98 protein-coding genes and 2 pseudogenes are annotated in these 115,343 nt (G+C 59.8%); 46 read left to right on the forward strand and 54 right to left on the reverse strand.

Annotated elements, in window-relative coordinates; all coding sequences use genetic code 11:
- Positions 1-9 precede the first annotated feature (9 nt).
- Complete coding sequence (locus SGN16_RS11395) at positions 10-2,910, forward strand: ATP-binding protein (protein WP_335944051.1); 2,901 nt, start codon at positions 10-12, stop codon at positions 2,908-2,910.
- On the forward strand, positions 2,895-3,956 hold the full coding sequence (locus tag SGN16_RS11400; protein ID WP_135844822.1) for an HD domain-containing phosphohydrolase: 1,062 nt from the start codon (positions 2,895-2,897) through the stop codon (positions 3,954-3,956). Before SGN16_RS11395 ends, SGN16_RS11400 begins: the two co-directional genes overlap by 16 nt.
- 10 nt (positions 3,957-3,966) lie before the next feature.
- On the opposite strand, the gene SGN16_RS11405 is transcribed toward SGN16_RS11400, so the two are convergent.
- From SGN16_RS11405 to argH, 10 genes are all read right to left on the reverse strand, one after another.
- Positions 3,967-6,924, reverse strand: a complete 2,958-nt coding sequence (locus tag SGN16_RS11405; protein ID WP_335944052.1) for a DUF4132 domain-containing protein — start codon at positions 6,922-6,924, stop codon at positions 3,967-3,969.
- 32 nt (positions 6,925-6,956) lie between these two features.
- Positions 6,957-7,397 (reverse strand): hypothetical protein, encoded by a 441-nt coding sequence (locus SGN16_RS11410; RefSeq protein WP_210644153.1) that lies wholly within the window; start codon positions 7,395-7,397, stop codon positions 6,957-6,959.
- A gap of 149 nt (positions 7,398-7,546) precedes the next feature.
- A complete protein-coding gene (locus tag SGN16_RS11415; protein WP_335944053.1) occupies positions 7,547-8,722 on the reverse strand; it encodes an MFS transporter in 1,176 nt (391 codons plus the stop codon).
- A 20-nt stretch (positions 8,723-8,742) separates the two neighbouring features.
- On the reverse strand, positions 8,743-10,134 hold the full coding sequence (locus SGN16_RS11420; protein ID WP_335944054.1) for an MmgE/PrpD family protein: 1,392 nt from the start codon (positions 10,132-10,134) through the stop codon (positions 8,743-8,745).
- Positions 10,131-11,018: a polysaccharide deacetylase gene (locus SGN16_RS11425; RefSeq protein WP_335944055.1), complete on the reverse strand. Its 888-nt coding sequence runs from the start codon at positions 11,016-11,018 to the stop codon at positions 10,131-10,133. The genes SGN16_RS11420 and SGN16_RS11425 overlap by 4 nt, the downstream gene beginning before the upstream one ends.
- Positions 11,011-11,859 (reverse strand): polysaccharide deacetylase, encoded by an 849-nt coding sequence (locus SGN16_RS11430; protein ID WP_335944056.1) that lies wholly within the window; start codon positions 11,857-11,859, stop codon positions 11,011-11,013. Before SGN16_RS11430 ends, SGN16_RS11425 begins: the two co-directional genes overlap by 8 nt.
- A gap of 152 nt (positions 11,860-12,011) precedes the next feature.
- Entirely contained in the window at positions 12,012-12,836 is an 825-nt protein-coding gene (locus SGN16_RS11435) for an ABC transporter substrate-binding protein (RefSeq protein ID WP_335944057.1), read from the reverse strand.
- Positions 12,837-12,875: 39 nt separating this feature from the next.
- On the reverse strand, positions 12,876-13,640 hold the full coding sequence (locus SGN16_RS11440) for an amino acid ABC transporter ATP-binding protein (protein WP_109753289.1): 765 nt from the start codon (positions 13,638-13,640) through the stop codon (positions 12,876-12,878).
- An 11-nt stretch (positions 13,641-13,651) separates the two neighbouring features.
- Positions 13,652-14,530, reverse strand: a complete 879-nt coding sequence (locus tag SGN16_RS11445) for an amino acid ABC transporter permease (RefSeq protein ID WP_335944058.1) — start codon at positions 14,528-14,530, stop codon at positions 13,652-13,654.
- Between the two features lie 140 nt (positions 14,531-14,670).
- On the reverse strand, positions 14,671-16,098 hold the full coding sequence (argH, locus tag SGN16_RS11450; RefSeq protein WP_335944059.1) for an argininosuccinate lyase: 1,428 nt from the start codon (positions 16,096-16,098) through the stop codon (positions 14,671-14,673).
- A gap of 295 nt (positions 16,099-16,393) precedes the next feature.
- On the opposite strand from argH, the gene SGN16_RS11455 reads away from it, so the two are divergent.
- The 3 genes from SGN16_RS11455 (at position 16,394) to SGN16_RS11465 (ending at position 18,846) form a co-directional block, all read left to right on the forward strand.
- Positions 16,394-17,359: a LysR family transcriptional regulator gene (locus tag SGN16_RS11455; protein WP_335944060.1), complete on the forward strand. Its 966-nt coding sequence runs from the start codon at positions 16,394-16,396 to the stop codon at positions 17,357-17,359.
- Positions 17,360-17,989: 630 nt separating this feature from the next.
- Positions 17,990-18,415 (forward strand): YciI family protein, encoded by a 426-nt coding sequence (locus tag SGN16_RS11460; protein WP_210644155.1) that lies wholly within the window; start codon positions 17,990-17,992, stop codon positions 18,413-18,415.
- A gap of 23 nt (positions 18,416-18,438) precedes the next feature.
- Positions 18,439-18,846: a VOC family protein gene (locus SGN16_RS11465; RefSeq protein ID WP_210644157.1), complete on the forward strand. Its 408-nt coding sequence runs from the start codon at positions 18,439-18,441 to the stop codon at positions 18,844-18,846.
- 192 nt (positions 18,847-19,038) lie between these two features.
- Here SGN16_RS11465 and SGN16_RS11470 read toward each other — a convergent pair whose 3' ends face one another.
- Positions 19,039-19,929 (reverse strand): LysR family transcriptional regulator, encoded by an 891-nt coding sequence (locus SGN16_RS11470; protein ID WP_210644159.1) that lies wholly within the window; start codon positions 19,927-19,929, stop codon positions 19,039-19,041.
- 168 nt (positions 19,930-20,097) lie between these two features.
- Between SGN16_RS11470 and SGN16_RS11475 the strand changes: the two genes are divergently transcribed.
- The 7 genes from SGN16_RS11475 to SGN16_RS11505 all read left to right on the forward strand — a co-directional run bounded on the left by SGN16_RS11475 (position 20,098) and on the right by SGN16_RS11505 (position 30,239).
- Positions 20,098-21,180 carry a 4-oxalomesaconate tautomerase gene (locus tag SGN16_RS11475; protein ID WP_210644161.1) on the forward strand — a complete coding sequence of 361 codons (1,083 nt, stop codon included), beginning with the start codon at positions 20,098-20,100 and terminating at the stop codon, positions 21,178-21,180.
- 41 nt (positions 21,181-21,221) lie between these two features.
- Entirely contained in the window at positions 21,222-22,547 is a 1,326-nt protein-coding gene (locus SGN16_RS11480) for a dicarboxylate/amino acid:cation symporter (protein WP_210644163.1), read from the forward strand.
- 137 nt (positions 22,548-22,684) lie between these two features.
- Positions 22,685-23,989, forward strand: coding sequence for a citrate:proton symporter (locus SGN16_RS11485; protein ID WP_210644165.1), 1,305 nt, complete (start codon positions 22,685-22,687; stop codon positions 23,987-23,989).
- A 92-nt stretch (positions 23,990-24,081) separates the two neighbouring features.
- On the forward strand, positions 24,082-25,335 hold the full coding sequence (locus SGN16_RS11490; protein ID WP_335944061.1) for an OprD family porin: 1,254 nt from the start codon (positions 24,082-24,084) through the stop codon (positions 25,333-25,335).
- A gap of 192 nt (positions 25,336-25,527) precedes the next feature.
- Positions 25,528-25,797, forward strand: coding sequence for a YceK/YidQ family lipoprotein (locus tag SGN16_RS11495; protein ID WP_210644169.1), 270 nt, complete (start codon positions 25,528-25,530; stop codon positions 25,795-25,797).
- Between the two features lie 414 nt (positions 25,798-26,211).
- Entirely contained in the window at positions 26,212-27,231 is a 1,020-nt protein-coding gene (locus tag SGN16_RS11500) for a substrate-binding domain-containing protein (protein ID WP_335944062.1), read from the forward strand.
- On the forward strand, positions 27,219-30,239 hold the full coding sequence (locus SGN16_RS11505) for an EAL domain-containing protein (RefSeq protein WP_335944063.1): 3,021 nt from the start codon (positions 27,219-27,221) through the stop codon (positions 30,237-30,239). The genes SGN16_RS11500 and SGN16_RS11505 overlap by 13 nt, the downstream gene beginning before the upstream one ends.
- A 73-nt stretch (positions 30,240-30,312) precedes the next feature.
- On the opposite strand, the gene SGN16_RS11510 is transcribed toward SGN16_RS11505, so the two are convergent.
- The 4 genes from SGN16_RS11510 to SGN16_RS11525 form a co-directional block, all read right to left on the reverse strand.
- Entirely contained in the window at positions 30,313-31,074 is a 762-nt protein-coding gene (locus SGN16_RS11510) for a class II aldolase/adducin family protein (RefSeq protein WP_335944064.1), read from the reverse strand.
- A gap of 12 nt (positions 31,075-31,086) precedes the next feature.
- Positions 31,087-32,076 (reverse strand): 2-dehydropantoate 2-reductase, encoded by a 990-nt coding sequence (locus SGN16_RS11515; protein WP_335944065.1) that lies wholly within the window; start codon positions 32,074-32,076, stop codon positions 31,087-31,089.
- A gap of 313 nt (positions 32,077-32,389) precedes the next feature.
- A complete protein-coding gene (locus SGN16_RS11520; protein ID WP_335944066.1) occupies positions 32,390-33,337 on the reverse strand; it encodes an OmpA family protein in 948 nt (315 codons plus the stop codon).
- Complete coding sequence (locus tag SGN16_RS11525; RefSeq protein ID WP_335944067.1) at positions 33,334-34,158, reverse strand: MotA/TolQ/ExbB proton channel family protein; 825 nt, start codon at positions 34,156-34,158, stop codon at positions 33,334-33,336. Before SGN16_RS11525 ends, SGN16_RS11520 begins: the two co-directional genes overlap by 4 nt.
- Positions 34,159-34,478: 320 nt before the next feature.
- Between SGN16_RS11525 and SGN16_RS11530 the strand changes: the two genes are divergently transcribed.
- Positions 34,479-35,531, forward strand: a complete 1,053-nt coding sequence (locus tag SGN16_RS11530) for a flagellin (RefSeq protein ID WP_335944068.1) — start codon at positions 34,479-34,481, stop codon at positions 35,529-35,531.
- 183 nt (positions 35,532-35,714) lie between these two features.
- Positions 35,715-39,164, forward strand: coding sequence for a tetratricopeptide repeat protein (locus tag SGN16_RS11535; protein ID WP_335944069.1), 3,450 nt, complete (start codon positions 35,715-35,717; stop codon positions 39,162-39,164).
- Positions 39,165-39,237: 73 nt separating this feature from the next.
- Here SGN16_RS11535 and SGN16_RS11540 read toward each other — a convergent pair whose 3' ends face one another.
- The 14 genes from SGN16_RS11540 to fliE form a co-directional block, all read right to left on the reverse strand.
- Positions 39,238-40,557, reverse strand: coding sequence for a UDP-glucose/GDP-mannose dehydrogenase family protein (locus SGN16_RS11540; RefSeq protein WP_335944070.1), 1,320 nt, complete (start codon positions 40,555-40,557; stop codon positions 39,238-39,240).
- 6 nt (positions 40,558-40,563) lie between these two features.
- Positions 40,564-41,256 carry an RNA polymerase sigma factor FliA gene (locus SGN16_RS11545; protein WP_058546298.1) on the reverse strand — a complete coding sequence of 231 codons (693 nt, stop codon included), beginning with the start codon at positions 41,254-41,256 and terminating at the stop codon, positions 40,564-40,566.
- A gap of 168 nt (positions 41,257-41,424) precedes the next feature.
- Complete coding sequence (locus SGN16_RS11550; RefSeq protein ID WP_335944071.1) at positions 41,425-41,937, reverse strand: hypothetical protein; 513 nt, start codon at positions 41,935-41,937, stop codon at positions 41,425-41,427.
- Positions 41,934-44,228 carry a flagellar biosynthesis protein FlhF gene (gene flhF, locus SGN16_RS11555; RefSeq protein ID WP_335944072.1) on the reverse strand — a complete coding sequence of 765 codons (2,295 nt, stop codon included), beginning with the start codon at positions 44,226-44,228 and terminating at the stop codon, positions 41,934-41,936. Before flhF ends, SGN16_RS11550 begins: the two co-directional genes overlap by 4 nt.
- On the reverse strand, positions 44,225-46,318 hold the full coding sequence (flhA, locus tag SGN16_RS11560) for a flagellar biosynthesis protein FlhA (RefSeq protein ID WP_335944073.1): 2,094 nt from the start codon (positions 46,316-46,318) through the stop codon (positions 44,225-44,227). Before flhA ends, flhF begins: the two co-directional genes overlap by 4 nt.
- Entirely contained in the window at positions 46,315-47,484 is a 1,170-nt protein-coding gene (flhB, locus tag SGN16_RS11565; protein ID WP_335944074.1) for a flagellar biosynthesis protein FlhB, read from the reverse strand. The genes flhA and flhB overlap by 4 nt, the downstream gene beginning before the upstream one ends.
- Before the next feature lie 103 nt (positions 47,485-47,587).
- Positions 47,588-48,490: a flagellar motor protein MotB gene (gene motB, locus SGN16_RS11570; RefSeq protein ID WP_335944075.1), complete on the reverse strand. Its 903-nt coding sequence runs from the start codon at positions 48,488-48,490 to the stop codon at positions 47,588-47,590.
- Positions 48,487-49,374, reverse strand: a complete 888-nt coding sequence (gene motA, locus SGN16_RS11575; RefSeq protein ID WP_335944076.1) for a flagellar motor stator protein MotA — start codon at positions 49,372-49,374, stop codon at positions 48,487-48,489. Before motA ends, motB begins: the two co-directional genes overlap by 4 nt.
- Before the next feature lie 224 nt (positions 49,375-49,598).
- Entirely contained in the window at positions 49,599-50,165 is a 567-nt protein-coding gene (gene flhC / locus SGN16_RS11580; RefSeq protein WP_335944077.1) for a flagellar transcriptional regulator FlhC, read from the reverse strand.
- A gap of 3 nt (positions 50,166-50,168) precedes the next feature.
- Positions 50,169-50,504 (reverse strand): flagellar transcriptional regulator FlhD, encoded by a 336-nt coding sequence (gene flhD / locus SGN16_RS11585; RefSeq protein ID WP_058546290.1) that lies wholly within the window; start codon positions 50,502-50,504, stop codon positions 50,169-50,171.
- A gap of 318 nt (positions 50,505-50,822) precedes the next feature.
- Complete coding sequence (locus SGN16_RS11590) at positions 50,823-51,194, reverse strand: flagellar protein FliT (protein WP_335944078.1); 372 nt, start codon at positions 51,192-51,194, stop codon at positions 50,823-50,825.
- Between the two features lie 2 nt (positions 51,195-51,196).
- Positions 51,197-51,598 (reverse strand): flagellar export chaperone FliS, encoded by a 402-nt coding sequence (fliS, locus tag SGN16_RS11595; protein WP_335944079.1) that lies wholly within the window; start codon positions 51,596-51,598, stop codon positions 51,197-51,199.
- A 24-nt stretch (positions 51,599-51,622) separates the two neighbouring features.
- Positions 51,623-53,032, reverse strand: a complete 1,410-nt coding sequence (fliD, locus tag SGN16_RS11600) for a flagellar filament capping protein FliD (RefSeq protein WP_335944080.1) — start codon at positions 53,030-53,032, stop codon at positions 51,623-51,625.
- A gap of 186 nt (positions 53,033-53,218) precedes the next feature.
- On the reverse strand, positions 53,219-53,539 hold the full coding sequence (gene fliE, locus SGN16_RS11605; RefSeq protein ID WP_335944081.1) for a flagellar hook-basal body complex protein FliE: 321 nt from the start codon (positions 53,537-53,539) through the stop codon (positions 53,219-53,221).
- Positions 53,540-53,797: 258 nt separating this feature from the next.
- Here fliE and fliF point away from each other — a divergent pair, with 258 nt between their 5' ends.
- The 13 genes from fliF to fliR all read left to right on the forward strand — a co-directional run bounded on the left by fliF (position 53,798) and on the right by fliR (position 64,927).
- A complete protein-coding gene (gene fliF, locus SGN16_RS11610) occupies positions 53,798-55,528 on the forward strand; it encodes a flagellar basal-body MS-ring/collar protein FliF (protein ID WP_335944082.1) in 1,731 nt (576 codons plus the stop codon).
- Between the two features lie 4 nt (positions 55,529-55,532).
- Complete coding sequence (fliG, locus tag SGN16_RS11615) at positions 55,533-56,519, forward strand: flagellar motor switch protein FliG (RefSeq protein WP_335944083.1); 987 nt, start codon at positions 55,533-55,535, stop codon at positions 56,517-56,519.
- Positions 56,512-57,234 carry a flagellar assembly protein FliH gene (locus tag SGN16_RS11620; protein WP_335944084.1) on the forward strand — a complete coding sequence of 241 codons (723 nt, stop codon included), beginning with the start codon at positions 56,512-56,514 and terminating at the stop codon, positions 57,232-57,234. The genes fliG and SGN16_RS11620 overlap by 8 nt, the downstream gene beginning before the upstream one ends.
- A complete protein-coding gene (fliI, locus tag SGN16_RS11625) occupies positions 57,231-58,622 on the forward strand; it encodes a flagellar protein export ATPase FliI (protein ID WP_335944085.1) in 1,392 nt (463 codons plus the stop codon). Before SGN16_RS11620 ends, fliI begins: the two co-directional genes overlap by 4 nt.
- Before the next feature lie 23 nt (positions 58,623-58,645).
- Positions 58,646-59,116 carry a flagellar export protein FliJ gene (gene fliJ / locus SGN16_RS11630; protein ID WP_335944086.1) on the forward strand — a complete coding sequence of 157 codons (471 nt, stop codon included), beginning with the start codon at positions 58,646-58,648 and terminating at the stop codon, positions 59,114-59,116.
- Positions 59,117-59,124: 8 nt separating this feature from the next.
- The gene (locus SGN16_RS11635; protein ID WP_335944087.1) at positions 59,125-60,537 is read left to right on the forward strand and encodes a flagellar hook-length control protein FliK; all 1,413 of its coding nucleotides are present in this window, start codon (positions 59,125-59,127) and stop codon (positions 60,535-60,537) included.
- Positions 60,538-60,659: 122 nt separating this feature from the next.
- Positions 60,660-61,133, forward strand: coding sequence for a flagellar basal body-associated protein FliL (fliL, locus tag SGN16_RS11640; RefSeq protein ID WP_335944088.1), 474 nt, complete (start codon positions 60,660-60,662; stop codon positions 61,131-61,133).
- Positions 61,134-61,136: 3 nt separating this feature from the next.
- Entirely contained in the window at positions 61,137-62,192 is a 1,056-nt protein-coding gene (fliM, locus tag SGN16_RS11645) for a flagellar motor switch protein FliM (protein WP_335944089.1), read from the forward strand.
- Positions 62,185-62,655 carry a flagellar motor switch protein FliN gene (gene fliN / locus SGN16_RS11650; RefSeq protein ID WP_335944090.1) on the forward strand — a complete coding sequence of 157 codons (471 nt, stop codon included), beginning with the start codon at positions 62,185-62,187 and terminating at the stop codon, positions 62,653-62,655. The genes fliM and fliN overlap by 8 nt, the downstream gene beginning before the upstream one ends.
- Positions 62,652-63,071 carry a flagellar biosynthetic protein FliO gene (fliO, locus tag SGN16_RS11655; RefSeq protein ID WP_335944091.1) on the forward strand — a complete coding sequence of 140 codons (420 nt, stop codon included), beginning with the start codon at positions 62,652-62,654 and terminating at the stop codon, positions 63,069-63,071. The genes fliN and fliO overlap by 4 nt, the downstream gene beginning before the upstream one ends.
- Before the next feature lie 68 nt (positions 63,072-63,139).
- Positions 63,140-63,838, forward strand: coding sequence for a flagellar type III secretion system pore protein FliP (fliP, locus tag SGN16_RS11660; protein WP_335944288.1), 699 nt, complete (start codon positions 63,140-63,142; stop codon positions 63,836-63,838).
- Between the two features lie 25 nt (positions 63,839-63,863).
- The gene (fliQ, locus tag SGN16_RS11665; RefSeq protein WP_335944092.1) at positions 63,864-64,133 is read left to right on the forward strand and encodes a flagellar biosynthesis protein FliQ; all 270 of its coding nucleotides are present in this window, start codon (positions 63,864-63,866) and stop codon (positions 64,131-64,133) included.
- Positions 64,134-64,138: 5 nt separating this feature from the next.
- Complete coding sequence (fliR, locus tag SGN16_RS11670; protein WP_335944093.1) at positions 64,139-64,927, forward strand: flagellar biosynthetic protein FliR; 789 nt, start codon at positions 64,139-64,141, stop codon at positions 64,925-64,927.
- Between the two features lie 141 nt (positions 64,928-65,068).
- Here fliR and flgL read toward each other — a convergent pair whose 3' ends face one another.
- The 11 genes from flgL to flgB all read right to left on the reverse strand — a co-directional run bounded on the left by flgL (position 65,069) and on the right by flgB (position 75,206).
- Positions 65,069-66,265, reverse strand: a complete 1,197-nt coding sequence (gene flgL, locus SGN16_RS11675) for a flagellar hook-associated protein FlgL (RefSeq protein ID WP_335944094.1) — start codon at positions 66,263-66,265, stop codon at positions 65,069-65,071.
- A 26-nt stretch (positions 66,266-66,291) separates the two neighbouring features.
- Positions 66,292-67,902: a flagellar hook-associated protein FlgK gene (gene flgK, locus SGN16_RS11680; protein WP_335944095.1), complete on the reverse strand. Its 1,611-nt coding sequence runs from the start codon at positions 67,900-67,902 to the stop codon at positions 66,292-66,294.
- Between the two features lie 150 nt (positions 67,903-68,052).
- The gene (gene flgJ / locus SGN16_RS11685; RefSeq protein WP_335944096.1) at positions 68,053-69,015 is read right to left on the reverse strand and encodes a flagellar assembly peptidoglycan hydrolase FlgJ; all 963 of its coding nucleotides are present in this window, start codon (positions 69,013-69,015) and stop codon (positions 68,053-68,055) included.
- Positions 69,015-70,169 (reverse strand): flagellar basal body P-ring protein FlgI, encoded by a 1,155-nt coding sequence (locus SGN16_RS11690; RefSeq protein ID WP_335944097.1) that lies wholly within the window; start codon positions 70,167-70,169, stop codon positions 69,015-69,017. Before SGN16_RS11690 ends, flgJ begins: the two co-directional genes overlap by 1 nt.
- 11 nt (positions 70,170-70,180) lie before the next feature.
- Positions 70,181-70,825: a flagellar basal body L-ring protein FlgH gene (locus tag SGN16_RS11695; RefSeq protein WP_335944098.1), complete on the reverse strand. Its 645-nt coding sequence runs from the start codon at positions 70,823-70,825 to the stop codon at positions 70,181-70,183.
- A 59-nt stretch (positions 70,826-70,884) separates the two neighbouring features.
- A complete protein-coding gene (gene flgG / locus SGN16_RS11700) occupies positions 70,885-71,667 on the reverse strand; it encodes a flagellar basal-body rod protein FlgG (protein ID WP_058546269.1) in 783 nt (260 codons plus the stop codon).
- 31 nt (positions 71,668-71,698) lie between these two features.
- Positions 71,699-72,454, reverse strand: coding sequence for a flagellar basal body rod protein FlgF (locus tag SGN16_RS11705; protein WP_335944099.1), 756 nt, complete (start codon positions 72,452-72,454; stop codon positions 71,699-71,701).
- Between the two features lie 3 nt (positions 72,455-72,457).
- Positions 72,458-73,606, reverse strand: a complete 1,149-nt coding sequence (gene flgE / locus SGN16_RS11710; RefSeq protein ID WP_335944100.1) for a flagellar hook protein FlgE — start codon at positions 73,604-73,606, stop codon at positions 72,458-72,460.
- Between the two features lie 82 nt (positions 73,607-73,688).
- Positions 73,689-74,366, reverse strand: coding sequence for a flagellar hook assembly protein FlgD (locus SGN16_RS11715; protein WP_335944101.1), 678 nt, complete (start codon positions 74,364-74,366; stop codon positions 73,689-73,691).
- A gap of 3 nt (positions 74,367-74,369) precedes the next feature.
- A complete protein-coding gene (gene flgC / locus SGN16_RS11720; protein WP_335944102.1) occupies positions 74,370-74,777 on the reverse strand; it encodes a flagellar basal body rod protein FlgC in 408 nt (135 codons plus the stop codon).
- A gap of 15 nt (positions 74,778-74,792) precedes the next feature.
- The gene (gene flgB / locus SGN16_RS11725; protein ID WP_335944103.1) at positions 74,793-75,206 is read right to left on the reverse strand and encodes a flagellar basal body rod protein FlgB; all 414 of its coding nucleotides are present in this window, start codon (positions 75,204-75,206) and stop codon (positions 74,793-74,795) included.
- 162 nt (positions 75,207-75,368) lie between these two features.
- On the opposite strand from flgB, the gene flgA reads away from it, so the two are divergent.
- The 3 genes from flgA (at position 75,369) to SGN16_RS11740 (ending at position 76,933) form a co-directional block, all read left to right on the forward strand.
- Positions 75,369-76,079 (forward strand): flagellar basal body P-ring formation chaperone FlgA, encoded by a 711-nt coding sequence (gene flgA, locus SGN16_RS11730; RefSeq protein WP_335944104.1) that lies wholly within the window; start codon positions 75,369-75,371, stop codon positions 76,077-76,079.
- An 86-nt stretch (positions 76,080-76,165) separates the two neighbouring features.
- Positions 76,166-76,462, forward strand: coding sequence for a flagellar biosynthesis anti-sigma factor FlgM (flgM, locus tag SGN16_RS11735; protein ID WP_335944105.1), 297 nt, complete (start codon positions 76,166-76,168; stop codon positions 76,460-76,462).
- Positions 76,463-76,501: 39 nt separating this feature from the next.
- Positions 76,502-76,933, forward strand: coding sequence for a flagellar protein FlgN (locus SGN16_RS11740; RefSeq protein WP_335944106.1), 432 nt, complete (start codon positions 76,502-76,504; stop codon positions 76,931-76,933).
- Positions 76,934-77,026: 93 nt separating this feature from the next.
- On the opposite strand, the gene SGN16_RS11745 is transcribed toward SGN16_RS11740, so the two are convergent.
- Together SGN16_RS11745 and SGN16_RS11750 are read right to left on the reverse strand one after the other, a co-directional pair.
- Positions 77,027-78,799, reverse strand: coding sequence for an acyl-CoA dehydrogenase C-terminal domain-containing protein (locus tag SGN16_RS11745; RefSeq protein ID WP_335944107.1), 1,773 nt, complete (start codon positions 78,797-78,799; stop codon positions 77,027-77,029).
- Between the two features lie 153 nt (positions 78,800-78,952).
- The gene (locus SGN16_RS11750; RefSeq protein ID WP_335944108.1) at positions 78,953-80,575 is read right to left on the reverse strand and encodes an acyl-CoA synthetase; all 1,623 of its coding nucleotides are present in this window, start codon (positions 80,573-80,575) and stop codon (positions 78,953-78,955) included.
- A gap of 235 nt (positions 80,576-80,810) precedes the next feature.
- Here SGN16_RS11750 and SGN16_RS11755 point away from each other — a divergent pair, with 235 nt between their 5' ends.
- Together SGN16_RS11755 and SGN16_RS11760 are read left to right on the forward strand one after the other, a co-directional pair.
- Positions 80,811-83,096 (forward strand): PAS domain S-box protein, encoded by a 2,286-nt coding sequence (locus SGN16_RS11755; RefSeq protein WP_335944109.1) that lies wholly within the window; start codon positions 80,811-80,813, stop codon positions 83,094-83,096.
- Between the two features lie 4 nt (positions 83,097-83,100).
- Complete coding sequence (locus SGN16_RS11760; protein ID WP_335944110.1) at positions 83,101-83,736, forward strand: response regulator transcription factor; 636 nt, start codon at positions 83,101-83,103, stop codon at positions 83,734-83,736.
- A gap of 9 nt (positions 83,737-83,745) precedes the next feature.
- On the opposite strand, the gene SGN16_RS11765 is transcribed toward SGN16_RS11760, so the two are convergent.
- Positions 83,746-84,366, reverse strand: a complete 621-nt coding sequence (locus SGN16_RS11765; RefSeq protein ID WP_335944111.1) for a TetR/AcrR family transcriptional regulator — start codon at positions 84,364-84,366, stop codon at positions 83,746-83,748.
- A complete protein-coding gene (locus SGN16_RS11770) occupies positions 84,353-85,204 on the reverse strand; it encodes a 3-hydroxybutyryl-CoA dehydrogenase (protein WP_335944112.1) in 852 nt (283 codons plus the stop codon). Before SGN16_RS11770 ends, SGN16_RS11765 begins: the two co-directional genes overlap by 14 nt.
- 205 nt (positions 85,205-85,409) lie before the next feature.
- Between SGN16_RS11770 and SGN16_RS11775 the strand changes: the two genes are divergently transcribed.
- Positions 85,410-86,423 carry an AraC family transcriptional regulator gene (locus SGN16_RS11775; protein WP_335944113.1) on the forward strand — a complete coding sequence of 338 codons (1,014 nt, stop codon included), beginning with the start codon at positions 85,410-85,412 and terminating at the stop codon, positions 86,421-86,423.
- 26 nt (positions 86,424-86,449) lie between these two features.
- Here the strand turns inward: SGN16_RS11775 and SGN16_RS11780 are convergent.
- Positions 86,450-87,220: pseudogene (locus SGN16_RS11780) on the reverse strand (MFS transporter); the annotation flags it as partial.
- Between SGN16_RS11780 and SGN16_RS11785 the strand changes: the two are divergent.
- Positions 87,220-87,315 (forward strand): annotated as a pseudogene (locus tag SGN16_RS11785) (LysR family transcriptional regulator); the annotation flags it as partial. The pseudogenes SGN16_RS11780 and SGN16_RS11785 overlap by 1 nt on opposite strands.
- A 663-nt stretch (positions 87,316-87,978) precedes the next feature.
- Here SGN16_RS11785 and SGN16_RS11790 read toward each other — a convergent pair.
- From SGN16_RS11790 to SGN16_RS11800, 3 genes are all read right to left on the reverse strand, one after another.
- Complete coding sequence (locus tag SGN16_RS11790) at positions 87,979-89,745, reverse strand: S8/S53 family peptidase (protein ID WP_335944114.1); 1,767 nt, start codon at positions 89,743-89,745, stop codon at positions 87,979-87,981.
- A 133-nt stretch (positions 89,746-89,878) separates the two neighbouring features.
- A complete protein-coding gene (locus SGN16_RS11795) occupies positions 89,879-90,187 on the reverse strand; it encodes a hypothetical protein (protein WP_335944115.1) in 309 nt (102 codons plus the stop codon).
- 101 nt (positions 90,188-90,288) lie between these two features.
- Complete coding sequence (locus tag SGN16_RS11800) at positions 90,289-91,392, reverse strand: polyamine ABC transporter substrate-binding protein (protein ID WP_210644192.1); 1,104 nt, start codon at positions 91,390-91,392, stop codon at positions 90,289-90,291.
- Between the two features lie 138 nt (positions 91,393-91,530).
- Between SGN16_RS11800 and SGN16_RS11805 the strand changes: the two genes are divergently transcribed.
- The gene (locus SGN16_RS11805; protein ID WP_210644194.1) at positions 91,531-92,322 is read left to right on the forward strand and encodes a LuxR C-terminal-related transcriptional regulator; all 792 of its coding nucleotides are present in this window, start codon (positions 91,531-91,533) and stop codon (positions 92,320-92,322) included.
- 66 nt (positions 92,323-92,388) lie between these two features.
- On the opposite strand, the gene SGN16_RS11810 is transcribed toward SGN16_RS11805, so the two are convergent.
- Together SGN16_RS11810 and SGN16_RS11815 are read right to left on the reverse strand one after the other, a co-directional pair.
- Complete coding sequence (locus SGN16_RS11810; protein ID WP_335944116.1) at positions 92,389-92,913, reverse strand: DoxX family protein; 525 nt, start codon at positions 92,911-92,913, stop codon at positions 92,389-92,391.
- Positions 92,914-92,986: 73 nt separating this feature from the next.
- Positions 92,987-93,205, reverse strand: coding sequence for a tautomerase family protein (locus tag SGN16_RS11815; protein ID WP_135845974.1), 219 nt, complete (start codon positions 93,203-93,205; stop codon positions 92,987-92,989).
- 255 nt (positions 93,206-93,460) lie between these two features.
- On the opposite strand from SGN16_RS11815, the gene SGN16_RS11820 reads away from it, so the two are divergent.
- Positions 93,461-94,075: a hypothetical protein gene (locus SGN16_RS11820; protein WP_210644198.1), complete on the forward strand. Its 615-nt coding sequence runs from the start codon at positions 93,461-93,463 to the stop codon at positions 94,073-94,075.
- A 538-nt stretch (positions 94,076-94,613) separates the two neighbouring features.
- Here the strand turns inward: SGN16_RS11820 and SGN16_RS11825 are convergent.
- On the reverse strand, positions 94,614-97,841 hold the full coding sequence (locus tag SGN16_RS11825; protein ID WP_335944117.1) for an AAA domain-containing protein: 3,228 nt from the start codon (positions 97,839-97,841) through the stop codon (positions 94,614-94,616).
- A gap of 260 nt (positions 97,842-98,101) precedes the next feature.
- Between SGN16_RS11825 and feaR the strand changes: the two genes are divergently transcribed.
- The 4 genes from feaR to pqqA all read left to right on the forward strand — a co-directional run bounded on the left by feaR (position 98,102) and on the right by pqqA (position 102,479).
- On the forward strand, positions 98,102-99,064 hold the full coding sequence (feaR, locus tag SGN16_RS11830; protein WP_335944118.1) for a transcriptional regulator FeaR: 963 nt from the start codon (positions 98,102-98,104) through the stop codon (positions 99,062-99,064).
- A 172-nt stretch (positions 99,065-99,236) separates the two neighbouring features.
- The gene (locus SGN16_RS11835; RefSeq protein ID WP_335944119.1) at positions 99,237-101,354 is read left to right on the forward strand and encodes a PQQ-dependent dehydrogenase, methanol/ethanol family; all 2,118 of its coding nucleotides are present in this window, start codon (positions 99,237-99,239) and stop codon (positions 101,352-101,354) included.
- 86 nt (positions 101,355-101,440) lie between these two features.
- The gene (locus SGN16_RS11840) at positions 101,441-102,331 is read left to right on the forward strand and encodes a transporter (RefSeq protein WP_246883106.1); all 891 of its coding nucleotides are present in this window, start codon (positions 101,441-101,443) and stop codon (positions 102,329-102,331) included.
- A gap of 76 nt (positions 102,332-102,407) precedes the next feature.
- Positions 102,408-102,479, forward strand: a complete 72-nt coding sequence (gene pqqA, locus SGN16_RS11845; RefSeq protein WP_335944289.1) for a pyrroloquinoline quinone precursor peptide PqqA — start codon at positions 102,408-102,410, stop codon at positions 102,477-102,479.
- A gap of 110 nt (positions 102,480-102,589) precedes the next feature.
- On the opposite strand, the gene SGN16_RS11850 is transcribed toward pqqA, so the two are convergent.
- Positions 102,590-104,374 carry an IlvD/Edd family dehydratase gene (locus tag SGN16_RS11850; RefSeq protein WP_335944120.1) on the reverse strand — a complete coding sequence of 595 codons (1,785 nt, stop codon included), beginning with the start codon at positions 104,372-104,374 and terminating at the stop codon, positions 102,590-102,592.
- Between the two features lie 41 nt (positions 104,375-104,415).
- Positions 104,416-105,597, reverse strand: coding sequence for a fumarylacetoacetate hydrolase family protein (locus tag SGN16_RS11855; RefSeq protein WP_335944121.1), 1,182 nt, complete (start codon positions 105,595-105,597; stop codon positions 104,416-104,418).
- A 114-nt stretch (positions 105,598-105,711) separates the two neighbouring features.
- Here SGN16_RS11855 and SGN16_RS11860 point away from each other — a divergent pair, with 114 nt between their 5' ends.
- From SGN16_RS11860 to SGN16_RS11880, 5 genes are all read left to right on the forward strand, one after another.
- The gene (locus SGN16_RS11860; protein ID WP_210644208.1) at positions 105,712-106,650 is read left to right on the forward strand and encodes a LysR family transcriptional regulator; all 939 of its coding nucleotides are present in this window, start codon (positions 105,712-105,714) and stop codon (positions 106,648-106,650) included.
- A gap of 328 nt (positions 106,651-106,978) precedes the next feature.
- Complete coding sequence (locus SGN16_RS11865; RefSeq protein WP_335944122.1) at positions 106,979-108,361, forward strand: MFS transporter; 1,383 nt, start codon at positions 106,979-106,981, stop codon at positions 108,359-108,361.
- On the forward strand, positions 108,358-109,098 hold the full coding sequence (locus SGN16_RS11870; protein ID WP_335944123.1) for an SDR family oxidoreductase: 741 nt from the start codon (positions 108,358-108,360) through the stop codon (positions 109,096-109,098). The genes SGN16_RS11865 and SGN16_RS11870 overlap by 4 nt, the downstream gene beginning before the upstream one ends.
- Before the next feature lie 36 nt (positions 109,099-109,134).
- Positions 109,135-109,983, forward strand: coding sequence for an ureidoglycolate lyase (locus SGN16_RS11875; RefSeq protein ID WP_335944124.1), 849 nt, complete (start codon positions 109,135-109,137; stop codon positions 109,981-109,983).
- A gap of 125 nt (positions 109,984-110,108) precedes the next feature.
- Positions 110,109-111,377 carry an MFS transporter gene (locus SGN16_RS11880; RefSeq protein ID WP_335944125.1) on the forward strand — a complete coding sequence of 423 codons (1,269 nt, stop codon included), beginning with the start codon at positions 110,109-110,111 and terminating at the stop codon, positions 111,375-111,377.
- A 65-nt stretch (positions 111,378-111,442) separates the two neighbouring features.
- Here the strand turns inward: SGN16_RS11880 and SGN16_RS11885 are convergent, their stop codons facing one another.
- On the reverse strand, positions 111,443-113,494 hold the full coding sequence (locus SGN16_RS11885) for a methyl-accepting chemotaxis protein (RefSeq protein ID WP_335944126.1): 2,052 nt from the start codon (positions 113,492-113,494) through the stop codon (positions 111,443-111,445).
- 371 nt (positions 113,495-113,865) lie between these two features.
- Here SGN16_RS11885 and SGN16_RS11890 point away from each other — a divergent pair, with 371 nt between their 5' ends.
- The gene (locus SGN16_RS11890; protein ID WP_210644219.1) at positions 113,866-115,314 is read left to right on the forward strand and encodes an APC family permease; all 1,449 of its coding nucleotides are present in this window, start codon (positions 113,866-113,868) and stop codon (positions 115,312-115,314) included.
- Positions 115,315-115,343: the final 29 nt, after the last annotated feature.

Here is a 115,343-nt window from a genome sequence, read left to right on the forward strand (position 1 = left end):
AGCGTGCCTATGCAAGCAGCTTCAAGGAAAAAGGTCAGTTTGCGCACATGGATCTGGCGGGCGTTTGCCAGTACCAGCCTGTTGCCGCTCGTCTTGGTGGAAGGCGTGCTGATCACCACCTATTTCATTACCAATCAGTCCATTCGAAGCTCCCAGATCGAGTACCTGCATCAAAGTGCGACACGAGACATACAGGTATCGGTTCAGCAAAATGCGCTGTTGGTGCAAGGTCAACTGGAGCAGATTCACAATGCGATTGGCCTTTATGCCAAGGCCACTGAACATGAACTCACCGAAAACCACCACCCCGTGGCGGCATCGCTTTCAGTAAGTGCCGACGGTGTCCGTTACAGCGCAGCCAATGACGGGGCGTCTGCCTCGTTTTATTCGAATGTCACCCCGTTGGGAAAACACGACCTCTATAAAGTCTCTCTTCTGGCGAATCAGGATTTCATGATGAAGCAGTTGAAGGACGGAGATCCTCTGATTGCCAGCATCTATTTCAATAGTTGGGACAGCTATAACCGGATTTATCCCTGGTTCAATACGCTCGAGCAGTACCCGCATGATATGGACATCACCCAATACAACTTCTACTACTTGGCCGATGCAAAACATAACCCGGATAAAAAAGTAGTCTGGACGGATGTCTACCTGGATCCTGCCGGCCAGGGGTGGATGATGTCTGCCATTGCGCCGGTTTACAGCGCAGACTTCCTGGAAGGCGTAGCCGGGGTCGACGTAACGGTCGATGGCATCTTGAAGCGAATAGAGCAGTTGAAGATGCCTTGGGATGGCTACCTGATGCTGGTCAACAACAAGCTCGATATCATGGCCGTACCCGAGGCGGGGCAGCGTGATTTTTCCCTGCAAGCCGTCGAGAACCAGCCCGCTGGAGAGCCTGTCGAGCGCGAGCGCTTGCAATCGCCGGATTTGAACCTCGCCCGTCATCCGGATCTCGCCAGCCTCAACAAGAACTTACCCGACCACCCAGAAGGTCTCGTTGCGCTGACATTGAATGGGCGGCCGCATCTGCTCGCCTGGAGTGCTATCCCTTCCACCGGCTGGTTCTTGCTGGCGGTGGTGGATGAAGCCGCGGTCATGCAGGAAACCAATCTGCTGGCCAGTCATTACCGCGAAGTGGGGTATCTGTTGGTCGCGGGCTTGGTTCTGTTCTATGCCTTGTTCTTCGCCTTCATGTGGTGGCGTACACGAGACCTCAGTCGCCAGTTGAGCACGCCGGTGCAAGGCGTCTCACGAATGATGCGAGAGATTGGTCGGGGTAACTGGCAGCCGGCGACAACTCCTTCCGATATCATCGAACTGTCGTCAATGTCCAACCAGGCACTGGGGATGGGCAGGCAGTTGGCCCAGGCCGAGTTCATTCGCAGTTCCACGCAGCAGCGTCTTGAGTTGGTCATGGAGAGTTTTGCCGAAGGGCTTTGGGAGTACTACCCGAAACGGCAGCGTTTCATTCTCAAGGGGGCCTTGTGCCAACGCTTCGGCTTTGCCGCCAACGAAGTGCCGATGGCGACTCTGCTGGAGAACATTCCCATTGAGGATCGGCAGACCTTTACGCAGTTCCTGGAAGAGGCCAGGGGCAGTGCAAGCGTGGCGCCGGAAGTGGAGTTCCGGATCCGCGACGTACATGGAAAACTGATCTGGATACTTTGCCGGGGTCGTACGCTGGAACCCTCCCGGCTTGATGATTCCGATGTCGTGGTCGTGGCGTGTGTCGACATCACGACACTCAAGCAGACTCAGTTGGATCTGCGAGAGAAGACCTTGGAGGCAGAAGCCGCCAGTACTGCCAAATCCAAATTCATCTCCAGCATGAGCCATGAGTTGCGTACGCCATTGAACGCGATCTACGGGTTTGCCCAGTTGGGGCTCATGCAGTCACCTGCCCAGGCTTCGCAGCAGACGAGCAATCTGCAGGAAATCATCGAGGCCAGTGAACACCTCATGCAGTTGGTTGATGACTTGCTTGAACTCTCCAGCTTGCAGGCCGAGAAGCCCCTGCTGGACCTCAAGCCCGTGCATGTGGCAAGCCTGTTATCCAACTGCGCTGACATGGTCCAGCAGCAAGTCTCGGCGCACGGCCAGACCTTGCACATCAATGTTCCCCTGGATACCTGGCATGTCTGGGCGGATAAGCGCCGTCTCAAGCAGGTCCTGATCAATCTGTTATCCAATGCAATCAAGTACAACCGGCCTGGCGGAGATATCACTCTGGGGGCCTTGGCTGTCGAGGACGGAGCCAGGCTTCGACTTTATGTAACGGATACCGGGATGGGCATTTCTCCGGCTTTGCAGGGCGAGCTTTTCAGGCCCTTCCAGCGCTTGGGCAAAGAGAACTCTTCCATCCAGGGAACTGGCATTGGCTTGGCGCTGTGCCGAGACTTGGCGCTGCTGATGCACGGCACCATGGGCTTGGAAAGCAACGTCGAAGTGGGGACGACTTTCTGGATCGATCTGTGTTCGTCGGCTTTTCCTGTGCCCGGGAGCGCATCCAACGTGTCGACGATAGCCCTGCCAAGGGTCCTGCTGGTGAGTAAAAACGCCGAGGATGGTCAGACGGTTCGAGAGGCGTTAGCCGGCGATTTTGAGTTGGAGTGGGTCAATACGTTGCCCGACGCCAGCCTCGTGCTCGACTCCACAACGGTCCGTGTATTGATCGTCGCCACTGCGGACTCTGTGCCTGTGCTGCACACTTTTTTCAACGGCTTGCGCACCAGTATCGCAACGACTGCCATGTCGATCGTCGTGGTCCGTGCGGCTGCCGATCACGCTTCGATGAGCCACCTGGAATGCCAGGCCATCGTGTCTTCTCCCTTGGAGATGCAGGGTATTCGTAGTCTGGTATTGACGCTCGCCATGGGGAGGGCAGATGCATGTTTTCCAAAATAAATGCTGAAAGCAGGATCGTCATTATCGACGATGTGGCCACCAATCTGCGGCTTCTGGATTCCTGCTTGCGAGCCGTGGGCCTGAATAACATCACGACATTCAGCGACTCTGGCGAAGGACTGGACTGGCTGCTTTCGAACGCCTGGGACCTGCTGTTGCTGGACCTGGACATGCCCGCGCCCGATGGTTTTGAAATCCTTGATCGCCTCAGTACACGCGACCGCACTGAGTCACCGGTCATCATCGTAACGGCCTTGAATGATCAGCAGAACCGGCGAAAAGGACTGGAAAAGGGCGCGAACGACTTCATCTCCAAACCCATAGATCTACCCGAAGTGCTGCTCCGGGTGCGAAATTGCCTGGAGCTGGCCCAGGCGGCGAAGCTGCTGCGCGACGTCAATGCGGAACTCGAGCGCAAAGTGGAGTTACGCACGGCCCAGCTGGCTTCCAGCTACAAGGCCATCAGCAGCAGCTTGAGTCGAGCCGCCAGCTATCGCGACGACGACACGGGGCACCACATTGTCCGTATTGGTGAGTCTGCTGCGTTGTTGGCCAAGGCCATCGGCATGCCCGCTCAATGGTGCGAGCTTATGAGGATGGCTGCGCCGATGCACGATGTGGGAAAAATCGGCATTCAAGATGCCATTCTGCAAAAGCCTGGCGCTCTGACGCCGCAAGAACGGACGATCATGCAGGAGCATGCGCGCATTGGTTATGAAATCCTGCATGACCCAGAGGGTTCGCCGTTGACGGACCTGGCCGCGGAAATTGCCCTGTCCCATCACGAACGTTGGGATGGCACGGGCTACCCCAAGGGCTTGCGGGGTAAGGAGATCCCGTTATCCGCAAGGATTGTGGCGATATGTGATGTGTATGACGCCATAAGGATGCCTCGAGCCTATAAACAGGCTTGGGATATCGAGAGTTCGAGGCGATTTATCATCGAACAAGCGGGTTCCCACTTCGATCCTTTCCTGGTGGACATCTTTTGTAATCTCTTTGACGAAGTAGATCGCTTACGCCTGGCCGATGCGCGAGAGGGTTGATTGATGTCGTTCAGGCGTCGATGGCGTGCCCGGCTCCCGGCATATCCGCGCGCTGTATCTGCTCCAGTATCAGGCTGTCGGTGATGTTCAGGTCGTCCAGCAGCAGAAACATCTTGCTCAGCACCTCGGCCATTTTCTTGTCGGTGTCGGCGAACGGCAGGTAGAACTCCGTAGAGCTGCTGCCGGCAGGCACGATGCACAGGTAGTTGCCGGGTTCGATATGGGTGGCTGCGCTGCCCAGATGAATGCGGTAGTTCGCACGCTGGCCGGTAATGTACAGAAAATGCCCTTCGCATTTAACGCTTCGTAACCCCAGACCCTGGATCAACTCGCCGACCAATTCGGCGCGTCGTTGCAAGGTTTCGTTGCTGGTACTGTAGCCGTCTGCGGCGTGGGCCACGGAAACCAGCAGGTCGGCGTCACGCATGATTTCCGAGAACAGCAGCGGCGGTACTTGCTCAAGGGGGATGGCTTTCTGGTCGCGGTAGAACGCAATCGTGTCGAAGGTAAAGTGTTCTGTTTCCGAAAGGTAATGGCCGGTGTCCAGAAAGTTGAACATGGCGTAGATGCCGTGTTCTTTGCTTTCGTAATAGATGTCCTCGACGCTTGAGGTCGACCAGTTGCGGACCTGCAGCAACCGGGCGGCTAATTTGCCTTTCAGGCGATGGCCGGCGAATCGGTTGGACCACAAGCCAGTGTCTCGCTCGGCAGGTGTCAGCAGGTACAACTCGCGAAAGGCCTGTTTGAACGGCTGCACGCGGCGATGGGTGACCACTTCTTTCTGCCAGGCCGACAGTTGTCCCGCCGTGAACAGATGAAAAGGGTGAGCAATACGCAGGTGCTTTTCAGCGACGTGTTGGCGGCCTTCAAGGTCTGTCACCGTCAGCGTCGCGGTATCGAGCCAGCCCAGCGCAGCGTCGTCGGCCTGCATGATCAGCTGTTCCAGCAGCAGGCGAACCGCGGGCATTTTCAACAGCGGCTTCAGCTCGTCCAGCGCCAGGCTTTCGCCGCTGCTCATCATTGCTTCCAGGGTGCGGCAGAAGCGGGCGATCTGTTCCTTGAGCTGGGTTTGCTGCGTTTTGAGGGCGATGAAGTCGGCGTGCTTGCGAATCGCAGGCGGTGCGCTTTTGAGCGTCTTGCCGGCTTTGCAGATGTGTAACGTGGGTGACAAACCGTCGATTACCAGCGTGACGTCGTAGCCATCGATGGCGGCGGCTGTCAAAGCGGATTCGGCGATCTCCGATTCCATGGCCCATTCCAGGCGAATCGCCGAGGGGTAACCGGCGACACGCGCCAGGTTTTCCAGGCCTGCCTGCACCGCTGCATGGGAGTTGGCCTGTCGTTGAGCGCCGTATTTACACACCTCCTTGTGCAGCTTCTTGAGCGTCAGATAGCGCTGGCGTACGTCGTCCGGACCCGAGATGGGCAGTACGCCATAAATGCGCATGGCCGGCTGTGCGTGGCGGGTCAATTTCTTTTCCAGCGCCGATCGGCCGATGCCCTGGTAGGCGTCGAGTAGCACACGGGTCTCGGGAAACGCCCAGTGCGAGGGTTCGAGCGCCGCGAGGTACTCGCGCAAGTGGTCTGAGTTGGCCTCGGTCAGCGCCTTGTCCAGCAGGTAACGGTCCACCACACCCACGGTTTCATCCGGCGTATTGGGCAGGTCGCTGCCCCAGCCGGACCGAGGTGCCAGGGCAATGTTCAGGTATTCACGCTGGAAGGCTTGCAGATCACTCCAATCGAGCGCGTCGAGCACCACTCGACTGGCTTGTCCGGCGTAGGGCAGGGCGGTGAGCAGGGTATTTCTTGAAAAGCCGGACAACGCCGCGCGCAGCTCTGCTGATTGGGTCCTGGGCAAATCCTGAAGCAGTAGAAAGCATTGGAGCACCGCAGCCGTATCGCCGAAGCTATCGAAGTCATCCGGCGTCATGCCCAGTCGTTCGATGACCGCCAGGGCCTGCAGCAACCAGCGGGACTGATATACCTCTACCAAACGGAAGGTGTCAGCCAGCCTCTCGGCATTCTCGGGCAGTCCAGCCAGGGCGTCCTCGATGTAACGAACGGTGAAGCTCGCCAGTATAGGATGCACTGCAACGGGTTCTTCAGAGGGGATGTCATCGCTCTGCGGCGACTCATCATCGATGCTTTCGTTTTCCGTGGCCTCGTCGTTTGAATCGTCCTCATCGAACGCTTCATCGGCGTACCGATTCAGGTCCACATCATCGCTGTCCAGTCCGGCATCGTCTGAGTAGAACATCATGGCGCGGCCCCAGGTATTGGCCGCCCGGACGAAGCGAGGGTAGTCGAGGCGGCCCGCTTCCAGCAGGCCCAGCGCAATGCGCTGGATTTCCTTGTGCGCGTAGATATACGCGTCGGCGATTTTCCTTGGTTCTTCATCAGGCGCAGAAGAGGGCTGCACGCGGTTCCAGCTGCCGTCCAGCAACCATTCGGCGACGGTCTGCCAGGCCAGGGTGGGCGGGTAATTACTCAAGCGATTGAGGCAGGCCTGAACGTCGGGGAAGGCCCAGGCCTGGTCCGGACTTCTTCGGTAATAGGCAGGGCCATCTTCGTCAGTAGGCAATGGATAGTCACTGTCCTCGAAGGCAAATTGCAGCATGTGCTGCAGTCGCGCGCCGATCTGCTCCAGTGCATAGGCATCGGGGTGAGCCGTGATCCACGTATCGCAGAGTCGATATTGCAGGCCATAGCGTTGTTGATCGCGGCGGTCCTCCAAATCCTCCCAAACGGTCGGGAACACAAAACCATCAGCCAATGCTTTGGGCCCGTCCTGGGGATGTTGCCTGACCCAGTCATCGGCTATGGGCAGGAAGTCGATGCCGTCCCAGAAGTCGAGCTCGAATTCGTCATATCGACTGAGCTCGGGATAGTCATCCAGCGCCCTATCACAAAATGCTCGCAGCGCAGCGAGGCGTGTGGCTTGTTCGGGCGTAGGACGGCGTGATTGCATGAGGGTATCCGAGCAAAAGTGAGCGACGAGGATCAACCGCCAATCAGCGGGACCAGGCGGATAAACGCGAGCGTGGAAGGCGGGCTCAATTCGATTGACTCATCGAGCCTTTGCAGCATGACGCCGCTGTGCAGAACGCGGAACGCGCGGGTTTCAAAACCCTTCAAGGCGCGCTCGACCTCAACGCCGACATCCAGGTCTGGAGGCGCGCTGGCCTGCGGCATGACAACCGCGCCCTCACTGGCTTGCTGAAGAATGTCCCGCTCGCTCAGGTATTGGCGATCGAGCGCTTCGCGCACCGACACTTGCGCCAGCCAGTGCTGGACCGACAGCGCGGCGATCTGTTCGACAACGGTCAGGCGAATGAGCTCGGCGACGGTCAAGGTCAGCGAGGTCGGTGCCAGGGTGACAGGCGGCAGCAAAGGCTCCTGGCGTGCGCCTTTGAGGCAATAGCTATGAACCACGAACTCCATGACGCATTCCTTGCAAGCCAGGCCAGCCGGGCGGATGGCGGCTTAGCATAGCCCGGTCTGCAATAAACTTCATCGCGCTGCGCGCTCGGGCGTAACAACAGACGCCTGATAGGCTGGTCTACGACATTGCTTTTTCTGCAGTGCCTGGCTCAGATTACTTTGGCCATCCGACGACCACTCATGAAGCACAGGAGGCCGCCCATCGCGGTCAGTGCGCTCAACACATAGAACATCGTGGGGGCCGGGGTGTGCATCAGCAGGTATCCGCAGATCACCGGACTCAGGGCGCCGCCCAGTGCAGCCAGGTTTTGAGCGCCGTAGTAGCTGCCGCGCAGTTCTTCCGGGGCCAGAGTATCGACGAAAAGGAATTCGGCCGGGTAAATGATCATTTCACCGAGGGTGAAAATGAACATCGCCACGCACCAGCTCACCATGCTGTCCGCCAGGCTGAAGCCGATCAGGCCAAGAATGAACAGGCTGGTGCCCGCGGCAATCCAGTAGCGCAGCTTCTCGCGATCGAGGAACCGGCCGACTTGATACTGCAGCACAATCACACTGATGGCGTTGCAGGCGAGCAGGGCGGCCATGATGTCCAGTGCGCGTTTGGAGTCGTGGGTCACCAGCAGGTATTGCGACAGGTAGAGGGTGAAGCGTCCGTGCACCACAGTGCTGAGCAGGCAGCCGCAGGTGAACATGATCAGGGTACGGTCGTTTTTCAGGGTCTTGAGCGTCTTGAGAAAACTTGGCGGCTGGCCAATGACCGGCGATGGCGCGGCATCCCTGGGGATTCCGGTCATCAGGAAGATGCTGAAAAACGCGATGCCACCGGCGATCAGGAATGGCCCGATCGGATAGACACCGGCAATCACCACGCCGAGCATGGGACCGGTGGCATAGCCGATGTTGGTCAGGGTGTAGCGCAGGGAAAACGCCTTGGCGCGCTGGCCCATGGGCAGGTTTTCGCTGAGGATCGCTTTTGAACCGATAAGGAACAGCGCCGACGCGGTCTCGGTGATCACCACGGTCATGGTGGTCAGGTAGAGGTTTTCGGCAAAGGTCAGCAGGATGAAACCGATGGCGCTGGAAAGCATCGCCAGGATCAGCAGTCGGCGCTTTTCCAGGCGGTCGATGACATAGCCGCCATACAGCGCCAACAGGGTGGCGATGAACACTGCGATACCCAGCAGCAAGCCGACGTCCTGTTGGTTGAGGCCCAATTTGTTGCTCAGGAATAACGTGAGCAATGGACTGGTAATGGCACGGCTGACCACGATTGTCAGCGAAACGATCATCAAGCGCCGAATAACGAGCGAGTAAGTGGCCACGGTGGTGTAAATGTCCTTATTCAGATTTTCGGTGTTCGCCGCAATGTCCCGTCGCTGCCATCGCGGACCAGCCAGCGATCCAGCGTGCGTACCGATTGCAGTTCTTCGATGCGCCACAGTTGCCTCAATAATCCTTCAGCCTGTTCCCGCGGCATCATCCGCATCGTCAAACTGAAGAACTTCTCCTCCAGAGCCTCATCAGTCAGCGGATTGCCTGGCGCGCCCAATGGTACCTCTACGCACAAGCTCGCCTGTCGGCCATCCACGGTGCGCAGCGTCACCACCGGCTCGCCGTCCTCGGACAGGCGCGGGTCCACTTCAAGGTGAATGCGCGACAGCCATTGGGTCATACGCGGATCGTTGCGTTGCAAATCGGCATAAGCCTGTAATCGGCAATGCCCCTGCACCAGCCGCGCGGCCAAGGCATACGGCAGGCTCATTTGTGCGGCTGCAAGGGTGCTGACGTCCTGACCACCACACATGTCGTGGAGAAACCCGCTCAGCAGAACCTGCACGTCTTCGACCTGGTCGCTCCGTACATCCAGTTGATCCAGTAGCAGCCCCAGGGCGTCGATAGCCGAGTGAGTCCCGCGGCAGGAGGCGTAGGGTTTGATCGAGCAGCGGGCGAGTTTCCAGACCACACCGAGGTCTGCATCCAGCGCTTCTGGCCACGAGGTCGTGGGGGCGAGGGTCTTTAGAAAGCCCCCCCAGACCTCATCGAACAGCTGCGTAGGCCCGCTGATGCCCTGTTGGGCAAACCTCGCCGCCAATAGTCCACCTTCTGCGGCGCGTCCGCTGTGCAGTTTTTTGCTTTGTGAGCCGTCGTGGATGAAGGCCCACAGACCACCGCTGAAGCTGCCGGCAATGCCCAGCGCCGCGAGGGTTTGCCGCGCATCCAGGCCCAGGATACGCGCACTGGCTGCTGCTGCGCCGAACACCCCGCAGGTCGCCGTGGAATGCCAACCTGCGCCGTTGTGGGCTGAGTAGCCACCGCATGCTTCGAGCACCCGACGGCCGACTTCGTAGCCGATCACAACAGCGCTGATGAACTCACGACCACTCACTGGCCGCGCGAGCAGCGAAACCGCCGCCATCACCGCCGGCAGCACAACGGCTCCGGAGTGATCGCAGCCGCCGGTGTCGTCCAGCTCCAGGACATGGGCGGCGACACCGTTGAGCAGCGCTGCCTGAGCTGCGCAAACCTGCAAGTCAGTGCCCCAGACCGACACCTCACCCGTTTCACCGGCGAACACCTTGCGCGCCTGCTCGGCGACACCACTGTCGGCTCCGGCCAGCGCTGCGCCGAATGTATCGAGAATGTGCCGCTTGGCTTGCGCCACCAACGCGGGCGGTAAATCTTCAAAGCGCAGATCAACACAGAATTGCGCCAGGCGTTGCAAACGTTCGCTCATAAGACGTAATCCCGATAATGTCGCTCGTAAACCGACGCCGGATGATCCTCAGTGACCGGCGCGGCGGTCTCTGCCCACCACTGCGCGACCTCGGCACCCGTGGCGATCCATACGTCATCGTGCTGTTGAATGCCCTCGATCAACTCGCGCAACACGCCTATCCGTCCCGGCGTGGCGATGATTTCCGGGTGCAGGCGAAGCACATAGCAAAGGCCAAAACGATGAAACCCGGCGAAGTCCATTTGCAGGTTGCCCAAGGTGTGGCTGTAGGACGCGATTCGCGATTGCGCCGGTGGCACCGCCGGGCTCAAGTTGAAGGCGAAGTAAGGCTCGTCCTCCAGTTCATAATGCAGGGGGAGCTCAATGACGCTGGGTGCGGTCGGGTGAGCGAATGGCAGGTCATCGCCGCGCCACGACGAGGACCAGCGAATGCCCTGGTCGTTCAAGGCCTCGATGAACCCCGGCGCACCGTTGCCCGCCGGAATTCGAAAGCCGACCGGGCGCTGGCCGGTCAACCCGGCCAAGGCCTCGCAGCCCTTGGCGATGTCATCGCGTTGCGCGGCCAGGTCCAGCGTGTCGTAGTTCTGATGACGATAACCGGCGCAGGCGATTTCATGACCGTCGGCCTGGATCGCCTGAATGTGTTCGGGGTTTTCCTGCGCAACGATACCGGGGACAAACCAACTGCTGGAAACCCCGAGTTCCTTGAACAGGCCGAGCAAGCGCTCCACGCCGCGTTGGGTGCCATAGCGCCATACCGACAAGGTCTTGTCACGCCCGGCAACTTCTGGGGCCTGGGTAAGGATGCCGTGGATGTCGTTGTAATCGACGGTCAGTACCACGGCGCAGCGATAGCCTTTCGGCCAGAGAGTGGAATCAGCCATGGTGATGCTCCTTCAGCCACCAGTGGGCGACATCGCGACAAGTGGCGAACCACACATCGTCGCGCTGGCGCATGTGTTCGAAGAGTTTTTCCAGCAGCAAGATACGCCCCGGCTTACCGGTAATCTTGGGGTGGAACAGGGTGGTCAGGCATAACCCTTCGTCCATCGCGCCGTCGTATTCGCGGCGCCAGTTATCCAAGGTCAGCGCGTAGCTGGCGGTGCGGTCCAGCCCGGAGGGAAAGTTCGGCGCGCGGGTGTAGGCGAGGGAGGCGTAGTCGTCCATTTCCCAACGGCCAGGGATTTCCACCAGCGGCGTACCGAACCCCGGCACGTTCACCAGATACGGCCGGTCATCGCCGCGCATGCTGCTGGAGTAGGTCACGCCAGCTTGCAGCAGTATTTCCGGGGTTTCGGCGCGCCAGTCGCCGGACGGCGTACGAAAACCTTCGGCGCGGATGTTCAGGTGTTTCCAGAACACCTTGCGGGAGGTGTCCATCACCGCTTTTTGCTGATCCGGTGTCAGGGCGTAAAAGGATTCGTGTTTGTAGCCGTGATACGCCACCTCATGCCCGCGCTCGACAATCGCCTGGCACTGGCTCGGCCAGTTCTCTACGACCCAGGCCGGGACGAAGAAGGTCGTCGGGATGCGGAACTCGTCGAGCAGGTCGAGCAATCGGGGTAGCGCCCGGTAAGGGCCATAGCCACCGAAACCGAAGTACTCGGGCTTGCGCCAGATCGAGCCGTTGAGCATGGCGTCACCGGTCGGGCCATCGAGGTCGAAGGCCAGGGCCAGACAAGCCTTGTGCTGGTCGGGCCAGGTGGGTTGGGGTGAGGAGGACATCTGCGGTGCTCCAATAGGCTTTCAAGTACACAACCCATCCCTGTGGGAGCGAGCTTGCTCGCGATAAAGCCGGCACATTCAACATCTTCGTTGACTGACACACCGCTTTGGCGAGCAGGCTCGCCCCCGCATTGGATTGAGGGACTGCGCGGTTACTTCCCGGCGTTGATGGTCACAGTCTTGATCGCACCCAGTTCCAAGTCCCACTTCTTCAGGATCGCCTGGTAGCTGCCGTCATCGATCATGCTCTGCAGCGCGACCTTCACCGCTTCACTGAGCTCAGGTTTTTTCTTGCTCACGCCCAACCCGGTGTACTGCTCGGAGATCGGCAGGCCCACGGTCTTGTACATGTCCTTTTCCTGGGTCTTGAGGTAGGGCAGGGTTTCGCTGCCCTGCATGGCCGCATCGATGCGGCTCTGACGCAGTTGCGCACGGGCATCGGCCGAGCCTTCGGTGCCGATCACATTGATCGCAGGCTTGCCGGCGGCTTCACAGTTGGTCTTGCTCCACTCGGCGATTTCCGTCGGGAAATTGGTGCGGCGGCTGGTGCCGACCTTTTTGCCGCACAGGTCGACGATCTCGTTGGTGTCCTTGTTTTTCTGCAGCGTGTAGAACTGCGGACCGCTGGTGAAGTAGTCGATGAAGGTCACGCTGGCCTGACGTTCGACGGTGTCGGTCATGCCCGACAACACCATGTCCACGCGGTCGGTGGTCAGGGCGTTGATCATTTGTTCGAAGCCGGTTTCCTGCCATTTGATCTTCACCCCCAGGCGTTCGGCCAAGGCATTGCCCAGGTCATAGTCCAGGCCGGTGAGGGTGTTGGTGGCCGGGTCCTTGAAATCCATCGGCGGGTAGTTCGGCATGATCGCTACGACGATTTCGCCCTTGGCCTTGATGCTGGCCGGAAGTTCCGCAGCGAAGGTGAAGCCGGATGCCATAACGCCTGCGAGTACTGCTGGAATAACGAAGTTCTTCATGGTCGTTCTCTTATGAGTGTTGTGAGCGCCAACGGGCGCCTAGGTTCGAACGGCAGAAATGAAGCTTTGGGTGCGAGGATTTTGCGGACTTATTAGTATTTCTTCGGGGCTTCCAGCCTCCATGATCTGCCCGTCGTCCATGAACACCATGCGGTTGGAAACCTCGCGAGCGAAGCCCAGTTCATGGGTGACGACGATCATGGTCATGCCGGTCTGCGCAAGATCGCGCATCACCGACAGCACCTCACCGACCAGTTCCGGGTCGAGTGCCGAAGTGGGTTCATCGAACAGCATCAGCTTGGGGCGCATGGCCAATGCGCGCGCAATGGCGACGCGTTGCTGCTGGCCACCCGAAAGCTCGATCGGATAGCTGTTGCGCTTGTCGGCCAGGCCGACGCGGGCAAGCAATTCCAAGGCTTCTTCGTTCGCCTCTTTGGGTGAACGCTTGAGCACCTGGCATGGCCCTTCGATGATGTTCTGCAATACGGTCATGTGCGGAAACAGGTTGAAACGCTGGAATACCATGCCGGTGGACAGGCGTTGGCGGGCGATCTGCGTTTCGTTGAGTTCGTGCAGTTTGTTGCCGACGATCCGGTAACCCACCAGTTCGCCATCGACCCACAGACCGCCCTTATCGATTTTTTCCAGCTGGTTGACGCAGCGCAGCAAGGTGCTCTTGCCCGAGCCGGATGGACCGATGATGCACAGTACTTCGCCTTGCTCGACTTCGATGTTGATGTCTTTGAGCGCGTGGTATTGGTCGTAATATTTGTTCAGGCTCACGGCCTTGACGATGCTTCTCATGTGGGGGCTCCTCAAGAACGCTTACCGGCGCCGCGGGCGAAACGACGCTCCAGACGGCTTTGACCAAAGGACAGGACGGTGACGGTGGCCAGGTACCAGATACCGGCGACGATCAGCAGCTCCATCACGCGGGCGTTGGCGTAGTAAATGTTCTGGGCGTTGTAGAGCAGTTCCGAGTACTGGATGACGCTCGCCAGCGAGGTCATTTTCACCATGCCGATGAACTCGTTGCCCACCGGTGGAATGATGATGCGCATGGCCTGGGGCAGGATGATTCGACGCAGCGCTTGCAGGCGCGGCATGCCGATCGACTTGGCGGCTTCATACTGCCCGGTGTCCACCGAGAGCAAGCCGGCACGCACCACTTCGGCGGTGTAGGCGCCTTGGTTGATGCTCAAGCCAAGCAGCGCCGCCACGAATGGGGTCATGAGGCTCACGGTGTCTATTTCGAGCAGGCCGGGGATGCCGATGGTGGGGAAGATCAGCGCCAGGTTGAACCACAACAGCAGTTGCAGAATCAGCGGCGTACCGCGAAACAACCAGGTGTAGGTCAGCGCCACGTAGCGCAGGATCGGGTTGGCCGACATGCGCATGATCGCGGTGATCACGCCGAACACAATACCCAACGCCATCGCCAGTACCGCCATGACGATGGTGTTGAGCAAGCCCCACATGATCGCCTGGGAGGTAAGAAACTGGCCGATGTACGACCATTCGATCTTGCCTTCGGCGAAGGCGCGCACCAGGCCGACGATCGCGATGACGATCACCGTGGCGAAGAAGATCCTCCCGTAGTAACGCCGGGGCACATGATCGTACTGGGTGATGTCGAACTGGTTTTCCGCCAGCTTGCGCTCCGCCTGGAGTCGTTCTGCCTGTGTCTGGCTCATGTTGGTTCTCCGTACTCGGTTTCGGCGCTATCGCTGTGGGAGCGAGCTTGCTCGCGATAGCGGTGGGTCAGCCCACATTGATGTTGAAGGTGAAACCGTAATCGCGAGCAAGCTCGCTCCCACAGGTTTGATGTGCTGCGTCAGAGGCGGAAGCCCTGATAGTCCTCGGTCCATTGCTGCTGGGCGGCAAGGGCGGTTTTCAGGCGGCCGATCTGTTCGCGCACCTGTTGTGGCGCGGTTCCGCCCCAGCCGCTGCGGGCGGCGATAGCGGCTTCGAGGGTCAGGCTTTCGCGTACTTGCGGTGTGAGGCGCGGGTCGATTTCCGCCAGCAGTGCCGGAGAGGCTTCCCACAATTCGATGTCGTGTTTCTCGCAAGCCTGGACCAATGCACCGGTGATCTCATGAGCTTCCTTGAATGGCACGCCGCGCACCGCCAGCCAGTCGGCGACTTCGGTGGCGAGGGTGAAGCCCAGTGGTGCCTGGCGACGCAGTTCTTCGACGTTGACCTTCATGGTGGCAACCATTCCGGCCATGGCCGGCAGCACCAGCAACAGGGTATCGACGCTGTCGAGCACACCGTTCTTGTCTTCGCTCAAGTCGCGGTTGTAGGACAGTGGCAAGGATTTGAGGGTGGCCAGCAGGCCGGTCAGGTTGCCGATCAGGCGTCCTGCCTTGCCCCGTGCCAGTTCGGCGATGTCCGGATTTTTTTTCTGCGGCATGATCGAACTGCCAGTGGCGTAGGCGTCATCCAGCGCGACCCAGCGGAACTGCCGCGACGACCACAGGCAAAACTCTTCGGCCAGGCGCGAGATGTTGATGCCGAGCATGCTGGCAATGAACAGGAATTCGGCGACGTGATCGCGGCTGGCCACGGCGTCGATGGAGTTTTCGCAAACACCGCTGTAGCCCATTTCTTTTGCCGAATGCTGGGGCAGACGAGCGATAGCCGAGCCAGCCATGGCCGCCGCACCTAGTGGCGACAGCGACGTACGCGTGTCCCAGTCCACCAGGCGCTGCACGTCGCGCAGCATCGACTGGGCGTGGGCCAGCAGGTGATGAGCAAACACGATCGGTTGTGCCTGCTGCAGGTGGGTAAAGCCGGGGCAGATGCTCTCGATGTGTTGCTCTGCCTGCGCCACCAGCGCCTGCTGCAAGCCCAGCACTTCAACGGCCACGGTGCGCACATGGTCACGCAGGAACAGCCGCAGGTCGTTGGCGGTCTGGTCGTTGCGCGAACGACCGGCACGCAGCTTGCCACCCAGGGGGCCAAGGCGTTCGGTCAGCAGGCGCTCGATGAAGGTGTGGACATCTTCGTCATCCAGGGTCGGAGCGATGCTGCCAGTGCGGTAGTCCGCGCCGATACGCTCCAGGGCGTCGAGCATGGTCAGGGTTTCCTGCTCGCTCAGCAGTCCGGCGCGCTGCAATTCCCGGGCATGGGCCTTGGAGCCGGCGAGGTCGTACGGGGTGAGCCGGAAGTAGCGTTCAGGGCAACGGGACAGGGCCGCCAAGGCTTCGGACGGACCGCTGGTGAAGCGGGCACCCCAGAGACGGTCGGTGGTTTGGGACATTGTTGTTTTCCTCGTCGGTAACGCGAACTGAAATAGGGGTTGCGGGCCGGAACGTCGCTGGAAAATAAGCGAGCGAAATCAGGCCAGAGCAGTTTTCAAGAGGGCAGTTGCAACGGAGCGAGAGCTGATCGAAGTGTCAGCTTTTAATGTTTTGAGATCAGTGGTTTGGCACTGATGCTCGGGATTTATTGGCGGTTGCCAAGCCTGGTTTTCTGTGTTCATTATTATTAGGCCAGCTATATTTTTGTTGTTGGGCACAGATTGTTGAATAGGGCGACAGAGGTAAATAAGCATTATGGAAACCCCACTTTCCAATTCCGGAAACCCGCCGCCGAAACCGATGCAACGGGCACCGCTAGCCCTCAGTGGGCTGGACTTTAAACTGCTCAAGGTGTTCAAGGCCGTGGTTGAGGCAGGAGGTTTCAGTGCCGCGCAAAATGAGCTGAATGTGGGGTTGGCAGCCATCAGTAAACAGATTTCCGACTTGGAAATTCGTATCGGCATGCGCCTTTGCACGCGGGGGCGAGAGGGTTTTCACCTGACAGAAGAAGGGCGTCTGGTGTATCAGGCGTCGATCGACCTATTTGCCTCGGTCGATAACTTTCGAGATCGTCTTAGTTCAGCGCAAAATGAACTTGTTGGTGATCTTGGGGTGGGGGTTATTGATAATACAATCTCCGATTCAAACTCGCCGTTAGTTGCCGCGCTTAGGCGTATAAATGAGCAATCTCCCAAGGTCAGGTTTCAACTTCAGGCCACACAACTTGATGAGGTTGAAAGGGGCGTCGTCGAGGGACGATTGGTGGCGGGAATTGTGCCGATTTATCAAAAGCGCGAAGAGTTCGATTACTACGCACTGTACGAAGAGCGCTCGCAGGTTTATTGCGCGCTTGGTCACCCGTTGTTCTCCATGGCGGACGCGGACATGGGGGAAAATGTGCTCAAGGATTTCGAGTGCATCAACCATCGCTACGCGATTCATCGCGACAAACTGAAATTTGCCCATTACGACAGCTTTTCCGCCTCGGCAACCCAGGTGGAGGCCGTTGCACTGCTGATCAAGACGGGGCGTTTTTTGGGGTTCCTGCCCCAGCACTATGCCGCGCCGATGGTGGCGCGGGGCGAGTTTCGCGCGGTGCGCCCAGACCTGTTCTACATCGTCACGCCGTTCAGTTTGATACTGCGCCATAACATTGTACGCAGCCCCTTGGTCAAGGCATTTGCCCAGGCATTGAGCGTGGACTTGAAAGCCTCGGTTTGATTGTTTGCGGCGTTGAACACTAATGGACCCTGGCGGCGAATGAGAACAATTGACCAAGCTTAAAGCCCCGGCATTTACAACAATGCGCACGCCTTACTAGTCGGCCTGTTTGTTGCGTCGACGGATTGAGTTCACAGCCGATTACTGCCAGTCAACGCGCAGTGAAGCCGGTCTCATCAGATTGATGAACCTGGTCATGGATGATCTATGCGCTGGCGGCCCCGAAAGCCTGAAGAAAAAATCTTCGAGCACTTAATTAAGTGCTCGGCGAACAGCCTCATCTTGCGAAACCCGGTCGGGCAGTGATCGGGCTGGCACTGCCTGGCCAGGGGAAGAGGTCAGAAAACGGTTTTCTTGGAGGGGCGCGCGGATACGCCTCGATAGAACGCCAAAATGGCGAGCCCCTGCACGACGACCGCGCCTGTCACGACGGCGACGATAGCGTGATTTGGATCGCTGAAGGCAGAGCGCACCAGGCCGAAACATGCCGGGGCGACCCTCTTCCGGGACCCTGACGGCCTGTCGAAAAATAAATCGCATCAGGCTGTCGATTTCTACCGACGCCATTCGATTAGCCCGTAGAGCCGCCACATGGACGGCTTGATCCATCCACTCTCAGGAGACACGAGCATGCGATTTATGGTGATCGTCAAAGCCAGTCCGGAATCGGAAGCTGGAGAAATGCCTGGCGAGCAACTGCTTGCCGCCATGGGCGCCTACAACGAAGAACTGGTCAAGGCCGGGGTGATGCTCGCCGGTGAAGGCCTGCATCCGAGTGCCGAGGGCGTGCGCGTGCAGTTTTCCGGTAAGGACCGAACGCTGATCCATGGACCCTTTGCGCAAACCAAGGAGCTGATCGCCGGCTTCTGGATTTTCAAGGTCCAGTCATTGCAGGAGGCCATTGACTGGGTCAAACGCTGCCCAAACCCGATGGTCAGTGACAGTGAAATCGAGATCCGCCAGATCTTCGAACTCGAGGAGTTCGGCGAGACCTTTACCCCGGAATTGCGCGAGCAGGAAGAACGCTTGCGGGCGCAGATGTCCGGTCAATCATGAAGCCTGCTACAGGAGAATCCACCATGAGAATAATCCCTTACCTGATCTTCGACGGCCGCTGCAAGGAAGCCTTTGCGTTGTACAAGGACGTGCTTGGCGGCGAGCTGTTTTCCATGTCCTTTGCCGAGGCCCCCGAGGAAACCGGCATGCCCAAGGATCCCAACCTGATCATGCACACCTGCCTGACGGTGGGCAATTTCAGCCTGATGGCTTCCGACTGCCCGCCAGGCCAGCCGTATCGCAAGCCGCAAGGCGTGTCGGTTTCCCTCAATGTCGACAGCGTGGAGGAAGCCGAGCGGCTGTTTAACGGCTTGAGTGCGGGGGGCAGCGTGCATATGCCCTTGGCGAAGACCTTCTGGGCGGAACGCTTCGCCATGTTCGAAGACCGTTTCGGGATTGCCTGGATGGTCAATTACGAGGGGCAGAAATAAGTCGAGTCGGGCCTTGTCGCCGGTGCCTGGAAGCGGCCGGCGAACTGAATATCGATGGGCGTTCGGTTGATTGAGTTATCCAGGCTCAGATAACGAGGACAATCTATGCAGTCGATGCTCGCGTTGATATCGAACGTATCTTCTTGGTTGAAGCCTTTGCCATTATTGATTCGGCATGACCCACGCCGAAAATCAGTGCTCCCACTGCTCAAGCAGTATGGAGACAAATTTCTCCGCTGCCGGCGATAGCGATGCTCCGCGCCGGTAAACCAGGCCCAACGAGCGGTTCACCACAGGGTCGACCAATGGCACGCTCACCAACGTTGGATGATCCACTGCGGGCATTGCCAGGCTCGGCATCGCCGATACTCCAAGCCCTGCTTCAACCAAGCCGAGCGATGTCGAAAGGTGCTGCACTTCGTAGAACCATTGCGGGCGCCAGCTCAAACCCGATAAAGCATGGTCCAGCAACATTCGGTTGCCGCTAAGACGACCCACGCCGATAAGACGGTAATCGCTGAGTTCAGACCAGCTTACCGAGCTGCGCCCGGCCAGTTCATGGTCACGTCGACACGCCAGAACGAAAGGCTCGTTGACCAAGGGCACGAACTCGATGTCCGGGTGCTGGCCACTCATCATGTTGATGCCGAAATCGGCTTCGCCGCGCAGTACCGCCTCAAGCCCCTCGTTGGCACTGAGGTCGAGCAGGCGGATGCGGATTTTTGGGTAGCGTTCGTTATAGAGGCGGATCACCGAAGGCAAGAAATAGAAAGCGGCAGTGGGGATGCAAGCCAAGGTGACCCGGCCGATTTGCCGCTCCGCCAGCTCGCGGATGTTGAGGATCGAGTCATCGAAATCATCCAGCAAGCGCCGCGCCTTGGGCAGAAAGTCACGGCCAACACTCGTCAGGCTGACCTTGCGGGTTGTGCGATCGAGCAAGGCTGTCCCCAGGCCTTCCTCCAGTTTTTTCATCCGTCGGCTCAGGGCTGGCTGAGACAGGTGCAGCGCATCGGCTGCCTCGTGGAAACTGCCAAGTTCAGCGATTTTCACGAAAGATCGTATGTCCTGGAGTTCGTATTCCATGTTCTATCTCTTCGGTGGAAGGCAATGCACGACCGAATCATCCTAAGGTAATTCATTTGCGAAACGCAATAATACCTCTGATCTTTGCATTGGAAACACTTTTTAAACCCTGCCACTCTTGTTTCCAGAGCATCAATTATCCAGATTGATCAACAAGAGTTAGTGTTCATGCAGCGAATTCCTTGTGTACTGATGCGCGGTGGTACTTCCAAAGGGCCGGTTTTCCTCGCCTGGGATCTGCCGGTTGCCATCGCCGAACGTGACGAGCTGCTGCTCAACCTGATGGGCTCCGGCCATGAGCTGGAAATCGACGGCATCGGTGGTGGCAGCCCACAAACCAGCAAAGTGGCAATCGTCAGCCCGTCGTTGCACCCAGATGCGGATGTCGACTATTTGTTCGTCCAGGTCATGGTCTCCCAGCGCCGGGTCGATACCGCCCCCAACTGCGGCAACATGCTTTGCGCCGTTGGCCCGTTCGCCATTGAACAGGGGCTGGTCAAGCCTACCGGCGACCTGACCCGCGTACGTATCCGCAACCTCAATACCGGGACCTTCGTGAACTCCGAGGTGCAAACCCCCGAAGGCAAAGTCAGCTATGAAGGTGACACCGCCATCGACGGCGTGCCCGGTACAGCCGCTCCGGTGCAACTGACCTTTCTCGATGCGGCCGGCAGCAAGACGGGGAAACTCTTCCCAACCGGGCAAACCCAGGACCTGATCGACGGCATCCCGGTGACCTGTATCGATATGGCGATGCCGATGATGATTGTCCAGGCCAGTCAGCTTGGTAAGCGCGGCGATGAAAGCCCCGCCGAACTGGACGCTGATAAAGCCTTCCTGCAGCGCCTGGAGGCCTTGCGATTGAAAGCCGGCCTGGCCATGGGCCTGGGTGATGTCAGTGACAAGGTCATTCCCAAGCCGGTGCTGGTGTCTCCGGCCAAGTCCGGCGGGACGGTCCAGGTGCGTTATTTCATGCCGCACAACTGTCACCGCGCCCTGGCTATCACCGGTTCCATCGGCCTGGCCACCGCATGCGTGACCGAGGGTAGCGTCGTCGCACAGTTGCTCGGCACCGTCAGTGAGCCGCGCTTGCAACAGGTTCGTATCGAACACCCAAGCGGCGGTATCGATGTCGTACTGTCCTACACCGGCGAAAAGGGTGAGACCATTCGAGCCTCGGTGGTGCGTACTGCGCGCAGGCTTTTCTCAGGTTTTGTCTACGCCCCGGCTTCCCACCGGCTAGCTGGATAGTCCAGACAGCCATTGTCGTTTGCATCAGAACAATTCTAAAAATGGGTGATGCCATGAAAGTTGTTAAATCGCTCTACTTCCAGATCATCTGTGCCGTGCTGCTGGGCGTGTTGGTCGGGCACTTCTGGTCGCAACAGGCAATTGCCTTGAAGCCGCTGGGTGATGCCTTCATCAAGCTGATCAAGATGATGATCGCGCCGGTGGTGTTCTGCACCATTGTCACCGGCATCGCCGGCATGAGCGACAAGCGCTCGCTGGGCCGCTTGTTGAGCAAGACCATGCTGCTGTTCCTCGTGCTGACGGTGATCAGCCTGATCATCGGCCTTGTGTCGGTCTACCTGTTCAAGCCCGGTGCAGGCATGAACATCGATCCGACCCAGTTGAGCACCCGAGGCCTGTCGCAGTACACCGACTCCGCAGCGAAACTGGGGGTGGTGGATTTCTTCATGCACATCATCCCCGACACCTTTATTGGCGCCTTCAATAAAGGCGAGGTACTGCCGGTGCTGTTTATCGCGGTGCTCAGCGGCTTTGCCCTGTCGTCCTTGGGTGAGCGCGGCAAGCCAGTGCTGGATGTACTGGAATCGGCTTCGCACATGGTGTTCAAGATATTTTCTTACCTGATGCGCTTCGCTCCAATCGGCGCCTTCGGTGCCTTGGCCTTCACCGTTGGGCAGTACGGCATCACATCGCTGGGCTCGCTGGCCAAGCTGATCATGACCTTGTACATCGCCTGTGCCTTCTTCGTCTTCGTGGTGTTGGGTGGCATTTGCCGTGCACATGGCTTCAGCCTGTGGAAGCTGTTGCGTTATCTGCGCGAGGAGTTCCTGGTGGTGCTGGGGACTTCCTCGACCGAACCGGTGATGCCGCGGATGCTGGAAAAGCTCCAGGCCCTGGGTTGCAAGAAAGGCGTCGTGGGGCTGGTCCTGCCAACCGGGTACTCGTTCAACCTCGACGGTACGGCGATCTACCTGTCGCTGGCGGCGATCTTCATTGCCCAGGCCTGCAACATCGACCTGACGCTGACCCAGGTCATCACCATGCTGGCGATCATGCTGCTGTCTTCGAAAGGTGCCGCCGGGGTGACTGGCAGCGGGTTCGTCGCCCTGGCCTCGACCCTGACGGTCATCCACGACATTCCCCTGGCCGGCTTGGCCCTGTTGATCGGGATCGACCGATTCATGTCCGAAGCGCGGGCGCTGACCAGTCTGGCGAGCAACGCAGTCGCGACGGTGGTGATCTCCCTCTCGGAGAATGCCTGCGACCGCGAAGTACTGCTGCAGACCCTGGATGGTAAATCCTCCTCGACGCAGACCCAGGCAACGGACCAAGCCTGGGATGGCACGCAGGTCGCCAAACACATCTAGCCGGTCCCGCTGACTCGACATCACCGCGTTATCTCTCAATACCTGCGCCAGGCACACCTCATCGTGTCGCCTGGCGGGTTGGGGTGCGTGCGCCCGGATGTCGGCCAAGCTACTCATAACAACAAGAGATCTGACTTATGCTCGCTTTACTTGGCTTGGCCATGGTGGTGGTCTTCACCTTCCTGATAATGACCAAACGCTTGTCACCGATCGTCGCCCTGACGGTTGTGCCAATAGTCTTTGCAGTGATCGGCGGTTTCGGTGGTACCACCGGCAAGATGATGCTGGACGGCTTGAAGATGGTCGCGCCATCGGCGGCACTGCTGCTGTTCGCGATCCTGTTTTTCGGCCTGATGATCGACGCCGGTCTGTTCGACCCGCTGATCCGCAAGATCCTCAAGCGGGTCAACGGTGATCCAATGAAAATCGCTGTGGGCACCGCGCTGTTGTCGCTGTTGGTGGCGCTGGACGGCGACGGCACGACGACTTACATGATCACCTGTGCTGCGATGTTGCCGCTGTATAAGCGCATCGGCATGAACCCGATGATTCTGGCGACCATTTCCATGCTCTCCTTGAGCATCATGAGCGGCATGACGCCTTGGGGCGGCCCGGCGACCCGCGCGATCGCAGCGCTAGGCCTGGATGCCGGTGAGTATTTCGTGCCCTTGCTGCCGACGATGATCGGCGGCGCGATGTGGGTGGTGTTCACAGCATTCCTGCTGGGCCGTACCGAGCGCAAGCGCATTGGTAACGTCCAGCTGCAAAGCGGCGGTGGTGATTGCTACATCAAGGCGATTATCGAGGACACACCGCACAAACGCCCGAAATTGGCCTACGTCAACCTGCTGCTGGTGATCGCGGTGATGGTCGCGCTGGTGATGGGGATCATGCATTCGGCGATCCTGTTCCTGATAGGTTTCGTCCTGGCGCTGATGATCAACTATCCGCAACTGGATATTCAGAAGGAGCGTATTCTGGCCCATTCGGGCAACGCCATGACCGTTGTCCTGCTGGTGTTTGCCGCCGGCATCTTCGCCGGGATTTTCTCCGGTACAAAAATGGTCGATGCGCTGGCGCAAACCCTGGTCGACTGGATTCCGCCTTCCTGGGGCCATCTGTTCCCGCTGGTGGTTGCAATTACTAGCATGCCGTTGACCTTCGTACTGTCCAACGATGCCTACTACTTCGGTGTCGTGCCGATCCTGGCCAATGCCGCGGCGGCCTACGGGATTGATCCGGTGGAAATTGCCCGGGCCTCCATCCTCGGCCAGCCGGTGCACCTGATGAGCCCGCTGGTGGCCTCGACCCTATTGCTGGTGGGTATGGTTGACCGCGATCTCGGTGATTTCCAGAGAGCCACCGTCAAATGGGCTGTGCTCACCTCTGTGGTGATTACCGCGCTGGCTCTGCTGACCGGGGCGCTGACGCTGTTTTCCTGATTCACCCGAACCCCTGTTTTCTTGCCTGACACGCCCCCGCAAGCGGGTGTGCGCTGGCCTGCATGCCAAATAACAACAACGAGTAGTTCGACATGACCACTTTGCTTACCCGCGGGGCTTTGTTTCCAATCCTTGGCCTGTTGCCCCTGGCCACGGCCAGCGCCGAAGGCTTTATCGACGACAGCAAGCTCAAGCTGCAATTGCGCAACGTCTACTTCAACGAAAATTTTCGCGATGAGCACGGTATGAGCGCGCGAGCGGCGAGGACCGCCAAGAGTGAGCGCACCGAATGGGCCCAGGGCTTGCTGCTGGATTACCAGTCAGGCTTTACGCCGGGCACCATCGGCTTCGGGGTCGATGCCCTGGGGCTGCTCGGGGTCAAGCTCGACTCCGGGCGTGGCCGCAGCGGCACCGGCCTGCTACCGGTGCATGACGACGGCCGCGCCGCCGACGAGTTCGCCAGCGCGGGCATGACCGCCAAGGCCAGGTTGGCCAAGACCACGCTCAAATACGGCACCTTGCTGCCCAAGACCCCGGTGCTGGTCTATAACGATGCGCGGCTGTTGCCCCAGACTTACCAGGGCACCCAGATCACTAGCAGTGACATCGACAACCTTACCCTCACCGGCGGGCATCTGGAGCGCTTCAAGCTGCGGGATTCGAGCAACAGCATGCCCATTGTGCCCGACGGCTATGGTGGCGATGAGTCCGGTGACTTCAGCTATGCCGGCGCCGACTACAAGCTTGGCAAGAACATCCGCCTGAGCTACTTCTATGGCGAGCTGGAGAATTTCTATCGACAGAACTTTGTCGGTATCCAGCATGATCTGCCCCTGGGCGCCGGGGTGTTGACCAGCGACCTGCGCTACTTCAACAGCGTCGATTCGGGCTCGGCCTATGGCGGCAAAATCGACAACGACATGCTCAGCGGATCGCTGTCCTACGCCGTTGTCGGCCACACATTGAGTGCTGGCTACCAAACCCTCAGCGGCGAGGCGGGCCTGCCTTACATCAGCGGAGCCACGGTGTACTCCTTCAGCAACGTCGGGATCGGCAAGTTCATCGAGGAAGACGAGAAGACCTGGATGCTCGGTTACGGCTATGACTTCGCTCGCCTCGGTGTGCCCGGCCTGACGTTTTCCACTCGCTACCTGAGTGGTAATGACGGCAACTCCAACACCACGGTCAAAGAGTGGGAGCGTGACGCCGAGATTGCCTATGTGGTGCAGCAGGGCACGTTCAAGGGGGTGGGGGTGAAGTTGCGAAACTACGTCTATCGCTCGGACTTTTCCCGTGGCCGTGACAGCAATCGGATCTACTTCACCTACGATATCGCCCTCTGGTAAATCGCTCGTCGCGGTGCGCGGATGCGTGCCGCGAACGCTTCATTGGCAGGAGACAGGAGCAAGCGCAGAAATGGCTCGTGTTGGCTACCCCGGATCATGACCGCACGGCCACCACCCGACAGATCCAGACCTGCCCCCTATAGGTCGCCTGCCATCGATGCTACAGTCCCGTTTTCAGGATGAGGGGACGTCATGCGGATCGTAGTAATGGCTTTAACGATGGCGTCGCTGGCAGGATGCGCGACGGCCAATGAAACCTTCGGCATGGGACAACTTTGCGGCCTGCACCCGTACTGCGGTGCGGCCACCGATGTCGAGATAATCAAGGCGTCGACGAACGACAACGATGTGTATTCACGCGCTCTGATGCCGTTTGCAATAATCGATCTTCCTTTCAGTATCGTGGCCGATACGTTGATCCTGCCTTATACGATTTTCCATATGAGGCCTGCCGAGCAGTAGTCATCTCTGGACGATTCGAACCCGCGCGCTTGCCCTGGCTGTCTAGACACCTGCCGTGGCCTCGCGAATGCAGTCTGCATCAGTCCGCAGCGGCCACCCGAGGTCGTACCGACGCCTCGTGGGCGCTTGTCCTTACAGTTCGCGCACTTTATCCAAAAAAGACCTGATCACAGCAGAACCGACTATTCTTTCGAACAGTGAACACAGCACTCTCATCAGAAAAGGGACGTCATGCCAGACTATGATTGCGCCATCGACTCCAGACCCGGCATCCCATGCGGTGATCGAACTCGTCTGAGCAGGCCCCGGCTACTCTGGATGGCGTCAATTACGGTTTTCTGCCTTTTCACGGCGACCCCCGGATATGGACAGAACCCGCCCACCGCGACGGGTGAGGAGAACGCTGCGGTTTCGGTGACTCAAGCACAGGAAATCGTTGCCGGGGCTTCCCTCCAGGCCGTTCGCTGGAGCGGTCCTGAAACCGGTCCGCGAGCCCAGCGGGGCAAGAGCATTGCCATCGTTGCGGAAGATTTGCGTAACGGCGGCATTGTCGGTGTCGCGCAGGGCGCTCGCGAGGCAGTCAGGGCGATGGGTTGGACGCTGAGGGTATTCGATGGCGCCGGATCATTGGCCGGGCGCGCGAAGGCCTTTTCCGATGCCCTGGCGGCGAACCCCGACGGGCTCATTCTGTGCGGCGCCGATGCCCTGGAGAACAAGGCAGAGTTGGCGCTCTTCGCCGACAGGGGGATACCGGTGGTTGGCTGGCATGCCGGGGCACGCCCCGGGCCGATTGACGGCACGCCGGTGGCCATGAACGTCTCGACCGACCCGCTCGAAGTGGCTCGCCTCACGGCCATGGCGGCAGTGGCCCAGTCAAACGGACACGCCGGCGTGGTCATTCTGACCGACTCCAAGTACGCCATCGCCATGGCGAAAGCCAAAGCCATGGAAAACGTCATTCGCGCTTGTCGGGAATGTACGATGCTGGAAGTGCGCGATGTCGCGATCTCCGAAAGTGCCCAGAAGATGCCGGCGCTCACCACGGAACTGCTTCAGCGCTATGGCAAGCGCTGGACCCACACACTGGCCATCAACGATATCTATTTCGACCACGCGATTGCCTCCTTGACCAAGGCGGCCATCCCCAGCGACGGTATCAGTCTGTTGTCTGCCGGTGACGGTAGCGCTTCGGCTTTCTTGCGTATACAGGCTAAAACCTACCAGACGGTCACCGTGGCCGAACCGCTCAACCTGCATGGCTGGCAGGTGATCGATGAATTGAATCGGCTGATAGCAGGTCAGCCGGTGAGCGGCTTCGTAGCGCCGATTCACTTGGTCAATGTCGACAATGTTGCCTTCGACGGCGGGAAGAAACTTCTGTACGACCCTGACAATGGGTATCGTGAAATCTATCGCTACCAATGGAATCCCTGATATTGGACGTTACTTCCCGGCTCGGACGCCGGTTATTGCCGCAGTCGCTTCGAGCACAGTTCACACTGGCATTTCTAACGCTGGCGCTACTGATCCTGGCAGGTGGTGCAACTGCCGTCTATGCGTTGCGCACGTCAAACAGCGCCACCCGCCAACTGACGGATGAACGCCTGGTTCGCATGCAGGATGGGCAAGACATGCTGCAGCGGACCTTGCTGATCGAACGCCAGACCGATCAGTTCCTGACCACCCGCTCTCCCGACACGCTGCGTTCAAGCTACGCAGCGACTGTCGAACAGCTTGCGGCCCTTGACCAACTGGTGCGGCAGCTGACCGCCGCGAACAATGGCGTGGCGATACTCGACATGCACCAGTCCAGTCAGATATTCCGCAATACCGCCAACATCGTTGCACAGTTGCGAGAAAGCCTGCTGCAAACCGAGGTCACTTTCGAGCAAGCCCTGGCGGATTACACCGCCCGGTTAACTGCGACCCAGACCCAGGCCAACCTTGATCTGGCCGTGTTGCTTTTCGATCTTTCACAGGCTGTTGACGGTGATGCCGTGCAACGGCTTCGAATCCGATATGAGCGCCTGGCACGTAGCGCAGACAAGTTACCCGACACTGACAGGGAGACGCCCGATCTCTTCGCCCTGCGCCTGAGGCTCATCAATCAGCACTCTGTCATGGAGCGTTTCAATGAGAGGCTCAAGAGTGAGGCCGAGGTCTTGGTCGCGGTGGCCCGTGCGCAATCGACTGCTTACACCGAGGACTATCGCGCCGCCGTGCAACGCCTGGTGGAGGCTTCCAATCGTAGCCAGCAATGGGTGCTGATCATGTTGGGTGTCAGCCTGGTATTCACCTGGTTCGTGACCCGGGTCTTCATGGGCCGTCATGTGCTCATGCGCCTGAACGAAATAAGCCTGCAATTACGCCAGCAACACACTGACAAAAAGCACGTGATGATGGCGGAACATGGGAAGGACGAGATCGGCAACATGGCTCGCGCGGTGAATCAATTCCTCAAGGACCGACTTCAGCTGGAAGAAAAAACGCTCCAATTGAGTATCGCCACCGAGCGGCTTGCCGTGCAAAACAACCGATTAGAACAGGAAGCTATCATCCGCGCAGGACAAGGCCATGTCCTGGAGCTGATCGCCAGGAGCACCGAGCTTGCTGAGGTTCTCGACAGCCTGGCTCACCTGGTCGAAGCCCAACTGGAGGGAATGACGGTGTCCATCCTGGTGCTGGATGAGGAGGGCACGCATCTGCTGCACGGGGCAGCCCCCAGTTTGCCGAAAGACTATAACCAGCTCATCGATGGGATTGCGATCGGTCCGAACGTCGGTTCATGCGGCACCGCGGTGTATCGACGAGAGCCGGTTATCGTCACGGATATCCAGCTGGATCCGCTGTGGGAGGAGTACCGTTCAATCGCGGCGCTGTATGGCTTTCGTTCCTGCTGGTCGACGCCGATCCTGTCCCATGAGCGCAGGGTATTGGGTACGTTTGCCTTGTATTCCAACACCGTACGCAGCCCCAGCCCGATCGAGACACGCCTGATCGACATGGCGACACCACTTGCTGGCATTGCGATAGAACGGCAACTTACCGAAAAACGCATTCGCTATATGGGCGACCATGACGCGCTGACCGGGCTGCCGAACCGTACGTTGCTCGAAGATCGTCTCAAACAGGCAATCCTTTATGCCCAGCGCTACAACCGCCTGGTAACGGTGGTGTTTCTGGACCTGGACAAATTCAAACTGGTGAATGACAGCCTTGGGCACAGTGCGGGAGACGAACTGCTGAAAACCGTCGCCCAGCGCATGCAAGAGTGCGTACGCCGCACCGACACCGTGGTGCGACTGGGGGGCGACGAGTTTGTGATCGTACTGTTCGACCAGCCCTCAGACCTCGACGGTGTCACACCTGCGTTGCGCAAAATCCAGGAAGCCATCCTGCGGCCGATCCAGCTCAGCGGGCAGACACTCCACGTTACCTGCAGCATGGGGGTGGCCGCTTATCCCGCCGATGGCAGCGATACCGACACGTTGCTCAGCAACGCCGACGCCGCCATGTACCGGGCCAAGGAGCTGGGGCGCAACAGTTACCAGTTCTATACGAGTGAAATGAATAACAAGTTCCAGGGCAAGCTCGCCATGCAAGACGGGCTTCGAAACGCACTCAACCATGACGAGTTCCTGTTGTTGTACCAACCGCAGGTGGATTTGCAGTCAGGCCAGATTATCGGCGTAGAGGCGCTGATCCGTTGGCAGCATCCCGAGCAGGGCATGGTGTCCCCCATCAAATTCATTCCGCAGGCCGAAGAGACCGGGTTGATCGTGCCCATCGGCGACTGGGTGATTCATACCGCGTGCAGGCAGAACAAGGCGTGGCAGGATGCCGGCTGGCCGCCGATTACCATGTCGGTGAATATTTCAGCGCGCCAGTTCATCGAACGGGATCTGATCGACCGCGTGAGGCATGCCTTGCAAGAAACCGGACTGGACCCGATGTACCTCGAACTGGAGTTGACCGAAAGTCTGATCATGCAAGACCTTCAGCAAGCCATCAGCAAAATGAAAGAGTTGCAATCGATGGGGATCAGTCTCTCGATCGACGACTTCGGCACCGGCTACTCCAGCCTCGCCGCATTGAAGAGCTTCCCCATTGCAAGACTCAAGATCGACCAGTCTTTCGTGCGCGATCTGCCGGACAACGAGAACGACAAAGCCATCGCCACCGCAGTGATTTCGTTGGGGCACAAACTGAACCTCAAGGTCATTGCCGAAGGTGTCGAAACCCAAGAGCAGCTGACCTTCCTGCGTGAAAACGGCTGCGATGAAATCCAGGGGTACTTTTTCAGCAAGGCGGTCAGCGCGCAGGAAGTCAGTCTGTTATTGCGTACGTCCAGGTTGCCTCAACCGAATCGCGCTGCCAGCCCTGACTCGGTAAGGCAACAACGCGATGTAAAACGCCCAAGCAGTCCAATGTCCGGGCATTGATGACGCGACGTGCTCAGACCCGAGGCGGTCAGGACTGTCATGGCGTGGCGCGACGAAGCGCGAGTTCGGCCTTCTATGAACGTGGGCGCCCAGCCTGCATTTTTCGAATCATTGCGTCGAAGAACTTTTCCGCAAAGCCGGACTCTCGAATCAGCATCGCGGTCAAGTTGGCGCACTTGGCACGCACATCGTCGGGCAGCGATGTGTCTTCGCCGCCCAATGATCCGGCTGCAACCTGATTCTCAGCCGCCCGTTGCACCGTCCACAGCAAGAAAAGCGCTTTCTCGATGCTGCTTTCACCCACGGCGATACCGTGGTTGCGCAGGACCAATACATGCTTGTCGCCCAGGCTGGCGATCATGCGTGCCTTCTCATCATCGAACAGCGTAATGCCTTCGAATGTGTGATAGCCGATCCTGCCGAACAGTTGTGCACCGTAAAAGTCATCGTGACCAAAGCCGGCTTTTTTTTGCACGACTGCGCAAACCGCAATGGTGTGGGTATGAATCACGCATTGGATGTCATCACGGGCACCATGCACGGCGCTGTGTAAGGCAAATCCGGCCGGATTGCCTTCGTAAGGTGACTCTTCCAACTTGCGGCCATGCAGGTCCACTTTCAGAAGATTGTGGGGAGTGACTTCGGTGTAATTAAGGCCGAACGGGTTCACAAGGTAGTGGTGGGCAGTACCGGGCAGGCGCGCAGAGATATGGTTAAAGATTGTCTCTGTCCAGCCAAACCAATCCACGAGGTGGTAGCACTGGGCAAGCTTGACGCGCAAGGCCCACTCTTGAGCACTGCAGTGTGGTGGCTTTGGGTAGTCCAAGTCGGTCATGACGTGGTTCTCTCAGTGCGAGGTATTGAGGGCGCGGATTCTGGCAAGCGCGAGAATGTCTTTGGTCACGGGCATGTCTATCCCTTGAAGGGCTGCCAGTTCCACAACCGCATCGCCGATGGCTGCCAGCTCAAGGGGCCGACCCGCATCGTGATCCTGCAACATGGAGGTGCGCACGTTACCCATTCCAGCCCACAGCGTCATGAATGTCTGGGGATCGAAGGCGATACGCGCGCCGTACGCGCCTGCAATGACGAGCGCTTCATTGAACACCTTGGAGACGATTGTCTTGAGTTCAGGTTGTGAGTAGATCTGTTCAAGAGAAGCGCCCGTAATGACTGACAACGGGTTGGAGGTCAGGTTGGCAAGTATTTTGGTCCAGAGCGCGTCGCGGATAGTCTCGCTGGCCCTGGCCTCGATCCCTGAGCGTTCGATGAGTGTCCTGACCAATTCCAGCCGCTCGCTGAGTTGATTGTTAGGCTCGCCAAGGATCATCAAGTGTTTGTTGTTGGAGCGCACGACACCTGGAGACTCGGTGTGTGCCGTGATGAAAATCACACACCCCAGGATCTGGTCCAGATTCAAGCAAGCGGAAAGATTGCCGTCGGGGTTGACGGCTTCGATTCTGCGACCGGCATGGCGCCCGCTCACGCCGTGGAAGTACCACCAGGGTACGCCGTTGACCACTGGCACCACGATCGTTTCTGGGCCCACCAATGGTGACAACTCAGGAAGCAGGCCCGATAGGGCAGTGGCTTTGGTACAAATGAAGATCACGTCCTGAATACCCAGCGCGGCGCAATCACTTTCCGCGCGCACTGTTGCCTGACACTCACCCTCCAGATCGAACAGCGTTACCCCGGCGCTGCGGATTACCTCTAGGGTTTTACCCCTCGCCAGCATGCTGACAGGCTGCCCACTGTTCGCAATTCTTGCTGCAAGCGTGCAACCGATGGCCCCGGCTCCGACAATGCTGACCCGTAAGGCGTTAGAAACTGACATCGTCCTTCCCTCATCTCGACTATTCCCTGTTTTAAAGACGGCGATGATCAATCTCACGCAGTTTTAAACGATGATAGGAAAGTAGCAGTCTATGGTCATTTGTCACTGCCACATCTGCGGGCGGGCGTGGTGAGCTGTGGAGACGGTGAGCGGTCTGTAAGGCTTATGTCATCAGGTGGGTAGGCGCGGGCCCACCGTTTGCAAGACGCTGCGGGTATGCGTGATGCCCACGAAGGCATACCCGCAAAGCCCTCTCCAAGCCCGGATATCCAGGGCTCCTATGCTGCGCGCAGGGCACTGGATGACATCACTTTTAGCGCTCCAGAATGAACTCGACTCGACGATTGCGCGCACGACCTTGAGTGGTAGCGTTGTCGGCCAAGGGACGGGTATCTGCATAGCCGACTGCGGTAAGGCGGTCGCTGCTGATGCCGTTGCTCTGAAGGTAGCGCACGACGCTGCCGGCGCGGGCGCTGGAGAGTTCCCAATTGGAGGGGAAGCGTGAGCTGCGGATGTCCTGGGTATCGGTGTGGCCGGCGACGATGACTTTGTGTGGGACGCTGTCGAGTACCGGTATCAGCCGTTGCAGGACCCTCAGGCCGCCGAGGTTCAGGTCAGACTGGCCGGAGGGGAAAATGATCTCGCTGCTGATCCGGAAGCTGACGGTGTTTTCGCTGGTGACCACTTCTATGTCGCTGCCCAGCTTGTCCAGTGGCAGTTCATTGAGCAGTTCATCAACACTGGGTTTGACCGAAGTCGGGGGCGCCGGGGGGGCAGCGACAGGCTCGGGGGCTGGCACCTCGATCGTTGCGGCGACCGTGGTGACCGGGGCTGCGACTTCAGTCGAGGTGATGGGCTCTGGTTTGGGTTCCGGTTCTGGTTCGACCGGGGGCCTGGCCTGTGGCTTGAGCAGCAATGCCCCGGGCGGATCCAGGTGGGTCAGTTGTTTTGCGTTGAAAATCTGGCTCAGGTTGAAGTCGCCTTTCCGGGTGTGGTCATGACCCCTGCCGGCCACGGCCAGCATGGCCATGGTGACCACCAGCAACAGTGTCATCATGTCCAGGTAGGTCATCATCCACGCGTCGCTGCCAGGGTCATCCGCGGCGTTGGCAATCGCTGCGGCCGCGGCGGTTTTGCGTTTCAGGCCACGATGGGCTTGCCGAGCCTGCATCAGCTCTATTTCGAGCGCTCGATGACGCGCCAGCCAGTGCTGGTGATCGGCCAGAGCGGGCGCGGAGGCGTAGCCGTTGGACGCCCTCATGTTCGCAGGTTCCACTTGATGGGCGCCAGCTTGCGACTCTGGCGAGCAGGGGCGTCACGCAGTTCGTTCTGATGCTGGGCGACGAAGGATTTCAGCGTTTCACGCATCAGCCCCGGGCTGCGCTTATTGGACATCATCGAGATGCCCTGCAGGATCATGTTCATCAGCACCACCCGCTGTTCAGTGCGGCGCTCGAGTTTGACCGCGACAGGTTTGAACAGCAGGTTGGCCAGCAGTACGCCGTAAAGGGTGGTCATGAGGCCGACGGCCATTTGCCTGCCAATGGTGACCATGTCGCCGTCGCCGAGCACAAACATGAGGTTCACCAACCCCACCAGTGTGCCTAGCATGCCGAAGGCCGGGGCGTAGCTGGCCATGACCCGGAACAGTTGCGCTTCGGCCTGTTCCTTGGCGCGCAGTCTGGAAATGCGCCATTGCAGCAGTTCAACGATGTCTTCTTCCGGCGTTTTGTCTATGACCAGTTGTACGCCGGAGCGCAGGAACGGATTCTTGACCTGACCCAGTGCGCCCTCAACAGCCCGTAAGTCGCCATCGATCCACAGACGCGACAGGCTGACCAGTTCATTGATGTCTTCCTGGGTGTACTCGCGCTCGTTGCGGATCACCGTTTTGATGAGGCTGAAGATTCGCAGCACTTCGCTTAGCGGATAGCTGATGAAGGTCGCGGCAAAGGTGCCGACCACGACAATGCCCAGGCTCGGTATATCAATGAACAGACTGGGTTGTTGCGCGGAAAATACCAGTAGAACGGCCAGCAGCAAGAGGCTGGCGAGCATACCGATCAGGGTCGAGGGGTTCATGCGGCACTCCTGGAGACAACACTCGGCACCTTCGGCGTGGCGTGGGTGCGATTAGGGCGAGGCAGGCTTTATAACCTGGTGGGCGTTGTTTCAAATCCGCTAATACAGCGACTTTTCCTGGTGATATCCGCGTTACGGCAAAGGGCTGTCGAGTCTGCAAAGGGAGAGGAAACCGAGTCCGAAAATTTTTTCAGTGTTGGCTAAAGGTGGGTGATCGGATCGCCGATGTTCGCAATGTCTGTACGGCAACGGCGCTGAAAGCAACGGGCGTCGGACTCTGAATGTGTCACTAGCACCTCCCCACGAGAAGGAACTGCAAAATGTCAGTTATCAATACCAACATCACCTCGCTGATCGCTCAACAAAACCTGAACGCTTCGGAAAACAGCCTGAGTACTTCGATCGAGCGTTTGTCGTCCGGTCTGAAAATCAACAGCGCCTCCGATGATGCCGCTGGCCAGGCGATCGCCAACCGTATGTCCTCGCAGATCACCGGTCTGGAGCAGGCAAGCAGCAACGCCAGCGACGGCATCTCCCTGGCGCAGACCACCGAAGGCGCCCTGGACCAGGTCAACGACAACCTGCAACGTATCCGTGAGTTGGCCGTTCAGGCTTCGAACGGTACCAACTCCCAGTCCGACTTGCAGTCGATCCAGGACGAGATCACCCAGCGTCTGGACGAGATCAACCGTATCTCCGAACAAACCGCGTTCAACGGCGTGGATGTACTGGCGTCCGACCAGACCATCACCATCCAGGTGGGGGCGAACGATGGCGAGACCATTGATATCAAGTTGAGCGAAATCAACGCCGAAACGCTGGGGCTGGGTGACTTCAACGTCAACGGCTACGACACGACGCTGACCGCCGCAACCTTGTCGGACGAGTCAGGTACCGCGATCACTTCGACCAACACCAGCTATGTCGACAAGTCTGGCACCACCGTCAGTGGCGGCACGTTGTCCACCGACGCCGACGGTGACTACTTCCTGACCGTGGGCGGTAAAACCTACGCGGCCGAAGTCACGCTGACGACCAGTGGCACCACCACCACGGCCAGCATCAGCATCGACACGGAGAACGCTGTCACCAAGAAGTCGACAAGCACCCTGACCACGCTCGACAGCGCGCTCAATACCGTCGACTCCATGCGTTCAGACCTCGGTGCGGTGCAGAACCGCTTCGACTCGGCGATCACCAATATTTCGACCACCACCACTAACCTGACGTCCGCCCGTTCGGGTATCCAGGACGTGGACTACGCCACTGAAGTGTCGGCGATGACCAGTGCCCAGATCCTTCAGCAAGCAGGTACCTCGGTATTGGCTCAAGCCAACTCCATGCCGGAGCAAATGCTGTCTCTGCTGCAGTAATCATCAGGCATTCGTCGCACGCGGCAGTAAGGGGCCAGCGCAAGCTGAGCCCCTTTTTTGGGTTGTCTGGTCACTGCGCAATACCGCGTTATCGCGGGGCTGGCGTGGGTTTATCCGGGCTTTGCCTCGGCAGGTGGCGCGATAGGATTGACGACAGACTTTTCCTTCCCGAGGCTGTCCTTCATGCCCAAGCCCTTACGCGGCCGATTGCACAAAAAAACCACCTCTGCGACCTCAGGTCGCGCCGCGGATACGCGAGACCTGGCCCAGGCGCGACGGCTGAGTCAGCAGCATCCGCGTGACCCACAGGTGTGGAAAGACTTGGGCAATCTGGAACTCAAGGCCGAGCCTGAACGCGCACTGGCCAGTTTCGAGCGAGCGCTGAGCCTGCTGCCTGACGACCCGCAGATGTTGGAATTGGTGGCCAAGGCGGCGCAAAAGCTTGGTCAGGCTGACCGTGCCCAGGCACTTGCCCTCAAGGCCCTGGAAATAGAACCCGATTTCGCAGCGGGCCATCATCGCCTGGCCACGCTCTATTTTGAAAAGGGCCAGTTCGCCAGCGCCTTGCAGCACATCGAGCGGGCGCTGGAGATTTCCCCCGATGACTGTCGCATGCAGTCCAGGAAAGGTTTGGTCCTCAACCGGCTTGAGCGCTACAGCGAGGCCATTGCCGTGTTCGACAAGCTGATCGAGCGAGAGCCGGGCGACTACAGTCACTGGAACAACGCAGCCAACCTATACAAGGACATCGGTCGGTTGGCCAAGGCCGACGAGTACTATCAAAAGGCAGTGTCGCTGGCCCGGCGCAAGGATGTACTGCCGTATTCCAATCGACTGACGTCGCTGCACTATGATCCTGAGCGCAGTCGCGACTACATTTTCGAGGTCTGCAAGGAGTGGCAGTCGCGCTTCGGTCCGAAATCGGTTCCGCCACGACCTGAGGTAGAGGATCGGGCGCCGGACCGGTGCCTGCGTATCGGTCTGGTGTCCGATGGTTTACGCCAGCATCCGGTGGGCAACATGATCGTGGGGGTACTGGAGAAACTGCCGCGTCATCAGTTTGAACTGTTCGCCTACAGCACCAGCCAGGTGTGTGATCACCTGACGCGGCGCATCCGCACGACGGTTCGGCAATGGCTCGTGATCAAGCATATGGATGATCAGACCCTGGCCCAGCGTATTCGTGACGACCGGATCGATATCCTGATCGACTTGTGCGGCCACAACGCTGGTAACCGGATGGGCACCATGGCCTTGCAACCGGCACCGTTGCTGGTCAAGTGGGTGGGCGGGTTGATCAATACCTCGGGGCTGGAGGCGATCGACTATTTGCTCAGCGATCGCATCGAGTCGCCCGAAGGCGAGGACGCGTTCTACACCGAAAAACTGATCCGCCTGCCCGACGATTACATCTGCTACGACCCGCCACCCTATGCGCCGGATATCAAGCCATTGCCGGCGTTGGAGAACGGTTTCATCACTTACGGATGCTTCAATAATCCAACCAAGGTCAATGATGTCCTGTTGGCCCAATGGGCGAAATTGATGCTGGCTACGCCGCAGTCGCGTCTATTGCTCAAGGGGGGAGCATTTGGCAACCGTGAGCTGCGCGAGCATGTGCATGGTTTCATGGTCCGCCAGGGTATCGGCCCTGAACGTGTGCTTGTGGAGGGGCCGGTCGGTCACAAGGCCCTGCTTGAGACTTACAACCGCATCGATATCGCGCTCGATCCCTGGCCATATTCCGGCGGCCTGACAACCTGCGAGGCATTATTGATGGGCGTGCCGGTGGTCACCTTGCCGGGGCCGACCTTCGCCGGGCGCCACTCGGCTACCCACCTGGTCAATGCTGGTTTGCCAGAATTGGTGGTCAACAGTTGGGATGAGTACCGCCAGCGGGTGATCGGTCTGGCCGGGGACGTGAAAAACCTTTCCACGATCCGCGGTCACTTGCGTGATGTGCTGATGCGTTCACCCGTCTGTGACAGTCGTCGCTTTGCCAGCCATTTCAGTACTGCCATGCGGGCCATCTGGCAGCGCTACTGCGAGGGTAAGCCTGCGGCGGCCTTGACGCTGGACGCGCAGGGGCAGGCCAGGTTCCTCGATGAGCCGGGTTGCGTGGAGCTCCAGCACCCGATTGCGCCGCTTGAAGAGCAGGGGTTCAGTTTCAAGTTTCAGGGCAAGATCGTTACGCTGGACCATGGTGCGACACTGGTGGCGTCGGCGCAGTTCGTCGAATTGCAAAGACTGGGCGCCTTCACGACGATTGCATTCGATCCGGCCAGCCGCGTAGCCAATGCCAAGCAATTGGGGCAGTTGGGCGAACTGCATCATTACCCCCATGCGGCATTGGGTGATGGTCGGGCGGCGACCCTTTATGCGTGCCTTGATCCTGGCATGAGCGCTACGCTGGAACCTCTGGGCGCATCCCATTCCGATCCCGATTCCAAGGTCCTGGCCAGGCTTGCACTGCCGACATTGAAGCTCGACAGCATCAACGGTTTGCAGTCCGTTGACTGGCTGTTGCTGGACAACCTGAACAACAGTGTGGCCGTCATTGAACACGGTGCGCGGCGGCTGGCCGATACGCTGCTGGTGCAGGCACGCATCAACTTCACGCCGACCCATCGTCAGCAACCCGATATGGGGCTTATCAGCAAGAGCCTTGCGCGACTGGGTTTCAGCTTCTATCGATTGAACCGACTCCAGCACGCCAGCCATCTGCCGCAAGATGAGCATTGCGTGCAACTGCGTGCCTCTCATCTGGTCTGTGCGGACGCCTTGTTCCTACCTGACGCTGCGCGAATGGCGTCGCTGTCGGACAACCAGCGTTTGAAGCTGGCGTTCATCCTGCACACGGTATACGGCGTGCATGATGTCGCCACGCAACTTATCGCGGCATTGGACAGTGATTTGGCGCAGCAGTATCGCCAGCATTGCCAGGGCCCATCAGCGTCCCGCCCGGCGCTTGCGCAGGAACCGGGCCAAGCCCGTGTCGCACGCGAAGATGCCGTGCAGTCAAGTGCCACTCAGGCACCGATGCAGGAACCCCAGGTGACGTTTCCCGAGGAGGTCGCGGCCTATCTCAGGCGCATCTATTCTCAGGCCTCGGTGATTCTCGAGTACGGCAGTGGGGGCTCGACCATCATTGCTGCCAGGATGCCGGGCAAGTCGGTCATTTCGGTAGAGAACGACGCTCGCTGGGCCAGGGATATGCAGGCCTGGATCGCCAATGCCGAGCTGCCAACCCGGCCAGTGATCTATCCCGTCGATGTCGGCGAGACCGGTCAATGGGCGCGGCCGAAAAACGCCCGGGCGTGGAAACGATTCCACACCTACCCACTGAGGGTCTGGGATGAGCCGTTTTTCCAGGAGCCCGATGTCATTCTGATCGATGGACGCTTTCGGATTGCCTGCTTCGTGACCGCCTACCTGCGGGCGAGCAAGCCGATGATCGTGCTGTTCGACGACTACCTCGACCGCCCTCACTATCACGTGGTCGAACGATTGTTGGCGCCGACCGAGTTTGTCGGTCGAATGGCCAGGTTCGACCTGCGGCCTTTGACAGAAGTACCCAGGTCGGAGTTGACCTGGCTGGTGGGGAGCTACAACGAGGTGGCTTACGCCGAGTAGCGGATAGGGCGTTCCCATGGGTGCATGGGAACGTTGTCCCGGGTGATCTGGGGAGGCGGTGGCGACGCCAGGGTCACCGACCAATCGCCGAATAGGTCAGTCCGGCTTCCAGCAAAGCCTTAGGTTCGTACAAATTGCGCCCATCGATCACCACGGCAAGCTTGAGTTGCTGTTTGAGCCAGGTGAAGTCGACGCTGCGAAAGGCTTTCCACTCTGTGCAGATCACCAAGGCGTCGGCACCCTTGACGGCTTGTATACGGTCTCCGGCCAGCAGCAAATCGTCGCGTTCCCCGTAGATGCGCCGACACTCCAGCATCGCCTGCGGATCGTAGGCCTGCACTTTGGCGCCGGCGTTCCACAAGGACTCCATCAGCTCGCGGCTGGGGGCGGCGCGCATGTCATCGGTGTTGGGTTTGAACGCCAGTCCCCACACGGCAATGGTTTTATCTGCCACTTGACCGTCCAGCGCCCGTTCGAGCTTCTTGAACAGGGTGTTTTTCTGCCGCTGGTTGATCGCCTCGACCGCTCTGAGCAATTGCGGATCGTAGCCGACATCATGGGCTGTGCGGCTGAGGGCTTGTATGTCCTTGGGGAAACACGAACCTCCATAGCCACAACCGGGGTAGATGAAGTCATAGCCGATCCGTGGGTCGCTGCCGATGCCATGGCGAACTTCTTCTATGTCCACCTCAAGGCACTCGGCGAGGTTGGCCATTTCATTCATGAAGCTGATTTTTGTCGCCAGCATGGCGTTGGCGGCGTACTTGGTCAGCTCGGCGGCCCGCAGACTCATGAACATTAATTTGTCGTGATTGCGGTTATAGGGCGCGTAGCACTCGCGCATAAGGGTTTTGACAGCTTGCGACCCGGTGCCGACGATGATGCGTGCGCCGCGGGTGAAGTCTTCGATGGCGGCGCCTTCTTTCATGAATTCCGGGTTGGAACAGACCTCGAATGGCAGTTGCACGCCGCGATCCGCCAGCGCAGCGCGAATGCTCGCCTGGACCTTTTCCCCGGTGCCAACCGGAACGGTGGATTTGTCGACGATGACCTTATAGCCCTGCATGTGCAGGCCGATGCTGCGGGCAACAGCCAGCACATATTGCAGGTCGGCGCTGCCGTCCTCATCGCTCGGGGTACCCACGGCAATGAACAGTAGATCGGCGAACGCAACGGCTTGTGCGGCATCGCTGGAGAAGGACAGGCGCCCGGCCTGGACGTTGGTGTGGATCAGTGTGTTCAGGCCGGGCTCATGGATCGGTACTTCGCCGTTGCGCAGCAGCTCGATGCGCTGGGGGTCGATGTCCATGCACATCACTTCATGGCCGACATCGGCAAGGCAGGCACTAGCCACAAGCCCTACATAACCTGAACCGAATACGCTGATCTTCATGGTCCGCTACTCCGCCATGCTTGCGCGTAATCGGGCAATGGCCTGGCTATGCAACTGACAGACGCGGGACTCGCTGACACCTAGCACCAGGCCTATCTCCCGCAGGTTGAGTTTTTCGTGGTGACACAGCGCGAGCAGCAGTCTTTCCCGTTCGGGGAGGGCGTCAATGGCGCGCATGAGGTGGGTGCGGTTGCGATCGTTGACCAGCTCGGCGAAGGGGGTGATATGCCGGGAGCAAGTCTCATCGATGTGCTCTTCGTTCACATCGTCGATGGGCAGCATCTGGCTGCCGTTGGTGTCGCTGAGCACCTGATGATACTGGGCAAGCGTCAGACCCATTGCGTCCGCGATTTCACGCTCTTTGGCAGGCCGCCCCAGGCTTTGTTCCACGCGATGCATGGCGTTTTCCAGCGCGCGCGCATTGCGGCGCACGCTGCGAGGTACCCAGTCGCGGGTACGCAGTTCGTCGATCATGGCGCCACGGATACGCTGCGAGGCGTAGGTTCCGAACGTCGCCCCCACGTTCAAGTCATAGCGAGTCATGGCATCGAGCAAGCCGATGCTGCCGGCTTGAATCAAATCGTCCAGCTCGATATTGGCTGGCAGCCGCGTTTTCAAACCTAGTGCTTGCCGTCGGACCAAGGGTAGGTACTGCTGGAGCAATTCCTGCTGGTTCATCTTGCCCTGTGCCGTATACATCGTGCGCGCCTGCGAAAGACAAAAAAATGGCAATGAGCATCCGCACAGTTGGAAGCCGTGTGATGCCTGGAGTTGAAGTATCAGGATTATTACCGCTCCCCTGAGCCCCCTAAGCGTGGAACAGCCACGTGCTACACGACATGTTCCCCGCTTAGGTGTGCGAATGACTCAGTGGCTCACTTCATCGATGAGCAACAAACGGATGCCGAGATAACGTTGGGCCGCATGCTGCAAGTTGCCGAGCAGGCCCTGACGGGAAAAACCGCGGTGCAGTGCCAGCACCTGGCCGGGGCCACCTTGTTCGCTGAGTTGACGCAAGGTCTGGAACGTTCGGCGGAAAGCGTCCAGGTCACTGTCGATCCACAGGCCCCAGCGCGGTTGCCGGTGGGCCAGGGCTCGCAGGTCCTGGCGAGTGTTGGGCACCGGCAGTACGTGCCAGCGGTTGGGGTGGCCGATCCAGGGGTGGCCTAACTGGTGCCAGCGTTCCAGGGTTTGATAAACCTGGACTGTCATCTGCGCCGAGCCGAACAGAATCAATGTTCGATCCGGCATTGATGGCGTTAACCGTTCGACGCCAGGGACCGTGGTGGCGAGATGGGCCTGGTTTTGCCTGGCCCAGCGCCGCAGGCCGGCGGCCTGATCCAGAGTGTCCACCGCAGGCGGGCTATCCGCGCCAATCATGCGCAAATGCTGATGGGAGGGTTGTTCATGCGGGTCAGGGCATCGTTGACCGTCAGCAAGTGCAGCAGATTTTCAAGAATCCCCGACGCGTTGTCGGTGCGCTTTTCAGGCAGCAACCCCGCCAGTTGGGTGCGTGCCTGAAAGGCCCAGTCCTCGCTGTCATTGCTCAGGCGCACGGCGGTGGCCGCCAGTCCGGCCGCCAGGTACAAGCGTACTTCAGCGTGCAGGTGCGGTTGAATGTCGGCCAATAGTGTCCAGCCTCGTCCGGTGAGCTTGGCCAATTCGTCATGGCTCAATTGCAGGACGAGATCGGCCATCTGCCCCTGCAAAGTCCCTTGTGCATCGCCGCTGGCCAACCACCAACGCTGTCCCAGGCACTGGCCGCCATGGCTGTCATGCAGCGTGCCGAACCAGGCGCGCAAGGGGGCGTGAGGCGATCCCTTGAGGGTTACCGGCAGCTGGCTCAGGTTCAGGTACACGTTCCGCCCGCGGTACCTGAGCTCACGAATACCAACATCATCACTGTGGGCGAGCAGTGTGCCGAGGGGCTTATGCTCACCTTGATAGATGACCCGCTGGCGACCCTTGACCGGGCTTAGCCACGTCTGATCGTTATGACACAACACTTCAAGGACTTGCAGGCTCGGGCAGGCAGACCACAAATGACGATGGGCTGGCCAGCGCGACAAGCACCAGGCCAGGCGCGGTTGCGGGCCGATCGGCATTCGGTGTGTCAGCCATGGCCGGGCCACCAGATGCGCAGCGTTGTCCACTGTCAACAGAGGCATGTTCCAAGTCGCTCCGGCCATCGGTCGAGGCGCTCCCCACAGCAACAGGCCATTGGGTTCGGCAGGCGCCAAACACTCTTGCGCGCTCAGGAGCGCTGCCCAAGACGCGTCCTGCACTGCCTGAGGCAAGCCCATCAAGGACCAGGTATCGAGCAATTGCGCAAAACCTGCGATGCGCTGGCTCAAGTTGCTGCGCAGCGACGAGATGGTCCGGCTCTGGCTCAATAAACCGCGCACCAGCGCATCCAGTTGCCGGGGCGTCGAGACGTCCGGTTTTGCAGCGAACAGGGAAGGGCGAGCGAGCTCCAATGCTTGTCGCAGGAATGTTGAAGCAGCGGGTAGCTGCAGGTCTTCAGGGACCTGCTGGCCGACGGACAAGTAGTTCAGGCGCAGGCCGTGGCGAATGATGGTATCCAGTGCCGGGCCCAGTCGTGCAGCCTCGTCGCATTTGCTGAGGATGCAATCGTCCAGCCGGCAACCGGCCGCCTGTGCGGCACTACGATAGGTTTGCACCACTTCTTCGAGGGTATCGCCATGGCTGGTCGCGTTGACCACCAGCATCAGGCGCAGGGCCTGGCTGCTTGAGCCCAGTTGGGTGATTTGCTCGAGCAAGCGTTGATCGCGCTGGCTCATGCCTACGGTGTCGATGATCACCAGTCGCTTGTCGGCCAGTTCGCCAAGCAGCGGGTCGAGTTCCGCCGCTGGCCCCGGAGTGCGCAGTTCGACACCCAGCAATCGAGCATAGATGCGCAGCTGTTCGTGGGCGCCGATACGAAAGTGGTCAGTGGTGATCAAGGCGACCTGGCTGGCACCATGGCGCATCACGTAACGGGCCGCCAGTTTGGCGGTCGTGGTGGTTTTACCCACGCCGGTCGGCCCCACCAGGGCGATGATGCGTGTGTTGTCGAACAGTTCGGCCTCATCGCCAAGTTGATTCAGTTGGCTGTCGAGTTTTTCCGCCAGCCAGGCTCGCAGCCTGGCTGGGGTGGCGTCAGGTTGCTGTAGCGGGGTAGGCGTCGTGCCGAGTATTTCCTCGCTCAGCCGGCCACTGAAACCGGCCTCAAGCAACCATTTGAGCAATTGGGGGCGGCAGCCCAGGTCGGTGTCCGGACGCGGTGCCTGGCGATCGATGAGCTGGCGCATGTCCTGGATTTCGTTCAGCAGGCGCTCACTCAGCGCGGCGAAATCCATGGCGCTCGCTGATGTGGTGCTCACCGCCACGGGCCGTCCCACAGGCAGTGGCGAGCGCGTGCTGAGCTGGCTGGCGTATGCGGCGGCGGCTTGGCGCGCGCTGACGGGCACGATGTCGTCGTCCGGTTCGGCGAGTGTGGCAAGCGCTGGCGCTGCAGCGGTTTGCGCCGGTGTTTCTGGTGCCAGCGCCATGATCTCGACACCGTCTTCGGTCATGCGACTCGACAGGATCAGGGCTTCCTCGCCCAAGACGAGACGAACCTGGTTCATCGCCTCTCGGCTGTTGGCACCGATAAAACGTTGGGCACTCACTTGGGCGTTGCTCCTATCACGTTAATCATGCGAAGCGTGCGGTCATCTGGCACTTCGCTCAGGGAGATCACCGTCAATTGACGCAGGCGCCGCCGCAAGAAGCGCGACAGCACTGGACGCAGCTTGTTCGGCACGACCAGCACGGGTGGTTCGCTGCTGACCTCCTGGCGCTTGAGAGCCAGCGACGTCTGGTGCATCAGGTTGTCTGCCAGGCTTGGCTCCAGTGACCCGCCATTGCCGACGGCCTGCATCAGCACCTGTTCAAGGTTGAAGTCCAGTCCGATGACTTTCAGTTCGGGCTTGTTGGCAAATAACTGGTTGACGATCGAGCGGCCCAGGGCGATGCGCACCACGGCGGTCAGCTCTTGCACATCCGGCGGTTGCTGCGCGCCGCCATGTTCGGCCAGGGCGTCGAGAATGGTGCGCATGTCACGGATCGAGACGTTTTCTTCCAGCAGGTTCTGCAGCACACGTTGCAATACCGTCAGCGACACCAGCTTGGGCACGACTTCGTCGATCAGCCCTTTACTGTCGGGACCGAGCTTGTCCAGCAGCTTTTGCACTTCGCCGCGGCCGAGCATGTCTTTGGCGTGCAGATGCAGCAGATGGTTGAGGTGGGTGGCTGTCACGGTGCTGGCGTCGACCACGGTGTAGCCGTAGATCTGCCCGTGTTCACGCAGGTTCGGCTCGATCCAGATGGCCGGTAAACCGAATGCCGGGTCCACGGCCTCTGTGCCTGCCAACTCGCTGGTGACCTTGCCGGGATTGATGGCCAGCCACTTGCCGGGAAAGATTTCGCCGCGCCCGATCTCAACGCCCTTCAGGCTGATGATGTAGGTGTTGGGTGACAGTTCAAGCTTGTCGCGCACGTGCACCACTGGAGGGAGGAAACCAACGTCCTGCGCGAATTTTTTGCGCAGGCTTTTGATGCGGGTGACCAGCTCGCCTTGCTGGCGTGCATCCACCAATGGAATCAGCCGATGGCCCACGCGCAAGCTCAAGGTATCGACCAGTTGCACGTCATCCCAGGTGGCCTCGGTGCTTTGTGACGCCGACTTGGGCAGCAGGGTCTGGATCGAGTTCTCCGCGGGGGCATCCTGCTGTTTGGAGAACCACCAGCCCAGTCCACCGAGCAATCCGGTGAGAATCAGGAACACCAGGTTAGGCATGCCCGGAACCAGCCCGAGCAAGCCCATCACGCCGGCTGTCATCATCAGCACTTTGGGCCGACTGAACAGTTGGCCCATCATTTGTTGGCCCACGTCCTGTTCGGTATTGACCCGCGAGACCGTGACACCCGCGGCGATGGAAATCACCAGGCCTGGGATCTGGGCCACCAGGCCGTCGCCGATGGTCAGCATGGTGTACGTGTGAGCGGCGTCGCTAAAGGCCATATCGTGTTGCAGGATGCCGATGGCCAGGCCTCCGATGATGCAGACCGCCATGATGACCAGGCTGGCCATCGCGTCACCCCGCACGAACTTGCTCGCACCGTCCATGGACCCAAAGAAATCGGCTTCCTGAGCGACTTCCTTGCGTCGTTGACGGGCTTGCGGTTCGCCAATCAGGCCGGCGTTCAAGTCGGCGTCGATTGCCATCTGCTTGCCGGGCATCGAATCCAGGGTGAAGCGCGCGCCGACCTCTGCGATCCGCCCGGCACCCTTGGTGATCACCATGAAGTTGATGGTGACCAGAATCAGGAACAGCGCCAGGCCCACGGCGAAGTTACCGCCCACCAGGAACTCGCCAAAGGCCTCGATGACCTTCCCGGCGGCGTCGGGGCCGGTGTGACCCTCCATCAGAATCACTCGGGTCGAGGCGACATTGAGCGACAGGCGCAGCAAGGTGGTAAACAGCAACACGGAGGGAAACGCAGAGAAATCCAGCGGTTTCTCCGTGAGCATGCTCACCATCAGCACCATGATTGCCAGTGCGATGTTGAAAGTGAACAGCAGGTCCAGAATAAATGTCGGCAGGGGCAGGATCATCATCGACAGGATGAGGACGATCAACACGGGCCCGGTCATGATCTTCAGGTCAGTTCTGGCCAGCCAGGAATCAGGTCCGAGTAAGTCGGTCATGCCTTTCATTCGTTCTGCTCATCCTCAGGTTTCGCGTTACGCGGGCCACGCTGGTCCATACCCGGTGGCACGGACAGGTTGACCGGGGTCGGTGGAACGTCGCCACCATGCTCACTGACGCGCTTGAGGCGTATGGCCCAGGCGACGACTTCGGCGACAACGGTGTAAAGCTCAATGGGGATTTCCCGATCGAGATCGACGTGGAAATACAGGGCGCGAGCCAGTGGTGGTGCTTGCAGCACAGGCAAGTCATGCTCCCGTGCAATTTCGCGAATACGCAGCGCCACGTCGTCGGCGCCCTTGGCGACCACTCTGGGAGCACCGTGCTCGTCCTTTCGGTAAGACAGGGCCACGGCGAAATGGCTGGGGTTGGTCACGATGACGTCGGCCTTGGGCACCTTGCTCATCATGCGTCGCCGAGCACGAGACTGCTGCAACTGACGGATCCGCGCCTTGATGTGCGGGTCGCCGTCGGCGTTCTTGTGTTCCTGGCGCTGCTCCTCCTTGGACATGCGCAGGTTTTTTGCGTACGTCCACAACTGATAAGGCGTGTCCATGCCGACGACGATGATCAATGCTGCCACACACATCCCACAGGATTTGGCTGCCAGCCCCATGACTGCCGTCAGGGCCTGCTGGGCGGGCATTTGTGGCAAGGCCAGCAATTGACCGATGTGCGCCTTGAGGAAGAAGTAGAGCACCGTGCCGATCAACGTCGCCTTGGCGATGGCTTTTGCCAGCTCGATCAGCACCTGCACGGAGAAAAGCCGCGCCAGGCCATTCATCGGGTTGACCCTCGAAAATTGCGGCCGCACTGCGGCCAGGGTAATCACCAGCCCTCCCAGCAACGCCGGTGCGGCCAGGGCGGTGAAGGTCATCAGGGCGAAGAATGGCACCAGGGCGAACAGTGTGATCTGGCTCAATGACCAGAGCACGTTGAGCATGCGTGCGGTATCGAACAGTTGTGCGCGCTCGAACAACAGCGCCTGCTCCATGACCTGACCGAGGTTGTCATACAGTTTGCCACCCATCATCCACAGCCCGCCGATGCCGGCCAGCAACATGACGAAGGTGTTCAATTCACGAGAACGTACGACCTGGCCCTGTTCACGGGCCTTCTCTATGCGTCGCGGTGACGCTGCTTCGGTCTTGTCCTCTCTGCTGGTCTCGGCCATGGCTCTCCAGGCGCCTGCGGCGACCCGCGCGACATGTCAAAGGTCGCTATTGTGCGCAGCCGCACAGAGGCCTGATCGTGGAAACACCACTCACAATCGAGCGCTAATGTCCGGTTTGTTCCGCTGGTTTACTCGTGGAGGGCTCCGTGGAGTTTGGTTCAGGCATATCCAGCGGGCCGTATTCGCCCTGGGACAAAATCCGCTGCGCGGCGCGGCTGTCCAGCACGATGATTTCGATTCGCCGATTGGACGCATCATAAGGACCGGCACCGTGGAAGCGGATGCGATCGGACATGCCCGAGACACGCAGCAACTTGTCCGAATCCAGGCCGCCGGCGACCAGCTCCTGGCGAGAGGCTTTGGCGCGGTCGGCGGACAAATCCCAGTTGTTGTAGCCCGCCTCACCGCCGGGATACGGGTGGCTGTCGGTATGCCCGCTGATTTGAATGCGATTGGGCAGCTCATTGAGTACCGGGGCAAAGGTCTTCAGGAGCTTGCGTAAGTACGGTGCGACATTGGCGCTGCCCAGTTCGAACATGGGGCGTTTGTCCGTGTCGAGCAACTGCACGCGTAAGCCTTCCGGGCTCAGTTCTATCGAAATCTGCTGCTTGAGCTCCCTGAGCTGCGGATCGCGCTCCACGGCACTTTCCAATCGATGCTTGAGTGACTCCAGGCGACGGCGCTCCTCGCCGGACAGGTGTTCGGGGCGCTGATTCATGCGTGCCTGCTCGCCTTGGGAGAAGCGCGGGTCCGGGCCTCCGCCGGGAATTGCACTGGTGCTCGCCGAATTGCGGTCGCCTTTGCTCATGGCGACCAGCAAGGGAGTACTGAAATATTCGGCAATAGCGTCCTTGTCGCTTTTGCTGGCGTTGGACAGCACCCATAACACCAGAAACAGCGCCATGAGCGCGGTCATGAAGTCGGCGAAGGCGATTTTCCAGGCTCCGCCATGATGTCCATGAGCGGCCTTTTTCTTGCGCCGGATGATGATCGGCTGCTCGCTCATACTTTTTCGATGCCAAGCGGGGCGCTGCCGCCGCCGCTGCCACGCACGTAGCTTTCCAGCTCCAGCGCGCTGGGTCTTTCGCTGGTGTGCAGGACCTTGCGACCAAACTCTACCGCCAATTGTGGGGGTAGCCCTTGCAAGCTCGCCAACAGCGTGACCCGAATGCACTGCAGCATCTTGGCGGACTCGGCGGCTTGGCGATCAATCCGGCTGGCCAATGGTGCAACCACGCCGTAGGCCAGGTAAATGCCGAGGAAGGTGCCGACCAGTGCGTGGGCAATCATCTGGCCCATCAAGTCAGGGCCCACGTCGACAGAGCTCAAGGCCTTGACCACCCCCATGACCGCCGCAACGATGCCGAAGGCCGGTAATGCGTCGCTGACTTTGTACAGGGCGTCGGAGGGTAGATGGGCTTCGTGTTCGAACTCTTCGATTTCGTGCAGCATCAGCTCATCGAGCTCGTGGGTCTGCATGGCGCTGCTGATTAACAGGCGCAGGTAATCGGTGATGAAGTTGATGATCATCGGATCGCTGGCCAGCCGCGGATACAGGCTGAAAATCGGGCTCTGACCGGGTTCGTCGATATCCCGCTCCAGGGCGAGCATGCCTTCGCGCCGCGCTTTGCTCAGCAGGATGTACATCAGCGCCATCAGATCCATGTACAACGCTTTATCGTACTTGGCGCTACGCTTGAAGCGCGAGACGGCGTTGAGCGTGGCTTTGATTGCCTTGCCATTATTCGCGGCGATGAACGCCCCGATGCCGGCCCCGCCAATCATCAGTAGCTCGGTGGGCTGATACAGTGGGCCCAGGCTGCCACCGGACAGGACGAAGCCACCGAACACCGACAAAAGTACAACGGTAAGCCCTATTGCGATGAGCACGTGGTCGTTCCTTAATTTCAAGAAATAGATGACCTGCGGAATATCGGCAGGGATGTCCGAAACTTGAAATTATTTTCTTTTTTTCGAGGTGTCGGCTGGTCGGGGGCAGGTGACGCGCAGGCAAAACTCCACCGGTGCGCGCAAGCGCCCGGTGGCAAGGGGGTAAACCCGGTCAGGGTTTACCCCCTCCTTTGGCGTGTGGGGATTTTTGCGAGGTTTTTGTTTTACGCCTTGCGTACCGGAGGCAGGCTATCGAGCAGCTGGGCCTCGATGTCTCGACGTTTCAAGGTTTTCCCCGCGCGTGATGGTGGTTGGCAAATCCCGCAGACGTAGTGCTGCACTGGTGCGTGAGAGTGCGCAACGAACTCGCCTGAACAGCACGAGCAGCGGATCAGCTCAAGCATATCGCTTTCAAAGAAGCGTACGAGCGTCCAGGCGCGGGTCAGGCCGAGCACCAGCTCGCCTTCCTGGTTGCCGACCTGTTCCAGGTAGAGGCGATAGGCTTTGACGAATGCGTCGATCCGGTATCCGCCAATTTCGATCATGCTGCGGTACATGCCGTAGAACAGGGATGAATGAATATTCGGGAGCCATGTCACGAACCAATCGGTGGAGAAGGGCAGCATGCCCTTGGGCGGAGAAGCTCCTCGAACTTCTTTGTACAGCCGGATGAGACGTCCTCGGCTGAGCGACGTCTCGGTTTCCAGCACCTGCAGACGTGCGCCCAGTTCAATCAGTTCGATTGCCAGTTGCACTTGCTGCATTTCGGTGACCAGGCTTTTTTCTGACATGGCTCAGCCTTCCCCGAACCGTATATCCCCTGAGCGATCGGCGGCGGCCATCAGCAAGGCTGAATGAATTTCCACCATGCCCAGTTCGCGAGCGTTGCCCAAGACTTTGGATAGTCGATCTGTCTCTTCGAAAACGGGGCGGCAAATCAGTTGGTTGACCCGGGCTAGCTGGGTCATCTGCTTGCTGCTCAGTTTGGTCAGTAGATCCGCCATTTTTTCGCTGAGTTTCAGGCGAAAAATGGCCACCTCTCGATCTTTGCGCAACAGGTTTTGGGCCAGTAGCAAATATGAAAGATTCAGATCCTGGATATCTTCAAGCTCTGTATTGGTATTTGGCAATTTCTACCCCTCCCCATGGATACTACAGTTTGGGCACACGTTGACGGTGTGACCTCCGGCAGATGAATGTCAAAAAGACAAATGACTAAGATGTTGTGCTTTCGTGTGAACGAAAGTCGGGTTGTACTTTTCTGGTTATTCACATGCTCGACCTTGCCCAGAGGTCGTGAATACCATTTATTTTTTCTAAAGTATCAGCTTGAACGCACGATAACAGATCGAGGCAGACTATTTGTTGTCCGTTTTCACGATTTTTTCGTACTTCAAGGATAGTTCCATATCAATGTGTCGTGACTTGATGTGGCTTGTACGCGCTTCTTATTTTTTATGATACAAATAGTGGCTTATTGGTATTACGCTGTTGGACGGGGTGCGATAGGCATTGTTCAGGTCGCTCTTTCGACGATTGATTTGCATGAGTTGGCCCAAGTCATTCTGCCGCGCATGGAGAAATGAGCTTACTTGGCCATCGAGCTCCATTATTTGTGCCATGAGCTCAAGTTTGCGTTGCTGGCCGGCATCATCAAGTTCGGCCTGGGCTTCAGCGCGGCGCAAGTAGGCGGCGTCGATCAGGCCTTGCGACTTTAGCGTGAAGATGCCATCCCAGTCGGCCCTTTCTGCACATTCGAGAATGCGTCGGGATTGTTCGAGTAGTTGCTCATAAGCGGCGATCAATTGTGTTTGTATCATATCTACCGCTCTTCCTCGATTTGCGAGCCAATGGCTAGCCAGGCGGTGGCGACGTTGTTCAGCAGGTCTGCGGCTGTGGTGAGGGCTGCCTCGTCATTGTCGAGATTTGCTCTAAGCAGCACACGAATGACGTAGTCGTAGAGTTGGTCAAGTTGCACGGCAATGTCACCTCCCTGCTCAAGATCCAATGAGGCGCGCAGCCCCTTGCTGACGATATTGATCGCCTTGGTAATGGCGCTGCCTTTTTCGGCTATATTGCCCGCCTGTAGGTGCAGGCGGGCAATACGAATCGACGTCTGGTAGCTGTCGAACAACATCACGATTCTTTGGTGGGGAGAGGCCGCCAAAATGCCGCTTTCCACGCCGACCTTGGCGTAAGCATTAGCGTCTCGAATGGAACTCATCTAATTTGCTCCGCAGTAGTGTCATCAATCATCGCTATTAAGTGCGTCAAATTGGGTCGTCAGGTAATCGGAAGTCGAGTTCAGTTCCGATATCAAGGTGTCGAGCTGGGTGAACTCTTCGGTCCACCGAGCCATTTCCGAGTCGATGAGCGCCTGTTTCTCTTCATAACGCTCCTCAAGTTGCTCCAGCTTGGACTCCAGGCTGTCGGTCTTGGCGACAATCAAACCGTTATCTTCATCCAGATAGTTGTCCAGGTCGCTCGACAATTGGGTAATGAATCCTGTGCTGTCATCGGTGCCGATAAAAAATTGTGAAACAGCCTGCGCGTCATCTTCCAGCGCGCTGGTCAGTGCGTCTTCATCAATCAGCAGGGTGCCGTCGACTTCCAGGGAAATACCCAGTTGTGACAGGTAGCTGTACGTCCCGCTGCCAATCGCGCTGTACAGGTCGCTGCTCAACTCACTGCTGATTCGCCGGGTGGTCGAGTCTCCCAGCAACTCGCCGGCCGTATCCGTATCCGCGTTATAGGCGGTCAACTCATCCACTGTCGTGACGTAATCGTTATAGGCATCGACGAAGGTGGTAATGGCCTCGAGGATCGCATCGGTATCCTGAGCAATCGTCAGGGTTTGAGAGCTGCTGGTGGCGGACAGGCTCAGGGTGACCCCTTGCAAGGCATCCTCGACGGTGTTGCTTTGGCTGCTGATGGCGATGCCGTTGATCGTCAGTTCGGCATCCAGGGCTTCGACCGTTTCGGTCATGTTGCCCGTGGTGCCGTCGTAGCCGAACAGGCTCGATGCTTGATCGGTGCTGTCCGTGCCCGTGTAGGTCACGGTCATTTCAGATTCGGTTCCGGTGCTGTCTGATGTCAGCACCAGGCGATAGGGGGTGTCGCTGCCATCATTGACGATGGAGGCGGTGATGCCGGCATCGGCCGCGTTGATTGCATCGCGGATGCCTTCCAGGGTGTTGTTGCTGCTGTCGAGGGTGATCGAGACTGCCTCTTGTGTCCCGACTTGCAGGGTCAGCGTGCCGGTACCCAGGGCAGTGGTCTTGTCCGCGCTACCTGCGGTGGTGAGGCTTTGGGCCTGGGCCAGTTGTGTCACTGCCAGCGTGTAGGTGCCAGCCTCGGCTTCGCTGGTGGTCGCGGCCGTCACTCCGCTGCCGGACAGGGTCGTGGTCAAGGACTTGTACAGGCTCTCATCGGCCAGGGCTTCGACCGCGGTTTGCAAGGTGGTCAGGGCGCTGGTCAGCGTCCCATAGGCGGATATTTCGGCGCTGACCGACTCCTCCTGGGCGGTGATCGGGTCCAGCAGGCTGGTCTCTTTCGACTCTTCCAGGCTTTCCAGAATGCTGTCCAGATCCAGTCCGGAGCCGACGCCCAGGGAGGTGATGGTTGCGGTGGAGCTGCTGGTGGAGGTGGTCGTCGCCATAGGTGTCTGTCCTGGTTTGTGCCTGACCTTGCTCGTTGGGGCAAGACGTTGTGTTCGTCCTCAAGGAGGACGCTTGAACGCAACATCGGCAATCGGCAAACCCATCTTTAGGGTTCGCTCACCTTTTCAACAGTTTCATCAATAAGGGGGGGCGAGCGTCGTACCACGACCCTGCGCAACAGCCTTTCAGACTTGCATGCTCATCACGTCCTTATAAGCCGTGAGCAGTCGGTTACGCACTTGCACGCCCATCTGGAAGGCGATGCTGGCTTTCTGCGAGTCGGCCATCACATCACTGAGCGACACCGCGGCGCTGCCCGCCTGGAAAGCGTTGGATTGGCTGGTAGCGGTTTGCTGCAGTTGATTGATGCGCTGTAGCGACGCCTGGAGTTCTGTGGCGAACCCGCTGGTCGACACGCTGCTGAGGCTATGGGAGCTTGCGCCTTCGGCCTGCTCGGCAAGGCTCGTCAGTTGTTGCAAGGCATTGGTAAGGGCGGACGAATTCATGGTGCAAGACCCATATGAAGCGATTAGGCCAGCAGATTACCAAGCCCGCGGGTCCGTACATTCGTTCAAATGACGACAAAACCGATGGCTTTTCCGGCCTTTAGCTTTCGGCATTTTCGCCAGAATGAAGCTCTGCCAGCCGTCCCGATTCCTGCGACGCCCATGGGTGTTGCCGCCGCGGGAGGCTGTTCGACTACTACTGCTACCGGACTCTGCAATGTCTTTCGTACCAGCCCTATCCTCGCTATCGAGGTGCTCGTGAGTACCGCAGTTCTGGCCAAGGGCGCGCCAAAGAACATTCCGGTCAGTGTTCCAGCCAAGCCGTTGGCGGCGTTGTCGAGCCTGTTTCGCAGCCAGCCTTTACTGCCGCTGTTGTTGGCGGGCGCGGCGGTCATTGCAACTGTAGTGGCGTTGCTGCTGTGGGCGCGTGAGCCGGAGTACCGCGTGCTTTTTTCCGGCCTCAGTGAGGCGGATGGTGGACAAATCATTGGCGAACTGGACAAGCGCGGGATTGCTTATCGTCTGGGCGAAGGGGCCAACACCATCATGGTGCCCAGCGACAAGATGAACGCACTGCGCCTGCAATTGGCCGAACAGGGCTTGCCCAAGGGCGGCAGCATCGGTTTCGAACTGTTGGACAGGCAGGCATTCGGCGTCAGCCAGTTTGCCGAGCATTTGAATTATCAGCGCGGCCTGGAAGGTGAACTGTCGCGGACCATCGAGTCACTGGGACCGGTGGCGAAGGCGCGTGTTCACCTGGTCATGGCCAAGCAGTCGGTCTTTGTTCGCGACCGCGAAGCGGCGCGCGCGTCCGTGGTCTTGACCCTGCAACCTGGCCGGGAGTTGGGTCAGAGCCAGGCCAACGCGATTGTGCACCTGGTCACCTCCAGCGTGCCGGAGCTGAGCGTGGATGCCGTCACTGTGGTGGATCAGAACGGCCGTCTGTTGTCCCAGACTCACAGCGACAACAGCGGCCTTGATGGCTCGCAGCTCAGCTATGTGCGTGAAGTCGAGCGCTCTTACCAGCGCCGCATCGAAGACATCCTCACGCCATTGCTGGGCAACCGCAATGTTCACGCCCAAGTGGTCGCCCAGATCGATTTTTCCAGTCGCGAAAGTACCGCCGAACGTTATGCGCCCAATCAGGACCCTAACGAGGCGGCGGTGCGCAGTAAACAGACCTCCGAGCATGTACTGGAAGAGGACGGCGCGGGGCGAGGTGTTCCTGGCGCGCTGACCAACACGCCACCCAATACCCCGGCACCGACTCGCGCCACGGCACCCACACCCGCGCCCGGCACCGCACCGGCCACGACCGCTGGCACTGCCAGCGCAGCCGAAGCGCAGAGCGGCAAGTCGCTGCAAAGCGAACGCATGATCAACTACGAAGTCGACCGTAACGTCGAGCATGTCAAATCGGGCCTGGGCAACATTCAGCGCCTGACGACGGCGGTGGTGGTCAACTACCGTACCGTGCTCAAGGACGGTACGCCGACAGCGGAGCCGTTGAGCAAGGAAGAGCTGGAGAACATCAACAACCTGGTGCGCCAGGCCATGGGTTTCACGGAAAGTCGTGGCGATGCCTTGCAGGTGATCAACAGCCCATTTGTCGAGACCGACACGGCGGTGACCGAGCCGGTGTGGTGGAAAACCCCTGAGGCCTACAACCTGTTGATGAGCGCTTTGCGCTACTTATTGGTGGGTTTTGCCGCGCTGACCCTGTGGTGGCTGGTGCTCAGGCCGATGCAGCGGCGCAATGCCCAGATGAACCGGCCCGCCCCGGGGGCTCTGGCTGAGGCGGGGACTGCCCTTGTGCCGACGACTACGGGCACCGGACTCATGGTCGCCAACCAGGAGCATCCGCCGCAAACCCTGCCGCGCAAATCGGCCGTGTACGAGCAGAACATGCAGAGCTTGCAGCAGATCGCTGCCGAAGACCCAAGACTGGTCGCCATGATCGTGCGCGGGTGGATGAAAAAAAATGACTAGCAAGATGAGTGGATCTCGCCGTAGTGCGATTTTGCTGTTGTCGCTCGATGCCGACAGCGCCGCCGAAGTGTTCAAGTTCCTGCCGGGCACGGACGTCGAGGCCATCAGTATGGAAATGGCCCGCCTGAGCCAGGTGTCCCATGATGAAATGCGTCAGGTCCTGGAAGAGTTCATGGACGAGACCGATCAATATGCGGCCATCAACATCCAGACCAGCGATCATATCCGCGCGGTATTGACCAAGGCCCTGGGCAGTGAGCGCGCGGCCAGCCTGATCGACGATATCCTGGAGAGTACCAACACCGGTTCTGGCATCGACAAGCTGAACCTGATGGAAGCTTCGATGGTCGCCGAGATGATTCGTGACGAGCATCCACAGATTATCGCGACCATCCTGGTGCATCTGGAGCGTCCTCAGGCTTCCGATATTCTCCAACTGCTGCCCGACCGCCTGCGCAACGACATCATTTTGCGGATTGCGACCTTCAGCGGTGTGCAACCGGTGGCGTTGCAGGAACTGACGGAAGTGTTGGGCGTCATGCTCGATGGACAAAGCCTCAAGCGCAGCAAAATGGGGGGCGTGAGAACCGCGGCGGAGATCCTCAACCTGATGAGTTCCGCACACGAAGAGCTGGCCATCGAAACCGTACGCCAGCACAACGAAGACCTGGCCCAGAAGATCCTCGACGAAATGTTCCTGTTCGAGAACCTCATCGAGGTGGACGATCGCGGCATCCAGTTGTTGCTTCAGCAGGTCGAAAACAACTCGTTGGCGGTTGCCCTCAAAGGCGCGCCGCCGGCTTTGCTCGAACGCTTCCTCAACAATATGTCGCAACGTGCCGCGCAATTGTTCCGTGAGGATATGGAGGCGCGCGGGCCGATCCGCATGTCCCAGATCGAGGCCGAACAGAAAGCCATTCTGCAGGTGGTTCGACGGTTGTCCGACAGCGGCGAAATCGTGACTGCACGCGGGAATGACGCCTATGTCTGAGTACTCGCGCGCGCCGGACAGCGACCGTTGGCAAACCTGGCAGATGGATCCGCTGGGCAGCAATGAGGCGCCTGCCCAGGATCCGGAGATGAGCCATCGGGAGTCGCGGCGCAAGCAAGCTTTTCAGCACCGGTTGGAAATGCAGGCGCTACGCGAGAAAACCGTCAGCGAGGCGCAGCAGATCGGTCATGCCCAAGGGGTGGAGCAAGGGTATGCGCAAGGTCTGAGCGAAGGTCGCCAGGCTGCGGCGCTGGAGTTGCAACAGCAGGTGCTGCGAACATTGCAGCCGTTACTTGAGCTGTGCCAGAACTTCGATCAGGCGCTCAAACAGATCGATGCGCATATTGCTCGCCAGTTGACCCGGATTGCCCTTGATGCCGCGCAACAACTGGCCGGGGAGGCGCTGACTGCGCAGCCGGAGCAGGTCATCGCCGTTGTGCAGAAAATGCTCCACAGCGACCCGGAACTGACGGGTAAACCCCGCCTGTGGTTGAACCCGGATGACTTGCAATTGGTTCACAGCAGCCTTGGCGAGCAGATTGCTGCAGCCGGTTGGGCCTTGCATGCCGACACGGCGATTCTGCCTGGCGGTTGTCGAGTGGCCAGCGCCAGCGGTGAGTTGGATGCCACGCGTCAGTCCCGCCTGGGGATGTTGAGTCGCAGTACCGAACAGGCACTGGATAACGCCGTGGCAATCCTCGGCGAGCAGTCATGACCCACGGCAACGTGCACATCGAACGCTGGAGTGGCGTCCTGGATGCTTTTGAAGGGGCGCCGTTGCGTGTCGCCGATTACCTGCGCAGCGGACGGATTATCCGCGCCACCGGTATGGTGCTTGAGGCAGTGGGCTTGCGCCTGCCCTTGGGGGGCGCCTGTCGCATTGAATTGGCCGCGCAAGGTCTCGACCGTCTGCAACCTGGTTACGCCGAGGCCGAAGTGGTCGGTTTTGCTGGTGAAATCCTGTACCTGATGCCCTTGGAGGAGATCCAGGGCCTGCAACCGGGGGCGCGGGTGTTTGCGTCGCAAGATTGTCCGGAGGGTGCGGCGGGTGCTCGCCATTTTCCGCTGGGCATGTCGTTGCTGGGGCGGGTGCTCGACAGCGGTGGGCGGCCCCTGGATGGTCGGGGGGCGCTGCTGGGCGCCCATCACGCGAGTCTGCACACTCAGCCGCTCAACCCGCTCAAGCGTGCACCGATTGATCGTCAGATTGATGTCGGTATTCGTGCCATCAATGCCTTGCTGTGTGTCGGTCGTGGTCAGCGCCTGGGCTTGTTCGCCGGATCCGGCGTCGGCAAATCGGTATTGCTCGGCATGATGGCTCGCTACACCCAGGCCGATGTGATCGTGGTCGGCCTGATCGGTGAGCGGGGCAGGGAGGTGCAGGACTTCATCGATAACATCCTGGGCGAAGACGGTTTGCGCCGTTCCGTGGTCGTCGCTGCGCCGGCCGACACTTCGCCGTTGCAACGGTTGCAGGGCGCGATGTATGCGACGCGCCTGGCCGAGGATTTTCGCGACCAAGGCAAGGATGTCCTGTTGATCATGGATTCGTTGACCCGCTACGCCATGGCCCAGCGTGAAATTGCCCTGGCCGTGGGCGAGCCTCCGGCGACCAAGGGCTACCCGCCCTCGGTGTTTGCCAAATTGCCGAAACTCGTTGAACGCACCGGCAACGGCCCGCCGGGTGGGGGATCGATCACCGCGTTCTATACGGTGCTCAGCGAGGGCGACGATCAGCAGGATCCGATTGCCGACGCGGCCCGGGCGATTCTGGATGGTCACATCGTCCTGTCTCGTCACCTGGCCGAAAGCGGACATTACCCGGCCATCGATATCGAGGCCTCGATCAGCCGGGCGATGACGGCCATCGTCAGTGAGTCGCAGCAGCGCAAGGCACAACAGCTCAAGCAGATGCTCTCACGCTACCAGCGCAATCGCGATTTGATCAGCGTCGGCGCCTATGCGCCAGGGCACGATGCCCAACTCGATCGCGCCGTTGGCATGTACCCGCATATCGAGCGGTTCCTGCAACAACGCATCAATGACCGTGCAAGCGTGGAAGAGACCGTATCCGGGCTCAACCTCTTGTTCCCTGGTAAATGATCCTTCCTGGCGAGTAATCAACGATGGCAAACCAGTCCCTTGACCTGCTTATCGAACTGTCCGCCAAAGCGCGGGATGTGGCGGCGCGTGCATTGGCGCAGAGTCGCCAGGCCGAGCAGCAGGTGATCAATCAGTTGCGCACACTGGATGAGTACCAGCAGGAGTACCGGCAGAACCTGCAACGCGAACTGCTCAAGGAGGGTATGAGCCCTTCGGCCCTTACGAATTACCGGGGCTTTCTCCACTCGCTGGAAGAGGCCGTCGACCGGGCGCAAAAGAGCCTGGAGCGTCATCGAAAACAGGTGGCCCAGCATCAACTGACCTGGATGGCGCAGTGGCGCAAGGTCAGCGCTTTTGAAGCCTTGCTCAGCCGTCGGGCCCAGCAGCAGCGGTTGCAGGCCGGGCGTGTCGAGCAACGGCAAACCGATGAGATGGCCAGCCAGTTGCGTCAGCGTCTGGACCGTTTCCTGACCTCCATCGACAGCCGTTTCTAGAGGACACCATGGATATCATCGCTTCGTTCGCCTCATCGTCGGCGGCCTTGCCTCAAACTGATGTATCAAGCCAGCCCCAGGACAGGACTGCCGAGCCCTTTGCGTCAGTACTGAGTCAACTGAGCGAGACCGCAGCGAACAATGATCCGGCGGGGCCTGCGGTTTCGACCGAGGGCAGCCAGGCCCAGGCGGGGACGGCGGTGTCGGACACCGAGCCGCCTGCACCTGCCCCCACGTCTTCGACGATCAACCAGACGGTGGCTTCAGCGAGCGATGACGCTGCTGCGTTCGATGAGACTGGCCTGTCGACGATGTTGCCAGTGGCAGTGACAGAGGAGGCCGTGTTCGAGCCGGTCCAGCAACCGGAACAGACGCTCCCGCCGTCTCCTGCTGTTCAATCGGGCCAGCAAGCGGCCGCCGCCTGGGCCGAACAGGATGCCCGGCCTACGGACGCGGATCCCGATCTGGATCTCTACGCCACGGCGGCGGACCTGGGTGAAGACGTTCAGCAGGATGCCTTGAACGGTACGGACGCTCGTGACAGCACGCTGGAGGATATTCGTCAGCGCATGGATCTGATTCAAAGTGCCGGCCAGCTTGATCCTGCGTTGTTGGTCGTGGCACCCATGGTGCCTCAACCGGTCGTGGCACTTGCTCCCGCCAGCCAGGCAGTTGTGCCGGCGGATCCTGATGCATTGACCAGTCCCAATACAAACCTGCCGGCAGCGAATCTGAGGTCTGTGGGCAGCGAGCCTGAGGCCGTTCTGGATACGTCCGTGCAGATGGAGGGGCAGGGCGCTGTGCCGGCATTGGGCGGTGCGGTTACCGATGCGCCGCAAGACGGGCGTACCCAAAGTGACAACGTGCCAGTCGCCGGACAGGTCGATAGCTCCGCCAGTGGCGACGTGACCGGCGTTTTCAACTTGGCAGCGTTGGCCTTGAACAGTATTGGGGTGAGTAATACCGACAAAGTCGCGGCCAATGGCCTGGTGCTTTCTGCCGCCATTGGCACGGCTGATTGGCAGGACGGCCTGGGGCAACAGGTGATCGACATGATCACGCGCGGTGATCAACAGGTCGACCTGAGGTTGAACCCGGCCGGGCTCGGCCCGTTGTCCGTCAGCCTCAATCTCAATGACGGCAATACTCAGGCGCAGTTCCAATCGGCGCATGCCTCGGTGCGTTCCGCGGTGGAGCAGGCGTTGCCGCAGCTGCGAGAGGCCCTGGCTTCCCAGGGCATTTCGTTGGGCCAGGCTTCGGTCAGCGATGAGTCCTCTCGTCAGGCGTCGGGCGACCAGGCTCGGCACGACGCCCAAGGCAGTCGCACTGGCGTGAACGCTCTCGCCACGGCGCCACGTGAAGATGACGCACCGGTACAAAGCATCGTTGTGCGCAGCTCGGGCGTCGACTTGTACGTCTGAATAACAAATCAAAACAGCAAGATACCGTCGTTACCCTGGTCTTATCGCCCCATGGGGAGACGGGAGGGTTGGTCATACTTGAGCCCTGCCCACCGTTCTCCTTCTTTCCAGGGTTCCAAGCAATGACCACCACCCGCAAAACCCCCTGGCTCCTGATTGTGTCGCTGGCGATAGTCGCGGCGGCAGCCAGCTCCGGCGGCATGTATGTCTTTATGAGCCACGACAGGACCGCTATCGACGAGACGGTGAAAGTCAACGCCGTGGAGAACAAACCCCAGGCACCGCGGCTGGTCACGATTGCTCCGATGACGGTCAATCTTCAGAACGAGCGCAATGAGCAAAGCCTGTTGTATGTGGGGTTTGCGCTGGAAGTTGGAAATGATTCGACACAGCTGCTCCTGCAACAGTACATGCCGCAGATTCGCAGCCAGCTTTTGACACTGTTGAGTGGACAGGACAGCACGCAATTGGCCAATCCGCAGGGCAAGGAGCGCCTCGCTGCCAACATCCTCGAAATGCTCAAACACTCCCTGACGGCACAGCAGCCCGAGCTGTCGGTGCTCAACGTTCTGTACACCGACTTTATCGTGCAGTGATCCATGGCCATAGACGATCTGCTCTCCCAGGACGAAATCGACATGTTGATTCGCGGAGGTGTCGACAGCGACGCCCCGGATGATGTCGCTACACTCAAGGATGTCGATGTTCGTCCGTATGACCCGGCGACTCAGCATCGGGTGATCCATGAGCGCTTGCACGCTCTGGATATCATCAATGAGCGTTTCGCCCGCTACTTCCGCATGAGCCTGTTCAACCTGATCAGGCGCAGCATCGATATCACCGTCACCAGCGTGCGCTATCAAAGCTACAGCGACTTTTCCCTGCACATGCCGATGCCCACCAACATCAATCTGTTGGCGATGAAGCCGTTGCGCGGTACCGCGTTGGTGGTCTTTCCGCCCAGTGTGGTGTTCATGGTCGTGGACAACCTGTTCGGTGGGGATGGCCGGTTCGTGACCAAGTCCGAAGGCCGGGAATTCACCCACACCGAGCAGCGCATCATCCGACGTTTGCTGGGCTTGTCGGTGGACGCCTACAAGGACGCGTGGAAGTCCGTCTATCCCCTGGAAATCGAATACCTGCGTTCGGAGATGCAGGCCAAGTTCGCCAACATCACCAGTTCGCCCAATGAAATCGTGGTGAATGCCACGTTCCATTTGGAAGTCGGCAACCTCTCCAGCGATTTCAACATCGTGATCCCCTACCTGATGATCGAGCCGATGCGCCAGTTGCTGAACGGCCCTCTGACCGATGTCAATCCCGAAGAGGAGCGGCAATGGAACAAGCGCATGGCTGGGGAAATTACCCACTCGGAGATCGAGCTGATCGCCGACTTTGTCGAGATGGATGCGCGGGTCGGGCAAGTCATGGCGCTGAAAGTCGGTGACGTCCTGCCTATCGAACTGCCTGACATCGTCAGCGCTCGAGTCGACGGGGTGCCTGTCATGAAGTGCGAATTCGGTAGCCAGAACGGCGTGCGTGCGCTGTTGGTGAAGGAGTTGGTCGATCACTCCGTGGGCTTTGCCTCTTCCACCTCAACCAGCAAGTTCATCAAGGGCCATGTGTCCACCGCCAAGGAGTCTGACCATGACTGATTCAAGCCAAATCGAGCCACAAGAGGCCGATGACTGGGCCAGCGCCATGGCCGAGCAGGGCGTTGAGCCCGAGACCGATGACCCTTGGGCCACGGCCCTGGCCGAACAGGGCGAGGCGCAGGAGAGCGCTGAGCATGTTGCCGCGGGTGCCGGTACCAGCGTCTTCAAACCACTGCCGGTGCCGCCGCCGGTGGCCGCCGCGCGGGAACTGGAAATGATCATGGACATTCCGGTCAAGTTGAGCGTCGAGCTTGGCCGTACGCGGATCACCATCAAGCAGTTGCTCGAGCTGGCCCAGGGTTCGGTACTGGCGCTCGATGGCCTGGCGGGCGAGCCGATGGACATCTTGATCAACAGCTATCTGATCGCCCAGGGGGAAGTGGTGGTCGTGGATGAGAAGTACGGTATCCGGATCACGGAAATCATTACCCCTTCCGAACGCGTACAAAAGCTCAACCGATGAGTCAGTTCAGCCAGACACCCCCGGTGCCCCTTGGCGTCCCCTCGGACAGCCTGATGAACCTGGCATTGCTCGGCAAGACAGCGTTGGCGCTGGGGCTGGTGGTCGCCTGCGTCTTGCTCTGCGGCTGGGTCGTGCGTCGTGCCGGAGTGCGTGCGTTGACGCCCGGTAAAGTGATGCGCGTGGTCAGCAGCACGAGTCTGGGGCAACGCGAGAAAGTGGTGATCGTCGAAGTCCAGGGCAAGTGGCTGGTGCTGGGCGTGACGGCGCAACAGGTCAGCGCGCTATCGCAGATGGATGCACCGCCAGCCGACCCGGAGGGCAGCGCCGCGAATGGTGATGGTTTTGCCGAGCGCCTGGCCGCGGCCCTGCGGCGCAGTGGCCCGCGCAGCGACCATCAACCGGGGAGCCCGTCATGAACTCGTCGGTTTTTTTTGCGCGGGGCTTGAAGCGGGCGGCGCTGTCTGTCCTGTTGCTGGTCTCGCTGATGGCCAAGGCCCAGGCGGAACCGGGGATGCAAGAACTGGCCGCCTTCACCGGGCAGGCTGGCGGCCAGCAATGGTCACTGAGCCTGCAAACCCTGTTGCTGCTCAGTGCCATGGCGTTCTTGCCGGCAGTGTTGCTGATGATGACTGGCTTCACCCGCATCATCATCGTCCTGGGTTTGCTGCGTACCGCCATTGGCACCACCTCGGCGCCACCGAACCAGGTGCTGTTGGGGCTGTCGCTGTTCCTGACGTTTTTCGTCATGTCCCCGACCCTCGATCAGGCCTATGAAAAGGCCTGGCTGCCATTCTCCAAGGACGAGATCACGGTTGAGCAATTTCTCGACCAGGCGAGTCAGCCGTTCCGCGCATTCATGCTGACCCAGACCCGCCAGGGCGACCTCGCGCTGTTCGCACGTCTGGCTCAGATCGAAGACTTGCAAGGCCCCGAAGATGTCCCGATGCGGGTGTTGCTGCCGTCCTTCGTCACCAGCGAACTGAAGACGGCTTTCCAGGCCGGTTTCACGATCTTCATTCCGTTTTTGATCATCGATCTGGTGGTCGCCAGCGTGCTCATGGCGCTGGGCATGATGATGGTGCCGCCGTCGACGATTTCGCTGCCGTTCAAACTGATGCTGTTTGTGCTGGTCGATGGCTGGCAGCTGTTGCTCGGCTCACTGGCGCAAAGTTTTTTCACCTGATGATGTGGCTTGGAGGACGTGGACAATGACACCGGAAATGGTCATGGACCTGGCTTACAAAGGGATGCGCATGAGCATGATCGTGGCGGGCCCCGTGCTATTCGTGACCCTGTTTATCGGGTTGCTGGTGAGCCTGTTTCAGGCCGCGACGCAGATCAACGAATCCACGCTGTCGTTCATCCCTAAAATTATCGGCGTGTGCGTGGTGCTGGTGCTGGCCGGCCCGCTGATCATGGAAATGCTGGTCGACTATACCCGCGCGCTGTTTAGCAGCTTGCCTACGCTGATCGGCTGACGTCGGTGATCGAAGTCAGTTCGGCGCAATTGCAACTCTGGGTAAGCAGCTTCTTCTGGCCGTTCTGTCGAGTGCTGGCGTTCCTGATGAGCGACCCGATCCTGGGGCATAAGAACGTCTCGAGCCAGGTGAAGGTGGGCCTGGCAATGCTCCTGGCTTTCCTGCTCACACCCAATCTGCCACCGATGCCGGATGTCGCCCTGTTTTCATGGGCCGGTTTGGGGGTGATTGTGGAACAGGTGTTGATCGGCATGTCCCTGGGCATGGTCATGCGCGTCACGCTGGCGGTGGTCGAGATGGCCGGCGACATTTGCGGTATGCAGATGGGCCTGGCCTTCGCCACGTTCTTTTCTGCCGATACCAGCACCAACAGCCTGGTGCTGTCGCGCTTTTTGAGCATGATCACGATCCTCATGTTTCTGGCGCTGGACGGGCATTTGATGGTGCTTGAGCTGCTGGCGGCGACGTTCAAGAGCCTGCCGATCGGCAACGTGCACTTCGATCCCAATGCCTGGAACCTGATCGCTCGCTATGGCAGCACAATTTTCCTCACCGGCCTTTTACTGGCGCTGCCAATGGTCGGCACGCTGCTGATCATCAACCTGGCCATGGGTATCCTCAACCGCGTCTCGCCACAATTGACGGTGTTCTCCGTGGGCTTCCCGGCGACGCTGTGTGTGGGCTTGATATTGCTGATGGTGGTGATGGGCGACCTGGGGCAGTTTCTGGCCAGGTTGATGACCCACACCCTGCAACTCATGCAATACCTGATCGATCACATGGCGCGCTCCTGAAACCACTCGGGCACCCCTGCCAGACCCTGTGAAGCGGGGCTTGCCCGCGAAGAACGATGACGCGTAATACCTGAAAAGCCGCGCTGCATTCTTCGCGGGCAAGCCACATTCCCGCAGGGTTTGCGAGACTCTTGTGCGGCTTCAGATGTACTCGAACAACGACATTTCCTGAAGACTGACGAAGGTTTGCTGGGCTGCCTGCAGCGCGACTTGCAGAGAGGTGTACTCAGTGACGGATTCGGTGTAGTCGGCATCCACCAGGCCGGACAGGCGTTCGGTGTAGCTGAGTGCCAGGTCATCACCGATGGTGTCGAGCACTTCCAGCTGATTCAACCGTGAGCCCACCGAGGTCAGTACGGTGAGGACGTTGTCCTGGGCGTTGCTCAGTTCGCGGCTGGCCGTGGACAGGGTGTTGCTCAGGCTGGCTTGATCCGCTTCGGTCTCCACCGGCGTCTGCAACGCTGTGATCAGGCCTTTCAACGTTGCGAACAGGTCCGGGTCGGCATCGGCCGCGGCGCTGACGGTGATGGTATCGCCGTCGGACGGGGCACCGCTGAGGGTCAGGGAGAGCCCGTTGGCTTCAAGGGTGTCGCCCGAGGTATACGCAACCGGGTCTGCGCCATCGATGCTGTATTGGGCCGTGCCGTCGGCGGCTGTGCTGAAGGTCACGGTAAAACCGGTGCCGTAGTTGGCATCCTCGGTGTCGGTGATGTCGGGGCCGTCGAAGGTCACGCTGCCGCTGTTGTCGCCGGCTTCGGCAATGAAGCCTGCGGAACTGCTGACCGACAGGAAAATTGCCGCGCCGTTGTCACCGCTGGCCATGGTCTGGGTGGAGCTGACCTGTTGCGTGACGACGTTGTCATCGCCCTGGTAGACCAGCTCGCCATCGGCATTTTCGGCGAAGGCCGGGCTCTGGCTCTGATAGCCGGAAAACAGGTAATTGCCGTTGCTGTCCGTGGCGTTGGCCAAGGTCACCAGCGTGTCATAGACGCCTTGCAGCGAGGTGGCGAGGGACTCACGGTCGGCATCGCTCAAGGTGCCGTTGTTGGCTTGGACGACCAGGGCCATGGCACTGCTGATGGCATCGTTGATGCTATCGAGCGTACTTTCTTCCTGGGACAGCGAGGTGGTGATGGCGCTACGCGAGTCGGCATATTGCTCGTTGGCCGAGATCGCCTGGCGAACGTTGACGGCCTGGGCGGCGGCCAGCGAGTCGTCGGAAGGGGTGACCACTCGCGTGCCACTGGCCACTTGCTGGGCGGCGTCCTGGTAGGCGCTTTCCTGAGCGAGCATGGAATTCAAGCTTTGGTTGTAAATCGTCGCACTGCTCAGACGCATGGCGTGACGCTCCTTTGAGACGTTTATCAGTTGATGTCCAGAAGGGTGTCGAGGAGGCTGGTGCCCACTTCGACGACCTTCGCACACGCCTGGTAATACTGTTGATAGACAATAAGGTTGGCCGCCTCTTCATCAAGATTGACCCCCGATTCCGATTGCTGCAGCGTCGTCAATTGCTCGGTCAGGCCTGATTGGGTTTCCAGTTGGCCAGCGATTTTGCTGGCGGTGCTGCCCACGTCACTGACCAGTGTCGAGTAGGTCTGGCTGAGGGTAGAGGTGCCGCCTACGAGGCTGTCCGTTTGCAAATCCAGCATCGCCAGGGCGTTGGTGTTATCGCTGCTGCCGCTCGAGGTGCCGGCTGCAATCAGGCTCCCATCGCTGATCAGGGTGCTGAAACTGCTGGCGGCAGTGCGTGTAGGCAGCACCAGGAAACTGTCGCCGTCATCGACGGTGCCGCTGATGGCCACGCTCATCCCGGCGAACGCCAGGGTGCCGGAATTGCTGTCGTAGGAGGCGTCGACGCTGGCGCCAGTGTCGTTACGGGTCACACTGTAGCCGTTGGCGTCGGAGTAGCTGACGGTGTAGTCGCTGGCACTCAACTCGCTCACATCATCGGTGAAGGTCGCGGTCAGTGTCGCGTCACCGGTATTGTCGGTATTGCCATAGATGCTGGGGTCGTCGACCGAAAACAACGCTGTGCCGGTGTCGCCATTGAGGTCGATACCGGCCTGTTGCAAGGTGTTGAAGGCTTGTGTCAACGAGACCGCCAGGATCCCCAACTGGTTCTGCGTGTCGGTCAGCGTGGTGTCGCGAAACTCCATCAACCCGCCCAGGGAACCGCCTTCGAACGTTGCGTCATCCAGCACCGTGGTGTTGCCGGCGGCGTCCACGTAGGCGACCACCGTTTGGGTCGGGTCGCTGGTCGAAACACTGGTTTGCAGCTCGAAGCTGTCATTACCGGCGACCAGTGCCAGACCGTTGCTCAGGGATACGCTGTAGCTGCCGTTGTCCTGAGTGGTGACGTCGACGTCCACCAACTCACTGAGCTGGCTGACCAGCAGGTCCCGTTGATCGAGCAGATCGTTGGAGGTCGTGCCCAGGGCGTCGGCAAGGCCGATTTTCTTGTTGAGGCCGGCGATCTGCTCGGTGAGGTCATTGATTTGTGTGACTTGGTCGTCGATCTGGCTGTTCACGTCGTTCGCCATGTCGTCCAGGTAACTGCCCAATTGGGTGAACTGGGACGCCAGTGTTTCAGCTGCACCGATGACTTCTTCCCGCGCGGCCGTATCGCTGGCGTCCGAGGTCAGTGTCTGGATGGCCGAGAAGAAGCTTTGCAGCAGGGTATCGAGGCTGGCATCGCCATCGGCCAACAGGCTGTCGATCTGATCGACTTCGGTCTGGTAGGTCGAGAGTGCGCTTTCGGCACTGATCGAACTGTTGAGCTGGGTGGTGACGAACTGGTTGTACTGGCGGTCCACACTGGAAATTTGCACGCCACTGCCTGAAGTGGCTTCGGAGAAAGTGGCGACCTGCAGGGTATAGCCTTCGGTGTAGGCGTTGGTGGTGTTGTTGCTGCTGGTACTGAGGGCGATCTGTGCGGCGCTGAGGCCGCTGACGCCAATGGAAATAATGCTCATCGAGAAGCTCCTAAGCTACGTATTGCGCACTATCGGCCCCGTGAAAGTGCAACTTGACCGGTGAGCTCGATTCTTTTCAAAAACTTTTTGGCGCCGCTCCCGTGAGTGGCGCAATGACTGGCGATCGGGCCGCCGGTGCTGGGTGTTCGGTCACTGTTGCCGTTGTGCTACGGGGGGGACGCAGGGTTGTAGCGGCCCGATAGTTGCCATCACCGAGATCAGCTTTTGCGCGTACTGCGGGTCGGTGGCGTAGCCGCCTTGTTGCAAGGCGAGGGCGGCCTGTGGCGCATCCGTGGCATTGCGCGCGGCGGCGTAGCCGGGGCGGGTGCGGATCAAGCGGGCATAATCGTTGAAGGCCGCCTCATACGTCGCGTAGACGCGGAAGCTCTCGACCTGCTTTTGTGCCTCGCCTGCGGCGTATTCAGTGGTCATGACCTGCGCGGTCGGGCCTTGCCATTGGCTGCCGGCCTTGATCCCGAACAGGTTGTGGCTGTCCGCGCCATGGGCGGTGGTGATCTGGCGGCGTCCCCAATCGGTTTCCAGCGCGGCCTGGGCAAGGATCAGTTCGGCCGGCACGCCGCTGCTGCGTGCGGCTTTTTGCGCCGACTCGTTCAGCCGGGAAACGAACGCCTGCACATGCTCGGGGCGCTCGTTATCCGTGCCACTGACTTCACGGCGCTTCCACGCCTCGAACGCCTGGGTCTGGGCCACATTCGCAAAGGGCGAGGCCGCTGCGGCGCTGCGTGCCGGTGGTATGTCGAGAAACAGCGCGGCCTCGGTATCGATGTCGGTGCTGATGCCACTGGGCTTGGTGGAGTGGCTACCCAGTTGTCGAGTCAACTGCTCGGCCAGGCCGATGCCTTTTCCAGACAGGCTCTGGGCCCACTGCTGATCGAGCATCTCGGTGTACAGCTCGGTTTGCGAGTCGCTGGACATCTCTGATTTTGGAATCGCCGCCCGCATGCTTTTGAGCATCATCTGCAGGAACAAGGCTTCAAATTGCTTGCTGGCCTCTTTCAGGCTTGCCCCCGGGTCTTGCTGCGAACGACGCTTGAGTTGCTCCAGACCCTGGACATCAAGGGCAAACCCTTCGGTGCCGCCAGCCATATTCATCAGATGATCTCCAGCTCTGCCCGCAGGGAACCGGCTGCCTTGAGGGCTTGCAGGATGACCATCAGGTCTTGGGGGGTAGCTCCCAGGGCATTGAGGCCCTTGACCACGTCCATCAGGTTCGCCGTGCCTTCGAGCAAATGCAGCGAACCTCCCTGAGACTCGATGGAGATGTCGCTTTTTGACGTCACTGCGGTCTGTCCGCCACTGAAGGCACCGGGTTGGCTGACGGTATTGGTGGTGTCGATGATGACCGAGAGGTTGCCGTGAGCGACTGCCGCGCGGTAGAGCTTCACTGAGCTGTTGAGCACCACCGAGCCGGTGCGCGAATCGAGAATCACCTTGGGGCGCGTCTGGATTGGCAAGACCTCGATGCTTTCGATGCGAGCCATGAAATTGACCCGCTCATTGGGTGAACGCGGTCCCTGGATCTGGATCATGCCGCCGTCCATGGCCGACGCCACGGTATTGCGCAACTCGGCGTTGATGGCGTAGACCACGCGCTGGGCGGTGGCAGAGTCAGGTTCATGCAGGTTGAGGTTGAGCACGCCGTTGTCGGTACTCAGGTGCAGCGGAACCGCACGCTCGACAATGGCGCCTCGGCTGATGCGTCCTCCGGCCAGTTGATTGACTTGCACGCTGCTGCCGTTGGCCGAGGCGCCCGCACCGCCGACCAGCAGGTTGCCTTGCGCCACGGCATAAACCTCGCCGTCGGCGCCCTTCATGGGGGTCATCAGCAAGGTGCCGCCGCGCAAGCTGCGGGCATTACCGATCGAAGACACGACCACGTCAATCTGCAGCCCTGGGCGAGACAGCGCCGGCAGGTTGGCAGTGACGATCACTGCCGCGATATTACGCATCTGCATGTTGGCATCCGCCGGCAAGGTGACGCCCAGCTGTGACAGCATGTTGGTCAGGCCCTGTTCGGTGAACGGGCTCTGGGTGGTCTGGTCGCCGCTGCCGTCCAGGCCCACCACCAGGCCATAGCCCACCAGGCTATTGGGCCGTATCCCGGCAAAATCGGCGATGTCGCGGATCTGCTCGGCCTGTACCGCGCCGCCTGCCAGCAATGGGCTGGCACACAATAGGGAGCGCAGGATTCGGAATCCGGATCGGGCGGCGCGCAGCAGTGATTGGATGAATACAGCGTCAGCCATGGTTCCCGTACTCAAAAAGGAGAGATGTTAAGGAGGATGCGATGGAGCCAGCCCATGCGCTGCGCTTCGTTGATGTAGCCATCACCGACGTATTCGATCCGGGCCTGGGAGACCTGGGTCGACGACACCGTGTTCTCGCCGGTAATGGTCCGGGGATTGACCACGCCGGAGAACCGGATGAATTCGGTGCCCTGGTTGATTGCAATCTGCTTGTCTCCCCGTACCCGCAAGTTGCCATTGGGCATCACCTGCATGACCGTCACGGAAATCGTGCCAGTGAAGGAGTTGTTGGCCTGGGAACCGCCTCCACCGCTGAAGTCGTGGGTTGTCGAAGCGTCAAGCCCGAAGTCGCCGACCTGGGATGCGCGGCTGGAGGTGGTCGCCAGGCTCAAACCCATGGAGCCGGCGCGGTTGGCATTGGATGAGGAGGTCTTGCTGGCGCTGACTTGTTCTTCCAGTTCGATGGTCAACGTGTCGCCGACCATCCGCGGTCGCCGGTCCTCGAACAAGGGTTGCGGCCCGCGGCTACTCTGGTAGATCGAACCGTTGGCCAGCCGGGCCGGCGCCTCGGGTACCTGCATTTGCTCGTCCGGCACGACGGGCTTGCGGGGCAATTGTTCGCAGCCTGCGGTTGTCAGCAGAGCGGCCAGTACCATCGACAGAGGCCATCCCGATAAGGGCTTGTGCGCCATTTTCTGTGTCTCGAACATGGCGGTCAGAGTTGAGTCAGACGCTGTAGCATCTCGTCCGAACTCTCGACGGCCTTACTGTTGATTTCGTAGGCGCGCTGGGTCTGGATCATGCCTACCATTTCCTCCACGACGTTGACGTTGGAGGTCTCGACGTAACCCTGGGACAGGGTTCCACCGCCGTTGAGGCCGGGTGTGGTTTCGGTCGGTGAACCCGAGGCGTCCGTCTCCAGATACAGGTTCTGGCCGATGCTCTGTAAGCCTGCCGGGTTGATGAACAATGCCAGGTTCAGCTGCCCGACCTGGGTCGAGGTGGAACTGCTGGGTTGGGTCACCGAGACGATGCCGTCGGTACTGATGGAGATCGCCGTGGCGTTGGCCGGAATGGTGACGCCCGCCGAGAGCTTGTAGCCGTTGGACGTGACCATTTCGCCGTTCGAATCGAGCTGGAAGCTGCCGTCGCGGGTGTAGGCGGTGGTGCCGTCCGGCATGTCCACCTGGAAAAACCCCAAGCCATTGATGGCCAGGTCCTTGGAGTTGCTGGTTTCCTCGAGATTGCCTTGGGTATGCAGGCGTTCGGTGGCGACTTCACGCACCCCGGTACCCACCTGCAAGCCCGAAGGCAACCGGGTATCGGTACTGCTTTGTGCACCTGGCTGGCGTACGTTCTGGTACACCAGGTCTTCAAATACCGCCCGCGACCGCTTGAAGCCATTGGTGCTGACGTTGGCCAGGTTGTTGGCAATCACGTCCATTTGCCCCTGCTGGGCTTCCAGGCCGGTTTTGGCCGTCCACAGTGATCTGATCATCGATCGGTTCCTTAGTCGTTCAACCGTGAGGTCAGCCCTGCAGGGAAAGCAGGCTATTGGCGGTCTTGGCGTTTTCGTCGGCGGTGCTGATGGCTTTCATCTGCATTTCGTAGCGTCGCGAGTTGTCGATCATGGCGACCATGGCGCTGGTCGGGCTGACATTGCTGCCTTCAAGCGCGCCGGGTGTCACACGCATGGTTTCGTCGGCGGGCAGTGGTTGCACGGCGCCGCTGGCATCCGGCAGCGCGCGGAACAGGCCATCGGTGCCGGCCTGCAGGGTGCCGGGCAAGGCCGATACCAACTTCAGCCGGCCCACCGGGCTCAAGCCCCGCGGCTCCATGCCGAGCTCACGAACGCTGATCGTGCCATCGCTGCCCAGGGTGATTTCGCTGCCCAGCGGCACGGTGATCGGACCACCGTCACCGATGACCGGGCGGCCACCCACGGTCATGGCGCCGGTGCCGTCGACCTGCAAGTCACCTCGGCGGGTGTAGGCCTCTTTGCCATCGGCTGTTTGCACCGTCAGCATGCCGTTTTCACCGAGCGCGACATCCAACGCCCTGTCGGTATGGGTGATCGGCCCATCGGTCCAATCGACGCCCAACCCGTTTGCAACGACGGAAACCCGTGTGGGCAGACCCTCGCCCGCGACAGGCGAGGACTGCATTTGCACCAACTGAGAGCGAAAGCCCGGCGTCACGATATTGGCCAGGTTGTTGGCCACGACGGCTTGCTGTTCGAGGGCCTGATTGGCGCCACTCATAGCCGTGAAGAGCATGCGATCCATGCGTCAGGACCCGATGTTCACGGCTTGCTGGAGCACTTCGCTTTGTGCCGTGACCGACTTGGCGTTGGCCTGGAAGTTGCGCTGGGCGATGATCAGGTTCACTAGCTCGGCGGTCAGGTCGACGTTGGAGTCCTCGGTCGCGCCACTGAGGATCGAACCCAGCGAGCCGCTGCTGGCAACGCCCAGCAAGGCTTGGCCAGAGTCGCTGGTGGCAAGCCAGGTATTGTCGCCGTTGGACTGCAAGCCGTTTTCATTGCTGAACGTGGCCAACTGAATCTGATCGATGTCTTGGGTCTGGTCGTTGGAGTAGGTGGCAACGACCATGCCGGTATCGTCGATGGTAAAGCTCACCAGGCTACCGGAGGTGTAGCCATTTTGAGAGATGTCGGACACCTCGGAGTCGTTGCCGAACTGCGTGGTGCCGGTCAGGTCCAGTGCGATCGTCATGGCCGCGGCGCCATTGTCCGGGTCATAGGTGTAGGTGCCGGTTTCGCCGCTGGTGATCAGGCCGCTGGAGCTGAACTCCACGGTTTGTGTCTCGGCCAGCAGGTTGCCGTCGATTGCGCTATGGACTTCCCAGGTGTTCTCGGCGGTTTTGCTGAAATAGAGCGTGCTGGTGTGGCTGACACCCAGGGAATCGTAGAGGGTCGTGCTGGTTGAATAGGAGTAAGTCGAGGAATCGGTCTGGTCGAAGGTATCGGTGATGATGTCTTCGCTGGCGTCCAGGTTCAGTTCGGCGTCCACTTCGGTACTGGCGCTGGCCTGCATGCCCGCTGTCGGGATCTGAATCACGCCGTTGACGCCCAGCAGTTGATCGCCCGCGGCGTTTTCCAGGTAGCCGTCGGCGGTCAGGGTCAATTGGCCGTTGCGTGAGTACACGGTTTGCGTGCCGTCGGTGAAGGTGAAGAATCCCTCACCGTTGACCGCCAGGTCCAGCTCGTTATCGGTGGTTGTCAGGCTGCCGGAGGCAAAGTTCTGGACCACGCCGGAAACCGAGGTCCCCAGCCCGACGTCCGCGCCGGAATAAACGTCGGCGAACTGAGTCGTCGAGCTTTTGAAACCGACGGTCTGCGAGTTGGAAATGTTGTTGCTGACAACGTTGAGGTCAGTGGAAGCAGCCGACAGACCACTAAGTGCTTGGGAAAAAGCCATGGTGTTTCTCCTGGAATGCGAACGATGACTGAGCAGTCTTGGCAACTGCGGACAATGGCCGGTTATGAGTGAGGCAAGGTGTTCAAAGCACCAGACTGATGTCGCTCAGCGCGACGTTTTCATTGACGCCACCCAGATCGAGCGCCACTTCGTTGCTGCTGTCGGTGGTCACGCCTGTCACCAGGGCGTATTTCAGCGCGGTGCTGGTCACGGCGGTGTCGTCGGCAGTGGCGCTGATGGAGAAGGTGTAGGCCCCGTCGGCTGCGGTCGTGCCGTCATCCTGTAACCCGTCCCAGGTCATGGCTTGGGTGCCGGCGCTCATGTCGCCTTCATCCAGGGTACGAACCACCGTGCCGTTGCTGTCCTTGATGGTGACCGTGACGCTGTCGGCATCACTGGCCAAGGTCACGCCGAAGGTGGTGGCGACGCCACTGGCGACCTGGATGGTATTGCCGTCAATCAACACGCCGTTGCCCACTAGCGCCGAGGCTTGCAGGGTCTCGCTGGCGCTGATCTGGCTGGAGATGCCCTCCAGCGTGGTGGTCACCTCCTCGATGCTGCTGATGGTGCTGATCTGTGCCAGCTGGGTGACCATTTCGCTGTTGTCCATCGGGTCGGTCGGATCCTGGTTCTGCAATTCGGTCGTCAGCAGTGTCAGAAACTGATCCTGCAATTCATCCGAGGCCGAAGCCGTGCTTTCAGCGGTAGTACTGCTGCTGTTCATGGTCGAGAGGACCGAACTGGAAATCGTGCTAGCCATGGTTTACGCCTCACCTAGAGTCAAAGTTTTCAGCATCATTTCCTTGCTGGTAGACATGACTTCGACGTTGGCCTGGTAGGAGCGCGATGCGGAGATCATGTTGACCATTTCGCCCACGGGCTCGACGTTGGGCATGGTCACGTAGCCCTCGTCGTTGGCCAGTGGATCGCCGGGGCGGTACTCCTGGCGCATGGGGGAGCCGTCTTCGACCACCTGGCTCACGCGTACGCCGCCAATGCGGCTGCCGGTCTGGTATTGCGATTCGAAGACCACCTGGCGGGCGCGATAGGCCTCGTTATCGGGGCCGCTGGTGGTGTCGGCGTTGGCCAGGTTGCTGGCCGTTACGTTCATGCGCTGGGACTGGGCGCTGAGCGCTGAACCGGCGATATCGAAAATGCTGAACATCGACATAGTGTTCTCCCCGCGTTATTCGGATTGCATGGCGGTCTTGAGTGCCTGCAACCGGCTGCTCAGAAATGTCAGGCTTGCCTGGTACCTGACGGCGTTGTCAGTGAACTGCGCACGCTCGCGGTCCATGTCCACGGTGTTGCCATCCAGGCTGGGCTGGTCAGGCACGCGATAGAGCAGGGCACGGCTCGAGAGGCTGTCGCAGGCCGCATGCAGGTGGCGATCCGAGGTGGTCGCCAGCGTCATGCCGCGCTCGTTGGCACGACCCTTTTGCAGCGAGCTGGCCAACTCGGTGCTGAAGTCAAAATCTCGCGCCCGGAAGTTGGGGGTGTCGGCGTTGGCGATGTTGTTGGCCAATACCTGCTGGCGCTCAGCGCGCAAACTCATTGCGTCCTGCTGGAAGCGCAGCTCGTTGTCGAGCTTGTCGATCATGTCGGCGAACCTGTGCTTCAAATAATTGAACGGCTCGCAGATTAGTCCCAAGGTCGTCGATGCAAAGGCTGAAACAGGCCGCTATTTGACGACCAATTCAGGCCTTGCCTTGTCGCGAGGGAGCCTAAAATTCTCCACTCGCTACCTCAGAGGGTTGGCTCGATGACAGGTTTTTTCCGGCCTCGTGTGCTGCTCGGTCACGTCTGTCGGCGTGAATGGGTTTTGATTGCAGTGCTGCAGAGCGGCAACGCCATGGCTCAGCCGAGTGAGCTGCAAGCGCAGGTACGTCACTTGATTGAGCCGCGCCTGCCGCCTCGCAGCCAGCAGCTGCAGATCGACATCGATCAGCCGGCCGCGCGGATATTGGCGTGCGAAAGACCGTTGCCGTATCTGGTGCACCCTGAGCAAAGCGTGGTGGGTCGCGTGGCGATTGGCGTGCGTTGTGAAGGAAACGAAGGGGTAGCCGGCTATCTTCAGGTCCGTGTGAGTGCAGTCGGCGATTATGTGGTCAGCCGTCAAAGGATTGCGGCGGGTGATGTGGTCAAGGCCAATATGCTGGACATTCGACGGGGGCCATTGGAGCGCTTGCCCAAAGGGAGCGTGCTGAAGCCTGAGCAGGTCATTGGTCTTCAGGCCGGTCGCAGCTTCAGCCGGGGTGCCGCCCTGGCAGTGAACAATTTTCGCCCACGCTGGTTGGTGGAGCGCAATCAGCGTGTGGTGCTACAGGCCCAAGGCGCCGGGTTCACCATCCGGCGCGATGGCAAGGCACTGGACAACGGCAGCCTGGGTAGCAGCGTCAGGGTGCTGAGCAGCGACGGCAAACTGCTCAATGCACAGGTCGTTGGCCAGAGCGAGTTGTTACTGCGTTATTAAAAATTTTGCCGAATCCCGATCACCGGTCAAAGTTTGCCTTTTCGATTGCCGATAGTGACCCAACAACAGCCAACGAAGCATCTAACGTGAAAATCATAAGCGCTAACCTGACCAATACCCTCCCGCCGACTGACAGCAAAGTGGCCGGCACCAGCTCGCAACGAACCGAGCTCCAGACGCTGGACGCGCCGCTCGATGACGGCGTGCAGGTCTCCAGTATCAGTGCCATTGCCGATGTTCAAAGTGCGTCGGATGTCGATATGGAAAAAGTCGCGGCCCTGCGCCAGGCCATCGACAGTGGCTCCCTGCAAATCAGCGCGGAGTCGATCTACGAAGGCTTGGCGGCGAGTGCCAGAGAGACGCTCGACAGCGAGATGCCATGAGCGCTACGAAAAACCGACACCGATGAGTTTCAGGTACCTATGAGTCTGGCTAAACATTTGGAATTACAGCAGCAGGCCATCGTGGAGTTGGTCGAGCTGCTGGAGCAGGAACGCCGAGCCTTGGCTCAGGCCAGGGTCGATGGCGAAAAGCTGAGAGAGCTGACCGCCTGCAAACAAGCGGCGCTGCAGAAGCTGGAGCAGTTGGAGGCCAGTCGTTATGGGGCGCAACTGAAACTCGGCTATGGTCCTGGCCGAAAAGGCGCGTTCAGGGCGGCTCAAGAGGCCGACTGTCTGGCGGCCTGGCGGCAAATGCAGGCGTTGGCGTTGCGCGCCCGGGAAATAAATACGTCCAATGGCGCCACCCTCAGCCTGCGCATGACGTACAACCAGCGCATCGTCAGCTTCCTCGACAACCTTGCCGGCAACAAACTCTATGGTCCCGATGGTCGAGCCGTGCGCAACAGTGTTTAAGCCGTCGCATATTGTGTCCGCGGCCGGACAGTATGGGGCGACCAGGTTGTGCAGGGGCTCGACGGATGTGCAGGCGTTCGGCGTTATCCGGCCTCAGAATTGCTCCGGTTGCAGTTGCAACAGTGACGAGCTGCCGGCGCGGATGCTTTGTTCCAGGCTGAGGATGCGCGGCAGCAGACGGCTGAAGTAGAAGCTCGCGGTGCCCAGCTTGGCGCCATAGAACGTAGGGTCTGTGGTGTGTTTGTGTTCCGCTGTCTGGGCCATGCGGGCCCACATGAACGCGTAAGCGACGTAGCCGAACAAGTGCAGATATTCGACGCAGGCGCTGCCGACGGCGTGGGGGTTGAGGCTGGCCTGTTGCTGCAGCCAGTCGCTGAGGTTTTCCAGGCGTTGTACGGCGTCCAGCAGCTCGGCGGCATAGGGGGCGCCGGGCAGGTAAGCGAAGTCACGGATGTGAGCGGTGAACAGGCGCAGGGCCACGCCGCCGTTGCCCACTACTTTGCGCCCCAGCAGGTCGAGGGCTTGGATACCGTTGGTGCCTTCATAGATTTGAGCGATGCGCACGTCGCGCACCAGTTGTTCCTGGCCCCATTCGCGGATGTAGCCGTGGCCGCCGAATACCTGTTGGCCATGGATGCAACTGTCCAGTCCGGTGTCGGTGAAGAACGCCTTGGCCACTGGCGTCAGCAGGGCCACCAAGGCTTCGGCGTCATGTCGCTCTTGGGCTTGGTCGCAGAACTTGGCCAGGTCCAGTTGCTGGCCGACGTAGCAGGCAAAGGCGCGGCCGCCTTCGGTCATGGCCTTCATGCTGAGCAGCATGCGTCGCACGTCGGGATGGACGATGATCGGATCGGCGATCTTGTCCTTGGCCTGGGCGCCTGCGGGGGAACGGCTCTGGATGCGTTCCTGGGCATATCGGCGGGCGTTCTGGTACGAGGCTTCGGCGCAGCCAATGCCCTGGATGCCAATGGACAGCCGCTCGTAGTTCATCATGGTGAACATCGCCGCCAGGCCCTTGTTGGCCTCGCCGATCAGCCAGCCACTGGCACCGTCGAAATTCATCACGCAAGTGGCCGAGGCCTTGATGCCCATCTTGTGTTCGATCGAGCCGCAACTGACGGCGTTGGCTTCCCCGAGCATACCCTGCGCATCAACGCGAATTTTCGGCACAAGGAACAGCGAGATGCCCTTGGGCCCTGCGGGCGCATCCGGCAGTTTGGCCAGGACCAGGTGAATGATGTTCTCCGTCAGGTCTTGCTCACCGCCGGTGATGAAGATCTTGCTGCCGGTGATCTGGTAGCTGCCATCGGCCTGGGGTTCGGCACGGGTGCGAATGATGCCCAGGTCGGTGCCGGCATGGGCTTCTGTAAGGCACATTGAGCCGGCCCAGCGTCCCTCGTACATCGGTGGCAGGTACAGGGCCTTGAGTGCTTCGCTGGCGTGAGCGTCGATGGCCAGGCACGCGCCGGAGCTCAGCGCCGAGTACAGGGCGAAGCTGGAGTTGGCGGCGTAGAGCATTTCCTCGAACTGCACGGCGAGCATCTTCGGCATCCCCATGCCGCCATAGGCCGGGTTGCCGCTCAGACCCACCCAGCCGCCCTCGATGTAGGTCGAATACGCCGCCTTGAAGCCGCTCGGCGTGCTGACCTGGCCGTCGCGCCACTGGGCACCTTCTTCGTCGCCGCTTCGGTTGAGTGGAAAGATCAGGTTATGGGTGACCTTGGCGGCTTCTTCGAGAATCGCGTCGGCGGTGGCGGCGTCGACGGTATTCGCCAGCGCGGGCAGGCGGGCCCAGAGGCTCGGTGCGTTGAAGACTTCGTGCAGGACAAAACGCATGTCGCGCAACGGGGCGTTGAATTCGGGCATTGCAATGAACCTCATGCAAGGAAAGGAGGTGGGGATGGCTGCAGTCGCGCGGTTCTCGGATCACGATCCCAGGCATCGCTGACGTGTGGGTGCTCGCTTGTCCACGAGCCTGCCGGGCTGTCAGCGATGCCTGGGGTGCTTTCGACGATCGGGCTAGAGATTCTTCGCCATGTCGCGCAGTACGAATTTTTGGATCTTGCCGGTGGAGGTCTTGGGCAACTGGGTGAAGACCACCGTGCGGGGCACTTTGAAACCTGCCAGGTGCTCGCGACAAAAACTGATGATCTCGGCTTCGCGCACGTCTTCATGGTCAGCTTTGAGGGTGATGAAGGCGCAGGGTGTTTCGCCCCACTTTTCGTCAGGACGGGCCACCACTGCGGCTTCCAGCACTGCCGGATGTCGATAGAGCACGCCTTCCAGTTCGATGGTAGAGATGTTTTCTCCACCGGAAATGATGATGTCCTTGAGCCGGTCGCGGATTTCCACATAGCCGTCGGCATGGGTCACTGCCAAGTCGCCGGTGTGGAACCAGCCGCCCTCAAAGGCTTCGGCGGTGGCGCTGGGGTTTTTCAGGTAGCCCTTCATCACGGTGTTGCCGCGCATGAAGATCTCACCGATGGTCTGGCCATCATGCGGTGTCGGTTCGAGGGTTCTTGGATCGGCCACCATCAGCCCTTCCAGGGTCGGGTAGCGTACGCCCTGGCGAGCCTTGATCTGCGCCCGCTGCTCCAGTGGCAATTCATCCCAGGCTGCGTGCCAGGCGCATAGGGTCACCGGCCCGTAGACCTCGGTCAGGCCGTAGACGTGGGTGACCTTGATGCCCATTTGCTCGACGGCGCCAATCACCTTGGCCGGTGGTGCCGCTCCTGCAACCATGGCATTGACCGGATGGTCGATCGCTGCCTTGGCCGAGTCGGGCATGTTCACCAGGGCGTTGAGCACAATGGGCGCGCCGCAAAGGTGGGTGATCTGATGTTCGCGAATCAGGTTGAGGATTTTCTGCGGATCGACCCGGCGCAGGAACACATGGACGCCAGCCAGGGCGGTCACGGTCCAGGGGTAGCACCAACCGTTGCAGTGGAACATCGGCAAGGTCCAGAGGTATACCGGGTGATTGCCCATGGCCCAGGTCATCTGGTTGCCCAGGGAGTTGAGGTAGGCGCCGCGGTGGTGATAGACCACGCCTTTGGGGTTGCCGGTGGTGCCGGAGGTGTAGTTGAGGGAAATGGCCTGCCACTCGTCGTCTGGCCACTGCCAGGCGAAGTTCGGATCGCCCTCGGCAAGAAACGCCTCGTAGTCCAGTTCACTGACCGCCAGGCCTTCGCCGTATTCCGGATCGTCAAGGTCGATCACCAGGGGCGGGTGGTCGAGCATGCCGATGGCCGCTTGTACCACGTCATGGAACTCACGGTCGGCGATCAACACCTTGGCTTCGCCATGCGCCAGCATGAACGCGATGGCCTCGGCATCCAGGCGTACGTTGAGGGCATTGAGCACCGCTCCGATCATCGGCACACCGAAATGCGCTTCAAGCATGGCTGGAATATTCGGCAGCATGACCGCCACCGTGTCGTTTTTACCGATGCCGCGCCCGGCCAGGGCTGAGGCGAGGCGTCGGCAGCGGCTGTAAGTGTCGGCCCAGGTGCGCCGGATCGAACCGTGGATCACGGCCGGGTAATCGGGATAAACGCTGGCAGTGCGCTCGATGAAGCTTAAGGGAGTAAGGGCGGTGTGGTTGACGCCGGTTGGCGCAAGACCTTGCTCGTAGATGGACATGGCTGGGTACCCGGTGGCTGATTATTAGCTCTATTGGCCGAGGTTCTCGTCGTCACGGCTGCCGGTGCTAGCTGAATCGCAGTGCGATTGTCGGCAGACACGTTTACTCAGAAAAGCTCGGTGACTTATCCGGGGGAATTTATATACTGTTTGCCGATTGATATGGAAGTACTACCTGAGTTGTATAGTATATATACCATATGTTGTTCGGCCTACTTTCACGACAGGTTTTCTGATGATCTCCACCTCCGTTCGCTTGCATGGCTGGTTGCGCCTGCAACGTGAAGGCATGGCCCTGGCGGCTTGCGCCGATGCCCTGTGCCGGGCCTTGCAGGATTGCGTGCAAATCCGTCGGGCGGTCTACCTGAGCTGGCATGCGCCAAGTGGCATCTATCGGCATGAGGGCTGTGCCCGGCATTTGCCGCCAGGGTTTGGTGATGCGCTGCAAAGCAGTGACCGGATACTTTTCCAGCGCTTGCAGGCCGAAGAGCGGCTGGAGCTGGCACAGGTGCGTCAGCTCGATTGCTGGCTGGCCGGTCGTCTGCGCCGCGCGGCCGTTGAGCATGGCCAGGTCCTGGAGTTGGCCCTGCAGCCGGGGCAGCAAGGCTTGCTGTTGGTTGAGCTACAGCCCGATGTGGGCCAGGATTGGTTGGTGGCGGTACACCAGTTGCTGAATCTGCTGCTGGCCAGTGTCGGCGGCCAGTTGCGCGACTCGCCGCTGCTCGGCCATGACCCGCAGCCAAGTGCGTTGCTTGATTCGCGAGGCCGACCGCTGGAGCTCAACGAGGCGCTGCTGGCGTTGCTCGAGCAACTGTCGCTGGTCGATGCCTTGAGTCTGTTGCCGGTCAGCCACGCGCACCTGGTACAGGCCTGTCTGACCCAGCAGCGAGCCATCGAGAACGTGGAGGTGCAGGTCGCCGAGCAGATTCTGGTCTGGACGTTCATTCCCGACCCCAAGGCCAATCGCGTGCTGGCCCGCTGTCGCCAGGCCACCGCGCAGATTCTCGCCGAGCGCGAGTCAGCCAAGGCGCGGCGCTTGTACCGGCTGATCACCGAAAACACCACCGACCTGATTTCCCGCCATACCCCGGACGGCTGTTTCCTCGATGCGTCACTGGCTTCTTGGACCCTGCTCGGCTATTGGCCGCAGGAGCTACATGGGCGCCAAGCTCGCAGCCTGTTCCATCGGCAGGACCAGGCCGACCGGATGCAGCGCACCCGTGATGCCCTGGAGCAGGACGGCTACCACACCATGACCTACCGCATTCGCCATCGCGACGGCCATTACTTGTGGTTCGAGACCGCGTGCCGTGCCATTCGCGAGACCTACACCGGGGCGGTGGTTGAAGTGGTCAGCGTGTCCCGGGACATCACCGCCCGGGTCCAGGCCGAAGAAAACAAGCGCAGGCTGGCGGAGGTGGTAGAGGCCAACACCGACCCGGTGCTGTTCATCCAGCCCGATGGCGCGGTGACCTACCTCAACCCGGCGGCGCGCCGCACCCTCGGCCTGGATGCGCAACAGAGCCTGCCGACGCTGGATGCCTTTCTCAGCCCCGAGGTGCTGGCCAGCCTGGAACAGGAGGGGTGGGATTATGCCGAGCGTAGCGGTCGCTGGAGCATCGAGGCGCGCCTGCAACCGCCGGCCGGTGGTGCTTCGGTGCCGGTGTCGCTGATGCTTCTGGCCCATCGAGCGGCCAGTGGCGAGCGTTTCTATTCGCTGGTGGCCCACGATCAGTCCGAACGCGAGTTGCGTGAAGCCCAGCAGCGTCATCATCAGGACGAACTGGCCCACACGGCACGCCTGGTGACCCTCGGTGAGCTGGCCTCGGGCATTGCCCATGAGATGAATCAGCCACTGGCGGCGGTGGTCAATTACGCTAACGCCAGCCAACGCTATTTGCAGGCCCTGGGCAGTCAATCCGAGGCCGCCGAGAAGGTGGCCCAAGGGCTGGAGCGGATCGCCGTGCACGCCAATCACGCGTCGGAGGTGATCAAGCGTCTGCGCGCCTTCCTGCGTAAAGGCCGCCGCCGCATGGAGGCCTTGGACCTCGGTGACGTGGCCCGGGCAACCACGCGCCTGTGCCTCTGGGAAGCAAGCAGTTGCCAGGTGGAGATCGTGGAGCGGTTGCCGGATAATCCGCCGCTGGTTTACGCCGACCGGGTGCTGCTGGAGCAGGTGCTGCTCAACCTGTTGCGCAACGCCATCGAGGCCAATCGCGAAGCCCATCCTGGCCAACCGTCGCAGATTGTCCTGGCGGTCGAACCGGGGAACAACGGTGGGGTGCAGGTCAGCGTCAGCGACCAGGGGCACGGCGTGCCGATGGCGCAACTGGAGCAGATTTTCACCCCGTTCTATTCCAGCAAGGTCAACGGCCTGGGGTTGGGGCTGTCCATGAGTCGCAGCATCATCGAAGGTTTTGGTGGCGAGTTGCAGGCTCGGCCCTTGGCCGTGGGCTTGCAGATGCGCTGCAACTTGCCGGCACCGGCCCTGGCCGGCTTGGCCCGACAACACGAGGAGTAAGGCAATGGTGGGTGTGGCGGAACAGGTGGTGTATGTGGTCGACGATGACCAAGGCATGCTCGACTCGACGGTCTGGCTGCTGGAGTCCGTGGGCCTCAAGGCCCTCTCGTTCACCAGTGGCCGGGAGTTTCTCGAGGCTTGCGACAACCGGCTCAATGGCTGCGTGCTGCTGGATGTGCGCATGCCAGGCATGGGGGGGCTCAACGTGCAGGAAGAGATGCGCAACCGCGGGCTGCGTCTGCCGGTGATCTTCGTCAGTGGGCATGCCGATGTGCCGATTGTGGTGCGGGCGTTCAAGGCTGGAGCCCATGATTTCATCGAAAAGCCTTACAACGAACAACTGCTGCTCGACAGTGTGCAACAGGCCTTGAGCCTGGCCGACGACAGCCAGACCGCCAGCGCCGGCCAGGCGCGGGTGCAGGCGCGGCTACAGAGCCTGACCCCGAGGGAAAATGACGTGTTGCTGCCTCTGGTCAGGGGTTATACCAACCGGGAAATCGCCGAGCAGCTTGGGGTCAACGTCAGGACCATCGACCTCTATCGTTCCCGGGTCATGAAACGCATGGGCGCCGAGAGCCTGCCGGAGCTGGTGGGCATGGCGATTGTCGCGGGCCTGGTAGATCCATTGCAGTTGCGCTGAGGGTTTGGCTCAGGCCGCAGTGACTCGCAATGTCGGTTCGGAGCCGACCTTGGGCGCCAACACCCGTTCTATGGCACCCGTGAGCAGGTTCTCCAGCAATTCATCGTGCTCGTGCTGCTCCAGGGACTGGTGCGCCAGCCAACTGGGCGCGCTGTTGAGCAAGGTGGCAATGGCGTGGCCGGCTGCGGCTATTACGCTGGAGGGGAGGCGCCGGGGAGCGCCCAGCATCAGCAACAGCCGCTGTTCGTATTGCTGGCGCAGATGCTCCACTCGCTGTTGCTGATCGACGTTGAGGCACCCGCTGTCGCGCTCCACCAGGCGAAAATGCCAGGGCATCTCTCGGTGCAGCTTGAGGTGGGCGCGGATCAACCGTTGCAGGTTGCCGCGCTTGTCCCGGGGCAGCTGTTCAATGCGCCCGAGCGTGGCCAGCAATTCTTCGAAAAACTCCTCGATCAGGTCGGCCAGCAGGTGCTGCTTGCTTGGGTAATGGTGATACAGCGAGCCGGGCGTCAGCCCCAGGTGGGTCGCCAGCTCGCGCATGCCGACCTGGCCGAAGCCCTTGCTGGCGAACAGCTCAAGGGCTTTGTCCCGGCTCTCGGCGAAGCGCGAGCAACGCTCAGCCATAGGCATGGAAACCCCGCCCGGACTTGCGCCCCAGGTAGCCAGCGGCGACCATTTCCTTGAGCAATGACGCAGGGCGATATTTGCTGTCGTTGAAACCTTCGTAGAACGCCTCCAGGATCGCCAGCAAGGTGTCCAGGCCGATCAGGTCGGCCAGGGCCAGCGGCCCGATGGGTTGGTTGCAGCCCAGGCGCATGCCCGCGTCGATATCTTCGGCGCTGGCCAGGCCTTCCTGGAAGACCAGGATGGCTTCGTTGATCATCGGCACCAGGATCCGGTTGACCACGAAGCCCGGGCGGTTGCCGGCGGTGATCGCGGTCTTGCCCAGCCGTCGGGCCATTTCCAGGGCCAGGGCGTGGGTCGCGTCATGGGTCTGCAGGCCACGAATCACCTCGATCAAGCCCATCACCGGCACCGGGTTGAAGAAGTGCAGGCCGATAAAGCGCTCTGGATGACTGACGCCGGCGGCCAGTTGTGTGATCGAGAGGGAGGAGGTGTTGGAGGCGATCACGCAGTCGTTGTCGACCTCAGTGGCAACCTGTTGCAGCAGTCGCAGTTTCAGCTCAAGGTTCTCGGTGGCGGCCTCGATCACCAGTTGGGCACCGGCCAGGCTGGCGTAATCGGTGCTGGTGCGGATCTTGTCCAGGGCGAGTTGTTTCTGCGCTTCGCTCAGGGTCTGCTTGGCGATTTGTCGATCGAGGTTCTTGGCGACGGTGACCAGGGCTTTTTCCAGGGCAGTGGAGGAGATGTCCAGCAAGGTCACTTCGAAACCGGCCAGGGCGCAGACCTGTGCAATGCCGTTGCCCATGGTGCCGGCGCCGATCACGCCGATAGTGTGCAGATGCATGTGGATTGCTTTCCTTATCAAGTGCGCTCCAGCGTGCGGCCACTGGCCTGCCCCTGGGCGCGGTCTGCTGGAGGGGCTCGACAGATGCTGCGCCGTGCCCCCTTAATGCCGCCAGTCTAGAGGTCGCCGTTGGGTGGGCCTATGCCAAAACTGTTCAGCGATGCTGGCGTTTTTTGCCATTGAGGAAGTGGGAGAAACTGGGTTTATGCGGGAAAAGGATTCGGTCGCGGTCTACTTCGTGCACACCATGATCCATGCGCTGCGGGACCAGCCCCAACGGCTGGCGGCGATATTGGCCGAGGCTGGTATCGACCCGGCGTTGCTGGGGCAGCCTGAGGCCCGCGTTCCAGCGAGCGCCTTTGCCGCTTTGTGGCTGATCCAGATTCGCGAACTACAGGATGAGTTCTTCCAGTTGGACTCCCACGGCATGCCGGTCGGCAGTTTTGCCCTGATTTGCCGGGGACTGATTCAAGAGCCCGACCTGGGCAAGGCTTTGCGTCAGTGCCTGGGCAACTTCGGTTTATTCCTGCGGGATTTTCGCGGCAGCCTCAGCGTGCGTGGCAAGCGGGCGGTGATCAGTCTGCAGACGTACTCGGCGGATCCGGATGCCTGCCGTTTTGGTGAAGAAACGTTCCTTGTGCTGATGATCAGCTTGCTGTGCTGGCTGGGCGGGCGGCGTATTCCTATCGATCGCGCGGACTTTCGTCAGTCGCGCCTGTCCCTCAGTGACGACGCGTTGCTCTGGGGGCCCAACCTGAGTTTTGGCACCGAGCACACGGAAATCGAATTTGCCAGTCGCTACCTGCGCTTGCCAGTCGTCCAGGACCTGGCCTCCCTCAAGGTATTCCTGCGCAGTGCGCCCCAGTGGCTGGTGATCCGTTTTCGCAACCAGCATGGCCTGGCAACCCGCCTTCATCAATGCCTGCGCCGCAGTCATTACAGCCAGTGGCCCACTCTGGAAGCCTTTGCCAGCGAACTGCGGGTGAGCCCCAGCACCTTGCGTCGACGTTTGGAGCGCGAGGGTTGTTCGTTCCAGGAAATCAAGGACGAGGTCCGCCGTGGGCTGGCCGTCGAGTTGCTGCGCCAGACCGACCGCAGCATCAGTGACATTGCCGAGCAGACCGGCTTTCAGGAACCCAGCGCCTTCCATCGTGCCTTCAAGAAATGGACCGGCGAAAGCCCCGGTCGCTACCGTGCACGCTTCCAGTCTGCTGGGTAGCAGTTCATGTCGACCTGGCGGAGGCTTTACTTGGCCGCCCTTGGAAAACCATGCCGGCTGGCAGCCCCAATCACTGTTAACGTGACAAGCAGAAGAACGATCAGGGCAGGGGCAAACGCAGTGACACCCAGGTGGTCCAGTAGCACGCCTCCGACAATTCCTCCACTGGCAATGGCCACGTTCCAGGCCGTGACCAACATGGACTGGGCGACATCCGCTGCATCTGCGGCCGTGTTGGCAATGGCCGTCTGGAATAACGTCCCTGCACCTCCGAAGGCGACTCCCCAGGCGCCCATCGCGATATAGACCGCAACCAGACTATCGCTCATTAACCACAGAGTCAGCACCACTAACAGTACAGGACGCACGCCCGCCAGCGTGAAAACGTGACTCAAGGAAAAGCGTTTATTAGCTGCTTGCCCAGGAAAGTCAGGCACCCTCAGGCGCACCCAGACCATCAAGGCGATTGCGAACAGGCTCATGATCGCGAAGCTCATGCGCCAACCGATCAGGTTGCCGAGCAGGGTGCCGGCGGGTACGCCCAGGGATAACGCCAGCGGCGCGCCAACCATGGCAATCGCGATGGCTCGACCTTTTTGGCGTTCCGGCACCATGCGAGCGGCATAGCCTGCCAACAATGCCCAAAGCAATCCGGCTGAAACGCCGCCCAACAAGCGGGCGATGATCGTCAAGCTGTAGCTGGTCGAGAGTGTCGTGACCATGTTGGCAACGGCGAAGCCGGCGATCGCGAACAGCAAAAGCGACCGTCGCCGCCGTACGCCTTGCGTGGCTGCCGTCCACCTTCCGCATGCTATGGCCTTCCAGCAAACATCTAGCGCCGAAGTTGCGGGTGTTCATTGATTTCATCAACGCTGAGTTGTTCAAGCGCTGAGGTTGATTCCTGGCTGGATCAATCGTTCGGTATCTCGCTTGCTAAGGCGCTGTCTTGGCGCCAGTGGAGACCAAACTACCGTAATCTTCCTCGCCTACGCTGCGCGCCTCGGTAGGTAGCCACAAACGCTCGCTGCGGCATTTGAATTTCACGCCCTTGCGTGGCGTCATGCCCCTGGCTGTCTCCATGCATATTGCCTTGGAGGCGTAAGTCGGCCCTGGCCTTCGTTCCTCAACACAGCCTTCGATGCCACTGCAAATGGCCATAACCATAAAGTAAACAGTCATCATCCTGGTGCTGCTCCCCTCGAGCGATGCGATTAGTACATCCTGCGTGGGCCCTGGTTGGGGGTACTTCAACGCGCAGTGGTCGAGCGAATGATGAGCCTGAGTTCTGAGCTCCAGCAATGGCATATTGATGCCGATCGTCGGAAAAATGTCACTTTCTCAGGGTTTTTTTATTTCGGCGAAATCGGCGCCATTATGTTGGCGTTTTTATGGTGGCGAACTGGTTTTTACCTATGAGAATGACCGCTGTGGCGACGTGCAGGATGGTGCGTCATCGCATGCTTGCAACCGCTGGATCATGGGCGCCATTTGCCGATAGATCACGCCATGACATGGGCTTCTGACCGGGCATCTGAAGGGATTGCCCGGGCTGCATTCAGCGCACGCGTTTGCGGCTCTGCTGCGCCAGATCCAGCGCCTTGTGCATGTCCAGCCGCGCCGAACGGCCCACGTCCTTGTCGTTGAGCTGATAGCGGCGTTCCGACGGCAGGATCGGTGCGGTGAGATCCTGCGCATCGGTCTGTTCGAAGTCGTGATTGTCGCCGATGGTCATCGCGCTGCGGCGCAGCAGCATGCGCAATTGCTCGGGCTGAAGTTGCGGATTGATGGACAGCATCGCTGCGAGCAGGCCCGCAACCATGGGCGTGGCGTAGGACGTGCCGCAATGCACTGCACCGACCTGGTCGGCGTTGGTCGTCGAGGCGTGAGCGCAGGCAGCGGCGGTGATGTCAACGCGCATGTCGATGTTCGAGGAGCTGCGCTTGACCGCGTAGGCCGGGTCGTCGATGGCGATGTCGGCGCGCTCGCTGCGTTGGTGCCCGCCGACCACCAGCAACTGCTCGGTGATGAAGGAGGAGGGCAGGCGGTATTCGTCGCTGCCCGAGAACGAAGACCCATTGCCGGCGGAATTCACCACCACCACATCGGGATGTTCCTTGCGCAGCCAGAGGAAGAACTCCTCTAGCAGCTCTTCGTAACCGCCCATCGCGATGCCCGAGCGCAGCAGGGAGTCCACGTCATCGCCCTTGACGTTTTTCGTGCCGACACGGTGGATACCCCAGCTCCAGTTGAGTACGCGTACGCCGTCCTCCACGAGGTTGACCGACGCGGCGATGTTGGCCGTGATACCGGCATCGGAATTACGTTCGACGATGATCTCGAAGCCACCGCTCGCCTTGTCCAGGCCACGGAGAAAACCGGTGTTGCCACCGTTGTTCCAGCTTGCGGCGAGGATACCGGCGACGGTCGTGCCGTGGTTGTCCGGCGTGCGCGCATCACGTGCGTAGACGCAGGTGCGCGGCACCGAGCAGGCCCCGAGGTAATCCGCGAAATCCACTGTGTCGAAATCCACATCACGCTCGATGAGGCCGATGCGCACAGGGTGCGGTTGGATGGGCGGCTGTCGCCCAGGGATGCGCCGCTGGTAGTAGTTCACCGCGTCGAGAAAGCGGTTCGCGGCCCATTCGTCGGAGTCCTGGGCCGGTTTCTTCGAGGCTTCATGGGGCGCGGTGGCGTGCTCGTTCTCTTCTGCCGCGGATTCCTCGACCACCACGGCATCCACGCTGGTCTCGCTGCCCAGGCGAAGCACCAGCGCATCGCGCTGCTCCAAGTCCCTGGCCGGCAGGCGCAGCTGGTACACGTTCAGGGGCGCGATGCTGCCGACGACCTTCGCGCCGTACTTGCGGGCCAGGCGCTCAGCTTCCTGGCGACCATCATGACTTTCCTCGATCAACAGGCTGACCAGATCGACGTAGGTAGTCAGGCCGTCCATGTTCTTCGCCACTTCGTCCGGCCCGGCGGCCAGTACGTGACTGTTGCGCAGGGTCAGCCAAACAGCATTGCTAGTGCGTGAACCGTCCTCTAGCCAGAGAGGGCCACTCTGGTAAGCGGCGCTGTCCAGACGCAACCTGAGGTTTTCGCCTTCGCGCTGGAGAGTGTCCGCGGGTATCGCCTTTGCACCCAGTTTCAGTTGCGGCGTTCCAGCACTCAGCCCGCGCACTGTCAGGCACCAGTCCTGGTGCCGGCTTTCCAGCAGGTCACCGCAGCGGTTCAGGGTTTCCAGGCGTAGCGGCTCTTGCGTAGCCGCCGCAGGGTTGGCAACCAGTGTGAACAGTGTAGCGAGGGCAGCGGATCGTAAGGGCATGGGCGAGGTTTTTCTGCCGAGAGTCCTTCATTCCGACTGCCACATTGCTCGCTTCGTTCAGAGGGATGATCATCGCAGGCTGTCGGCGAAGCCTGGCAGGGCGGCTCGCTCCCGAAAGATTGCACGATGGACGTTAGCTTGATTGGTGAACGTCCTTTTCAGCGGGTGCAAGTTCGGGAAACTCAACCTGCAGCGCCTTGTTGCCTCCGGCAATGAGCTTCGTCACAGCCTGGGTGATGTTGACACGCACCATCCCGGTCGAGATGGAATACATGGCCCAGGCTTGTTCAGGCGTGCAATGGATGATCTGTTCCTCGATCTCCTTGTAGGCTTTGTATTCGTCCGACTCCACGTAGCAGTTGTAATCACCTTGGCGCATGATTTTATCCTTCCCTAGAACCTCTGCGACAGCCCTCGAATCAGGGCTGTCCTTGTTCTCCATGTGATTTCCATTGCTCCAGCTAACCCCGTGCCAGGGTCGAAGAGGTCCTCCCAGCTGAATTAAGGATTGGCCGAGAGAAACAAAGGTGACAACCCTTCAGGTCAAGTACCACTCTTCACTTTGGTCCAGATCCGGGTACGGATACGCTCCAGTTTCAATGGCAATGGTTCAAGAGGAACAAGTGTCGCGACAGTCTTTTTGTCTGGATAGATCCAAGGGTTATCGCGCAGCGTTTGTTCGACAAACTCAGTGGCATCTTTATTGGCGTTAGGGTACAGCGTGTGATTTGAAGTCTTGGCAATGATGTCGGGTCGCAACATGTAATTAATAAACGCCATGCCTTCTTTCGGGTGGGGAGCGTCTTTCAATAAAACCAGATTTTCCGACCAGACCAGCGCGCCCTCGCGAGGAAGGCTGTAGGCGATTTTGCGTCCAGTGTTGGCCTTGTCGTTTATGGCCTGCGCCGCAAGAGCACCATTGGCCCAGCCGACCACTGCACAAATGTTGCCATCGGCCAGGTCAGCGTCGATTCGGGATGAATCGAAATAGACGACGTAGGGACGGATTTTCAGCAGCAGGGCTTGCGCTTTCTGGTAGTCATCCGGGTTCTTGCTGTTGCTGGGGAGCCCCAGGTAATGCAAGGCAATCGAAATGATCTCGCTGGGAGAATCAAGCATGGCCACGCCACACGACTTGAGTTTGCTGATGTTCTCTTCTTTGAAGATTAAATCCCAGCTATCGACCGGCGCATTATCGCCTAATGCCGCTTTGACTTTATCCACGTCATAGCCAATGCCGGTGGTGCCCCATAAATAGGGGACAGCGTAGCGATTACCAGGATCATTGACCGCAAGCTGGGACAAGATGGCAGGATCGATGTGTGACAAGTTGCTCAGTTGCTTGCGATCCAGAGGCTGAAGCACGCCGGCCTGGATCAGGCTTGGCAACACATTGGAGGTGGCCACAACCACGTCATACCCCGTGCGCCCAGCCATCACTTTACTTTGCATGATTTCGGCGCTGTCGAACGCATCCATGTGGAAGCGGGTGCCGGTTTCCTGCTCAAACTCCTTCGGCGTCTGTGGTGCGATAAACCCAAACCAGTTATACAGATACACCCCAGACTCTACAGCCCCTGCGGATGTGTTAATCCCGATACAAAGAAGAGAGGCTGAAAAAAAGCTGCGCAGACGTGACTTGTTCATACAACTATCCTTGTCAAGACGCTAGCCCTCATGGCCAGCGTAATCCCGGGAAGTGAATATACCGGGCATTGACGAATAGTAAATACCTACGAATACTTATCCGCGCCCAACGAATCCCTAACCCTAAAGGGGTAGAAAATGCCACTCGACCTTCATAGCCTGGCTTGGCACCGATCGATTGGAAAGCTGATCATGCGCTTGAATCGTCCAGAATTCTGGAGTTCGCTGGTTCGTGTGTTAAACGAGTATGTGCAGATCGATAACTGGGTTGTGTTGATCTTCAGTAATCAGCAAGTGCAAGTGGTGAGCCTTCCAGAAGTAGCAGATACAGAGGAGGTCGATGCGTTTATCCATCGCTATGTGAAGGAGCTTTATATGTTGGATCCGTTCTATATAGCGGATCGGGAAAATCCACAGAGTGGCTTTTTTCATATGCTGGATGTCGCGCCAGAGCACTTTCTTGAAACAGAGTATTATCACCAGTATTTTGAGCAGTATATTTCTGTGGATGAGGCGCAGTACAACGTTCGGCTCGATGCTGAAAGAACGTTGTGCGTGTCCTTTGGCAGTAATGTCCGGTTTAATCAAGAACAGATAACGATGCTTGATATTATCAAGCCCTGGGTGACTGCGCTGATGCACCAGCGCATGTGTTTTGAGGTTGATGTAGCAAAGGATGTTAGTGAGCCAGCGCCATGGCCGGAAACAATTGCCTCGCTGGGCACGCTAATAACCGCGCGCGAAAAGGATGTGCTCAAGTTGTTGCTGAGTGGCTTCTCTAATAAAGAGATTGCCGGAAAGCTTTCCTTGTCTGCGGAAACGATAAAAGTTCATCGGCGCAATATCTACACCAAGTTGAACATCAAGTCACAATCTGAGCTGTTTACTCGGTTTTTTACGCCGAAGCAGGATGTTTTCCCTGTCAGTTGAAGCGGCGTTCGAGCCTGGACATGATCTTCGCCTTTGCACAGTGTTCGTAGACATCCCACCGGCCACTTAACGCTGCCAGTGATCATCCCTGTCTGAACGATGAATTGCTACCCTGCGAGCCCTGTTCAAGTGCTCATCCAAAGAGTAGGGTCCGCCTCCACGCGCGACGATGTAGAGGGCGAGAAATCCCATCAGCACTGGGAACTCGATACCCCGATCTATCCAGGGCCAGGTCGGGCCGAGGGCATAGCTGATTGCAACCATTTCAAGGGCGATAGGCAATGCGACCAGCCTTGTGCCAAGCCCTATTGCCAACATGATCGCGCCAGCCGTCTCCAAGAGCATGACTAGAAAGGCGAGCTGAGCAGCAAAGGGTAATCCCATCACGTTCTGGATCAGGTTGATCGACCCGGCCATTGGGTCAGCCATCGAACCGTGGGAGGTGCGCAGAGCCTTCGGCAATCCGTGGGTAAAAAGCACGACAGCAAAGACGATTCGCAGCAAGGCGTACAGGTAAGGTTCGAATCTGGCGGCTTGTGCATTTGTAGAGGTCACTATGGAGCGCGGTGACGATGCGTTTTCCGTTGTCATGGCAGGTCCTTGGTTGTCAGCGTGCGCCCAGGTCGACAATCGCCAGGGCGTGCACCTCAGGCTTGCGTAGGCGTTATTGCCCTTTGGCCGGCAATCCCATCTTCTCAAGCGTCAGGGTCTCGTCGGCGCGGCCCCAGCCGCCGTCTGCCACTTCTTCGACAAGGACCATGGTGAACGGACGAACCTGCTCGCCGAAGTACTCGACAAACATCTGCGTGGTGCGATGGATGATCTCCTCTTTGCGAGCGTGGTCCAGGATCCCTTCGGGAAATTTGTAGTTTGCAAATGGCATGGGTTGACTCCGTTGGTTGAGAAACAAGGTTGGGAGAGCGGGGGCAGGGGCGTCTGGCGGATCTGCCAGCGAAGACAGCACGATGCTCCTGGAACGCATTCTTCTTGTTCAGGCCTACGGGATAAATCCTGTGAAGTTGCCATGTAAATTCAATGGCAACGAACAATCGACAGCATGGATCGTTCCACTTGCTTGGGCCAACTCGGACGACTAGGCTCATTGACACTATCCGGAGTGTCGCAGGGAGGCGTGACCATGAGCCCGAAAAGAGTGAGGAAGCAGTATTATTTGAACCCATTTGGAAAGGGCGATAAGGCGCTTCAGACATCCCGAAGCAAGTACAAACTAAAAGAGGAAGTTAATGCGGTGGTGATAGAACGCCTTACTCCGGGCTGCCTGAAGTCGGTTGAAGGGTATGCAACGCTAATCATTGATGGTCATGGTTTTCGTGAGGACAACTTTCAGAATATCATCAGCTCCGCTGAGTCTGGCGGGGATAATTTGTCAGATGGGGCATTGGCCGAACTTGTGGCCAAGACTTGGGAGTTACCGCAAAGCCACCGCAAAATTCGTATGCTCGCCTGCTGGGGGTTCGGCTTTGCTCGACTATTTGCCATGCAGTTAGGCACGAGAGGTTATGACTCGATTTGTGTGGCGGGATATTTGGGCAAGACGAGTCCCGGTAGTTGGGAGCCCGCTACTGGCAGAGGAAGGACCGAAGTTGATATGGATAATGGGGAGGGTGGACAGTACGGAAAAGATCGCCTGGTTTGGTTCGACTCACAAGGAAATCAATGCGAGAAGCCAGATGTGGGCTATGGAGGAACCCAATTGTACTCAAATGCGCAAGACGGTAGGTGGGATGATTGAACGTTGGCAAGCGTATGAGTTCCTGAGTGCTTGGGAGGGGTCAAACAAGTCGAACTGGACGGGCGGGAACTACATTCCGAACAGGGTGATTCCATGCGATAGGCGAGAGTAGGAACACGGCGACAAGGAAAGCTACCTGGGACAGGTAGAACGGTTCGAGCCACTGTTGCTTCAACGCCACGTAAAAAGTGTTATGAGTTACGTCAACCAAAATGATCGTGACCGTAAACCCGATCCCAGTTCTTGGCTTGGTGAAAAGTAGCAATGCCGCAAGTGGATCAAGAAATGTCAGTGCCCCCCAGAAAATACGGCTGGCCAAGTAAGCGTCTGGTCCGTATCCATAGTCCCAGAGCAATCCATGGGAAATGTCTGCGTGGATGTGATTTACGGTTGCTATGCACAGGCAACACGCGAACATAATTCTGATGGCCAATGACAATTCTGGCATAGCGTTATCTACCTTGGTGATCTCTACACCCTGCATGGCAATGGGATCGACAGGGAGTCAAAGGTGGCCTCGAATACTCAAGGCCGTTTTTCAGGCTGGCATGTCGGCGGCTATCTGGGAATGGGCGGGAAGCAGATCCATGATCTCGCAGAAGAGAGGGCGCTGCTTCCAGTCATTGCGATCGCCGATCACGTATAGGCGGCGCTTGGCCCGGGTGGCGGCCACGTTGAGGAGATTGGGTCGGGACACTGCCCAATTGCGCGCGCCAGGGTTTTCGCTGTTGCCACCTAAGATGAGGATGATCACTGCGGCTTCCTTGCCTTGCATGGTGTGGATGGTGCCGCGCACGATCTTGTCGGGGAGACGAACCTTGAGCTGGTTGCGTACATCCTGAAAGGGTGTGATGACGGCGATGCTGTCCATCGGCACTCCGTCGGCTTCGAGCACGGTCAGTAGGCGTTCAAGGGCGAGGCCTTCGTTGTCGACCCAGTTGCCGGAGGAGCGACCACTTGCGTGAACCCAGCCGGTGAGCAGACGGGCTGGAGTTTCCTTCGCGGGTGATGGAGCAATGGTGCCGTAGACCATGGCACCGTCATAGGCGATGCGGTTGGCCAGGTCGAACATCGGTTTATCGCAGCGCCGGTGCACCACAAGGGGGAGGCCGACCCAGCATTTCTGGCCTTGGGGGCCGGCCATGCGGCCCCAAGGGGTGGCGCGGTCGGCAAGGGTCTGGGCGGATTGGCGGTTGGGCAGCCAGTGGGCATCGACCTGATAGTGGGTGCGCATGTGTTCAAGCACGGCGTCGGAGACAGTGACGATGGGCTCCAACTGCAGCGGATCACCAACCAGCACGGCGCGGCGTGCGCGCCACAGGGCGCCGACTGCGGCCTGCGGGGTGGCCTGGCCGGCTTCGTCCACCAGCAGCCAGCCGATCTCGCCGCAGCCCAGACTACCGAAGGAACGAGCGAATGAGGCGAAGGTGCTGCTGAGCACCGGTACTATCATGAACAGCGAGGCCCAGGCCGAGCGCACTGCGGCCTGGGACACGCCCTGATAACGGCTGCCAGTCAGCAGGCTGGTAATGAAGGCCAGGTTATTGCCCAGGCGCGAGGCTTCGATCTGGAAGAAAGTGCGGTGTAGCTTCAGCGCCTCAATGAACACCTTGGCCCGGGCCTGACGCCACCCTTCGAGGAGCCAGGGTTCGAGCAATTCTATCTCGCTGCCTCTGCCGAGCTGGCCTTGCGCGAGCCAGGCCAGCAAGTGCTCGGCTCGGCCTGACTGGGCAATGCGGCGGGCCCTGTCGATCTGCAAGGTGGCGTGGCCTATGGCTTCGTTGATCTCTTGTTCGTCCGTGGCCAATTGCCGATTGAGTCCGCTGAGCTGGGCAATGAGTCGTTGCAGTTGGCGTTGGGCACTGTCGAAGGCCTCTTTGGCCAGGGTATGGGCGCTGTCGAGCAAGCGTTGCCGGGCGGCCCAGGCGCGATGAGCGCCCCACAGGCTGAGCAGGTTGGCGAGCAGCCGGGGTTTTTGGGCGAGGTGTGCGTCGAGGGTCTGGAGTTTGAGTTGCAATTGCTCGCGGGCGGACGTGAGCCGTGTTTCCAGCGTAGCTTGATCGTCATTGAGGCTGAGGCGTTGGGTCAGGCGGACCTGACGCTCCTCTTCCTTCTGTCTGATCCGCGCCTTCGCGCTGAGCACACCCTGGATTCGTTCGAGGATGTCGCTGAGTTGAGCGCGCAGCGCCTGTTCGGCATCCTTGGCAGCCAGGTACTGCCCAACAGCGGCACGCCAGAGGACGGCTTTTTCGGCGGGCGTGAGTAGCTTCATCTGCTGGGCCTGCTCGCTCAGCCACTCACGCATGCCCTTGGGCGCTGGCTCGTTGTCCGCTTTCGGGGCATAGAGCATGGGCTCGCCAGTGTACAGGTCTTCGTCCTGTGCTTGGCTGTCGAGCGTATTCAGGTCCAGAGGCGTGGGCTCATCCTCCGGCTTTGCCGCTTTAGGTGGACATTTACCATAGAAGAAACGTTCGACGAACCGGGTGCGTTTGGATTTGCTGCCCAGCGCCGCAGAGATCAGGCCCCAGGCTGGTTTGCCGCTGGTAAGCTCGCCCAGCTCGCTGAAGTACTCGGCATCGGGCAGCCAGGACGGGTCGATTTTGTCGCGCTGGGGCAACTCGAGGGTGACGTTCTCGACGGCACCATTGTTGGAGGAGGCCACCACCATCTCGAAGCCGAACAGGCGCGGGTCGAGCGGGTAGGCGTAGCGCTCGCGTCCGCCGTCGTTGGCGGACTCGCGACCATTCTGAACGAAAGCCTCCGAGGCCTTGCTCAGTGATGCCAACACATCGGCCCGCTGGGTCACCACGGCGGCAATCAGGTCGCGCAGCAGGGTGGTTTTCCCGGTGCCTGGCGGGCCGTTGACGCCCATCACGCCCGTGTCGTTGGCCAGGGTCTGCAGCAGACTGTTGACCGCCAATTGCTGAGAATGCACCAGGCCCAGGTGCCGTTCGGCAGGCCAGCAGCCGGCGGCGTAGCGCGAGGGGGCGAGGCGATCAATCAGCGCCAGGTCCGCGCCGGGTTGGTCGAGGTGCAGCCGCTGGCTGGAGTCGTGCAGGCTCAGGTAGCGGGCCAACGGTTCGCTGGTCTCGCCATGGGCCAGGGCATCGGCCACGTCGGCCAGGTCGCTGAGCAGGAAACTGTTGAGCGGATCGTCTTCCTGTTCGGGCTTGTCCGGGTTGATCGGTGCCGAACGGAAGCGGTGCATGCGCGGCTTGTCGCCGAACAACGCATCGAGCCCCAGTGTCTGGCGGATAAAGTCGGTCATGCCTGCCAGGTCGGCAGCCAAGACCATGCCGGAGAGCTGGCTGTTGGCCTGTTCGCGAAGGAACTCCTGGGTTTCGTCGAAGCCGCGGGTCCAATCTTTGCGGTGGAGGGCGCAGCCGACAAACCACGCTTCGCTGGACAGTACCAGGCTGTCGGCCACCATCATGCCCTGATCGTTGAACTTTAGCGCGAACAGGGCCGACTGCCGACGTTGCGGCTCCTTGTAGCCTTGGTCCGCGCCATAGAGCGCCTCCAACTGGCGGGAGACCTCCAGATTGTCGTAGAGGTGTGCGTAGAGCGTGTGGCTCCATGCGAGCTTGTTCGGCAGACGCTGCCGGCCAAGGGCGTTGGATGGCATCCACGGCAGGATCTGGGCCGAGGCGGGAATGTCTTGAATGTAGGGCTGGTAGTCGCTGTCGCGCTTTTTCAGCTTGGGGACGGCCTGGGGTTGCAAAAGCTCGACGGCGTGCCAGTAGCGCACAATGTTTTGTGGATTCATTTTCGTCCTTGAAAGTGCTTGGGCTTGAGTTCCTGACGGGGAAGGATATCAGGGCTGGTGCTTCAAGGCGCGGCTGGCGCGGGCGATGCTGGCCGTGGACATGTACAAAATCCGTCGCAGGCCAGGCTGGGATAGGCGCTCGCCTGACACCCTACAAGAGATCGCGTAGCAGGCAAACATTGACGTGCTTGCGCTTTATTTAGATAGATAATATGTTAACTAAATAATAACGTACGTCTTGACCTCTTCGAGGTGCATCCATGGGGCCTACCTTTTTCTCCGACAATGCTGCGGCGTTCGAACACTGGAGCGCCTCGTTGCGATCTGCCTGTGGGCGCCTCGCCACAAGACCCTCGCACCACCATGGTTTGTTCATTGGGGATGTTTGCAGGAGGGATTTCGGTGGGTTGGGCATCGCGCATGTCCGGACCAATGCTGGACACATTGCCCGCCTGCACGCCAGTGCCGATCACGGTGATGATCAATATTGCTTTCTGATTTTCCAACGAAGTGGTTGCCAACGTATCCAGCAGATGGGGCAAACGATTGAATTGACTCCCGGTGATCTGGCTTTGGTCGATTCGGCCAAGATTTTTGAAATCGAGCCAGACGGATTGATCGAGAATGTGTCCACTCATCTGCTGCGTAGCACGGTCGAAGAACAACTGAAGGGACGGGCTGTATTTGGTAAGTTGTCACGCAATTGCGTGTCCACGCGGCTGATTCGCACATTGATTCATTCTGTGAGTGATCCGCAATTTTGTGGGAGTGTCAGGTATCCCCAGGAAGATGGAGACGCAATGCAGTCCGCATTGCTGGCGCTTTTGGTGCCCGCGTTGACGGATCAAGCGCAACCACCTGTCATGGGGAGAAAGCTTGAACCGAGCGAGTTGTATCGGCTGGTGATCAAGTTGGTCGATGAACAATTGCAAGAGGCTTCGCTAAGCCCGTCCCATCTGGCACGCCAGTTAAACCTTTCCGTCAGACAGCTGTATCGATTGTTTGAAGAGCAGGGTGAAACGGTAAGCCGCTACATTCAGGGCCAACGCCTGGAGCGCGTTGCGCACGATCTTTGCGCTTACGAGCTCAGTCACGAGTCCATTACGCAGATCGCTTTCAAGTGGGGATTTTTCGACGCTGCTCATTTCAGTCGGGCGTTCAAGCGTCATTTCGGGGTGTCTCCTCGAGATTATCGAATGAATGCCTCGATGGCCGATCAATAAATGCCTCCATCTGGCAAGAAATGCCAAGCCACCTTGTCACGCTCAGTCAAGCGCCCTCGGCGGGCGCCCGCTCTAATCAACTCCAGCCAGTTCAAATTCCAAACCGCTGCTGATGGTGCGTGTGGTGGACTGCCAATAACAACAATAAGTATGAGATTGGAGCATCCTGATCATGAGAACGTTGCCCTTGCCGCTGCTATTGGGGCTGCCTTTGCTGGTGTCCAGTCTGTCCGGATTTGCTGATACACAGCCGTTGGCGGCGCGTGTCGATGGCGTGCGTATCGTTCAGGCAAACAATGAACCTGGCAACTGGATGTCACACGGACGTACCTATGACGAACAACGTTTCAGTCCACTGACCACGATCAATGACAGGAATGTGAAGCAGCTGGGCATGGCCTGGACGCAGAAGCTGGACATCGATCTGGGTACCGAAGCCACCCCGATCGTGGTTGATGGGGTGATGTACACCACGGGGGCGTTCAGCATTGTCTATGCGATTGATGCCGCGACCGGTAAGCGTCTATGGAAGTACGACCCGAAAGTTCCCCCTGAAAACCTCAGCCAGGGTTGCTGCGGGCCGGTCAACCGAGGCGTTGCCGTTTGGAATGGGAAAGTCTATGTCGCAAGTTTTGACGGTCGTCTGATTGCATTGGATGCGGCCACGGGCCAGCCGGTCTGGAGCGTCGACACCATTATTGATCGTAGCAAGAGTTACTCGATTACCGGCGCGCCGCGCATTGTCAAAGGCAAGGTCCTGATCGGTAACGGCGGTGCCGAGTTTGGCGTGCGTGGTTATGTCACCGCTTACGATGCCGAAACGGGCCAGCAAGACTGGCGCTTCTACACTGTGCCGGGCGATCCGAAACTGCCTCCTGAGAACCCTGCCATGGCGATGGCCCTCAAAAGCTGGAAAGGCGACGGTTGGGTCAAGTGGGGCGGTGGTGGCACCGTTTGGGATTCCATGGCCTACGATCCGGAGTTGGATTTGCTGTACATCGGCACTGGCAATGGCTCGCCCTGGAACTATAAATTTCGCACAGACGGCGAGGGTGACAACCTCTTCGTCTCCTCGATTGTCGCGCTGCGGCCAGACAGCGGCGAGTATGTCTGGCATTACCAGGTCACACCCAAGGATCAATGGGACTTCACAGCCACCCAGCATATGATCCTGGCCGACCTTGAAATCGATGGAACGCTGCGCAAGGTCCTGATGCAAGCACCGAAGAACGGCTTCTTTTACGTACTCGACCGTACCAATGGCAAGCTTCTCTCGGCCAAGAATTTTGTTCCGGTCAACTGGGCCAGTGGTATCGATCTACAGAGCGGTCGACCGATTTACACCGGCAAGGCCGATTATTCGACGGGTCCCAAGGTCGTACAGCCGAGCTTTCTGGGCGGACATAACTGGCATCCCATGTCGTTCAATCCCAAAACTGGTTACGTCTATATCCCGGCGCAGTTGACCCTGGCTGAGCTCAAGGCTGCTGAGCGGCCGCAGTTCTTCCCAAACAAGTCGGTGGTCAACTTTGGCCTGGATGTGCCCGACCTGCCTGAAGACCCAAAGCAGCTGAAACCGATCCGCGATGCGTGGTCCGGCGAATTGATCGCCTGGGATCCGGTCAAGCAGAAAGCAGCGTGGAAGCAAGCGTATATCAGCGCGGGAAATGGCGGCACGCTGAGTACCGCCGGAAACCTGGTTTTCCAAGGGACTGCTGATGGGCGAGTGGTTGCCTATAGCGCCGACAAAGGCAAGAAACTTTGGGAGCACAGGGCTAACTCCGGGGTGATGGCCGGGCCGGTCACTTACACCGTCAACGGGGAACAATACGTGGCTTTCTCCGTAGGTTGGGGTGGGATCATCCCGCGTTTGACCGCGCCTTTGACCAACAAGGGCAAGGTACTGGCAGAGTCGCGGGTCATCGCTTTCAAACTCGGGGCCAAGGTTGAGCTGCCACCGGCCAGGACAGCGCCGCCACTGCCGCAGACCGAACTGCAGCTCAAGGCCAGTCCGGAGCATCTGGTCCAGGCACGCTCCATGTTCAATGGCTTGTGTGCCGGCTGCCACGGACTCAACGCCATCGGCGGAGGCGAAGTTCCAGACCTGCGTTATTTGACCATGGACAAGCATGCGGCTTTCCCGGCGTTTCTCAGCGGTGCTCGAATGAGCGGTGGCATGCCGAGCTTTGCCGACATCCTCAAGCCTGACGATATGGAGCTCATCCGTCAGTACCTGGTCAAGCGTACCCACGATTTACAGGCCGAGCTCAAAGACTCCGCCCAACCCTGATCGACATTTAACGACGTCCGGTTGACGGCTCGCACGCGAGCCGTCCGGAAGCTGCTGCCAACAATAAAAATAATGAGGTCCAAGCCATGTCCAATTCCCCGATTCCCGTCGCTGGCTTCGCTATGTCCGGCTTGTGCAAAGTGGCTTCCCTAGCCACCGTCGCCGCACTGTCGTCAGCGGCACTGGCCGATGTAAAGCCTGACCCGGGCGACTATACCGCGTTACCCAAGGGCACCGATGTGGTCGTGCTGTACCAACAGAATCCGCGGGGTGACGAAGTTTATTCGGGCGGCCATAAAGTGGCCGATGACCTTGATTTGAGGATGAATGTGGGGGTACTGAGGCTGATCCATTTCACGGATTTTTTCGGCACCGGATACACCTGGGATCCGCAAATCGTGATCCCTTTCGGCTACCAGGAAGTGGGGTTGAGTGACAGCAAAACCTCTGGCCTGGGAGACATTACCTTCGGCGGTACGCTATGGACCATAGCCGACCTGGAACGTAATGAGCATCTGGGATGGTCGGTATTTTTTACCGCGCCTACCGGCAGTGACAAGGATGAAGGTTTTGCCTTGAGCAACAATCGTTGGGCGGTGGATTTCCAGGTGGGCTACATCAAGGGACTGACAGATAGGATTACCTGGGATGTGATCGCCGAAACCGAGTTCTACAGTGACCAGCGCAGCTCCGATTCGAAAAAAGATCCGCTGATTCAGTTACACAACCATTTGCGTTACAACTTCACCCCAGAGACTTACGCCGCGATTTCGTATCGGCACAATTGGGGGGCGAAGGAAACGCTCGACGGCACCACCCTGGCCACCAGCCATGACAACGGCACGGCAGGTTTCACGGTGGCGACCATGGTCAACAAGCGACTGCAACTGATGGGGCAGGTGATGCGCGATGTGACGGTGCGTGAGGGGGTGAAAATCGATAATTCGCTGCAGTTTCGACTGGCCTATTTCTACTGAGTTGTCAGCGGAAACAGGCCAGGGTGACGATCCTTTCAAAGAGCCAGACCTATTAAACCCTACAGAGGAACTCAATATGTGGACTAAACCAACCTATATCGATATGCGCATTGGTTTCGAAGTGACCATGTACTTTGCCAACCGCTGAAAGCTTTTGGACAGAGTCCAGGTCCAGGCTATCCGACGGTAGACGTCGGATAGCCACCTGGCCCACCTGCCAACGGCACGGTGGCGGGCCAGTTAGCACGCTTGCCCACGTCAGTGGGAATGACGCGGCTCACCACTGCGGGCGATCACTCGCAGATGCAACGTGGCCGGCTCCAGGCAGCCCCCGGTGGACAGCTGTCCCACCAATTGTCGATACAGCTCCTGCCAAGGCGTCTGCGAGGGCGGAATGTTCGGCGTCCATTCGAGTCGGCGCCGGGTCATCTCGGCCTCGTCGATCAGCAGGTTGACGGTGCGGGTGTTCAGGTCGACTTTCAGGCGATCGTTGGTTTTCAGCAATGCCAGGCCGCCACCCACGGCTGCTTCCGGGGACATGTTGAGGATCGATGGGCTTGCCGATGTGCCGCTCTGGCGACCGTCGCCGAGGCAGGGCAGGGAGTCGATGCCTTGTTTGATCAGTGCGGCCGGAGGGGCCATGTTCACCACTTCGGCGCTGCCAGGGTAGCCCACGGTGCCAACGCCGCGGATCACCAGGATGCAGCGCTCGTCGATGTCCAGCGCCGGATCGTCGATCCGGGCGTGGTAGTCCTCCGGTCCTTCGAACACGATGGCGCGGGCTTCGAAGCTATTCTCGGCGCCGGGCTCGGACAGGTAGGTCTTGCGGAATGCTTCGCCCACCACCGACATCTTCATGATCGCGCTGTCGAAGAAATTGCCGCTGAGCACGATGAACCCGGCACGGTGTTTGAGCGGGGTGTCGAAGGGGTAGATTACATCGGCGTTGCTGGTCAGGCTGCTGCGCACGATTTCGCCGATGGTCTTGCCGCTGACTGTGGCGCAGTCTTCATGCAGGCGTCCGGCCTTTTGCAGTTCATGCATGACCGCGGGCACGCCGCCGGCCCGATGGAAACCTTCACCCAGGTATTTGCCCGCCGGCATGCAATTGACCAGCAGCGGCACGTCCTCGCCGATCCGTTGCCAGTCATCCAGGCTCAGCTCGACGCCCATGTGCCGGGCAATGGCGATCAGGTGCGGCGGGCAATTGCTTGAAGCACCGAGGGCCGAGGCGACGGCGATGGCGTTCTCGAAGGCTTCGCGGGTCATGATCTGTGATGGGCGGACGTCTTGCAGCACCAGTTCGCAGATGCGCTTGCCGGTGGCATAGGCCATTTGCCCGCGTTCGCGATAGGGCGCTGGAATGCTCGCGCAACCGGGCAGCGACATGCCCAGGGCTTCGGCCAGGGCGTTCATCGACAAGGCGGTGCCCATGGTGTTGCAGTGGCCCACCGACGGCGATGCGGCGGTGGTCATTTCCATGAAGCCTTCGTAATCGATTTCCCCGGCGGCCATCAGGTTGCGCGCATGCCAGAGCACGGTGCCGGAGCCGATCAGCTCGCCCTTGTGGTGGCCGTCGAACATCGGCCCGCCGGACAGGACAATCGCCGGCAGATCGGTGGTGGCCGCCGCCATCAGGCAGGCCGGGGTGGTTTTGTCGCAACCGGTGGTCAGTACCACGCCGTCCAATGGATAACCGTGCAGAATCTCCACCAGCCCCAGGTAGGCCAGGTTACGGTCCAGTGCCGCGGTGGGCCGGCGCGATTGCTCGGCGATCGGATGCACCGGGAATTCCATGGGAATGCCGCCGGCATCACGGATACCGGCCTTGACCCGTTGCGCCAGTTCCAGGTGATGACGGTTGCAGGGCGTCAGGTCGCTGCCGGTCTGGGCGATGCCGATGATCGGGCGTCCCGATTGCAGCTCCTCGCGGGTCATCCCGTAGTTCATGTAGCGTTCGACATACAGGGCAGTCATGTCCGCATGGGCAGGGTCGTTGAACCATTGCTCGCTGCGCAGGCGGCGTTTTGGCGTGTCAGTCATGATTCATTTCTCTCTTGTAATTAGGCGAATCGGCAAACGGTTCAGCGGGTGAGCAGTCCTCGGGCGGCCAGGTTGCGCAGCAAGGCGCCGACGCCAAAGGTCCAGGGCGCGGCGGCAGAGCTGTGGGTCACCTGGTTATGCAGGCTGCCGAGCAACGGGCTGCTGATACTGACCCGGTCACCCAGTTTGTGGGTGAAACCGCTGCCGGCATGATCACGGTCTGCGGTGGGGGCGAACAGAGTACCCAGAAACAACAGGAACCCATCCGGATATTGGTGATTGGCATTGAGTGTCTGGCCTGCCAGGTCCTGCGGGTCACGGCTGATCTGGCTCATGGAGCTCGAACCGTGCAGCCGGTAACCGTCCTCGCCTTGGACTTCCAGATCGACTACGCAAGCTCGCACATCGTCGAGGCTGAAGCCTTCGTCAAACAGGCGAATGAATGGCCCGATGGCGCAGGACGCATTGTTGTCCTTGGCCTTGCTCAGCAGCAGCGCGCTGCGGCCTTCGAAATCCCGCAGATTGACGTCGTTGCCCAAGGTGGCACCGTGGATCTGGCCGCGGCTGTTCACCGCCAGCACCACTTCCGGTTCCGGATTGTTCCATTGGGAGCCAGGATGAATGCCAATGCGGCTGCCGCTGCCAACGGCGGCCAGGACCGGTGCCTTGGTGAAGATTTCCGCGTCCGGGCCGATGCCGACTTCCAGGTACTGTGACCACATGCCTTGTTCGATGAGCCAGGCTTTCAGGCGCATGGCCTGCTCGGAGCCCGGCACGATCGAGCGCAAATTGTCGCCGATCACGCTGTGCACGGTGGCACGCACCGCTTCGGCTCTTGCCGCGTCACCGCCGGCCTGTTCCTCGATCACCCGCTCGATCATGCTGGCGGCGAAGGTCACGCCGGCGGCCTTGATCACTTGCAGATCCAGGGGGGGCAACAGCGACGGTTTGGACGGGTCGGCATCGAGGCCGGTGTTGGCCAGCAGGGCTTGGACGCTGGCGATGAAGGTGCCAGGCGTCTGCCGCACGGCGACCAGGGGCGATTCGGTTTCCAGCAAGTCACTCAAGGTCGCAAAGCGATCCGACAGATCGAACACACCGTCGCTGCGCAACACGATGGGCGAAGGCCCGGCGATCCGGCCAGGCACCCAGGCGCGGCCAATCAGGGTACCGGCCACGCCATCGACGGGCAGGGTGTTCTCGGGAGTAAGCATCAGCGACATGGGCAGTCTTCCTGGTTCGTAAAGCTTTCAAGCTAGGGTGCGCTGCTGATGAACTCCAATGAGATATATTCAGTATCTGATAACGTCCGGTTATTGCCTCATCGAGGATTGCCCATGTCCGACCTGTCTTTCTCCAGTTTTTGCGGCTGGCTCAAATTCCGCCATCTGCTGCTGATCGATACCTTGGGGCGCACCTGCAACATGCATTTGGCGGCCGAGCAGATGAACCTCAGCCAGCCGGCCGTGAGCAAGATGCTCAAGGAAATCGAAAGCCTGCTCGGCTTCGCTCTGTTCGAACGTCGACCCCGGAGCATGCCACCCACCGCATTGGGTGAACATGTGCTGCGTTACGCGCAGATCGCCTTGAATGACGCACGTTCGTTCGTTGAACAAATCAGCAGCCTGCGCGAAGGAGGCCATGGCTACCTCAAGGTCGGCGGGATCTTCGCCGCCACGGCGGTGGCCTTGCCCGAGGCGATCCTGCAGATCAAGCAACGCTGGCCGTTGCTGTCCATTGAAGTCGTCGAGCAGACCAGTAATCACCTGATGGAGATGCTCGAAGAGAAGAAGCTCGATCTGGCGGTGGCACGCTTTACCGACCAAAGCCAGCAACAGCGCTATGACTTCCAGGCGCTGGCCCCGGAACCGTTCTGCATCGTGGTCAACAGCCAGCATCCGCTGGCGAACGCCGGGCCGACGGCCCTTCAGCAACTGGTGGACCTGCCGTGGATTCTCTACCCGGTCGGCACGCCGATCCGCGCTCGCATGGAACTGGCCTTTGCCGAAGCCGGGGTGGGGATGCCGCGCAACACCATCGACACCATTTCCATGCAGACCTTCCTCCAGGTGCTGCAACGCGGGCCCATGATCGGCATGCTGCCCAATGCCATGGTCGATCCGCTGCTCGAAAGCGGCCAGCTCAAGACCCTCGACACCCCCTTGCACCTGGTGCCACAGGACTACGGCATCCTCACGCGGAAGGATGAGCCGCTGGTGGGCGCGGCACTGGAGTTCGCCGAGATCCTCAAGGACAACGCCCGTCTGAGCCGTTGAATGTGCCGCCGCTATCGCGAGCAAGCGCGTTCCCACAAGGGGGCGGGCGTGTCGCGGATATTTCAGTCAACACGAAACAACGGTGGGAGCGAGCTTGCTCGCGATGGCGCAGGATCAGCCAGCGCCGAACCTGTGGCGAGAGAGCTTGCTCCCGCTGGGCTGCGCAGTAGCTCCCCTTGCCAAACCCCGGCTTCGATAACAGTACGTTATCGACTAATCCAAAAATGCCATTGGGAAAGAATCGATCCCCGACAGTAGAGTCCTCGTTCAATCGCCGGATGATTCGCTCATTCGACGTGACCCAATAAAAACAATCAGGGGTTACCTCATGCAAACCATCTCCGAGCAGTTGCCCGCCCAGGCGCAAGCTGGCGAGCTCGATTTTGAAGACCGGACCTACCGCAAGGTCATCTGGCGGATCCTGCCAGTCCTGCTCTTGTGCTACATGGCGGCCTACCTCGACCGGGTGAACATCGGTTTCGCCAAGCTCGACATGCTCAACGAGCTGCAATTCAGCAACACTGTGTATGCCTTGGGCGCCAGTATGTTTTTCTGGGGCTATTTCCTTTTCGAAGTCCCCAGCAACCTGTTGCTGCATCGCTTTGGCGCGCGGTTCTGGATTGCCCGGATCATGCTGACCTGGGCGCTGGTCTCCATGGCCGTCGCCTACACCGTGCCGCTGGCGGGGTTCTTCCACATCGAATCGAGCAGCATGTTCTACGTGCTGCGCTTTCTGTTGGGCATCTGTGAAGCCGGTTTTTTCCCCGGTGTGATCCTGTACCTCAATTACTGGTTTCCCACCCATCGGCAAAGCCGGGTGATGTCTGGTTTCCTGCTGGCCTTGCCGGTCAGCCTGACCCTGGGCGGCATACTTTCCGGTTGGCTGATGAACAGCATGCAAGGGGTGCATGGCTTGTCCGGCTGGCAATGGATGCTGCTCATCGAGGGTATTCCTTCGATCATCATGGCGTTCGTGGTGATCGTCTGCCTGGCGGACAACATCGATAAAGCCAAATGGCTGAGCATTGCGGAAAAAGCCATGCTCAAGGCCAATCTGCACACCGATAACCAGGGCAAGGCCACACGCTTGAGCGAAGTGTTTTTCAACCCGCGGGTGTGGTTGCTGGTGCTGATTCTGCTGACCTTCAACACTGGCTTCTACGGCCTGGCGTTCTGGATGCCCTCGATCATCAAGAGCACGGGTATCACCAACAGTTTGCACATCGGCTTGCTGACCGCCATCCCATACTCGGTGGCGATCGTGGCGATGCTGCTCAATGCACGACATTCCAATCGCACCGGTGAGCGGCGTCTGCACGCGGCCATTCCCGCCTTCATCGGTGGCGCCGGCCTGATCCTCAGTGCCTTCTTCGCCGATAACCTGGTGTTGTCCGTGCTCTTTCTCAGTGTCTCCGCCTCGGGCATCCTCAGCCTGATGCCGATTTTCTGGACCTTGCCCGGGACCGTGCTCTCGGGTGTCGCTGCCGCGGCCGGCATCGGCATGATCAATGCCATCGGCAACCTGTCGGGTTTCACCGGTTCGATGATCACCGCCGTGGCGGAAAACCTTACCGGCAATATCAACAACGGCACCTATGTGCTGGCCCTGTGTCTGTTGGTCAGTGGCGGGCTGATCCTGGCCATTCCCGCATCGATGCTCGGCAGGACAGCGAAAAACGTGGTCACCCCGGCAAACCTGGAGGTCGCATGAACCTGCAGAACAAACGGGTGCTGGTCACCGCTGCGGGGCAGGGCATTGGCCTGGCCAGCGCCGTGGCCTTCGCCCGGGCCGGTGCCGAGGTGTTTGCCAGTGACATCGACATCCATGCCCTGGCGGGCATCGAAGGGATCACCGCCATCACCCTGGATGTCACGTCGGCCACTGCCATCAGCGCCGCCTGCGAACGCATTGGTGGGCTGGACGTGTTGTTCAACTGCGCCGGTTACGTGCACAGCGGCAACATCCTCGAATGCGACGAAGTCGCCTGGGCGCGTTCGCTGGATCTCAATGTCACGGCCATGTACCGGACGATCCGCGCATTCTTGCCGGGCATGCTGGCGCGGGGTGGCGGTTCTATCATCAACATGTCGTCGGTGGCCTCCAGCCTCAAAGGTGTGCCGAACCGTTTTGCCTATGCGGCCAGCAAGGCGGCCGTGGTGGGCCTGACGAAGGCCGTTGCCATCGACTTTGTCACTCAGGGCATCCGTTGTAACGCGATATGCCCGGGTACCGTGGACTCTCCGTCACTGCGTCAGCGCATCGCCGTCCAGGCCGCGCAACAAGGCGTGGATGAGGCACAGGTCTACCGGCAATTCCTTGAACGCCAGCCCATGGGCCGTATCGGCAGTACCGAAGAAATCGCCCAGTTGGCCTTGTATCTGGGCAGCGATGCGTCGAGCTACACCACCGGTGGCGTGCATGTCATCGACGGCGGCATGAGTATCTGAACCCATGCCCACTTTGAATTTGAACAGGAGCACTCCATGAAACTGTTGCGTTACGGCGAAAAAGGTTCGGAGAAGCCCGGCCTGTTGGATGCCGATCATCAGATCCGTGATCTGTCGGGCCACGTACCGGATATCGCCGGGCAGGTCCTGAGTCCGGACAGCCTGGCAGCGCTCGCCGCCCTCGACCCGCGCAGCCTGCCGGTCGTTGCCGGCCAACCCCGGATTGGTGCCTGTGTCGGACAGGTCGGCAAATTTATCTGCATCGGCCTGAACTACGCCGACCATGCGGCCGAGTCGAATATGGAGGTGCCGAAAGAGCCGATCATCTTCAACAAGTGGACCAGCGCCATCTGCGGCCCGAACGACGACATCCAGATCCCGCGCGGCTCACTCAAGACCGACTGGGAAGTCGAGCTGGGCGTGGTCATCGGTAAAGGCGGGCGCTACATCGATGAAGCGAACGCCATGGAACATGTCGCTGGCTACTGCGTCATTAACGACGTGTCGGAGCGCGAGTGGCAACTGGAGCGCGGTGGCACCTGGGACAAGGGCAAAGGCTTCGACACCTTTGGCCCCCTTGGCCCATGGCTGGTGACCCGGGACGAAATCGCTGATCCCCATGATCTGGATCTCTGGCTGGAGGTCGACGGACACCGCTATCAGAACGGCAATACCCGGACGCTGATCTTCAGCGTGCCGCAACTGATTGCCTACCTGAGCCGCTGCATGAGCCTGCAACCGGGCGATGTGATTTCGACCGGCACACCACCCGGTGTGGGCTTGGGCATCAAGCCTCAGCCGGTTTTCCTGCGTCCGGGCCAGACCCTGCGCTTGGGGATCGCAGGGTTGGGTGAACAACGTCAGGTCACGGTGCAAGCGGACTGATCCAACCTTCTTCGGCATTGGCGGGAAGGAACCCGGCAGCGAGGCAAGCTGTCTCGTTGTAGGGGAGCACCCTCAATTTCTGATGCGCTCTCTGGCATCATGGATGTCCATTATTTTGGGACTGTGTGCTCGCCGAGGCCGATGTGGATCAAAACCGTCGTAACGACCTTTCCCTGGATAGTGTGAATTTCTTCCTCGCCGATGTGCGCGACGGGCTGGGTCCTTACCTGGCGATCTATTTGTTGGCGGTGCATCGTTGGGACCCGGCCAGCATTGGCGTGGTAATGACTGTGGCGGCTATCGTCGGGCTCATTGCCCAGGCGCCCGCCGGCGCATTGATCGACCGGGTGCGCAGCAAGCGCGCCGTGGTGGCCGCTGCGGCATTGCTGGTGACGCTGGGTTGCCTGGTGCTGCCATTCACCTCTTCGTTCGGCCTGGTGGCATTGACCCAGGCGCTCAGCGCCGTGGCGGCCTCGGTGTTCGCCCCGGCCATTGCCGCGATTTCCCTGGGTATTACCGGCCCGCGGGCCTTCACCCGGCGCACTGGTCGCAACGAGACGTTCAACCATGCGGGCAACGCCTGTGCAGCGTTGCTGGCCGGTGGGTTCGCCTGGCTGTTCGGCCCTATCGCGGTGTTCTACCTGATGGCGGCGATGGCACTGGCCAGCGTCGTGGCGGTCAGTTGCGTGTCCGCCAAGGCCATCGACCATGACGTGGCGCGCGGCCTGGTGGCCGGTCAGTCGCTCCAGGGGCCGGTGCCCTCGGCACTGCGGGTGTTGCTGGATAACCGCACGCTCTTGTTGTTCGCCCTGTGCTGCGGGCTGTTTCACCTGGCGAATGCGGCGATGCTCACCCTGGTCAGTCAGAAGCTTGCCCTGGCCAATGCGCACCTGGCCACGCCGCTGACCTCGGCGTGTATCGTCGCGGCGCAACTGGTGATGGTGCCCATGGCCTGGCTGGTCGGCACCAAGGCCGATGACTGGGGTCGCAAGCCACTACTGCTGGCCGGTTTCCTGATCCTGCCGATTCGCGGCGTGCTGTATGTACTCTCGGACGATCCTTACTGGCTGGTGGCGGTGCAACTGCTGGACGGCGTCGGCGCCGGGCTGTTTGGCGCGCTGTTCCCTTTGGTGGTCAAGGACCTGACCCAGGGCACCGGGCGTTTCAACGTCAGCCTCGGTGTGCTGTCGACGGTGTTCGGCCTGGGTGCCGCGCTGAGCAACAGCCTGGCTGGCTTCGTGGTGCAAGGGGCCGGCTACAGCGCTGCGTTCCTGACGCTGGCGGCGATTGCGGCATTGGCATTTGGGCTGCTGCTGGCCTTGCCGGAGACCTTCAGGCCAAGTCGTGCTTCCCAGTCCGGTTCCGTTCCCGCGTCTGACTGGGAAAGCGCCTGAGTGTCTCGCATCGGGTTTCAGTCGTTAGCCGCCGTGCGCGCTCGCATGACGGCATCCGTCAGTCCTTAGATACGGAAATGCCCCACCAGGTGCTGCTGATGGTTGGCCATGGCATGCAGCGAATGGCTGGTCTGTGATGCTTCCTGCATCTGGCCAGTCAGTGTTTCGCTGATGCTTCGAATGTCACTGACGCGACGGCTGATGTCTTCCACGACTGAACTTTGCTCCAGGGAGGCGCTGGCGATCTGCTGGTTCATTTGTTCGATCAACTCCACGGCGTCGGTGATGTGTTGCAGCGCCCCTTGGGTTTGTTCGACTTGAATGACGCTGCCCCGGGCCAGTTCGCGGCTCAGTTGGGTGCTGTGCACCACGTCTTGGCTCAGCTGTTGCAACGCCTCGATCACCGTGCGTATCTGCTCGACCGAGTTCTGGGTGTTGCTGGCCAAGTGTCGAACTTCGTCAGCCACCACCGCGAAGCCACGACCCTGTTCACCCGCCCTGGCTGCTTCGATGGCGGCATTCAAGGCCAGCAGGTTGGTCTGCTGGGCGATGGCGCAGATGACGTCCAGGACCTGGTTGATTTGTTGGCTATTTTCCGCCAACACCTTCACCTGTCCGAGTGTCGTTTCCAGGCGCCGGTCGAGGGTATCGATGCTATTGACGGCGTTGGCGAACAATTCCCGGCCTGATCGGCTGGCATTTTCGGCGACGGTGGCAGCGTCTGCCGCTTGGTGAGAGTGGCGGGCGACTTGCTGGGCGCTGGTACTCATTTCATGCAGTGCGGTGGCGGCCAGTTCGACTTCCTGATACTGCTTGTGCATGCCCGCACTGACCTCCCGGGCCACCCGCGCAGAGGTGTCGGCGGTGTCCCGGGTATCCAGGGAAGCCTGCTGGATATCTCGGATGATGGGCTGCAATTTGTCGAGAAAGCGATTGAACCCACTGGCCAGTTGGCCCAGTTCATCGCGGCGATCATTGGGCAGTCGCTGGGTGAGGTCACCGTCGCCCTCGACAATGGCATCGAGCATATGAGCCACACTGAGCAGCGGTCGGGTCACCCCGTAGGCGGTCAGCCAGATCAGCAATAATCCCAGGCCGCTGGCCAACAATCCCAGGCTGAGGTTGAACCAATTCGCTTGGCGACTCTTGTCATCCAACCGGGCCTGCATTTGCAGGGCCGGTGCCTGAACCAGCGCTTCGGGTACGCGTATCTGCAACTGCCAAGGAGCATTTTGCGTGACGGTTTGCACCGCTTGCCGCACGTCGATGGAGCTGCCCGATACGCTGCCGCTGTGGCCGGCTATTTGGCCGGACGGGGAAAGAATGTTGATTTCGCTGTGGCCGGGATACAGGTCCGCGGCAAGGCTGGCGGCGAGTTTCTGCAGGGTATCGAGGCTGATGTCCATGCCTACGACGCCGATGGCTTTGCCCTTATCCATCAGCGGCACCGAAATGCTGCTCATCAGGGTTTTCTGGCCTTCGACCTCAACCGCATAAGGCTCTGTCACGCAGGTGCGCTCCTGAGTCTGTGGGCAGACGTACCAGGCGTTTGCCGGTTCGCTACCCGCCGGCGCCTCATTGGCGAAGATCTGTGCTTCGCTGAGCACTTGCTGAACCAGGTTTCCAGGCTGGCTTTGCGACCAATACAGGGAAAAACGACCTTGTTCGTTACTGGCCAGGTCACGTTGTCCCGCAAACGCCGAATCCTTACCGGCCAGCGCGTCGGGCAGCAGCACGACGTACAGGCCGAGGATCTTCTCGCGACTGAGCAGTGTTTGGCGGGTCACGCTGATCAGGTCCTGACGCAATTGCTCGGCGGTCAACCGCCCGTTCTGGGCCTGGGCGCGCAGTTGCAGGACCTGTTGGGCAAACCCTTCCCCATACAGGGCGGTTTCGCTGAAAAACCGTTCCACCCGCTGACCGTGAGCGAAGGCCTGGGCCTGTAGACCTTCCAGGGCCGATTGCCCAAGCAACTGGCTGCTCTGCAATTTCAACAGCTTGGCACCCTGTTGATTCTGGTACAGGGTCGCGCCAGTCAACGCGCCGACGACGGCCAGCAGGGACAGCCCACTCAAGAGAGTGATGCGCCATTGGATAGTGAGGCGAGTGAAAAGCATGTCGAGATTCCTGCGCCTGGGGCTCCAGGCCGCGCGGGCCAAGACCTGTGCAGGCGTTGGAAGGGCGCGACCCATTTGATTTTTATTGTTCTGCGACCGGCACCGGGGTTGAAGGGCGGGCAAGGCTATCTTGCGCGAGGAAGAGCCGGCCAGTTAGCCCGAATCGGCAACAACGGTCGTGTTGCCTGACATGGCGGTGGTCCACTTTGGGGCGTCGTCGGGGATGCTGCCGATTTGGGATAGCGAAGGGTTTTGGCCAAGGCATAGGATCGAATCCAGCGTGCAACCAAAACAATAAGCGTCTGGAACGCGGTGAAGCTGGCCGCGGCCCGATCCTACAGCGACTGCCTCATACAATAAGGTCAAGAGAAATGAGTGTGTCTTTCCCGATCAGCAACTCTACGGAGTTGAAGCGAGGCGCCCTGGGCGTTGGCTTCATTATTTTCTTTGTGATTTCGGCGGCGAGTCCACTGAGTGTCATCGCCGGGGGCTTTCCCATTGGCATCATGCTGGGTAATGGCGCTGGCACGCCGGCCTTGCTGATCCTGGCGCTACTGGTGCTACTGGCGTTCTCGGTGGGGTACACCGCCATGTCCCGGCACCTGACCAACGCCGGCGGTTTCTACGCGTTCACCGCCCGTGGCCTGGGTGGCCTGGCCGGTGGTGCGGCGGGGGTGTTGGCGATGTTTGCCTACAACATTCTCCAGGTTGGCCTGTACGGCATGTTCGGCGGCGTCGTCAGCGGCACCATGGCCAGCGTCTTCGGCGTGGAGTTGCCATGGTGGTGTTATTCGCTCCTGGCGATGGCGAGCGTGGCGATTCTCGGTTATCGCAAGATCGACCTGTCTGCCCGGGTGCTGTCGGTGATGGTGATTGCCGAGTACCTGGCCATCCTGGTACTGGATTTCGCCATTCTCAGAACCGGTGGCGACAGTGGCATCAATCTCGATTCCTTCGACCGCAGCCATGTGTTCAGTGGGACGCCTTCTATCGGCTTGCTGTTCTGTTTCGCCGCTTTTATCGGCTTTGAGGCCACCACCATTTACGGTGAGGAAGCCAAGAATCCGCACCGTACCATTCCGATTGCAACCTACAGCTCGGTATTGTTGATCGGTGGTTTCTACGCCTTGTCGGTCTGGTCGATGGTGGTGGGTGTGGGGGCAGACAAGATCGTTCCGATGCTGCAAGCCCTGCAGGATCCCACCACGTTCATTTATGGCATGTCCGATCATTTTGTCGGCCCGCAACTGACCCAGATCATCCGGGTGCTGTTCATGGTCAGTATCTACGCCGGGCTGTTGGCGTTTCACAATGCCGCCGCACGTTACTTCTATGCCATCGGGCGTGACGGTCTGTTGCCCCGCCAACTGGGCACTACCCACCGCGTCCACCAGAGCCCGCACATGGGTTCGGCGCTGCAAAGTCTGATCGCTGCCGTGGTCGTACTGATTTTCGCCGCGTTGGATGCCGATCCGATCCTGCAACTGTTCGCCTGGTTCTCCAACCTGGCCACGCTGTGCGTGATTCTGCTCATGGCGCTGACCTCGGCTGCGGTGTTTGTCTACTTTCGTGCCCACCCGGAACTCAAGCTTGGCGTTCTGCGCGGCCAAGTCTTGCCCGGCTTCTCCTGCCTGGCGTTGGTGGCAGTCCTGATACTTGCTGTGATGCATTTCGATGTGCTGACCGGCGCCAGCAAACTCTTGTCCTATGCCCTTTGCGCCGTCATTCCCGCGGCACTGATCGGCGGCCTGTTACTCGCCGCCCGGCTGCGCAAGGTCTCGCCCGAGCGATTCATGGCCCTGGGCAGCCACAAGCTCTAGCCCCAGGGCATCACGCGGCACTGTTCAAC

The organism is Pseudomonas sp. G166, from assembly GCF_037027455.2.
In the GTDB taxonomy this organism is placed as follows: domain Bacteria; phylum Pseudomonadota; class Gammaproteobacteria; order Pseudomonadales; family Pseudomonadaceae; genus Aquipseudomonas.

Coding starts and splice junctions, on each gene's coding strand:
- SGN16_RS11395 (WP_335944051.1), top strand. CDS start 10: ATGCAAGCAGCTTCAAGGAAAAAGGTCAGTTTGCGCACATGGATCTGG.
- SGN16_RS11805 (WP_210644194.1), top strand. CDS start 91,531: ATGCCACTCGACCTTCATAGCCTGGCTTGGCACCGATCGATTGGAAAG.
- SGN16_RS11455 (WP_335944060.1), top strand. CDS start 16,394: ATGGAAACCCCACTTTCCAATTCCGGAAACCCGCCGCCGAAACCGATG.
- SGN16_RS11690 (WP_335944097.1), bottom strand. CDS start 70,169: ATGGCTGACGCTGTATTCATCCAATCACTGCTGCGCGCCGCCCGATCC.
- fliP (WP_335944288.1), top strand. CDS start 63,140: ATGGCCAAGGCCCAGGCGGAACCGGGGATGCAAGAACTGGCCGCCTTC.
- SGN16_RS11495 (WP_210644169.1), top strand. CDS start 25,528: ATGCGGATCGTAGTAATGGCTTTAACGATGGCGTCGCTGGCAGGATGC.
- SGN16_RS11835 (WP_335944119.1), top strand. CDS start 99,237: ATGAGAACGTTGCCCTTGCCGCTGCTATTGGGGCTGCCTTTGCTGGTG.
- SGN16_RS11550 (WP_335944071.1), bottom strand. CDS start 41,937: ATGATTGGCGCGGATAGCCCGCCTGCGGTGGACACTCTGGATCAGGCC.
- SGN16_RS11410 (WP_210644153.1), bottom strand. CDS start 7,397: ATGGAGTTCGTGGTTCATAGCTATTGCCTCAAAGGCGCACGCCAGGAG.
- SGN16_RS11860 (WP_210644208.1), top strand. CDS start 105,712: ATGTCCGACCTGTCTTTCTCCAGTTTTTGCGGCTGGCTCAAATTCCGC.
- fliI (WP_335944085.1), top strand. CDS start 57,231: ATGACCCACGGCAACGTGCACATCGAACGCTGGAGTGGCGTCCTGGAT.
- SGN16_RS11430 (WP_335944056.1), bottom strand. CDS start 11,859: ATGTCCTCCTCACCCCAACCCACCTGGCCCGACCAGCACAAGGCTTGT.
- SGN16_RS11530 (WP_335944068.1), top strand. CDS start 34,479: ATGTCAGTTATCAATACCAACATCACCTCGCTGATCGCTCAACAAAAC.
- SGN16_RS11620 (WP_335944084.1), top strand. CDS start 56,512: ATGTCTGAGTACTCGCGCGCGCCGGACAGCGACCGTTGGCAAACCTGG.
- flhB (WP_335944074.1), bottom strand. CDS start 47,484: ATGGCCGAGACCAGCAGAGAGGACAAGACCGAAGCAGCGTCACCGCGA.
- fliE (WP_335944081.1), bottom strand. CDS start 53,539: ATGAATTCGTCCGCCCTTACCAATGCCTTGCAACAACTGACGAGCCTT.
- flgL (WP_335944094.1), bottom strand. CDS start 66,265: ATGCGTCTGAGCAGTGCGACGATTTACAACCAAAGCTTGAATTCCATG.
- SGN16_RS11875 (WP_335944124.1), top strand. CDS start 109,135: ATGAAACTGTTGCGTTACGGCGAAAAAGGTTCGGAGAAGCCCGGCCTG.
- flhC (WP_335944077.1), bottom strand. CDS start 50,165: ATGTCAGAAAAAAGCCTGGTCACCGAAATGCAGCAAGTGCAACTGGCA.
- SGN16_RS11515 (WP_335944065.1), bottom strand. CDS start 32,076: ATGTCAGTTTCTAACGCCTTACGGGTCAGCATTGTCGGAGCCGGGGCC.
- flgG (WP_058546269.1), bottom strand. CDS start 71,667: ATGATCAGATCACTGTGGACGGCCAAAACCGGCCTGGAAGCCCAGCAG.
- fliM (WP_335944089.1), top strand. CDS start 61,137: ATGGCCATAGACGATCTGCTCTCCCAGGACGAAATCGACATGTTGATT.
- fliN (WP_335944090.1), top strand. CDS start 62,185: ATGACTGATTCAAGCCAAATCGAGCCACAAGAGGCCGATGACTGGGCC.
- SGN16_RS11795 (WP_335944115.1), bottom strand. CDS start 90,187: ATGGAGAACAAGGACAGCCCTGATTCGAGGGCTGTCGCAGAGGTTCTA.
- fliS (WP_335944079.1), bottom strand. CDS start 51,598: ATGAGTTCCATTCGAGACGCTAATGCTTACGCCAAGGTCGGCGTGGAA.
- SGN16_RS11770 (WP_335944112.1), bottom strand. CDS start 85,204: ATGCATCTGCACACTATCGGCGTGATCGGCGCCGGCACCATGGGCAAC.
- SGN16_RS11405 (WP_335944052.1), bottom strand. CDS start 6,924: ATGCAATCACGCCGTCCTACGCCCGAACAAGCCACACGCCTCGCTGCG.
- fliO (WP_335944091.1), top strand. CDS start 62,652: ATGAGTCAGTTCAGCCAGACACCCCCGGTGCCCCTTGGCGTCCCCTCG.
- SGN16_RS11510 (WP_335944064.1), bottom strand. CDS start 31,074: ATGACCGACTTGGACTACCCAAAGCCACCACACTGCAGTGCTCAAGAG.
- motB (WP_335944075.1), bottom strand. CDS start 48,490: ATGAGCGAGCAGCCGATCATCATCCGGCGCAAGAAAAAGGCCGCTCAT.
- fliD (WP_335944080.1), bottom strand. CDS start 53,032: ATGGCGACGACCACCTCCACCAGCAGCTCCACCGCAACCATCACCTCC.
- SGN16_RS11870 (WP_335944123.1), top strand. CDS start 108,358: ATGAACCTGCAGAACAAACGGGTGCTGGTCACCGCTGCGGGGCAGGGC.
- SGN16_RS11825 (WP_335944117.1), bottom strand. CDS start 97,841: ATGAATCCACAAAACATTGTGCGCTACTGGCACGCCGTCGAGCTTTTG.
- SGN16_RS11435 (WP_335944057.1), bottom strand. CDS start 12,836: ATGAAGAACTTCGTTATTCCAGCAGTACTCGCAGGCGTTATGGCATCC.
- SGN16_RS11705 (WP_335944099.1), bottom strand. CDS start 72,454: ATGGATCGCATGCTCTTCACGGCTATGAGTGGCGCCAATCAGGCCCTC.
- SGN16_RS11865 (WP_335944122.1), top strand. CDS start 106,979: ATGCAAACCATCTCCGAGCAGTTGCCCGCCCAGGCGCAAGCTGGCGAG.
- flgE (WP_335944100.1), bottom strand. CDS start 73,606: ATGGCTTTTTCCCAAGCACTTAGTGGTCTGTCGGCTGCTTCCACTGAC.
- SGN16_RS11750 (WP_335944108.1), bottom strand. CDS start 80,575: ATGTCCATCTACGAGCAAGGTCTTGCGCCAACCGGCGTCAACCACACC.
- SGN16_RS11545 (WP_058546298.1), bottom strand. CDS start 41,256: ATGTATACGGCACAGGGCAAGATGAACCAGCAGGAATTGCTCCAGCAG.
- SGN16_RS11790 (WP_335944114.1), bottom strand. CDS start 89,745: ATGCCCTTACGATCCGCTGCCCTCGCTACACTGTTCACACTGGTTGCC.
- SGN16_RS11440 (WP_109753289.1), bottom strand. CDS start 13,640: ATGAGAAGCATCGTCAAGGCCGTGAGCCTGAACAAATATTACGACCAA.
- SGN16_RS11810 (WP_335944116.1), bottom strand. CDS start 92,913: ATGACAACGGAAAACGCATCGTCACCGCGCTCCATAGTGACCTCTACA.
- SGN16_RS11745 (WP_335944107.1), bottom strand. CDS start 78,799: ATGCCCGAATTCAACGCCCCGTTGCGCGACATGCGTTTTGTCCTGCAC.
- SGN16_RS11765 (WP_335944111.1), bottom strand. CDS start 84,366: ATGCCTATGGCTGAGCGTTGCTCGCGCTTCGCCGAGAGCCGGGACAAA.
- SGN16_RS11535 (WP_335944069.1), top strand. CDS start 35,715: ATGCCCAAGCCCTTACGCGGCCGATTGCACAAAAAAACCACCTCTGCG.
- SGN16_RS11800 (WP_210644192.1), bottom strand. CDS start 91,392: ATGAACAAGTCACGTCTGCGCAGCTTTTTTTCAGCCTCTCTTCTTTGT.
- SGN16_RS11695 (WP_335944098.1), bottom strand. CDS start 70,825: ATGGTACTGGCCGCTCTGCTGACAACCGCAGGCTGCGAACAATTGCCC.
- SGN16_RS11815 (WP_135845974.1), bottom strand. CDS start 93,205: ATGCCATTTGCAAACTACAAATTTCCCGAAGGGATCCTGGACCACGCT.
- SGN16_RS11590 (WP_335944078.1), bottom strand. CDS start 51,194: ATGATACAAACACAATTGATCGCCGCTTATGAGCAACTACTCGAACAA.
- SGN16_RS11635 (WP_335944087.1), top strand. CDS start 59,125: ATGGATATCATCGCTTCGTTCGCCTCATCGTCGGCGGCCTTGCCTCAA.
- SGN16_RS11885 (WP_335944126.1), bottom strand. CDS start 113,494: ATGCTTTTCACTCGCCTCACTATCCAATGGCGCATCACTCTCTTGAGT.
- feaR (WP_335944118.1), top strand. CDS start 98,102: ATGGGGCCTACCTTTTTCTCCGACAATGCTGCGGCGTTCGAACACTGG.
- SGN16_RS11465 (WP_210644157.1), top strand. CDS start 18,439: ATGAGAATAATCCCTTACCTGATCTTCGACGGCCGCTGCAAGGAAGCC.
- flgK (WP_335944095.1), bottom strand. CDS start 67,902: ATGAGCATTATTTCCATTGGCGTCAGCGGCCTCAGCGCCGCACAGATC.
- SGN16_RS11840 (WP_246883106.1), top strand. CDS start 101,441: ATGTCCAATTCCCCGATTCCCGTCGCTGGCTTCGCTATGTCCGGCTTG.
- SGN16_RS11890 (WP_210644219.1), top strand. CDS start 113,866: ATGAGTGTGTCTTTCCCGATCAGCAACTCTACGGAGTTGAAGCGAGGC.
- SGN16_RS11820 (WP_210644198.1), top strand. CDS start 93,461: ATGAGCCCGAAAAGAGTGAGGAAGCAGTATTATTTGAACCCATTTGGA.
- SGN16_RS11850 (WP_335944120.1), bottom strand. CDS start 104,374: ATGACTGACACGCCAAAACGCCGCCTGCGCAGCGAGCAATGGTTCAAC.
- SGN16_RS11715 (WP_335944101.1), bottom strand. CDS start 74,366: ATGGCTAGCACGATTTCCAGTTCGGTCCTCTCGACCATGAACAGCAGC.
- flgA (WP_335944104.1), top strand. CDS start 75,369: ATGACAGGTTTTTTCCGGCCTCGTGTGCTGCTCGGTCACGTCTGTCGG.
- SGN16_RS11505 (WP_335944063.1), top strand. CDS start 27,219: ATGGAATCCCTGATATTGGACGTTACTTCCCGGCTCGGACGCCGGTTA.
- SGN16_RS11445 (WP_335944058.1), bottom strand. CDS start 14,530: ATGAGCCAGACACAGGCAGAACGACTCCAGGCGGAGCGCAAGCTGGCG.
- SGN16_RS11855 (WP_335944121.1), bottom strand. CDS start 105,597: ATGTCGCTGATGCTTACTCCCGAGAACACCCTGCCCGTCGATGGCGTG.
- flgJ (WP_335944096.1), bottom strand. CDS start 69,015: ATGAATATGGCTGGCGGCACCGAAGGGTTTGCCCTTGATGTCCAGGGT.
- argH (WP_335944059.1), bottom strand. CDS start 16,098: ATGTCCCAAACCACCGACCGTCTCTGGGGTGCCCGCTTCACCAGCGGT.
- SGN16_RS11525 (WP_335944067.1), bottom strand. CDS start 34,158: ATGAACCCCTCGACCCTGATCGGTATGCTCGCCAGCCTCTTGCTGCTG.
- SGN16_RS11760 (WP_335944110.1), top strand. CDS start 83,101: ATGGTGGGTGTGGCGGAACAGGTGGTGTATGTGGTCGACGATGACCAA.
- SGN16_RS11740 (WP_335944106.1), top strand. CDS start 76,502: ATGAGTCTGGCTAAACATTTGGAATTACAGCAGCAGGCCATCGTGGAG.
- SGN16_RS11420 (WP_335944054.1), bottom strand. CDS start 10,134: ATGAGCGAACGTTTGCAACGCCTGGCGCAATTCTGTGTTGATCTGCGC.
- SGN16_RS11480 (WP_210644163.1), top strand. CDS start 21,222: ATGGGTGATGCCATGAAAGTTGTTAAATCGCTCTACTTCCAGATCATC.
- flgC (WP_335944102.1), bottom strand. CDS start 74,777: ATGTCGATGTTCAGCATTTTCGATATCGCCGGTTCAGCGCTCAGCGCC.
- SGN16_RS11400 (WP_135844822.1), top strand. CDS start 2,895: ATGTTTTCCAAAATAAATGCTGAAAGCAGGATCGTCATTATCGACGAT.
- fliL (WP_335944088.1), top strand. CDS start 60,660: ATGACCACCACCCGCAAAACCCCCTGGCTCCTGATTGTGTCGCTGGCG.
- SGN16_RS11755 (WP_335944109.1), top strand. CDS start 80,811: ATGATCTCCACCTCCGTTCGCTTGCATGGCTGGTTGCGCCTGCAACGT.
- SGN16_RS11460 (WP_210644155.1), top strand. CDS start 17,990: ATGCGATTTATGGTGATCGTCAAAGCCAGTCCGGAATCGGAAGCTGGA.
- SGN16_RS11490 (WP_335944061.1), top strand. CDS start 24,082: ATGACCACTTTGCTTACCCGCGGGGCTTTGTTTCCAATCCTTGGCCTG.
- flhA (WP_335944073.1), bottom strand. CDS start 46,318: ATGAAAGGCATGACCGACTTACTCGGACCTGATTCCTGGCTGGCCAGA.
- SGN16_RS11475 (WP_210644161.1), top strand. CDS start 20,098: ATGCAGCGAATTCCTTGTGTACTGATGCGCGGTGGTACTTCCAAAGGG.
- SGN16_RS11520 (WP_335944066.1), bottom strand. CDS start 33,337: ATGAGGGCGTCCAACGGCTACGCCTCCGCGCCCGCTCTGGCCGATCAC.
- fliJ (WP_335944086.1), top strand. CDS start 58,646: ATGGCAAACCAGTCCCTTGACCTGCTTATCGAACTGTCCGCCAAAGCG.
- SGN16_RS11775 (WP_335944113.1), top strand. CDS start 85,410: ATGCGGGAAAAGGATTCGGTCGCGGTCTACTTCGTGCACACCATGATC.
- fliQ (WP_335944092.1), top strand. CDS start 63,864: ATGACACCGGAAATGGTCATGGACCTGGCTTACAAAGGGATGCGCATG.
- fliG (WP_335944083.1), top strand. CDS start 55,533: ATGAGTGGATCTCGCCGTAGTGCGATTTTGCTGTTGTCGCTCGATGCC.
- SGN16_RS11485 (WP_210644165.1), top strand. CDS start 22,685: ATGCTCGCTTTACTTGGCTTGGCCATGGTGGTGGTCTTCACCTTCCTG.
- SGN16_RS11470 (WP_210644159.1), bottom strand. CDS start 19,929: ATGGAATACGAACTCCAGGACATACGATCTTTCGTGAAAATCGCTGAA.
- SGN16_RS11425 (WP_335944055.1), bottom strand. CDS start 11,018: ATGGCTGATTCCACTCTCTGGCCGAAAGGCTATCGCTGCGCCGTGGTA.
- SGN16_RS11540 (WP_335944070.1), bottom strand. CDS start 40,557: ATGAAGATCAGCGTATTCGGTTCAGGTTATGTAGGGCTTGTGGCTAGT.
- flgB (WP_335944103.1), bottom strand. CDS start 75,206: ATGATCGACAAGCTCGACAACGAGCTGCGCTTCCAGCAGGACGCAATG.